Raw genomic sequence first — 115343 nt, 5'->3', positions numbered from 1 at the left:
ATGCCTTCCCCAGCGAGTTCTTCCACCCCATGGCGCGCCTGGCCGACCTGGTTGGTGACGGTCTGAACGACATGGCGCTGATCGGCACCCGCAGCGTGCGCCTGTACGCCAACCGCCGCGAGGCTGGGTTCGCCAACGGCATTGAAGTGCCTCATCTGGATAAAACGGCCGCGGGGGATAACGATGACCTGCCGCTGCTGAGCAACACGCCGACCGAACTGGTGGCCTTTGCCGATCTGCTCGGCAGCGGGCAACAGCATCTGGTGCGAATCCGTCACAACGAAGTCAAATGCTGGGCGAACCTGGGCCGTGGGCGTTTTGGCAGGGGTTTTGTGTTGTGCGCCTTGCCGTTTGATCATGCTCAATTCAATGCCTCACAGGTACTCCTGGCCGATCTCGACGGTTCGGGCGCGGCTGATCTGATCTATCTGGAATCCGATCGCCTTCGGGTGTTCATGAACCATGCCGGTAATGGTTACGAGCAGACATCCATCGACCTGGCCTGGCCCGAAGGCGTGCACTACGACCAGCTCTGCGAGGTCAGCACCGCCGACCTGCAAGGGTTGGGCTGCTCCAGCCTGATTGTGACGGTGCCGCACATGACACCACGGCACTGGCGCTACGACTTCGTCAAGGCCAAGCCCTATCTGGTTAATGGAACCTGCAACAATATGGGTTCCAGCAGCAGCGTAACCTACCGCAGTTCGGCCCAGGAATGGCTGGACGAGAAGCAGGAGCAGATCGACGTCGGGGTGGAAAACCCCGTGTCCCGGCTGCCGTTCGCCATGCATCTGGTAAGCCAGCAAACCCAACTCGATGAGATCACTGGCAACCGGCTGACTCAGGGCTTCACCTACCGAGGCGGTTATTACGATCGCTTCGAGCGAGAGTTCCGCGGCTTTGGCCTGCTGATGCAGACTGACACCGAGGCGACACCGGTTGAGCGCGCGAGCGCGGGTTTCACCGCACCGATCCTGAGCAAGACCTGGTTTCATACAGGTGAGGCCATCGACGCGTCCAGGGACGGTTACTACGCTCGCGATCGGTTGGCTGTTCCCCTGAAGCCCACGTTGCTGGAGCACTACGATTTGAGTGATCGCACAGCGCGAGCACTCGCCGCACCTGACGAAGACACCGCCCGTGAAATCGCCCGCAGCCTGAGCGGTCGGGTAATGCGCTCGGAGGTTTATGCAGCGGACGATGTTCCGGCCACTGCCGTGCCCTACGAGGTACAGGAAAACCGCTACGCAGTACGGGTGTTGCGCCTCAAAGGTGATCATCAGCCTTACGCGGTACTCCAGCCCATGGACCTGGAGTCAATCAGTTACCAGTATGAGCCGCACATCGACGATGACCCCCTCTGCGAGCACAGCCTCAACCTGGAGTGGGATGAGTACGGCAGCGTCGCCCACGCGATGACCGTGCACTACGCTCGACGTAAAACCGTCGGCGATACACCGCCGTCCTTCAGTGATGAGTATCAGAAAGCCTGGTGGAAGGACGCGCATGACCCTGCTCAACAATGTTGGTACCTGACGCAAACCAAGGCACTGCATATCCACCATCTGGATATTGAGGAAAAAGAACCGAACCTGGAGGCTTGGCGTCTGGGCTTGCCTTACCAGCAGCGCAGCAACGCCCTGGTGCTGGAAAAGGGCCAACTGAAGCCCGACGCGATCAACCACGAGAACGTCCTCCAATGGAGCAGGGACGATGGCGAGTGGGCGAAACAATCGGTGCTGGGCAGCTTGTCTTTGCAGCACTACATGGACCCTGTCAGCGGTCAGACGCTGGCGCAGGGCAAAGCGACTTTCGAAGGTCTAGCCGCCCATGTGGAAATGGCGGAGCTGGATGAGGTCGCCCTGAGTGCTTACGACATGCTCAAGGACAAGGAGGGCAATATGCCCTTCAACCTGAAAGAAAAGCTCGAATCGCCCGAGGTCGGTTACCGGATCATGAAGCGGTTCTTGCCCGAGGTAGACCACGAACCGGCTCCGGACTCTGTGGATGCGAAAGACTATTTGTGGTCCGTACACCGGGGTTTCCCCACTTACCATGGGCTGGACGGCTTTTATAACGTCGAAACGTACAAGGAGACCCAGAATCACGGCGAAACCCGAGTGACCTACGACGAGTACGGGTGCCTGACCACCGCTGTCACCCTGCCGGACGGTTGTACCACCCAAATCCTTGACATCGACTACCGGTCGTTCCTGCCGGCGGCCATCGAGGATGCCAATCGCAATGTTCAGGAGGCTCGTTACAGCGCGTTCGGCGAACCGCTGGTGACCAGTTCTTACGGGACAGAACAGGGAGAGCCGGTGGGTTTCCACTCCCTTAGTGCCTACTTGCCCCCGGACGACCGCAGCCCCGCTATCGCCATTGCCGATCCGAAAGCCGCCATCGGTCATTTTGCCAGCGCCAGCTTCTGGGACACCTTCTGCTGGATGGGCCGGATCTCCCCGACCTCGCCGCCGACCCCGGAGTGGACCGAGTGGGCCAGAAGCGAAGGATTTATCCTGCCCAGTGGACATCTCTGCGCCAGGGCCCGGCAGCATATCTGCGACCTGGAGGATCTTGACCCGAACGAGAGGATCCTGAAGGCGCACATCGACGCATCTCACCGTGAGCCGGTTCACGCCGTCACGCTATCGGCCGACCGCTACCCCGGCGATGCCGAGATGCAGGTGCGGGTGAGCATCGCGTACCTCGACGGTTTCGGCCGGGTGCTGCAAACCAAGGTGGAGGTCGAACCGGGCAAAGCCTGGCGGGTCGATGCAAAGGGTTATCTGATTCTCAATCCCGACGGCACCCCGCAAGAGGATGAAGTGCCACGCCGCTGGTGGGTAAGCGAGCCGGTCGAGCACAACAACAAGGGCGAAAAGGTACGTATCTATCGGCCGTATTTTGCCGATGGCTGGGGCTACATCAATGATCAATCGATGCGCAAGCACGCCTGTCACGACCAGCAGTTTTACGACGCGGCAGGCCGCCCGACCGAGACCGTGCTGGCGAAAAAAATGCTGCAAGGCGACCTGCCAGAGTTCAAGCCGCTGCGCCGAGAGATGTGGTACTGGATCTGGTGCAGCGTGGCCTTCGATGAAAATGATCTGTTTGAGCCGCCGTCCAGGCAACAGCAAACGGGCGGGACACTCCATTGAAACCAGACATCTATTCACAGACCCCACAGCTGGTGGTGATCGACCACCGCGGCTTGCGGGTACGTCAGGTGGCGTACTGCCGGCCGGACGTTAGCGAGCTTAACCGATTATTGGAGAGCACTTCATGAGTCCGACTATTCATCGTCACACTCCAACAGTGGCAGCCGTTGACGCTCGACGCCTGCCCGTAAGAGCCATTGCCTACTACCATCGCACCTTGTCCAAGAACCTTGCGCAGGCGCGAGTGAACCGGCAAGCCCATGACGGCGCTGGCCGTGTTATCGCCCAGTGGGATCCCCGGCTGTGGGCCTTGGCGCAAACCGATGCAACGGTGCCGGCAAACCAGACTTCGGTGTACAGCTTGTCGGGCGATATGCTGGCCAGCACCAGTGTCGACGCCGGGTGGCGGGTCAACCTGCCGACGGAGTCGGGCCAATCGCTGCGAAGTTGGGACAGTCGAGGCAGTCAGTCACGTTTTGAGTATGACGTCCTGTTGCGCCCGGTGGCGATGTTCGAGCAAGCACCGGGCGAGAGCGAGCGCTGCGCGGAACGCTTGAGTTATGCCGACGCCAGCCCTGCGGCTGCGGCAAGTAATCTATGCGGCCAGTTGATCCGCCACGACGATCCTGCGGGCAGCCAGGTGGTGCATGAAGCGAGCCTGAGTGGCGGCATCTTGCAGCAATCGCGACGTTTTTTATCTCAGGACACCTTACCGGACTGGCCGCCGGTGGAGAGTCAGCGAGATGAGCTGTTGGAGCCGGGTGCGGGCGCGGTGACGCGTCAGCAGTACAACCCGTTGGGGGATCCTCTCCAGCAGACCGATGCCAAGGGCCATCGTCAACGTTTTGCCTACACCATGGCCGGCCAATTGCACGGTACCTGGCTGCTACTCGCGGGCCAGGCTGAGTCGGATGAGCAAGTGCTGCTGTCGGCGATTCGCTACAACGCCTTCGACCAGGTCGAGACGGAAACCGCCGGCAACGGGGTGGTCACCACCACCCGCTACTCGCCTGTCGATGGTCGATTGGAGCACCTGCTCGCCCGTAAGGCCGACGGCACGTGCCTGCAAGACCTGACCTATACCTATGACCCGGTGGGCAATATCTTGAGCATCCGGGATGACGCTCAGTTGGTGCGTCACTTCAAAAACCAACGGATTGAGCCCGTCAGTACCTACTGCTATGACACCCTGTACCAGCTCATCGAAGCCACCGGTCGAGAGTCTGCCGCGGTGACTCAGGGCATTGGTCTACCGAAGTTACAACCGACGTCGGATCCCAATCAGTTTACCAACTACACCCAGACCTTCAGCTACGACGCAGGCGGTAACCTGACCACCCAGCGCCATGTCGGTGCACAGTCTTATACCCGTGAGATGCAGGTGGCGGCTCACAGCAACCGTAGCGTGGTAAAAGACGAGGGCAACCTGGCCACGGCCTTCGACGCCAACGGCAATTTGCAACAGTTGCAACCGGGACAGGCGCTCAAGTGGGACCTGCGCAATCAACTGCGCCAGGTGACTCCGGTGGAGCGGACCGAGGCGGCCAACGACGACGAAGTGTATGTCTACGATGGCGGTGGCCAGCGGCTGCGGAAAATCCGCAGCACCCAGGCCCGGAGTGTGACGCACCGGGCCGAGGTGCGCTATCTGCCAGGCCTGGAGTTACGCACCAATACCGCCACCGGTGAAACTCTTCAAGTAATCAGTGTTTCTGCGGGGCGCAGCGGGGTTCGTGTACTGCACTGGGAACCGGACCAAGGCCCGCCGGAGGGCATGGTCAATGACCAATTGCGGTACAGCTTAAGCGACCATTTGGGCAGCTCCACTCTGGAGCTGGATCAGCAGGCCCGGCTGATCAGCCAGGAAGGTTACTACCCGTATGGCGGTACCGCCTGGTGGGCTGGGCGCAATGCCACCGAGGCCAGCTACAAGACCATTCGTTACTCAGGCAAGGAACGTGATGCCACTGGGTTGTATTACTACGGATTGCGCTATTACGCGCCTTGGTTGAATCGTTGGATCAATCCCGACCCTGCGGGAGATGTGGACGGGCTGAACGTGTATGCGATGGTGGGGAGCAACCCCATTCGTTACGTTGACGAAGAGGGTACTACTAAAACAGAAGGCGAAATGCTCAACGAAATAAAGGCGTTCAGCAAAAACCTGTCCACAGCGATAAAGGCCGTGGACAAACAAAACACATTGATCGATCACCTCTTTGAGGACAAGGACAGAAACACAACGATCGCCAAAGTCACCACGTTCACGGTACTGACTGGCATTGTCACCACAGGTGCAGCCATTAGCGGAGGCGTATTAGGTGGCCTGGCGGGAACGGCCACGTTACCCGTAGCAGGCACTGTAGGGGGCGCTGGTCTCGGTGCATACGGTGCTAAAAAGGCGGCCTCTGAGGTCATGAAGAGAATTGGCAAAAAGACCCACTTGGAACCGTCGATCACTCCCAAGGCGGCGGAGCTTTCCTGGGAAAAAATCAAAGAGAAAAACACATCGACATTTTCCGTTCAGAATGCCAATCAAACTTACAATAAATATGACCCGAGGACTGAGGAAGGCCAAAAAAATGGCTTTAAGAAAGTAGCGAAAAAAAGTCTGAAAGAGTTCATGACCTACGGTGCAAAAGAGATGATCCAGGTAGGAAAACTCTCTGAAGAGGCAAATGATGCACACGACGGCTTAAGCCCTATGAAGTTCAAGAGACTGGGCGATGCGTACGGAAAATTAAAAAGCGATGCCGAAGCAGATTTCAACCTCGCCATGGAGAGCTTTATCGCACTGAATACCAATGTTGTGTTTTCAACCGGCGGTTTGACAGGAGGTGAGAAATTGATAACTCTCGAAAGCGTCAAAAAAGACATGAAAATACTCCGGGCCAAAATAGATAGAGGTCTGGAATTAGCTTCCAAGTATGCACAGAAGCAGGGCTGGTAAGAGCGATTGCCTCATTTGAGGCGCGGTCTGGGCTGACTGTCTGGACCGGGTTGCCCGCAGTTGTTCACACGGCATTGAAGTCGAAGCGCGGGCAACTGCCGGGCAAAATCGGTTGCTGATACAGAGCGAGCGGTGGTGGCTGTCTTTCAAGCCGCCACCTGTAGCCGTTCACTTTCGCGCCAGGGGTAGTTAGAGCATCAACGGTAAACCGCGTGCTGCTGATACCCCGGGTGGGTTGCAGTGCCGCAAGCTCGGCCACGATGGCCGCAATCTGTCCCCGTCTGACTGGCAAAACCACCTTGATGACCCATGGCAGTCCCGCCGAGAGGGGCTGGCACTTCGCCACGAGTCAAGGCATGCTAGCCGCCCTTCGGGCGTCCGGCTTATAGTGCACGTCGCGCCAGTCCAGCCAAATCGCAGGATCACAGCTTGACCAATGTCACTCCGCCAGCCTCTGTGAGCAGCACCCCACCGGCGCCCGGCTCGCCCCTGCGCGGAACATTGAAGGGGGCGCTGGCCACCCTCGTGCTGTTATTGCTCGCATTGCTGTTCTGGCAACTGCTCGATCAATTGCGCGAAACCCAGAAAAATCAGCGTCAGTACACCATCGATTACACCGCCGACCTTGCCGCTCAGGTCAGCCTGAACATGGCGCTGAACGCGCAAATCGCCCTCAATCTGCTACCGATCGTCGAACAACCACAAACGGCCGACGAACAGCAGATGTTGCTACGCAAATTGCAACGCTCGCTGCCCGATCTGCGCAGCATGGCCCTGCTCTCGCCCTCTGGCCGCATTATCAGTGACAGCGCCACCGACAGTTCCGACGCCGATTACCTGACCGAACTGGTGCGCCGCAGTCGCGCCCAGGCGCATTACTTCAGCAACGCCGATGACGGCTCGGTGGTGCATCTGCTGTTGCATCAGGCCAGCGGCAGCAGTCGCGGTTACTGGGCCTTGCGCCTGACGCCGACCTTCTTCGACTCGCTGACCAAACAGGACGCCACCGCCCTGCGCCCGTTGTGGCTGGTGGAAAACCGCCTCAATCACCAGATCATCAGCCGCGAAACTGGGCTGCCCTCGACCAAGGCTGGCGGGCTGACCCCCGACGATGTCGCCAACACCGTGCTGACCGTGCCGCTGAGCAGCAGCGACTGGCAATTGCGTGGGCTGTTCGACCGCCAGCGCGTACTGGAAGAATTGCTCCCGGCGTTCATCGGCAAATGCCTGCTCGGCCTGGCGTTCTCGATGTTGCCGGTGATCGCGCTGCTGAACATGCGCCGCCGCCAGCGTCAGGTGTACGAAGGCCGGCGGCGTTATCAGGATATTTTCGAAGGCACCGGCGTGGCCCTGTGCGTGCTTGACCTGTCCGGTCTCAAGCAGATGTTCGACAAGGCGCAGATCCAGACCAGCGACCAGCTCAAGGCCTGGCTCGACCAACCGCAGCAGCGCCAGCAGTTGCTTGCGCAAATGCGCGTCACCGAAGTCAATCAGGTCGCCCTGCAACTGCTCGACGTGCATTCCTGCGACGAGGCCTGGCAATTGCTGATCGACGGCCGGCGCCACCTGCAGTGCGCAATCGGCCAGCCGATCCTCGACGCCGTCCTGCAGCAGCAGAAGCAGCTGGAACTGGAAATCAAACTGCCCAACAGCAACGGTCGCGACCAGCACCTGTGGATGGTCCTGCGCCTGCCGAGCGAGCAGGACGACTATAAAGCGGTGATCCTCAGCATCAACGACATCACCAGCCGCAAGCTGATCGAGCTGTCGTTGCTGGAGCGCGAAGGCTTCTGGTCGGACGTGGTGCGCACCGTGCCGGATCATCTGTATGTGCAGGACGTGATCAGCCAGCGGATGATTTTCAGCAACCACCACCTTGGCCAGACCCTCGGTTACAACCGCAGCGAACTGCATCAGATGGGCGAGTACTTCTGGGAAATCCTCCTGCACCCGGAAGACGCCGATGACTACCATCGCTCGCGGCAATTGCAGCGTCACGCCGGTTACAGCCAGTTGCTGCAATGCCAGTTGCGCTTCCGCCATCGCGACGGCAAGTGGCGGCGTTTCGACATCCGTGAACAGGCGCTGGCGCGGGACAAGCACGATCAGGTCACGCGAATCATCGGCGTGGCCAAGGACATCACCGAACAGATCGAGGCCAGCGAATCGCTGCGTGACAGCGAGCAGCGCTATCGCATGCTCGCCGAAAGCATCAGCGACGTGATTTTCTCCACCGACAGCAAGCTCTCGCTGAACTACGTCAGCCCGTCGGTGCAGGCCGTGCTCGGTTACAACGCCGAATGGATTTTTCAGAACGGCTGGCAATCGACCATCGCCAATCCAGGGCAACTGAACGGCATCTACGCGCTGATGGACCGCGTCAGCAAAGCGCTGGATAAACCCGAGCAACTGGCGTTGCTGCGCAGTCAGGTGCAAACCCAACTGTTCCTCTTCGACTGCCTGCGCGCCGATGGCCGCAAGATTCCGATTGAACTGCGCCTGGTGCTGGTGTGGGACGAACACGGCGCGTTCGAAGGTGTGCTCGGCGTCGGCCGCGACATCAGCCAGCAGCGCCGTGCGGAAAAAGATCTGCGCATGGCCGCGACGGTATTCGAACATTCCACCTCGGCGATCCTGATCACCGACCCGGCCGGCTATATCGTCCAGGCCAACGAAGCCTTCAGTCGGGTCAGCGGTTACACCGTTGGCGAAGTGCTCGACCAGTTGCCGAACATGCTCACCGTCGACGAGCAGCAGGACGCGCACCTGCGCTACGTGCTCAAGCAATTGCACGAGCACAGCACCTGGGAAGGCGAAGTGTGGATGAAGCGCCGTAACGGCGAGCATTACCCGGCGTGGGTCGGCATCACTGCCGTGCTCGACGACGAAGGCGATCTGGCCAGCTACGTGTGCTTCTTCAGCGACATCAGCGAGCGCAAGGCCAGCGAGCAGCGCATCCACCGCCTCGCCTATTACGACGCCCTCACCCATCTGCCGAACCGCACGCTGTTCCAGGACCGCCTGCACACCGCGCTGCAAGCGGCCGAGCGACAGAAGTCGTGGGTGGTGCTGATGTTCCTCGATCTGGACCGCTTCAAACCAATCAACGACTCGCTCGGCCACGCCGCCGGCGACCGCATGCTCAAGGACATGGCCACGCGCCTGCTGGCCTGCGTCGGCGAAGACGACACCGTGGCGCGCATGGGTGGCGACGAATTTACCTTGCTGTTGCAGCATCGCTCCAGCCGCGAACTGGCGCTTAACCGGGCGATTCACGTTGCCGAGCAGATCCTCGCCAGCCTGGTGCGACCCTTCGTGCTCGAAGGCCGCGAGTTCTTTGTCACCGCGAGTATCGGCATCGCCCTCAGTCCGCAGGACGGCAACGAACTCAGCCAATTGATGAAGAACGCCGACACGGCGATGTACCACGCCAAGGAACGCGGAAAAAACAACTTCCAGTTCTATCAGGCCGACATGAACGCCAGTGCGCTGGAACGCCTGGAGCTGGAAAGCGACTTGCGTCACGCCCTGGAGCAGAACGAATTCGTCCTGTATTACCAGCCGCAGTTCAGTGGCGACGGCAAACGCCTGACCGGCGCCGAAGCGTTGCTGCGCTGGCGGCATCCGCGGCGTGGGCTGGTGCCGCCGGGAGATTTCATTCCGGTACTGGAAGAGCTTGGGCTGGTGGTGGACGTGGGTGATTGGGTGATCGGCGAGGCCTGCCGGCAGCTGAAAACCTGGCACCAGCAACGCGTGCGCGTACCGAAGGTCTCGGTGAACATTTCCGCACGGCAGTTCTCCGACGGCCAATTGGGCACGCGGATCGCTACGATCCTGCGCGAAACCGGTCTGCCGCCGGCATGCCTGGAACTGGAGCTGACCGAAAGTATCCTGATGCGTGAGGTCAGCGAGGCAATGCAGATTCTGGCCGGGCTGAAGAACCTCGGCCTGAGCATTGCGGTCGACGACTTCGGCACCGGTTATTCATCGCTGAACTACCTCAAGCAATTCCCGATCGACGTGCTGAAGATCGACCGCACCTTCGTCGACGGCCTGCCCTCCGGCGAGCAGGACGCACAGATCGCCCGCGCGATCATTGCCATGGCCCACAGCCTGAATCTGGCGGTGATCGCCGAAGGCGTGGAAACCCACGAGCAGCTGGATTTCCTGCGTGAGCATGGCTGCGATGAGGTGCAGGGTTATCTGTTTGGTCGACCCATGCCGGCGGGACGGTTCGAGGCGCAGTTCAGCAATGATGCGCTGTTCATGTTCGACTGAAGATTGCGGCGTGCGCGAAAAGATCGCAGCCTTCGGCAGCTCCTACAGGATTGATGCCAGTCACAAGAGCCGGGTTGAGTCGGCACAAACGCCACCTGTCTGTGCATGAACGCCACTTGTCTGCGACATGATGTCGTTTCATATGTCATCCAAAAGCGGTTGGGTTAGAATGCCCCCCTTTTCTGCCCCCGATCCTTGAGGACCGCCATGTTCAGCCGTGATTTGACTATTGCCAAGTACGACGCCGACCTTTTTGCCGCCATGGAGCAAGAAGCTCAGCGTCAGGAAGAACACATTGAGCTGATCGCTTCGGAAAACTACACCAGCCCAGCGGTGATGGAAGCTCAAGGCTCGGTCCTGACCAACAAGTACGCCGAAGGTTATCCGGGCAAGCGCTACTACGGTGGTTGCGAATACGTTGACGTGGTCGAGCAACTGGCCATCGACCGTGCCAAGGAACTGTTCGGCGCCGATTACGCCAACGTTCAACCGCACGCAGGTTCCCAAGCCAACGCCGCTGTGTACCTGGCTCTGCTGTCGGCTGGCGACACCATTCTGGGCATGAGCCTGGCCCACGGTGGTCACCTGACCCACGGCGCCAGTGTTTCCTCCTCGGGCAAGCTGTACAACGCCATCCAGTACGGCATCGACGCCAACGGCCTGATCGACTACGACGAAGTCGAGCGCCTGGCAGTCGAGCACAAGCCGAAAATGATCGTTGCCGGTTTCTCGGCCTACTCGCAGATCCTCGACTTCCCGCGCTTCCGCGAAATCGCTGACAAGGTCGGCGCCTACCTGTTCGTCGACATGGCTCACGTGGCGGGTCTGGTCGCCGCTGGCGTCTACCCGAACCCGGTGCCGTTCGCTGACGTCGTCACCACCACCACGCACAAGACTCTGCGCGGTCCACGTGGCGGTCTGATCCTGGCGCGCGCCAACGCCGACATCGAGAAGAAGCTTAACTCCGCCGTATTCCCGGGCGCACAGGGTGGCCCGCTGGAGCACGTGATCGCGGCCAAGGCGATCTGCTTCAAGGAAGCGCTGCAGCCTGAGTTCAAGGCCTACCAGCAACAAGTGGTGAAAAACGCCCAGGCCATGGCCAGCGTGTTCATCGAGCGCGGTTTCGACGTGGTCTCGGGCGGTACTGAAAACCACCTGTTCCTGCTGTCGCTGATCAAGCAGGAAATCTCCGGTAAAGACGCTGACGCCGCGCTGGGCAAAGCGTTCATCACCGTGAACAAGAACTCGGTGCCTAACGATCCACGCTCGCCGTTCGTCACCTCTGGCCTGCGTTTCGGTACCCCGGCTGTGACCACTCGCGGCTTCAAGGAAGCTGAGTGCAAAGAGCTGGCCGGCTGGATCTGCGACATCCTGGCAGACCTGAACAACGAAGCGGTGATCGACGCCGTTCGTGAGAAAGTCAAAGCCATCTGCAAGAAACTGCCGGTATACGGCGCTTAAGTGCGACGTTAAATCTGCAGCAGGAAAAACCGGCCAAGTGATTGGCCGGTTTTTTTTCGCCCGCGATTTCCCCCTGTAGGAGCTGCCGCAGGCTGCGATCCTCTGATCTGGATCTTAAAAAACAAGATCAAAAGATCGCAGCCTTCGGCAGCTCCTACGCGGCTTTGGCCGCTGGTCAGACCGGTCATGCCAATTTCATGTTTCCCCCTTGTAATCAGGAAAAACCCAAGCCTAGACTGCGCCTGCACTGGACATACCGGTAAGACCACAATAATTAAGTCCTGAATCCGATGCGCCAAGCGTGCGGCAGCCAGGACACCGACCCAGGATTCCTCCCATGCTCAGATGGTGCTCGCGTTCAATCTTCCTCCAAGTGGTTCTCGGACTGATGCTCGGCATCGTCTGTGGGCTGACCCTCCCTGAATACTCGGCCCAGCTCAAACCGCTCGGCGACGGTTTCATAAAGCTGATCAAGATGCTTATCGGCCTGATCGTGTTCTGCGTGGTGGTCAGCGGCATCAGCGGCGCGGGCGACCTGAAGAAGGTCGGGCGCATCGGCCTCAAGTCGGTGATCTACTTTGAAGTGCTGACCACCATCGCCCTGGTGATCGGTCTGGTGTTCGCCTTCAGTACCGGCATCGGCAGCGGCGCGAATATCCATCTGGAACAGCTTTCCAGCGCCGACATGGGCGACCTCGCCGAACGCAGCCAACACATGCACACCACCACGCAGTTCCTGATGGACCTGATTCCGACCTCGGTGATCGGTGCCTTCGCTGACAACAATATTCTGCAAGTGCTGCTGTTCTCGGTATTGTTTGGCAGCGCGCTGAATCTGGTCGGCGAAGCGGCGTCCGGTATCTCGCGGCTGATCAACGAACTGAGCCACGTGATCTTCCGAATCATGGGCATGATCGTGCGTCTGGCGCCGATCGGCGTGTTCGGCGCGATCGCCTTCACTACCAGCAAATATGGCCTGGATTCGCTGCAGCATCTGGGCAGTCTGGTCGGTCTGTTCTATCTGACGTGCGTCGCGTTTGTCGCACTGATTCTCGGTCTGGTGATGCGTGCTTCCGGCCTGCGCATGTGGCCGCTGCTCAAGTACCTGCGTGAAGAACTGCTGATCGTCATGGGTACCGCTTCTTCCGACGCCGTACTGCCGCAGATCATGCGCAAGCTCGAACACCTCGGCATCGGCAGCTCCACTGTCGGTCTGGTGATCCCGACCGGGTATTCGTTCAACCTTGACGGTTTCTCGATCTATCTGACTCTGGCCATCGTGTTTATCGCCAACGCCACCGGCACACCACTGGCGATGACCGACTTGCTGACCATCCTGCTGGTGTCGCTGATCACCTCCAAAGGTGCCCACGGCATTCCCGGCTCGGCGCTGGTGATTCTCGCCGCAACACTGACGGCGATCCCAGCGATTCCCGTAGTCGGTCTGGTGCTGGTGTTGGCCGTGGACTGGTTCATGGGCATCGGCCGGGCGCTGACCAATCTGATCGGCAACTGCGTCGCCACTGTGGCCATCGCCCGCTGGGAAAAGGACATTGACGTGCAGCGCGCGAACAAGGTGCTCAACGGCGAACAGGGCTATAACTTTCAACCGCGAAAAACTGTCGCCCAGGCGGCGGCCAAAGAATTTTGAATGAGTGCCGTGCCTGCTGCCTGGCAGGCACGGCGCAGGGAGCCAATACGTGATAACAACTTCAACCGTCGTCAACTCAGTGGTGGAAAAGCTCCGCGCCGCGTTGGCCCGAGGGCAGTGGCGCTCCGGCGACATGCTGCCGGGCCAGCGCGAACTGGCCGAGCAATTGGGCATCAGCCGACCAAGCCTGCGCGAAGCGGTGACCGTGCTGGAAACCCTCGGCCTGGTGCGCTCGATGCCGGGCAAAGGCGTAGTCGTGCTCGACGCACAACTGAGCGACAGCCAGAGCCACGACAGCGCGGTAGCCGGCGCCAGTCTCGAAGATGTGCTGCAGCTGCGCTACACCCTCGAGCCGTTCATTGTCGGACTGGTCGCGCAATCGATCAGCAGCAAGGAAGTCGGCCAGTTGCGCCTGACCCTGATGGACATGCGCGAAGCCCTCGAGGCCGGTGACAGCGAAGCCGGAGTCAGTGCCTACATTGCCTTCCACGAAGAGCTGTTCACCCTGACTTCGAACCCGATTTTCCAGAGCGTGGTTCAGCAGACCAGCAATGCCCTCAAGCAAAGTGCCGAAGTGTTGCGCAACTCTCCCGAGCATCTGGCCGAACGCCTGGAAGAAAACGAAGCGGTGGTCCGCGCGATCCGCAGCAAGAACAGCGCCCAGGCCAGCGCCGAAATGCGCCGGCACATTCTGCGCGAAGGCCAGCGCATGGGCATCGAGCTGAATATCCCGGATGACAACCTGTCCACCTGATCTGCCAGGAGAACGGCCATGAACACTTTTGCTTGCGCATCGCATGCACATTCGACCGCCCTGCCCTTCCTTCACCAGCGGGCGCCGGTGGAGGATCTGTACCCGCGAGTGTTCGACGCAATACTCGAACAGCGTATCGATGAAGCCAGCCGGTTCACCGAGGACAGTCTGAAGGCGATGTTCAGCGCCAGCCGCGCCGATGTGCGGCGGGTGCTGACCCAGTTGTCCCATGAACAGATCGTGGTATTGCGCGCCAATCATCGACCGCGCGTGGCGGCGCCAGATCGTGAACTGATCAGGCAGACCTTGCATGCGCGTCGGCTAGCCGAAAGCACATTGGTGCGACTGGCGTGTCAGCGTCCGCAGATAGAACAATTGACACGCTTGCGCACCTTGATTGAACGCGAGAAGCGCGCCGTAGAGCAGGATCGGCGCGCAACGGCGATTCGTTTGTCCGGGGAGTTTCATTTGCTGATGGCGCGGATGGCGGGGAATGTGCCGCTGGCGCATTTTCTCGGGAGTCTGGTGCCGTTGACATCGTTGGCGATTGCGCGAAGCACGTCGCAGACGCACAGCTGTTGCGCATGGCAGGAACATTCGGCGCTGGTAGAGGCCTTGGAGCGACGAGATGCTTCAAAGGCCGGGATGCTGATGAGTCAGCATCTGGATCATCTTGAGCAAACGCTGCTGGGTTCAGACCTTGAGTCTTATGCTGTCGGTTAGATTGCCTTCGCGAGCAAGCCCGCTCCCACAGGAGACCGTATTCCTTCCAGAGAAATGCAGTCAACTGTGGGAGCGGGCTTGCTCGCGAAGAGGCCATCAATGACAACAAAGCCCCATCAGAGCGCCACCACTGTGGCAAACCCCGCCCGAATCTTCTCTTCCGGCAAGTCATCGGCGATGAACACGATCACGCTTTCCCGCGCCTCGCCCTCGGCCCACTCGGTGTCCCAGTCAAAACCATAAAGCTTCAACACGCCCTGAAACACCAACCGCCGATCCTCTCCAGCAATATTCAGCACGCCTTTGTAACGCAGCAATTGCTTGCCGTGTTCTTCCAGCAGTTCGTTCATGAACTCGCTGAGCTGATCGATATCCAGCGCCTGATCGGTGCGCAGAACAAGGCTGGAGATGCGATCAATCGACGGCGCCTTGCTCACCGGCCGCAGGCTCAATCCGCCGCCCAGATCGGCATTGAGATTGAAGCCGCGCACATCCAGCAGTTCGCCCAGATCGATGTTGCCATGCTCGACCACGCGGATCGGCGCGCGGCGGTTGATTCGTGTCAGTCGCTCGCTGAGCGCGGTGAAGGTTGCCCCGTCAACCAGATCGGTCTTGCTCACCAGCAGGCGATCGGCGAAACCGATCTGGGCCTGAGCGATGGTCTGGGTCAGGTGCACATCGGCGTGAGCGGCATCGACCAGGGTGATGATGCCGTCGAGCAGGTAACGCTCGCGCAGTTCTTCGTCGATAAAAAAGGTCTGCGCCACCGGCGCCGGATCGGCAAGCCCTGTGCACTCGATAACCAGACGATCAAACGCGATCTCGCCGCTGTCCAGGCGTTCGAGCAGCAGGTACAGGGCCTTGGTCAGGTCGGTGTGAATCGTGCAGCAGACGCAGCCGTTGGCCAGGGTCATGACTTGCACCGGCTCGTCACCCAACAGTTGGGTGTCGATGCCGGCGTCGCTGAATTCGTTTTCGATCACGGCGATCTTCAGGCCGTGCTCGGCTTTCAATAAGTGGCGCAGCAAAGTGGTTTTGCCAGCGCCGAGGAAACCGCTGAGTACCGTTACCGGAATGGGAGAGGACAAACGCTTTCTCCTTCAAAAATAAATAAACAAGACAAAAACAAATGTGGGAGCGAGCTTGCTCGCGAAGGGGTCGTGTCAGCCGACATCATTGCCCGATGACACACCGCTTTCGCGAGCAAGCCCGCTCCCACAGGGGATTACCTCAACCGCAGGCTGTCAGCTCAACAGCACTTCGGCCCACCCTTGCCACCGTAACGGGCCTCCTGACGTTCGCGAAAGAACATCTCGTAGCTCATCACCGGTTTGTCCGGGTGTTTGGTTTGCATATGCTCGACGTAGGTGTCGTAGTCGGGCATGCCGACCATCAGGCGCGCGGCCTGACCGAGGTATTTACCGAGGCGACTCAGGTCATTGAACATGCTGCAATCCTCTGGTTACGCATCCGGCAGGGCCTGGAACGGCGATTCTTTGTCCGTACGCTCTTTTTTGCCCCAGGCGGCGATGCCGACCTTGAGCGCATAGAACAGGATGCTGAACACCACGAACAGGAACAGCGCGGTGAGTGTGGCGTTGGTGTAGGCGTTGAAGATCACGTGCTGCATCTGCTCGACGCTTTTCGCCGGTGCCAGCACCTGACCATTGGCCAGCGCATCGCTGTACTTCTTGGCCAGGGACAGGAAGCCGATCGCCGGGTTGGCGTCGAACAGCTTGATGAAGCCAGCCGTGGTGGTGCAGATCAACAGCCATGTAGCCGGCAACAGGGTGACCCAGATGTAGCGCTGGCGCTTCATCTTGATCAGAACCACGGTGCCGAGCATCAGCGCGATACCGGCGAGCATCTGGTTGGAGATGCCGAACAATGGCCACAGGGTGTTGATGCCGCCCAGTGGATCGATCACGCCCTGGTACAGCAACCAGCCCCACATCGCCACACACCCGGCGGTGGCAATCAGGTTGGCAGTCCACGATTCGGTACGCTTCAGCGCCGGAACGAAGGAACCGAGCAGGTCCTGCAGCATGAAACGCCCGGCACGGGTACCGGCGTCGACAGCCGTCAGAATGAACAGCGCTTCGAACAGGATCGCGAAGTGGTACCAGAACGCCATGGTGTTTTCACCCGGCAGGACACTGTGCAGGATCTGCGCAATACCCACCGCCAGGGTCGGCGCACCACCGGCGCGAGCCAGGATTGTGGTTTCGCCGATGTCATGGGCAACCGCTTGCAGCGCCTCCGGCGTGATTGCGAAGCCCCAACTGGTGACCATTTGCGCTACTGACGCGGCATCACTGCCCACCACGGCGGCCGGGCTGTTCATGGCGAAGTACACGCCCGGCTCGATCACCGAAGCGGCAACCATGGCCATGATCGCCACGAACGATTCCATCAGCATGCCGCCGTAACCGATGTAACGGGCGTTGGTTTCGTTATCCAAAAGCTTCGGCGTGGTGCCCGAAGAAATCAGTGCGTGGAAACCCGATACCGCGCCGCAGGCAATGGTGATGAACAGGAACGGGAACAGACCGCCCTTCCACACCGGCCCGGTGCCGTCGACGAACTGGGTCAGCGCCGGCATTTTCAGCTCGGGCATGGTCACCAGAATGCCGATCGCCAGCGCGACGATGGTGCCGATCTTGAGGAAGGTCGACAGGTAGTCACGCGGCGCCAGAATCAGCCAGACCGGCAGCGATGCAGCCACAAAACCGTAACCGACCAGCATCCAGGTAATCTGCACACCGGTGAAGGTGAAGGCTTTGGCCCATACCGGATCGGCAGCAATCTGCCCGCCCAGCCAGATCGAACCGAGCAGCAGCAACACACCGACCACGGAGATCTCGCCGATGCGGCCCGGGCGGATGTAGCGCATGTAGATGCCCATGAACATCGCGATCGGGATGGTCGCCATCACGGTGAAGATGCCCCACGGGCTCTCGGCCAAGGCCTTGACCACGATCAGCGCCAGCACCGCGAGGATGATGATCATGATCAGGAAGCAGCCGAACAGTGCGATGGTCCCGGGAATCCGGCCCATCTCTTCACGCACCATATCGCCCAGGGAACGGCCGTTGCGTCGGGTCGACATGAACAGGACCATGAAGTCCTGCACCGCGCCCGCCAGCACCACACCGGCAATCAGCCAGAGTGTGCCGGGCAGATACCCCATCTGCGCCGCCAGCACCGGACCGACCAGCGGCCCCGCGCCAGCGATGGCCGCGAAGTGGTGACCGAAAAGAATGTGTTTGTTGGTCGGCACATAGTCCAGACCATCGTTGTTGAGCACGGCGGGGGTGGCCCGACGCGGATCCAGTTGCATCACATTGTTGGCGATGAACAGACTGTAGTAACGGTACGCAACCAGATAAATGGCCACGGCAGCGACCACAATCCACAAGGCGTTGATCGCCTCGCCGCGGCGCAATGCCACTACGCCCAGGGCGCACGCTCCTACGATTGCCAGCACGAGCCAGGGTAAGTGGCGCAGCAGGCTATTATTATTTTTCATTTTATTATTCCAGCCAGGGTGGACAAGAAAGACAGCCACCCCGAGTTTAGCGCTTACGGCGCCAAAGGCCATACCCCGACATAGGTCTAGACGCTTGAGCGATTGGCTGGCGTCCGCATTCGCGGTCTATAGTCAGCGAACCTTCATGAGGATTGCGCCATGAGTGAGCACCCTGCCAATCGACGTCGTTTCAAACGTATTGCGTTCGATGCCCGAACCGAGCTGAAACAGGGCGAGTACATCTGGCCGGTCAAACTGATCGACCTGTCGCTCAAGGGCTTGCTGATCGAGCGACCGGAGCCGTGGCTGGGGGATAAAGAGCAGGACTTCTTCGTCGACATTCATCTGAGCGAAGACGTCGACATCCAGATGGATGTGCATCTGGCGCATGAGGAGAACGGGCACTTGGGGTTCATCTGTCGCCACATCAGCCTGGAATCGATCCAGCGCCTGCGGCGGTTGATCGAGCTGAATCTGGCGGATGAAGCCGAGCTGGAACGCGAACTGGGTGCACTGATCGAGATCTGACCTGGCCCCCTGTAGGAGCTGCCGAAGGCTGCGATCTTTTGATCCTGGTCTTTTAAAAGCAAGATCAAAAGATCGCAGCCTTCGGCAGCTCTACACAGGGGGATTGTGGTTATTCGAAAAGTGCGTCGAGCGCTTGTTCGAGGCGGGTCACGGCAATGATCTGCAGCCCCGCCGGCGACTCTTTCGGTGCGTTGCCCTTGGGCACGATTGCGCGTTTGAAGCCGTGCTTGGCCGCTTCCTTCAAGCGCTCCTGGCCGCTCGGCACCGGGCGTACTTCGCCGGAAAGGCCAACTTCGCCGAACACCAGCAGATCATGCGGCAACGGCCGGTTGCGCAAGCTCGACATGACTGCCGCCATCAGCGACAGATCCGACGCCGTCTCCAGCACCTTCACGCCACCCACCACGTTGAGGAAAACGTCCTGATCGTGGGTCGGAATCCCGCCATGGCGATGCAGCACTGCAAGCAGCATCGCCAGACGGTTCTGATCCAGGCCCAGCGTCACTCGGCGCGGATTGGCCAGATGACTGTCATCGACCAGCGCCTGCACTTCGACCAGCATCGGTCGAGTGCCTTCCCACGTTGCCATGACCACACTGCCCGGGACTTCTTCCTGAGCGCGCGTGAGGAAAATCGCCGATGGATTGGAGACCTCTTTCAGCCCCTTGTCGGTCATGCCGAACACGCCCAACTCGTTGACCGCGCCGAAACGGTTTTTCACCGCACGCAGCAGACGCAGACGACCATCGGATTCACCTTCGAAATACAGCACGGTGTCGACCATGTGTTCCAGGACACGAGGACCGGCCAAAGCGCCCTCTTTGGTGACGTGGCCGACGAGGAAGATCGCTGTCCCGCTCTGCTTGGCGTACCGCACCAGCAGCGCCGCGCTTTCACGCACCTGGGACACGCCGCCCGGCGCCGATTGCAATTGTTCGGTGAAAATGGTCTGGATCGAGTCGATCACCATCACCTTGGGCTTTTCCTGGCGGGCGGTGGCGATGATGGTTTCGATGCAGGTTTCGGTCATCACCCGCAGTTGATCCTGCGGCAGGCCGAGACGGCGTGCACGCATCGCCACTTGCTGCTGGGATTCCTCACCGGTGACGTAAAGCGCCGGCATGCTCTTGGCCAGATTGCACAGGGTCTGCAGCAAAATGGTCGACTTGCCGATACCCGGATCACCGCCGATCAGCACCACCGAACCGTCCACCAGACCGCCGCCGAGCACGCGATCGAGTTCACCGGAAGCGGTGGAAAAACGTGGAATTTCTTCGATGCTGACTTCGGCCAGGGTCTTGATCTGTTGCTGTTGCCCCGCCCAGCCGGTGCGCCCGGTGGGTGCCGTGGCACCGCCGCTTTCGATCATGGTTTCGGTCAGGGTGTTCCAGGCACCGCATTCACCGCACTGCCCGGCCCACTTGGGAAAGGTTGCGCCGCACTCGGTGCAGCCGTACATGCGCTTGGCCTTGGCCATCAGAACCCCCGGAACAAAAGACGCGATGATAACGCAGCCATCGCCGATCAGTGCGGCGCAGCGGTGCGGATTTCGCCGCTGGCCAGACGCGCGGCACTGTTGCCCAGCGGATCCTCGGCATTGAGGTCGGCGCCCTTGGCTTTTAATGCATCGAGCAATTCCAGACGTTTGAACAGCCCGGCGTACATCGCCGCTGTCTGGCCGGCGCCGTTACGTTGGTCGGGGCTGCAATCGGTGGCCATCAGGCGCCGGGCGATCTGCAACTCGCCTTTGAAAATCGCGCCCATCAGCGCCGTGTTGCCGCGTTGATCCTGCGCACAGGCATCGGCTCCGGCGGCGAGCAGGCGTTCAACCGCCGGCGCCTGACCGTGATATGCCGCCAGAATAAGCGCGGTGTAACCCTTGTTGTCACGGGTATCGAGGGAATAACCGGACTCGATAAACGTCTCGAGCATCGGCACATCGCCGCGCCGGGCGGCATCGAAGTAGTAATCCTGCAACTGCGCCTTGAGCGACTCGGGGCTTTGCTCGACCGGCGCCGCCGACGCTGCGAACGACAGACACGCGGTCAACCATAAAAGACAAATACGCATCGAACTCTCTCCTGAACGCACGCGAGGCCGGAGGGGCCCTCGCGTGCGCCGCATCGCTATCAGTCGGTCAGTTTCGCCGCCAGTGCTTTCACGCGGCCGAGATCGCCCTTGGCCACCTCGGTCACGCCGCTGCCGTACTCAGGGTCGGCCTTGTACAGGAACGACAGAATGATGTGTTTGCTCTCGTCATCGGTGGTAGCCAGCGAGCCGCCGAAGCTGTCAATCAGGTCGCGACGCTCCTGCTTGCTGTACGAGCGATACAGATCACCGGCCTGCTTGAAGTTCTGCTCACGCTGAATCTTCGCCTGCTGGGTGCTACCCGACAGCGCCGACTGGCTGTAACGCGCCGCTGGCGTCTCTTCACGCGGTTGCAGGCGACTTGGCTGGTAATTGACGCCGGACTGGCTGGCGCCGAAGTTCATCGCGCCGTCCTGATTACCATTGTTCACTGCGGTTTTCGGCGCGTTGATCGGCAATTGCAAAGCGTTGGCGCCGAGGCGATACATCTGCGTATCGGCATAAGAGAACACCCGCCCCTGCAACAAGCGGTCTTCCGAAGGCTCGATACCCGGAACGACGTTGGCCGGCGCCATGGCCACTTGTTCGGTTTCCTGGAACACGTTGGCAGGATTACGGTTCAAGACCATTTGTCCCACTTTGCGCTCGGCAATCCCCGGCCAGATCTTGGTTGCATCCAGCGGATCGAAATCGAACGTGGACAAATCCTGCGGCTTGAGAACTTGCACGTACAAGTCCCACTTCGGAAAGTTACCCTTGTTGATATTGCTCACCAAGTCGTTGGTCATGTGACTGTAATCCTGACCCTGAACTTCGCTGACTTGTTTTGGCGTGAGATTCTTGATGCCTTGCAAACTCTTCCAATGAAACTTCACATAGTGAACTTCATTTTTTGCATTGATCAGCTTGTAGGCATGCACGCCATTACCATCCATCTCTCGATAACTGGCCGGCGTGCCGTAGTTGGAATACAACTCGGTCAGTGTGCGGGTGGCCTCGGGTACGTGCGAGAAGAAATCGAACCGGCGCGAATCATCATCGAGGTTAGTGCGTGGGTCGGGTTTGAAGGCGTGCACCATGTCCGGGAATTTGATCGCATCGCGGATGAAGAAGGTCGGGAAGTTGTTGCCGACCAGATCCCAATTACCGTCAGCGGTGTAGAACTTGGTGGCGAAGCCGCGCGGGTCGCGCAGGGTTTCCGGGGAATGGTTGCCGTGCACCACGGCCGAAAAACGCACGAATACTGGCGTGCTCTGACCTGCTGCGAACACCTTGGCCTTGCTCAGGTCGCTGAGGTCGTCGGTCACGGTGAAGGTGCCGTGGGCTCCGGTACCGCGCGCATGCACGACGCGCTCGGGGATGCGTTCACGGTCGAAGCGCTGCAGCTTCTGAATCAGCTGCACATCCTGCAAAAGCACCGGGCCGGTGGCCCCAGCGGTTTGCGAGTTCTGATTGTCACCGACAGCAGCGCCATTATCGCGGGTCAGCGGAGCGGCATTGACCGAGAAGGTCAGCAGGCTGGCGGTGAGGACGCCGAGGGTGCGGCGATGGGGAAAAGCCCCCAGTCCAGGAGTGGTTGTCATCTCAGATTCCTCTGGTTTTATTGGGCGCATCCGGGTGCGCCACACCAAGGCTAGAGGCCTGTGCCGCAGAACATAAATAGAAAGAACATAACGCCACGATTGAAGAATTTGCCTGTGCAATCAGCGATTTAACGCGTATTTCGCGCGCGACTGCTGGCACTTTGCAAACTAATCGTCAATTGATGTGTCGATAAAAACGGGCATTGTAAGAAGGTGTTTCGCGCAATAGGCGTTTCGCTGATTTACACTGCTCACACCAAACTCATCTGTAACAAGGAAATAACTATGGGCGTGCTTAGCGAGTTCAAGGCCTTCGCGGTCAAAGGCAATGTGGTCGATATGGCCGTCGGTATCATCATCGGCGCGGCGTTCGGCAAGATCGTTTCGTCGTTTGTCGGCGACGTGATCATGCCGCCGATCGGCCTGTTGATCGGTGGGGTCGACTTCAGTGATCTGGCCGTCACGCTCAAAGCCGCCCAGGGTGACGCGCCCGCCGTGGTGCTGGCTTACGGCAAATTTCTGCAGACGGTGCTGGATTTCGTGATCGTCGCATTCGCGATTTTCATGGGCGTCAAAGCCATCAACCGCCTCAAGCGCGAAGAAGCCGTCGCACCGACCGCGCCGCCGATCCCGAGCAAGGAAGAGCAACTGCTGGGCGAGATTCGCGACCTGCTCAAGGCGCAGAACGAACGGCCCTGAAGCATTCGCTTCGCAATAAAACGGCACCTGCGGGTGCCGTTTTCGTTACCAGTAATTCTCCACCGCGACCTGCCCCGGCTTGCGCGTCAGGCTCAGGCGCATGTCGCGCTGCTTGAGCAAGGCGCGGGTGTCGTCGATCATCTGCGGGTTGCCGCACAACATTACCCGCGAATGCTCTGGCGAAAGTTGAACGCCTGCCGCTCGCTCCAGTTCGCCATTTTCGATCAGCGTAGTAATCCGGCCCTGCAACGCACCGGGATGCGCTTCACGGGTCACGGTCGGGATGAATTGCAGCTTGTGCGCATGCTCGCTGAGGTAGTCACGTTGCGCCAACCCGGCGATCAACGCCTGATAGGCCAGCTCCCGCGCTTCACGCACGCTGTAAACCAGGATGATGCGCTCGAACTTTTCCCAGACTTCGAAGTCCTGCAGGATCGACAGAAACGGCGCCACTCCGGTACCGGTGGACAGTAACCACAGATCTCGGCCGTCGACAAAGCGATCCAGCGTCAGGTAGCCGAACGCCTGACGCTCGACCATCAAAGTGTCGCCAACCTGGAGCCGGCTCAGCTCACTGGTGAATTCGCCGCCCGGCACGACGATGGAAAAGAACTCAAGAAACTCGTCGAACGGCGACGACACCATCGAGTAAGCGCGCCAGACCGTGCTGCCGTCAGCCTTGGTCACGCCCAGCCGCGCGAACTGGCCGGCGCGGAAGCGAAACCCGGGATCGCGGCTGGTGCGCAGCGTGAACAGATTCGGGGTCAACGGTTGCACATCAAGCAAGGTCTGGGTGGTGTATTTCTCGGCACTGGCAGTCATGAGGCACTCCTTGAGACGATCGGCCTCAGTGTCCCGCAAAACAGGCTCGCCAAACACTCGTGATTGGTAATGATATTCAGGCGATCGCCGCCGCGCGGGCCGGGTTCACCTGACAGCTGAACGCTATCGCGCGGTAATCCTTCAAGTATTTGCGTGCAAAAAAACGTACCATTCAGGCCTCTCCGAGTGATGACGCACACCGCTTGCATCGCAGTCCACTCGGTCGGATCCCGTCGCACGACATGCAGGCAACGGGATATCTGCCGAATAGCCTGAGTCCCCGCCCCATGCCTTTGCTCGAAACACCTTTCGCCCAACTCGACCTGATCCGCCAGCCCGAACAGCAGAATGAACCGCTGCAAGCCTTCGATGCAGCCGACGAATACCTGCTCAATCATCTGGCCGGCGAACAACTGGCAAGCAGCGCCCGCGTGCTGGTGCTCAACGACAGCTTCGGCGCCCTGGCGATCAGTCTGCTGGGCAAGGCCGAAGTCAGCAGCAGCGGCGACTCGTTCCTGGGTTTCGTCGGGCTGGAAAGGAATCTGCTGCGCAACGGCCAGGCGTTCGACGCGATCCGTCCGATACCGGCCAGTGAGCCTCTGGTCGGGCCGTTTGATCGGGTGCTGATCCGGGTTCCCAAGACCTTGGCACTCCTGGAGGAGCAGTTGATCCGCCTGCAAGGACAACTCGCTCCGGGCGCGCAAGTGATCGCCGCCGCCATGATCAAGCATCTGCCGCGTGCTGCCGGCGATCTGCTGGAGCAATACATCGGCCCGGTGCAGGCGTCGTTGGCGGTGAAAAAAGCCCGGCTGCTGATTGCCACGCCTGAAACCAAAGCGCCCGCTACATCGCCCTACCCGACTCGTTATCGCCTCGACGAACCGGCGATCGAACTGCTCAACCATGCCAACGTGTTCTGCCGCGAGGGCCTGGACATCGGCACTCGCGCCTTTCTGCCGCATCTGCCCAACAACCTTGGCAACGCGCGAGTCGCCGACCTGGGCTGCGGCAACGGTGTTCTGGCAATTGCCAGTGCCCTACGGAACCCGGATGCGCATTACACGCTGGTCGATGAATCGTTCATGGCGGTGCAATCGGCTGCCGAGAACTGGCGGGCGGCGTTGGGCGATCGCGAAGTCATCGTGCGCGCTGGCGACGGTCTGGCCGGGCAAGCGCCGCAGTCACTGGACGTGGTGCTGTGTAATCCCCCCTTCCATCAGCAGCAGGTGGTCGGCGACTTCCTCGCCTGGCGCATGTTCCAGCAGGCGCGCGAGGCGCTGGTAGTCGGCGGTGCGCTGTACATCGTCGGCAATCGTCACCTTGGCTATCACAGCAAACTGGCGCGCTTGTTCCGCGGTGTCGAGCAAGTTGCGGCCACGCCGAAGTTCGTCATCCTCAAAGCCCGAAAATAGTACCGGGCATAAAAAACCCTCCGTGAGGAGGGTTGCAACGCCGTACCCGAAGGCGCCGGGGCGGGATGTATCAGTGGGTGGTCAAGCCTGCGGCATTCATGAACATGCGCATCAGGCTGGCGGCGATGAACAGCACGCCCACGCTGCCTACCCAGATCAGGGCCAACCAGCCGAGCCGCTGCCACAGCGGTTTTTTTTCGGCTTCTTCGATGTCGTGCAGGGAATGTTTGCCGGTCATTGTCTTCAAACCTCTTCAAAATTGATGGCGCCGCTGGCGACGCCATCGCGGGCAAGCCCGCTCCCACAGGGTTTCGCTTAGTGGTAACCATCTTCATGGGTGACCTTGCCGCGGAACACGTAGTAGCTCCAGAAGGTGTAACCCAGGATGAACGGGATGATGAACAGTGTGCCGACCAGCATGAAGCCCTGACTTTGCGGCGGCGCGGCGGCGTCCCAGATCGAGATCGACGGCGGCACGATATTCGGCCACAGGCTGATGCCCAAACCACTGTAACCGAGGAAGATCAGCACCAGCGTCAGCAGGAACGGCGTGTAGTTGGCGTTACGTGCCACCGCGCGAATCAGCCCATACAAGGTCACCAGCACGAGAATCGGCACCGGCATGAACCAGAACAGATTCGGCATGCTGAACCAGCGCGAAGCAATTTCCGGGTGCGACAACGGTGTCCACAGGCTGACGATACCGATCACCGCCAGCAGGACGAACGCCAGCGGCCGCGCCAGATTGTGCATTTGTTCCTGCAACTTGCCTTCGGTTTTCATGATCAGCCAGGTGCAGCCGAGCAAGGCATACGCCACTACCAGCGCCGCGCCGCAGAACAGCGTGAACGGCGTCAGCCAGTCCAGTGAACCCCCGGCAAACTGGCGGTTGACCACTGGCAAACCGTCGATGAACGCCCCCAGTGCCACGCCCTGAAAGAACGTCGCCGCGATCGAACCACCGATGAACGCCTTGTCCCAAAGGTGACGTTTTTCATCCTTGGCCTTGAAGCGGAACTCGAACGCCACGCCGCGGAAAATCAGGCCCATCAGCATGAAGATCAGCGGCAGGTACAGCGCCGACAGCACCACCGAATAGGCCAGCGGGAACGCGCCGAACAACGCCGCGCCACCCAGCACCAGCCATGTTTCGTTGCCGTCCCAGACCGGAGCGACCGTGTTCATCATCACGTCGCGATCGGTCTTGCCCGGCACGAACGGGAAGAGAATGCCGATGCCCAGGTCGAAGCCGTCCATGACCACGTACATCATGATGCCGAAGATGATGATCACGGCCCAGATCAGCGGAAGATCAATACCCATGAGTCAAATCTCCTTGGTCAAGCGAGTGTTGTCTTCGTGCTCGCCCTCGGCCGGATCGTCGGCTGCGGACAACGGACGCGCCGGGGTGCGTTTCTTGCCTGGACCACCGTCCGGCGTTTCGCTGCCCTCGCTGATCTTCGGCCCTTTGCGTACCAGACGCATCATGTAGCCGAGACCTGCGCCGAACAGGGCGAAATAGACCACGACGAACATGATCAGGGTGATGCTCATCTGCATGAAGCTGTGGTTGGACGAAGCATCTGCAGTGCGCATCAAACCGTAGACCACCCATGGCTGACGGCCGATTTCCGTGGTGAACCAGCCAGCCAGAATCGCGATCAGGCCCGAAGGTCCCATCCACAAGGCCAGATGCAGGAACGGCCGCGAGGTATACAGCGAGTCGCGCTTGCGCAGCCACAGACTCCACAACCCGGTGAAGATCATCAGGAAGCCGAGGCCGACCATGATCCGGAACGACCAGAACACGATGGTCGAATTCGGCCGGTCTTCGGGTGGAAATTCCTTCAGCGCCGGTACCTGTTTGTCCAGCGAATGAGTGAGGATCAGGCTGCCGAGATAAGGAATCTCCACGGCGAATTTGGTGCGTTCTTCTTTCATGTCCGGCCAGCCGAACAGAATCAGCGGCGTCGCTTCGTCGCCATGGTTTTCCCAGTGGCCTTCGATCGCCGCGATTTTCGCTGGCTGATGCTTGAGCGTATTGAGGCCGTGGAAGTCGCCGATCACTGCCTGGATCGGCGCGACGATCAGCGCCATCCACATGGCCATCGACAACATGGTGCGGATCGCCGGGTTGTCCCTGCCACGCAGCAGGTGCCAGGCCGCCGACGAACCGACGAAGAACGCCGTCGCAACGAACGCGGCAGTCGCCATGTGCATCAGGCGATAAGGGAATGACGGGTTGAAGACAATGGCCAGCCAGTCGGTCGGGATAACCTGGCCGTTGACGATCTCAAAGCCCTGCGGCGTCTGCATCCAGCTGTTGGAGGCGAGAATCCAGAAAGTCGAAATCAGCGTGCCGACCGCCACCATCACCGTCGAGAAGAAGTGCAGGCCGCGCCCGACCTTGTTCCAGCCGAACAGCATCACGCCGAGGAAACCGGCCTCAAGGAAGAATGCCGTAAGCACTTCATAAGTCAGCAACGGCCCGGTAACAGCGCCGGCGAAGTCGGAGAAGCGGCTCCAGTTGGTGCCGAACTGATAGGCCATGACCAGCCCGGAGACCACGCCCATGCCGAAGTTGACCGCGAAGATCTTCGACCAGAAATGGTAGAGGTCACGGTAGGTGTCGTTGCGGGTTTTCAGCCACAGACCTTCGAGCACCGCCAGGTAACTCGCCAGGCCAATGGTGATGGCCGGGAACAGAATGTGGAACGAGATGGTGAACGCGAACTGAATTCGGGCGAGATCGAGAGCCTCTAAACCGAACATATGGCTTCCTCTGTCAGGTAGTACGGGTAGCGGACCCGGAGGCCTGCACCACTGCCCCCACGGATATGGAGTGCGGCGAATTCGGATTCGTTCTTTTTTTACAACCATCGCAACGCAGGGAGTCTGGCCAACTGGCCGTCAGATCAGTTCCGGATGAGGCCTTGATCTGGATCAAGCAACGTTGAAAGAGTAGTCCCATTTTTGCCAACGAACTGCGTGGTCGTTTGCCGCGTGGCAAGTTGTCTCACTCTTTCAGAATCAATCGAATGGCCGACGCGCCTGATCCACGCGGCTTACAAAATCGTTGTCTGGCTGACCGAATTATTTCCAGTAGCAACTTCCTGTTACAGACTGGTGATAATCTCGCCGTTCACTCGTCCAAGACTTGCCTTCAGATGCCCACACCAGCGCCCCTGCTGTTACGTCACCATCGCCCGTTCATGGCCTTCTGGCTGGCGCGAATTTTCACCGCCAGCGGTTTCCAGATGCTCACCGTGGCGATTGGCTGGAATCTTTATCAACTGACCGGCAACGTACTGGATCTGGGCCTGGTCGGGCTGGTCGAATTCGCCCCGCGTGTACTGTTCATGCTGCACACCGGGCATGTCGCCGATCGCTATGACCGGCGCAAGGTCGCCGCGCTCTGTCAGTCGTTGCAGGCATTGATTGCCTTGGCCCTGGCCATCGGCAGTGCGACGGACCATGTCACCCGCGAGATGATTTTTATCCTCGCCTTTCTGCTCGGCGCGGCACGTTCGTTCGAGATGCCGACGACTCAGGCGCTGCTGCCGAGCATCGTCCCCAGCGCGCTTTTCCCCCGTGCAGTGGCCGCCGCGCAATCAGCGCAACAGTCGGCCACCATCGTCGCCCCGGCTCTCGGCGGCTTGCTCTATGCATTTGGCAGCGTCTGGGTCTACGGCCCGACCGTGTTGCTCTACGTGATCGCCTGCTCGCTGATGCTCAACCTGCCGGCGCGCCAGACGCCGTTGAATAAAGGCAAAGCCACGCTGGATTCATTGCTGGCCGGGATTCGCTTCATCCGCAGTCGCCCGGACATCCTTGGCGCGATCTCGCTGGATCTGTTCGCCGTGTTGCTCGGTGGCGCCACGGCGTTGCTGCCGGTATTCGCCAAGGACATTCTGCTGACCGGTCCGTGGGGCCTGGGTTTGCTGCGCTCGGCGCCAGCGGTGGGCGCGTTGCTGATGTCACTGTTTCTGGCGCGATTTGCCGTGGAACGCAATGTCGGCCGGGTGATGTTCACCGCTGTCGGCATCTTCGGCGTCGCCACCATCGCGTTCGGCCTGTCGACCTCGTTCTGGTTCTCGCTGGCGGTACTGGTGGTGCTCGGCGCGGCGGACATGATCAGCATGGTCATCCGCGCCTCGTTCGTGCAGTTGGAAACCCCGGACGAAATGCGCGGCCGGGTCAGCGCGGTCAACGGCCTGTTCATCGGCGCTTCCAACCAGTTGGGCGAATTCGAATCCGGCCTCACCGCCCACTGGTTCGGCACCGTGCCGGCGGTGGTCATGGGCGGGATCGGCACGCTGGTGGTGACGGGAACGTGGATCAAACTGTTCCCGACGTTGGTCAATCGGGACCGGATGCATGTGCCGGTGGAGGAGAAGGTCTGAAACTTTCAAGCCATCAACTCCCCCGCCATCTTCAACCGCAACGCCTTGCCGCCAAGTTGCTCGACCAGGGTCAAGGCAAACTCCAGCGCCGCGCCCGAGCCTTGGGCGGTGATGCAGTTGCCGTCGACCACCACCGGTTGATCAACAAACGTACAGCCTGAGAGTTGGTGGCTGGCGCCGGGCAGGCAGGTCATGCGGCGCTGGCGCAGCACACCTGTAGCTTGCAGCGCGACAGCCGGGGCTTCGCCGATGGCGGCGAACAGTCGGCCGGCGCTGGCTTGATCCTTGAGCAATTGCTGCAAGGGCTGATGCGCCGCCAGATGCTGCGAACCGACGGCGCCGCCCGGCAGGACGATCAGGTCAAAGCTTTGCGCCAGCACATCGACCAGCATGCCATCGGCAGTGAGCCGGGTGCCGCGCGCGCAGGTCAGCATGCGCCGGCCTTCGATGCTGGCGGCGACCACCTCGATGCCGGCGCGGCGCAGCACGTCGATCAGGGTCACGCTTTGCAAATCATCGACGCCCTCGGCGAGGGCAATCAGAGCTCTGGAAGTCATGGGCGCTTTCCGCTGGGTAGTCTGTAAAGCGTAGACAGCTTTGTCCCACCCTGTTCGAAGACAGCCGTTACTTGATGTAAAGCTGGATCGAGAGTGTGTTGCGCGGGGCGTTGATCGAAGTGTTGCTGAAGCTGAAGGTGCCTTCCTGCTTGCCAGCCAGATCGAAGGTATAAAGAGAACCGACGGTTTTGCTGCCAGGCGTGCACTCGGTGAGATTGCCATTATCGAAGGCACACACCGGACCTCGGGTGCCGTTGACCTCGAAGCCATCCAGAGTCACGTGCGGCTGGTTCTGGCCATAGCCGACTTCCAGCACGTAGACCCTGATGTTCGGCCCGCTGTGATTGCATTGGGTTTGCGGTTGGTTATCGGCAATATCCTCCAGGCCGCAGGACGGCGATTGCACCTTGATCACCTTCACTTCGCTCAACGGCGGCGCCGATGCCGCGAACGCCGGGACTGCCACCAGCACTGCTGCAACCAATCCAAAAACTGTTATCCCGCCGTTGCGCATGCCTGCCCACTCCGAAAAATCAGCGCGCAGTATGGCGCAGTTGTCTGCTGCGCAAAACTTCGCCGACGATCGACACCAACATCCGCCAAATTCTTCACGCGGCTGGTATGATGCGCGGCTTTTTCCGGCCCACGACAATTTTCCAGGCGCTTGCGACGGTCTGTGCTTTGCTGTTGAGGTCGATACATTCACGGCGCCATGCGCGCCCCGGGGAGCAGACATGCTGGAAAGGCTGTTTCAACTCAAGGCACACAACACCAACGTGCGCACCGAAATTCTTGCGGGCGTCACGACTTTCCTGGCCATGGCTTACATTCTGTTCGTCAACCCGAGCATCCTCGGCGAGACCGGTATGGACAAGGGCGCGATCTTCGTCGCCACCTGTCTGGCGGCCGCCATCGGTTCGACCGTGATGGGCCTGATCGCCAACTACCCGATCGCCCTCGCCCCTGGCATGGGCCTGAACGCCTTCTTTACCTACACCGTGGTGCTGCACATGGGCCACACCTGGCAGGTGGCGCTGGGTGCGGTGTTCATTTCCGCCGTGCTGTTCTTCCTGTTGTCGATCTTCCGCATTCGGGAATGGATCATCAACGCCATCCCGCTGCCACTGCGCTCGGCGATCGCCGCCGGTATCGGCCTGTTCCTGGCGCTGATCGCCCTGCACAACGCCGGCATTGTGGTCAGCAACCCGGCGACCATGGTAGGCCTCGGCGATCTGACCAAGCCTGCACCGATTCTGGCCACCGTCGGCTTTGCCGTGATTGTCGCGCTCGAAGCGCTGAAAGTGCGCGGCGCGGTGCTGATCGGCATTCTCGCCGTGACCGTCGCCTCGATCGTACTGAACGTCACCGAGTTCGGCGGCATCCTGTCGATGCCGCCGTCGTTGGCGCCGACCTTCCTGCAACTGGACATCAAAGGCGCACTGGACATCGGTCTGGTCAGCGTGATCTTCGCCTTCCTGTTCGTCGACCTGTTCGACAACTCCGGAACCCTGATCGGCGTCGCCAAGCGCGCCGGCCTGATGGGCAAGGACGGCCACATGCCGAAAATGGGTCGCGCGCTGATCGCCGACAGCACTGCGGCCATGGCCGGCTCGCTGCTCGGTACTTCGACCACCACCAGTTACATCGAATCCGCGGCCGGCGTCAGTGCCGGTGGCCGCACTGGCCTGACCGCCATCGTCGTGGCAATCCTGTTCCTGCTGGCGCTGTTCTTCTCGCCCCTGGCGGCCAGCGTTCCAGCCTTCGCCACCGCGCCAGCCCTGCTGTTCGTCGCCGTGCTGATGACATCCGGCCTGGCGGAAATAGACTGGGATGACATCACCGTGGCTGCGCCGGTTGTGATCACTGCACTGGCGATGCCGTTCACCTATTCGATCGCCAACGGCATTGCCTTCGGTTTCATCGCCTGGACCGCCATCAAGCTGCTGTCCGGCCGTGCCCGTGAGCTGAACCCGGCGCTGGTGATTCTGTCGATTCTGTTTGTGATCAAGTTGGGTTGGTTCAACGCATGAGTTTCGATTCCCAAGCCTACGCCGAACAACTCGAAGCCAAGGTCGCGCGCTTGCGTGAGCTGCTGGCGCCGTTCGATGCACCCGAGCCGACGGTGTTTGATTCGCCGTTGCAGAACTTCCGCCTGCGCGCCGAATTCCGCCTGTGGCGCGAGGGTGGCGAACGGCATTACGCGATGTTCTCTCAGGACGACAAGCGAACGCCGATCCTCATCGAGCAATTCCCGATTGCCAGCCTGCGCATCAATCAGTTGATGCCGCAGTTGAAAGCGGCATGGCAGGCCAGTTCGGCGCTGAGCCATAAGTTGTTCCAGGTCGAATTCCTGACCACGCTGGCCGGGGACGCGATGATCACCCTGTGCTATCACCGCCCGCTGGACGAGCACTGGCACGCGGCGGCGACTCGGTTGTCGGCCGATCTCGGCGTGAGCATCATCGGCCGCTCCAAGGGCAGGCGCGAAGTGCTTGGCCAGGATCATGTCGTCGAAAAGCTCGAAGTCGGCGGTCGCACCTTCAGCTATCGCCAGCCCGAAGGCGCGTTCACCCAGCCCAATGGCACGGTGAACCAGAAGATGCTCAATTGGGCATACGAAGCCTTGGGCGATCGCAGCGATGATCTGCTGGAGTTGTACTGCGGCAACGGCAACTTCACCCTGCCGCTGGCGACTCGCGTGCGCAAAGTGCTCGCTACCGAAATCAGCAAGACTTCGGTCAACGCTGCCCTGAGCAACCTCAGCGAAAACGCTGTGGATAACGTCACGCTGGTGCGTTTGTCCGCCGAGGAGCTGACCGAAGCGCTCAACGAAGTGCGCCCGTTCCGCCGCCTGCACGGCATCGACCTGAAGAGCTATGAGTTCGGCAGCGTCTTCGTCGACCCACCGCGCGCCGGCATGGACCCGGACACCTGCGAACTGACGCGGCGCTTCGACAACATCCTCTACATCTCCTGCAACCCGGACACCTTGGCCGCCAACATCGCCCAACTGCACGACACCCATCGCATCACCCAGTGCGCGATGTTTGACCAGTTCCCGTGGACGCATCACATGGAATCGGGTGTGTTGCTGACCCGGCGCTGATTGCGGGTAGTTGAAAAGAGAAAGCCGTCGTGATTGACGGCTTTTTTATGGGCGCTCTAAAAGATCGCAGCCTTCGGCAGCTCCTGCAGATAACCGCGTTCCACATGCAGGAGCTGCCTAAGGCTGCGATCTTTTGATCTGTGCGATTACCGAACATAAAACGCCAAGGTCATTTTTGTTCAATTGACCAATGTAACCACCTGGTACATTTTATCCCCACAGGCTGAAACCTCTCGGCCGATGCCAAAAACAAGAAGTGGAGTTGCCCCATGTCCCCTATCGTTCTGGTGCTTAACGGCCCGAACCTGAACCTGCTCGGCACGCGTGAGCCGGCGACTTATGGTCATGAAACCCTGGCGGATATTTCGGCGCTGTGTGGTCGCGCGGCTGACGAGTTCGGCCTGACGGTAGAATTTCGCCAGACCAACCACGAAGGCGAGCTGCTCGACTGGATTCACGCGGCGCGCGGTCGTTGCGCGGGGATCGTGATCAATCCGGCCGCGTGGACGCATACGTCGGTGGCTATTCGCGATGCCTTGGTCGCCAGTGAGTTGCCGGTGATCGAGGTGCATCTGTCCAACGTGCATGCCCGCGAGCCGTTCCGTCATCACTCGTTTGTTTCCGGCATCGCCACGGCGGTGATGTGCGGCTTCGGCAGCCATGGTTATCGCCTGGCGCTGGAGCATTTCCGCCAGCGGTTGCAGGGATGAAGGCCATGTCACGTTCCAGGGTGATACTCGCCGGGCTGATTGGCGCCGGCATTCAGGCTTCGCGCACGCCCGCCCTGCATGAGCACGAAGGTGATGCGCAGGGCCTGCGCTATCTGTATCAGCTCATCGACCTCGATCAGTTGCGCCTCGACAGCACAGCCCTGCCCGACTTGCTGCAAGCGGCGGAGCGAATGAATTACACCGGGCTGAACATCACCTTTCCGTGCAAGCAGGCAATCATCCCGTTGCTCGATGAATTGTCGCCGGAAGCCCGGGGCATCGGTGCAGTGAACACGGTGGTGCTGAAGGACGGCAAGCGCGTCGGCCACAACACCGATTGCCTCGGTTTCGCCGAGGGTTTTCGCCGGGGTCTGACGGACGCTGCCCGCGAACGTGTAGTCCAGATGGGCGCGGGTGGGGCTGGCGCGGCGGTGGCCCACGCGCTGCTCAGCGAAGGCGTACGGCAATTGACGATTTTTGATGTCGACCGCGAGCGTGCCGAGAGCCTGGCAAACAATCTGAATCAACATTTCGGCCCCGGTCGCGCGCAGGCCGGACGGGATTTGTCCGGGGCGCTGGCGCAGGCCGAGGGTCTGGTCAACACCACGCCGATGGGCATGGCCAAGCTTGCGGGTTCACCGGTGCCGGCCGGGTTGCTGCGCAAGGAAATGTGGGTCGCGGAGATTGTGTATTTCCCGCTGGAAACCGAACTGCTGCGCGACGCCCGTGCCTTGGGCTGCCGCACGCTGGATGGCGGCAACATGGCGGTGTTTCAGGCGGTGAAGGCGTTTGAATTGTTCAGCGGCGTGGTGCCGGATGCGCAGCGCATGCTTGAGCATTTTCAAAGCATGAAGGGTTGAAGAGCAAAAGATCGCAGCCTTCGGCAGCTCCTGCTGGAAACGGTGCAGGCGCTACCGAAGGCTGCGATCTGTTGACTGTCAGGCCTTCAAATAGCGCAACACCGATTCGCAGATCATCTCGCGATGACGCTTCTTGATGGTTTCGTCCGGCAGGTCTATCTGGAAGATCTCACCCAGCGTGTGACGGTTCGACACACGATAGAAACAGAACGAACTGATCAGCAGGTGCACGTCCAGCGCATCGATGCCACGCCGGAACACACCTTCGTCCGCCCCCCGTTGCAGAATCCCGCCCAAGGTGTCGAGGATCGTGTTGTTCAGCGCCTTGATCGCATCGGAGCGCTTTACGTACTCGGCGTTGTGGATGTTTTCGATGCTGACGATGCGCACGAAATCGACGTTGTGATCGTGGTGATCGAAAGTGAATTCCACCAGTCGGCGGATCGCCAGTTCAGGCGGCAGTTCGTCCAGATGCAGACGGTTTTCCGTGCTGCGAATATCGCCGTAGAGTTTCTCCAACACCTCGACGTACAACTGCTCCTTACTGCCGAAGTAGTAATAGATCATGCGCTTGGAGGTGTGGATACGCTCGGCGATCGCGTCGACGCGGGCGCCGGACAGGCCCTGCTGGACGAACTCGACGATCGCCTCCTGCAGGATGTTTTCGCGGGTCTTTTCCGGATTGTTCTTGCGACTCTTGCGCGGCACTGCGTCGGACTCGACAGCAGCGGCGGAAAGTTCTGAATTCATGGTCATCGCGGGCTCACGGCCATCACTGCACAAGCTGGCGATTATGGGCCGCGCGGGACAGTGAAGGAAGCCGCGCAGCCGGTGTTTAATCCCGCGTTTACGAATTCCCTACAACTTCGCCTGCCGCACTGCACCGCTGCGCGATTTCGCCATCGCCGCCAGCCGCACTGCAACGTTGGCCGCGCCGTAGCCGGCATAGCCATTCTTGCGCTGGATGATTTCGAAGAAGAAACGCCCCTCGAACGGCTCGGTGTAGACATGAAACAACTCACCGCCCTGGGCGTCGCGGTCGTAGAGCACGTTGTAATAGGCCAGCTCGCTGAGAAACTCATCGTCGAAATCAAAGCGCGCCGCAAGGTCGTCGTAGTAGTTGAGCGGGATGTCCAGCAGCGGCACGCCGGCCTCTTTGGCGCGACTGACCTGGGCGAAGATGTCGTCACAATCGAAGGCGATGTGGTGCACGCCGGAGCCGCGATAACTCGACAGTGCATGAGAAATAGCGGTGTTGCGGTTCTCGGAAATATTCAGCGGCAGCCGGATCGAGCTGTCGCGGCTGCGCAACGCGCGGCTCTTCACCAGACCGTATGGATCGGGCAGCACCACCTCGTCGTCGGCCTCGAAATCCAGCAGGCTTTTATAGAACAGCACCCAACTGTCGAGGCTGTCGGCCGGCAACGCCGTGGCCATGTGATCGATACGCTTGAGGCCGCCGCTGGTTTGCGCGTCCGGCAACAGATTGAAATCGGTACCGTACACGTCGGCGTCCGCATCGACCAGATAAATCAGGCTGCCGTCCGGTGCACGCACTGCCGCCAGTTCCAGTTCATTCGGCCCGACCAGCCCGCGATAGGGCTGCCCTTTGTAAGCGACCGCACGGGCCAGCGCACTGGCGCTGTCCTTGACTCGCACGGCCGTAGCGCACAGCGATGGGCCATGGGCTTCGAAAAAACTGTGAGCAAACGAATAAGGCTCGGAGTTGAGAATCAGGTTGATATCGCCCTGACGCAGCAGGCTGACATTCTTCGAGCGATGCTGCCCGGCCTTGGCAAAACCCAGGCGTTGCAGCCAGTGACCGAGCTTCGCCCCCAGCGCTTCGTCGACGGCAAACTCAAGAAATTCAACGCCGTTGTATTCGCTGGCCTGCGGCGTTTCGAAAAGAATTTCACGGTGGGCCACCGGCGCCGCTTCCTGCTCAAGACGCTGACGGGTCTTCTCTTCCAGATACAGCAGCGAGCGCAAACCGTCGGCGGCGTTGGCCCGTGGCGGCGCGGCGCGAAAGCCGTCATTGAAGATTTCCAGCGACAGCGGCCCGGTATAGCCACTCTTGATGATCGGCGCGAGGAAGCCGGGCAGATCGAATTCGCCCTGCCCCGGGAAGCACCGGAAATGCCGACTCCACTCCAGCACATCCATGGCCAGGATCGGCGCGTCGGCCATTTGCACGAAAAAGATCTTGTCGCCGGGAATATCGGCGATCGCGCTCGGATCACCCTTCAGCGACAGGGTGTGAAAGCTATCAAGGAGCACGCCGAGGTTGGGGTGATCGGCCTGACGGACGATGTCCCAGACCTGTTGATAAGTGTTGACGTGCCGGCCCCAGGCCAGCGCTTCGTAACCAATCCGCAGACCACGAACAGCAGCGCGTTCGGCCAGCAGCCGCAAATCATCGACGAGGATTTGTTGATCGCCGACACTGTCCGGCGCGGCGTTGCTGCACACCAGCACCAGGTCGGTGCCAAGTTCCTGCATCAGGTCGAACTTGCGCTCGGCGCGCTCCAGGTTGCGGGCCAGGCGATCGCGGCGGCAACCCTCGAAATCACGAAACGGCTGAAACAGGGTGATGGCGATCCCCAGATCGGCGCACATCTGTTTAATTTCCCGGGGGCTGCCGTCGTAGTACAGGAGGTCGTTTTCGAAAATCTCTACGCCGTCGAACCCGGCGGCGGCAATGGCTTCGAGTTTTTCCGGCAGGGTGCCGCTCAAGGAAACGGTGGCAATGGAACGCTGCATGTTTCAACTCCCGGACTGCGCCGCTTTTGTGTAGGAGCTGCCGAAGGCTGTGATCGTTTGATGTTTTTTTCAGATCAAGATCAAAAGATCGCAGCCTTCGGCAGCTCCTACAAGGGAATGGGTTTTTATAGTGAGGGAAATTATTGGCTGCATCCCCGCGCGCAGCAATTTAAAGTGTACTACCCGGTTAGTTTTGCGTGCGATTATCGAACACTAAGGCGATTTGGCGAATTGACGATTTTTTGTTCACTGCCCAACATCGGCTGCACATCGAGTCCGGCCACTAACCACCGGACAAGGTGTTCGACCGTAAAGAACACCAAATAACAAATCCAAAAACGGGTGGAACACATGATTCCTTCACAGACTTCCCGCATGGCTCCGGCCATGAGCACTGCCACGGGTGGCATCGGCGACAAGATCCGCGGCGCCATGGCCGTCGGCAAGACCCGCTGGGGCATGCTGGCGCTGGTGTTTTTTGCCACCACCCTCAACTACATCGACCGCGCCGCCCTCGGCGTCATGCAGCCGATCCTCGCCAAGGAAATGAGCTGGACGGCGATGGATTACGCCAACATCAACTTCTGGTTTCAGGTCGGCTACGCGATCGGGTTTGTCCTGCAAGGGCGACTGATCGACCGGGTCGGCGTCAAGCGCGTGTTCTTCTGCGCCGTGCTGCTCTGGAGCCTGGCCACCGGCGCCCATGGTCTGGCGACTTCGGCAGCCGGCTTCATGGTCTGCCGCTTCATCCTCGGCCTGACCGAAGCCGCCAACTATCCGGCCTGCGTGAAAACCACGCGCCTGTGGTTCCCGGCCGGTGAACGTGCAGTCGCTACCGGCATCTTCAACGCCGGCACCAACGTCGGCGCGATGTTCACGCCGATGCTGCTGCCGCTGATCCTGCATGCGTGGGGCTGGCAGGCAGCGTTCCTGTGCATGGCCGCACTCGGCGGGATCTGGTTGTTGTTCTGGGGCTTGAAGTACTTCAACCCGGAAGATCACCCGACGGTGAAACAGTCGGAACTCGATTACATTCAGCAGGAAATCGAACCGGAACAGGCCCGCGTACCGTTCAGCAAAATCTTGCGCATGCGTGGCACCTGGGCTTTCGCCCTCGCCTACTCGCTGACCGCGCCGGTGTTCTGGTTCTATCTGTACTGGCTGCCGCCGTTTCTCAATCAGCAATACAACCTCGGCATCAACGTCACGCAGATGGGTATTCCGCTGATCATCATCTACGTCACGGCTGACTTCGGCAGTGTCGGCGGCGGGATTCTGTCCTCGTTCCTGATCGGTCGCGGCATGAACTCGATCAAGGCGCGACTGCTGTCGATGTTGCTGTTTGCCTGCTGCATCATCGGCGTGGTGATGGCCGCAGGCTCGGCGAATCTGTGGGTGGCGGTGGCGGCGATCTCGCTGGCGATCGGTGCGCACCAGGCCTGGACCGCGAACATCTGGAGCCTGGTGATGGACTACACACCCAAGCACATGATGAGCACAGTGTTCGGCTTCGGCGGCATGTGCGCGGCGATCGGCGGGATGTTCATGACCCAGATTGTCGGCCACATCCTCACCGTCACCCACAACAACTACACCGTGCTGTTCACGCTGATCCCGGCGATGTACTTCCTCGCACTGACGTGGATGTACTTCATGGCACCGCGCAAAATTCCTGCCGTTACCGAATAACCTGCCTGCATCGCTTCTGTAGGAGCTGCGGAACGCTGCGATCTTTTGATCTCGCTGTTGAAGATCAAAAGATCGCAGCCTCGTTTCACTCGTCAGCTCCTACAAGGGATTTTTGCTTTTCCTCAGCGCCGGCTCTGCTGCCAATCCGCTGCACCAGAGATTCCTGCCGTTAGCGAATAACCTGCCTGCATCGCTTATGTAGGAGCTGCGGAACGCTGCGATCTTTTGATCTCGCTGTTGAAGATCAAAAGATCGCAGCCTCGTTTCACTCGTCAGCTCCTACAAGGGATTTTTGCTTTTCCTCAGCGCCGGCTCTGCCGCCAATCCGCTGCACCAGAGATCCTGCCGTTAGCGAATAACCTGCCTGCATCGCTTCTGCAGGAGCTGCGGAACGCTGCGATCTTTTGATCTCGCTGTTGAAGATCAAAAGATCGCAGCCTCGTTTCACTCGTCAGCTCCTACAAGGGATTTTTGCTTTTCCTCAGCGCCGGCTCTGCTGCCACGCTGCCGCCAATCCGCTGCAGCAAATCACCGCAATACCAATCACGGTCAAGCCGCTCGGTGTGTGATTGAACAGCAGCCAGCCCAACAACCCCGCGAAGACGATCTGGCAGTAGCCGAACGGCGCCAGCAATGCCGGTGCGGCGTGGCGAAAGGCTTGGGTCAGGAACAGATGCGCTGTCATCCCGCAGCTGCCCAGCGCCAGCATCAGCGCGGCATGAGTCCACGTCGGCACTTGCCAGAAGAACGGCACCAGCGCGCTCATCACCAGGGTATTGCACAGGCCGGCGAAGAAGTTGCTGGTGGTCGGGCTGTCCACTTCGGCGAGCTTGCGCGTCAGCAACTGGTAGAAGCAGAAAAACAGCGCCGAGCAGAACGGCAGCAGGATCGCCGGGGTGAACAGTTCGCCCCCCGGGTGGACGATGATCAGCACGCCGATGAAACCGCAGATCACCGCGATCCATTGCCCGCGCGTCACCCGTTCCTTGAGCAGTGGCACCGACAATGCGGTGACCAATACCGGCGCGAGAAAGTTGACCGCCGTGGCTTCCGCCAGCGGGATGTACAGCAGCGCCGTGGTGAAAAACAGACTGGTGCCGAGCAGGCACAGGGCACGGGCGAGCTGCCATAGCGGCTTTTTGGTGCGCAGCACACGCAGGCCGGACTGCGGCAAAAAAATCCCCGCCATCAACAGGGTGTGCACCACATAGCGCGCCCACACCACCATCACGATCGGATAAAAACCGGAGAGGTATTTCGACAACGCGTCGTGGCTGGAAAACAGGAACGTCGCCACGACAATCAGCAGGATCCCCTTGAAGGGCTGGTTGACACCGGAGAGCGGGGTGCTGACGGTCATTGGCAATCTCTGAAAAAAAACCGGGCGAACGTTCGCGCTGGCGGCAATCGTTGTGGCAATCATAGTCGGCTGAGCTTTCAGCAAACGCACAGGTTGCAATCCTGTTCGCCGGGAAACTGCCGTTGAGTACAACCGTGACGCAAGATTCCCGCCACTTCGGCGCCAGGCAAGTGTGCAACATCACAGACTGCTGTCGAAACAGCCGGTTCATGAATTCGGCGGAAGAAATTCCTCTCGGGATTGAATTTGCCGCCGGGTCAACCGTCAATACCAAGCCCGCACTACACCAGCGCGCGTAATTGGACGGACGACCGGACTGGCGCCACACTCACACAGCGGCAACACTCATCAGCACCAGACTCATCACCCGTAATAAAAGAGGATTCCCACATGCTATGGAAAAAAGGCCGACGCAGTGACAACGTCGTCGACGCCCGGGGTGATGATGCCGGCGGTGGCGGCGGCATGCGCTTCGGTGGCGGCAAGGGCCTGAGCCTGACCGCCATCGTGCTGATCGTCGGCATCGGCTGGCTCACCGGCCAGGACCCTATGCAGATCCTCGGTCAATTGACCGGGCAGATGGAGCAACCAGCGGCCACTTCGCAAACCCGTCAGGCGCCGCCGGCCAATGATGAACAGGCCGAATTTGTCCGTTCGATCCTCGGCGACACAGAAGATACCTGGGGTCCGATCTTCCAGCAGGCCGGGCGCCAATACAAAGACCCGACGCTGGTGCTCTTCAGCAACCGGGTGAACTCGGCATGCGGCATGGCCACTTCTGCCACCGGCCCGTTTTATTGCCCGGCCGACCAGAAGGTCTATCTGGACATGGCCTTCTTTCAGGAAATGTCGCAGCGTTTCAAAGCCGCCGGCGACTTCGCTCAGGCTTACGTGATTGCACACGAAGTCGGCCACCATGTGCAGACGCTGCTTGGCGTCTCGGCGAAGATGCAGACGGCGCGCCAGCAAGGTCGGCAAATGGAAGGCGACGGCGGCTTGCTGGTCCGCCAGGAATTGCAGGCTGACTGCCTCGCTGGTGTCTGGGCGTACAACGCTCAAAAGCGCCTGAACTGGCTGGAACCGGGCGACATCGAAGAAGCCTTGAACGCCGCCAACGCCATCGGCGATGATCGCTTGCAGCAACAGGGCCAGGGCCGTGTAGTCCCGGACTCGTTTACCCACGGTACGTCAGCGCAAAGGGTGCGCTGGTTCAAAACCGGATTCGCGCAAGGCCAGGTAAGCCAGTGCGACACCTTTGCGGCGAAAACCCTGTAAATGCATAAATGGCTTGTGGCGTTACTGTTCATCGCCGGCACCGCGCAAGCGGCCGGCGTCGATGCGATCAGCCCCGGTCGCTTGCAGCTGAAGGCCGGGGAAATGGCGGTGGGGATCGGCCCGGCGCCGGAGAAGATCGAGCGTGTACTGATCGTCATTCACGGTCGCCTGCGCAACGCCGAGACCTACCGCAAAAGCGCGCAAAGCGCCGCCGAACTTGCCGGGCAGACCGCGCACACGCTGGTGATCGCTCCGCAGTTTCTCAATGAAAGTGACGTCACCCTATATTCCTTGCCGCCGACGGTGCTGCGCTGGCAGGGCGACGAATGGATGGGCGGCGGCTTGTCCATCGGGCCCAATCCGCTCAGTTCCTATGCAGCACTGGATGAAATCGTCGCGCGGCTCAGCGATCGCAAACAGTTTCCGGACGTGAAGCAGATCGTGATCTTCGGCCACTCCGGCGGGGGTCAGGTGGTGCAGCGTTACGCCCTGCTGGCCAAAGCTCAGCCAGCGCTCAAGGCCAACGGCATTCGCTTGCGCTATGTGGTGGCCAATCCCTCTTCCTATGCCTACTTCAACGAACAGCGGCCAGTGGCATTCGATCACGCGCAATGCCCGGGCTTCAATCGCTGGAAATACGGGCTGGCGGACATGCCGGTGTATGCCGGCGGGCAAACGCCGTTGCAGGTTGAGAGCGCTTACGTCAAACGCGAGGTGATTTATCTGTTGGGGCAGCAGGATGTCGACCCGGAACATCCGGCGCTGGACAAGAGCTGCGCGGCCGAGGCGCAAGGGGCTTACCGCTTGATGCGCGGGAAGCTGTATTTCGGCTACTTATTGCGTCGGCACCCAGAAGGGGTCAATCAACGGCTGATTGAAGTGCCAGGGGTCGGGCATGACGGGGATGGCATGCTGACTTCGGCGGAGGGGCAGAAGGCTTTGTTTGACCAATAGGTTTTGCGTTGAATGTGCCGGCCTCTTCGCGAGCAAGCCCGCTCCCACATGGGTGCTGTGCCTTGCACAAAATATCTGCGCACTGAAGATCCAATGTGGGAGCGGGCTTGCTCGCGAAGGCGCCCGGTCAGGCAATGAAATCTCAACCCTGAAGCATCCGCCGCAACTCAACACAATCCTTTGCATGCCAATCGGTCAATTCCGGCCACGGATTGTCCGGCAGATTCACCAGCACCGTCCGCGCGCCCGCCGCTCGGCCGCAATCGAGATCAAAGCGGTAATCACCCACCATCACCATGTCACTGGCCGGCACCTGCCAGGCCTCGGCCAGTTTCAGCAAACCGCCGGGATGCGGCTTCGGCGGTGCTTCGTCGCGACCCAGCACATCCTCGACCGCAAAGCAGTCAGCCAGGCCGATCGCCTCCAGCGTCACGTGCGCCAACTCACGCGCATTGCGCGTGAGAATGCCGAGGCGATAACCGCGCGCATGCAGGTCGCGCACCAGCTCCACCGCGCCGGTGGCCGGGGTCGAGCCCAATGCCAGATCGCGCTCATGCTCAAGCAACCAGGCATGCTTGGCCGCTGCTTCATCCGCTGGCAATGCAGCGAGATGGGTGAGGATGTCGTCCTCCGGAGGAATCGCCAACGCCACGCGAATCGCCGCGAAATCATGCACGGCGACAGTCAGCGTGCCGTCCATGTCGAACACCCAATGACGAACCTCGGTCAGGCTCATGCCCAGTCCTTGCGATGGCGGATCAGACCTTCCTGAGTCACCGAAGCGACCAGTTGCCCGGCACGGTTGAACACGCTGCCACGGGAAAAACCACGGGAGTTGCCGGCCCATGGGCTGTCCATCGCGTAGAGCAACCAGTCATCGGCGCGCAGATCATTGTGGAACCACAGCGCGTGATCGAGGCTGGCGACCTGCATGTCTTTCTGCCAGACCGACTTGCCGTGGGGCAGCATCGACGTGGTCAGCAGACCGAAGTCCGAGGCATAGGCCAGCAGGTATTTGTGCAGCGCCGGGATGTCCGCCAGGGCGCCATCGGCGCGGAACCACACATATTTCACCGGATCGGCCGGCTGCGGGTTGTACGGGTCTTTTTCGGTGACCGGGCGTACTTCGATCGGTTTCGGGCACAGCAGTTTTTCACGCATGTGCTCGGGAATCAGGTGCGCGCGCTGCTGGGTCAGTTCCAGCTCCGAGGGCAGGTTTTCCGGGCCGACCACCGCTGGCATCTGGCCCTGATGCTCGAAGCCTTTTTCGTCGTACTGGAATGAAGCACTGCAGGTGAAGATCGGGTGGCCCTTCTGGATCGCCGTCACACGGCGGGTGCTGAAGCTGCCGCCATCGCGCACGCGATCAACCGAATAGACCACCGGCAACTTGGCATCGCCCGGGCGCAGGAAATAACCGTGCAGCGAATGCACATGGCGCGCCTCCTCCACTGTCTGACTGGCCGCCGACAGCGACTGGCCGAGCACCTGACCGCCGAATAACTGGCGGAACCCCAGATCCTGACTGCGGCCACGGAACAGGTTTTCTTCGATCGGCTCCAGGGTCAGCAAATCGACCAGATCTTCCAGCACTTGGCTCATTCAGACTCTCCTCACACAAAGCAATGGGCGCGCAGTCTTGGCTGCGGCGGACGATTCAGGTTCTGGCACGGGCCAAATACGATGGCGGCCATTGTAAACGTCCGTGTCGGCTTATTCATGCAAGGTTTGCAGCCATTGTTCGCGGCTGATGCGATACAGGACATGGCGGCGCAACGGGTGATCGAGCGCTAGCTTGGGGTGATCGAAATCGTCCTGCGGATCGTGGTGCATGCCAATCGCCTGCATGACCTTCTCTGATTGCGCATTCTGCCCGGCGGTAAACGAGACGATTTCCTCCAGTTTCAACTGGTCGAAACCCGCGCGCAGTGCGGTCCACGCCGCTTCGCTGGCGTAACCCAGGCCCCAGTGTTCCTTAGCCAGACGCCAGCCGATCTCCACCGCCGGGGTAAACGGCGCATCGAAGCCGACCACGCCCAACCCGGTGAAACCGATGAACTCGCCCGTGTCCTTGCGCTCCAGCGCCCACAGGCCAAAGCCGTGCTCGGCAAAATGTCCGCGCACGCGGCCGATCAATGCGGCGCTTTCCAGCCGGGTCAACGGCGCCGGAAAGTAGCGCATCACCTGCGGATCGGCGCACATCGCGGCGAATGCCGGCAAATCCTCGTCCTGCCACTGACGCATCAACAACCGCGCGCTTTGCAACTCCAGTATCGGCTCCATCGTCCCCTCCATTTCCATGCCGTTGAGTCTACATCGCTGGTAGGATCGTTCATTCTTTCCTCAGTTCTGGCGACCATGGATCGTCTGAAGCGGGCAGCCGACTTCCTCCGTCCGCAAACGCTTTGCAACGACAGATTCACGCGAGTCAAAGACCGTAGGCTTATCGAACATTTGAAACGAGGCGAGTTTCCTCGGGAAGACCAGTGGCATCCGGGATCGTGACCAGAGCTGAAGGAGCGATAGCGCAGGCAACACTTTTTTCGAAACAAGCCTAAAAAAAACAGCGAACGGAGTGATGCAATAAACTCTCTATCCAGCCCCTAAATACTTACGCCGTTTCTGCTCATTACGACACTTGGCCATGTGAGAGCACTCCGGACACCACCGGCCTTGGGTAATTGAGTGAGGAATTGCGCGCCAGGTATGACCAACACTGCATTGCCACTGCAACTTGGTCGAAGCATCTACATAATCTTCCGACAGGCATTTACCTCCTCTGGCCTGAGCCATGATTCGCATGTTTTTTATGTTGCTGCGCATGCTGTCGTAATAACATTGCCGACACCAGGTTCCTTGTTTGACACTCACACCGGCGGCCTTCCAGGTATGGCCCTGAGCACATCGCCAAGTTAATGGCGTAACGCTATTGATATATTCAGAAGAAAGACACTCGCCTCCGCGTGTCAGAGCAATCGCCTGAAACGCTTGCAGGTTGCCGCGCAGTTTGTTCTTGGCACAGTGCGGGCACCACCGTCCGTATTTCACACTCGAAGGCACTGCTTGCCAACGATGTCCTTGCGCACACTCCCAAAGCAGCGAGTCAGCACAACTTACGTAAATTTCGGATAAACAGCGTCCGCCACGCTCAGTGGCAATTGCCTGCATGTTTTCAAGAGTGTCGCGCCGTGCCAGCTTGGCGCAGGTCGGGCACCAGCGGCCTTGGGCGATACTGGCGAACGTTGCCTGCCAACGGTGGCCGAACTGACATTGCCATTCCATCGGTAACAGGCGTGACTCGTAGTGGTGCGACAAACACAGACCACCGCGCTTTACGGCAACTTGCTGTGCAGAGTGCAAGGTGTCGCGCCTTTGCAACCGAGCGCACACCGGGCACCAACTGCCGCGAGTCACCCGATACGGGTCAGCCAACCATTCATGGCCATCTGCGCAGCGCCACGACAGACGCGTGGACAGATTCTGATAGACAGCGGACAGGCATTCTCCTCCACGAGACTTTGCCAGTTGCCGCATACCTTCGATCGTTTTAGTCGTTTGCTTATTCATGACGCCGGCTAACTTGGGGGCGGAACCGGAGTGTAAATAGAACGGACACGCAAAAAGACCCAACTTCCAAATCAAGAATATTCCGACAAACATTCGCGGATTTTCCTACATCAATTTCAATGCTCACGTTGTTAGCGTGACGTGCCATCAATGCTCACACCAGTGGAACTGGAGCGTGCGCTTGATTACTTTGACTTAAGGATGAGCGTATGTTCGCCCCTGCTAACGCTGCGCACTTTTCACTGACTCTCCCCACGGTCAGCAACGATTTCAAAGTGTTGGCATTCGAAGGCCATGAAGCGATCAGCAACTTGTATGCGATTCGAATCGAACTGGTCTCGGAAAACCCGAATATCGACTTGGAAAGCCTGCTCAACCAGCCGGCTTTTTTGCAGTTTGGTCTGCGCGGCGAAGGGATTCACGGCCTTATCGATGACGCCGAAGTGGGCGACAGAGGCAAGCGCCTGAGTCGCTATCACCTGACGCTTCGTCCACGTTTATATCAACTGCAGCATCGGCATAACCAGCGGGTATACCAGGGAATGACGGTGCCGCAAATCATCGTCAAGGTGTGCAAGGAGCACGGGATCCTCGACGGTCAACTGCGTTTCAACATTGCGCCCAAGCCTTCTGTACCGAGGGAATACTGCGTGCAGTACGGCGAAACCGATTTTGATTTTGTGCAACGCATCTGTTTCGAAGACGGTATTCATTGGCATCACCAACACGATGCCAACGAACACATCCTGATATTTGCCGATAACCAGACCGCGTTTTCCATCCTGCCGCCCACACGCTATCAACAGAGCAGTGGCCTGGCGGCGAAAGAGCCCGTAGTCAGCCATTTCGGTGTGCGATTGAGCACCCGTACCAGCCAGGTCGTGCGCCGTGGCTAATTTTAAACGAGGAGAAGACAAAAATCATCACTGTATACTCCCACCCTCAAAGGTCAAATAACGGCCACTACGTACCAAAACCACCAAAAACAAGAGGCAAAGGATGAACATCAAAGAAAAACTAATCTATGAATTAGAACCTTCCAACATAGAAGGATTATCAATTGAGATTAAAGATTTTTTTCCAGTGAAAGTTCTATCGATGACTTTCAGTTAGAATACTCAACTTACAATCAAGCCTATTCGATCAGCTGTACCAGTGATAGCCTAACCCCAGACGGGGTTAAAGATGTTTTCATGAGATTTGTAAGCTTCATTCAATATCCAGCATTTACTTTTTACACAAACTCCAAAACCGAAGAAAATATAGAATTCGAGCTGATTAGCGGCTCTGAGGATATGATTTGTTTTTACTGCAAAGTTATTTTTCTTCGTAACTAATAACCTATTCTTTCATTTATAAAGCTGCTATTTTTTTAAAGTCGCAGCCAACACTCCTCTCTCTCACGTTTCATTCCCAGCATAATGGCACGCCAAACACTATGCTAAGTTTAAATTTCCCGATATTGCCAACAGTTTAATGCGCGAAACCGATGATCATCCATTTGAGAAATCTTCCGAGACATTGGATTTGAAAACTCAACGAATCGAGTGGAGGCAGGAATTGCTTCTGAAATGAAAGCAAGAAAAGCGAAGATTTGGGTTGAGAGAGCACGATTGGTAAGAACAAATGGATCGAGCATCCAGATGGCCATCGCGATGCTGGAGCTATTAATGTGCCCAAGCACCATGATTCGGGGCATATGCCGACTGATTGAAAAAAACCGTCCTGCGCCACGGCTTCCGCCAATACAACCGGGTCGGTTTGCTCACCGAGCAGCGCGCGGAGAGAGGCACACACTCCTTCGTCGAGCGCCACTATGGGCGTGCGCGCCGGGCAAAAAGGCTGACGCGTGGTGCGGTCCGGCGCTAACACTTATCGTTATGACCCCTGCGGCCGACTGATCAAACAACAGTCTCTGCTCTACAGCTGCGCTACTCGTACTGCCGACTCGCCCATATGCCGACCATCTACATCGCTGATACGATTCTGAACCATTCCTGCGTTCCGGCCTGAAATCCCGATGCCCTTGCCGTTGATCTATCACGAAGACTACAGCCCCGAGTTTCCAGCGGAGCACCGCTTCCCCATGGACAAGTTTCGTCTGTTGCGAGATCACCTGGTCGACAGTGGTCTGACCCGCGATGTCGATTTGCTGCGGCCCGAGATCTGTCCCGACGACATCCTCGCTCTCGCCCATGACCGCAGCTATATCGAACGCTACATGAGCGGCCAGTTGTCCCGCGAAGACCAACGGCGCTTGGGTCTGCCATGGAACGAGGCGCTGGCGCGACGCACTGTACGCGCGGTCGGCGGCTCGATCCTCGCGGCAGAGCAAGCGCTGGAACATGGACTGGCCTGTCATCTCGCCGGTGGCACACATCACGCTCACTACGATTACCCGGCCGGCTTCTGCATCTTCAATGACCTGGCGATCATCAGCCAATACCTGTTGCAGAGCGGGCGGGTCAATCGCGTGCTGATCTTCGATTGCGACGTGCATCAGGGCGACGGCACTGCGCGGATTCTGCATGACACGCCGGAGGCGATTACCGTTTCCCTGCACTGCGAAAAGAATTTTCCTGCACGCAAGGCCGAAAGCGACTGGGACATTCCGTTGCCCAAAGGCATGGGCGATGCCGATTACCTGCAGGTGGTGGATGACACGCTCAACTACCTGCTGCCGCTATATCAACCGGATCTGGTGCTCTACGACGCCGGGGTCGATGTACACAAGGACGATGCCCTCGGCTATCTGCAACTGACCGACGCCGGCGTAGCCGCGCGCGATGAACGGGTGATGCGCCATTGCCTGGGCCGCGACATCCCGGTGGTCGGAGTGATCGGCGGCGGCTACAGCAAAGATCGCCACGCCCTCGCCCGCCGCCACGGCATCCTTCATCACAGCGCGCAACGGGTATGGGATTTACACGGCTGTCACTGAAACATGTTGCGTTATCCACAATGTCTGTGGAACTGCCTCTGGATAACCCGCAGGAGCTGCCGAAGGCTGCGATCTTTTGATCTTGCTGTAAAAATCCACAGCAAAGATCGCAGCCTTCGGCAGCTCCTACAAAGGGCTCGGCTGTTAGAATGCCCGCCTTGTCCCGCCAGACCGCAGCGCACGCCCATGACCCAGAATTCCGCTCCCGCCAACACCCACGTCGCCATCATTGGCGGCGGCCCCGCCGGCCTGATGGCCGCCGAAGTGCTGAGCCAGGCGGGAATCCGTGTCGATCTGTACGACGGCATGCCTTCTGTAGGCCGCAAGTTTTTGCTGGCCGGGGTCGGCGGCATGAACATCACCCATTCCGAAGCCTACCCGGCGTTTCTCTCCCGTTACGCTGAACGCGCCCCGCAAATCGCCCCGCTGCTGCGTGCATTCGATGCTGATGCCTTGTGCCAGTGGATTCACGAACTGGGCATCGAAACCTTCATCGGCAGCTCCGGCCGCGTGTTCCCCACCGACATGAAAGCCGCCCCGCTGCTGCGTGCCTGGCTCAAGCGTCTGCGCGACAGCGGCGTGGTTATCCACACCCGCCATCGCTGGCTCGGCTGGGATGCAAATGGCGCAATGCGCATCGACAGTCCCGAAGGCGAAATCCGCGTAACCCCCGACGCCACGCTGCTCGCCCTCGGCGGCGGCAGTTGGTCGCGCCTGGGTTCAGACGGCGCGTGGATGTTGCCGCTGGAACAGCGCGGGGTGGATCTGGCGCCCTTGCAGCCGAGCAATTGCGGCTTCGAGGTGCAGGCCTGGAGTGACCTGTTGGTGAACAAGTTCGCCGGCGCGCCGCTGAAAAACATCGCCATCGGTTTGAACGACGATATCCCGCGTCTGGGCGAATGCGTGATCACCGCGACCGGGATGGAAGGCAGCCTGATCTATGCGCTGTCGGCGCCGATACGCGAGGAAATCAATCGCTACGGCGCAGCGGTTATCCACATCGATCTGCTGCCCGGCCGGCCTGTGGATAAATTGCTGGCGGCGCTGGGCAAACCACGCGGCTCGCGCTCGATGGCCAAGCATCTGCATAGTCAGGTGGGGATTGATGGGGTTAAAGCAGCGTTGTTGCGCGAGTTGATCGATGCCGAAACGTTCGCCTATCCGGCGCGCTTGGCGCGAGCGATCAAGGCGTTGCCGCTGACCTTGGTAAAAACCCGTCCGCTGGATGAGGCAATCAGCAGTGCTGGTGGCGTAAGGTTCGAAGCGATGGATGAGCGCTTGATGCTCAAGGCGTTGCCGGGGGTGTTTTGCGCGGGGGAGATGCTTGATTGGGAAGCGCCGACGGGCGGGTATTTGCTGTCCGGGTGTTTTGCCAGCGGACGGGCGGCGGGGTTGGGTATTGTGCAGTGGCTCAAGCACACAACCTTGTAGGAGCTGACGAGTGAAACAAGGCTGCGATCTTTTGATCTTCAAAAATCAACATCAAAAGATCGCAGCGTGCCGCAGCTCCTGCAGGGAAAAGCATTCCCCTTGTGGGAGCGAGCCTGCTTCCGAAGGCGCCATTACAGACGCCACATCAAATCAAGGCTTGCGCTTGCGCGGCCCGGTATTGAACACCGGCACTTTGCGCACCGGCTTGATCGACGGCTCCGGTGCCGAGGTCTCGCCGCTGTCGACCCACTTGCCCAGATTGCGTTTTCCACCGCCACCGCCCGAGGCTTTCGGCTTCTTCGGTTTTTTCGGCTTCTTGATCACCTGACCGCTGGCATCGGTGTCCGGCACGCGGTGCTCGGGCTCGAAATCCGGTTCGTTCTGGCGCTTCAGGTTCTGCCGTGTCAGCATTTCGATTGCCGAGAGCATGTTCACTTCATCGGCACACACCAGCGAAATCGCCTCACCGGTGGCACCCGCGCGGCCAGTGCGGCCGATGCGGTGAATGTAATCCTCGGCGACGATCGGCAGATCGAAGTTGACCACCAGCGGCAAGTCTTCGATGTCCAGACCACGGGCGGCGACGTCGGTCGCCACCAGAATCTGCACTTCACTGAGTTTGAACCGGTCCAGCGCGCGCTGGCGGGTCGCCTGCGGTTTGTCGCCATGGATGCCGTCAGCATTCACACCGAGGCCCTGAAGTTTTTCCACCAGCGCATCGACGCCATTGCGGGTCTTGGCGAACACCAGCACCTGCTTCCACTTGTTCTTGCGCATCAGGTGCACGAACAGTTCGGCCTTGCGTTTCTTGTCTACAGTGACGATCCACTGCTTGACCGTGTTGGCAGCGACGTTGCGCGGGCTGACTTCGACGCTTAAAGGATCGTTGAGCATCTGCCCGGCCAGCAGGCGAATGTCATCGGAGAATGTCGCCGAGAACAACAGGGTCTGGCGCTTTTTCGGCAGCATGCGGTAAATGTTCGCCAGTTCTTCGGAGAAGCCCAGGTCGAGCATACGATCGGCTTCATCCAGCACCAGCGTTTGCAGCTGATTGAGTTTCAGCGCGTTCTGGCGGAACAGGTCGATCAAGCGACCGGGCGTGGCGACCAGCACATCGACGCCGCCGCGCAGCTTCATCATCTGCGGATTGATGCTGACACCGCCGTACACCGCATAAGTGCGTAGCGGCAGATTTTCCGCGTATTGACGCACGGCTTCGTGGACCTGCTCGGCCAGCTCGCGGGTCGGCACCAGAATCAGCGCACGCGCCGAGTTGGCGGTGACTTTCGGCCCTTCCATGGCCAGCAACTGCAGCAGCGGCAAGGCGAAACCGGCGGTCTTGCCGGTGCCGGTCTGCGCCGCTGCCATCAGGTCGCGACCGGCCAGCACCGCCGGAATGGCTTGCGCCTGCACCGGCGTCGGGGTCTGGTAGCCGAGCGTCTCGAGGGAGCGCAGCAAGGGTTCGATCAGGCCAAGGGAGGCGAAAGTCATGGGAGTACCGTAGGAAAAAATGACGCGGGGATGCAATGCCGCGCAGTTTACCCTAATTCGTACGCGCTTCCGTCGGAACGGCTTTCGCTTCCGCCTGTGTCTGCTGCGCGGGACGGCGCCACTGCGGCAGGCTGATCAGCAGCACCGCGCTGATGATCACCAGCATCGCCAGCGCTTCTTCGATGCCGATGGTCTCGCCAACAAACACCACGCCAAGCAATACCGCCACCGCCGGGTTGACGTAGGCATAACTGGTCGCTGCCGCCGGGCGCACGTGTTTGAGCAGATACATGTAGGAATTGAAGGCGATGATCGAGCCAAAGAAAATCAGATAGGCCAGCGCCAGCCAGCCTTCGATCGGCGGCAGCGCTTGCAGGTGCTCGCCGCTCAGCGCACTGCCGATCAGCAAGACCACGCCGCCAACGAGCATTTCCAGGGCGCTGGCCATCGCCCCCGCCGGCAACGGCAGGTATTTGCTCCACACCGAGCCGAACGCCCAGCTCGCCGCCGCGAAAATCAGCAACGCTGCGCCGAGCGGGCTCGATTGCAGGTTGGAGCCCATGTTGAGCATGGCGATGCCGATAATGCCCAGCGCGACCCCGGCCCATTCCAGCCGCGTATTGCGTGCGCCCCAGAAGTAACCGAACAACAAGGTGAACAGTGGCACTGTCGCCACCGCCAGCGCCGCAACGCCGGAGGCCACGCCAGTGTGCTCGGCGACGCTGACCGCGCCATTACCGAAACTGAGCAGCAGAATGCCGACCAGCCCAGCCGCTTTCCACTGCGCCCAGGTCGGCGCCGGAGCCCCACGCCAGCGCAGCCAGGCGTACATCAAGCTGCCCGCAATGACGAAGCGCACCCCGGCCAGCAACAGCGGCGGCCAATATTCGACGCCGATGCGAATCACCAGATAGGTCGACCCCCAGATCACGTACAACGCAAAAAACGCAGCGATCAACGGCAGGGAAAAACGGCGCAAGGCAGGCATGGGCAGCTCGACAGTCAGATTTCTGTGGAGGTTTATTCTAGAAAGGCTGTCACGCAAAAATAAGTTACAAAACCGGTTTATCACGCCGGTACACTTTTGGATGCGCGCAACGGCAAATCCCGAGAGCACTGAGGCCACTGTGGGAGCGAGCTTGTTCGCGAAGGGGCCGTAACAGACAACATCGCTTTGAATGACACACCGCCATTCACGAGCAAGCCCGCTCCCACAGGTTCTGTGTTGTGCCTGAGATCAGCGGTAACGCTGCAGGTGTTCACCCATTTTAGCCGCAGGGACTTTCTGCAATTTGCACAGCAGGTCGTGATTCAGTTCGCGCACGCCATGCTTGCCCCGCAACTCTTGCGCCAAATGCGCCATCAGATTGGCCGCCATCTCCGCATCGGCCATGGCCCGGTGAGCCTGGCCGGTATGCGGCAACTGCGCGAAAGTGGTAAGCGTGCCGAGCTTGTGATTTGGCGCAGCGGGCATCAGCCGCCGCGCCAGCAGCAGCGAACAGGCGAAATTCTGCAGGCGCGTGCGCTTGATCCGGCCCAGTTCGAAATCCCAGAACTTCTGGTCGAACGAGGCGTTGTGCGCCAGCAGCGGCGTGCAGCCGACGAATTCGTTGACCTCCTCCATCACCCGCTCGGCTGGCGGCGCGGTGCGCAGCATGGCGTTGCTGATGCCGGTCAGTTGTTCGATGAACGCGGGGACGCGCACGCCGGCGTTCATCAGGCTCTGGTAACGCTCGACGATGCGGCCGTTCTCCAGCATGACCACGGCAATCTCCGTGGCGCGGCAGCTGCTGTTCGGCGACAGGCCAGTGGTTTCAAAGTCGATGACTGCAATGCGTTCCAAACCGGGAGGTACTCCGTTCAAATCTTCTATTCAGCTCAGCTCTTGAGCAACAGCGCGCCTTCGATCGGCACGTAGCGGCTGGCGGCGCGGATCAGCGAGTTGGCGGTAAGCCCAGGCACGCCATAAGCCACCGCTTGCACGCCGTGTTTGTTGATGATGCGTTCGAGCAGCATGTCGAAATCGCCGTCACCGGAGGCCAGCACCACTTCGTCGACATGGTCGGCGGCGTCCATGATGTCCAGGGTAATGCCTACGTCCCAGTCGCCCTTGGCCGAGCCGTCGCTGCGCTGGATGTAAGGCTTGAGCTTCACGGTGAAACCGAGGTTGCGCAGGATCTGTTGAAACTGCTGCTGCTTGCTGTCGCCTCGGTCGATGGCATAGGCATAGGCCTCGACGATCTGCCCGTTCTTGCTGATGTCCGCCCACAGTGCGGCGTAGTTGAAGTGGCAACCATAGGCCTGACGCACGGTGTAGTAGAGGTTCTGCACATCGGCGAACACTGCGATTTTTTTCACCGGAGTTCCTGTGGGTGCGCGAGCGCACGAAGCGGGGTCAGGCGATCAGGCCCGAAAAAGGCGCTCAGTATGCCAGCCCGAAGGAGGGTTCCGCGAATAATCGGCCCGGAGCCCCGCAGGGCTCCGGACGAATGGTGAATCAGACGAAGGAGTCGTCGTCATCGAAGAACGACGAATTGTCGCTGCTGTAATCGGCGTCGCTGAAACCGCCCTGGTCATTGCCGGAAAAGCCGTTGTCCGCCACACGTTGATCATCGCCCCAGCCATTGCTGCTCTGGTCGGCGACCTGCGCCGGTTCTTCCTTGATGACCTCGACGATTTCTGCAGGTGCTTGGTTGTGATGGAACAGGCTGCTGATGCCCTGCGCCAGCATCACGCCACCGGCCACGCCGGCGGCGGTTTTCAGCGCGCCGCCGAGGAAGCTGTTGCCGGCCGCCGGAGCCGCCTGCTGCGCGTAGCTGGATGGCGCCGTGCCGAAACTCTGCTGCGGTACCGGCGCTTGGTAGCTCTGTTGTGGGGCCGGTTCACGCCAGCCGCCAGTGGAGGACGGCGCGGCGTTCTGGCTCGGCGCCGGACGCGAATTGCCGCCGCCAAAAATGCTCGACAAGAAGCCACCGCCAGCGCTTGCTGCCGGTGCGCCATTCTGGGCCTTGGCCGCTTGCAGCTCGGCCTGCAGACGCTGGACTTGCTGGGTCAGCTGCTTGTTTTGCTCGTCGAGGCTTTTCAGCGCGGCCTCTTGCACCAGAATCGCCTGGGTCATGAAATAGCCTGCCGCCGGTTGGCGCGTCAGGTGTTCCTTGATCCGCGCCTCGGCCTGTGCGTCGCGCGGGGCTGCCTCCGTTTCGGCCTGTTGCAGCCGGGAAAACAGTCCATCGATCAGGGTTTGCTCTTCGCTGTTCATGGCGACCTCGTAGATTGCCGGTAATAACGTGCCTGCGCCCACTCCGGGCGCGGTGCTCTCCTGTAATGGAGACAGTGACAAAACGTTTCAATGACCTTTACCGAATGTTTACGTTTGTGTCGGCCCGCGTTCCATCGGTTAAAGTGAGCCACTGTTTTCGACCTGCGATACCGACTGATGAATGCCCTCGAAGTACTGCGCGACTCTTTGTATTTTTTCAAACGCCATTTGGGCAGCATCGTGCAGTTGTGCCTGCCATTGGTGATCGTCGAAGCCTTCCTGCAGCAGGCAGTCGATCACGCCACCGGGCCGGACACCTTTGCCGGGGTGAGCATCATCGTCGGCCTGCTGGTATATCCGCTGTACACCGCCGCGCTGATCCTGTTTCTCGATGCGCGCAGCCGTGGCGAGTCGCCGCGCAACCGCGACCTGCTGGCGATGGCGGCAACCCTGTGGCCGCGCTTCGCTGTGCTGACCGCCCTCAATACCTTGCTGATTCTGCTCGGCCTGTCGCTGTACTTCCTGCCGGGCCTGATGCTGATGGTCATGCTCGCCTTCGCTGAATATCTGCTGGTGCTGCGCGGTCTCGGGCCGTTGCAGGCAATGAAGGAAAGCCTGCGTCTGACCCGTGGGCATTTCTGGCGGATCCTGCTGTGCATTCTCTGTGTGATGACGCCGTTGTGGCTGCTCAAAGGCGCGACGCTGGCGGTGTACCCAGAGCCACAGAATCCATTGATCGCCGGGCTGATCGACAGCGCCCACAGCTTCCTGCAACTGTTCACTAGCGTGGTGCTGTTCCGCCTGTTCATGCTGATCAGCGAATTGCCTGACAAACGTAACGGAGCGGTCTGACCGCGCCATGCTTGGGCTTCGTTGCTGCCGTCAGGTATGCTCGGGGCCACTTTCTGTAACGCTATAAGCCGAGCCATGACCCGTCTGCTGCGCTACACCCTGCTCCTCGTCATCCTCGCCGTCGTCCTGTTCGGCGTGCTGCTGTTCAGCCTGACCTGGCGCCCCGACGCTCGCGAAACCCTGCCGGTCAGTTGCGGCACCACCGCGCCGACGCTGGTGCCCGGGCAAGCGCTGAAAGTCATGACCTGGAACGTGCAGTTCCTCGCCGGCAAGCGTTACGTGTTCTGGAATGATCTGGCTCAGGGCGACGACGAAGCGCCGACCCCGGAAGACATGGCGTTCAGCCTCGACGAAGTGGCGCGGGTCATCCGTGACGAACAACCCGATGTGGTGCTGTTGCAGGAGCTCGACGACGGCGCCAAGGCCAGCGATTACCAGAACCAGCTCAAGTTGTTGCAGGAGCGCGTCGCCGACCTGTACCCGTGCAGCACCAGCGCGTTCGACTGGAAGGCCGATTTCGTCCCTGAACCCCACATCTACGGCAGCGTCGGCCGCCAACTCGCCACGTTGAGCCGCTATCGCATCGAACACGCCGAACGTCTGCAGCTGCCCGTCGCCCCGAGCAACTTCATCAGCCGCCAGTTCCAGCCCAAAGACGCCTTGCTCGCAGTCAAACTGCCGCTCAGCGATGGCGGACAACTGACCGTGTTCAACACTCACCTGCAACGCGACAGCCAGGCGGACGGTAACGTGCAGGCGCAAGTCGCTGCGGTGGCTAAAGTGCTCGACAAGTATGAAAGCCAAGGCCTGCCCTGGCTGATCGGTGGCGATTTCAATCTGTTGCCGCTCGGCCAGTACCGTCGCCTGCCTGTCGAGCGGCGCACGCCCTACTCCGCCGACAGCGAACTGCATCTGCTGTGGGACAAATACCCGATGATCCCGACCAATAACGAAGCCGGCGGTATCGACCGGGCCAAATGGCTGACCCATTACCCCAACGACCCCGGCCTCAACGGCCCGGATCGCACCGTCGATTATCTGTTCCACAGCCCGAAGCTCAAGCGCGTGCAAGCGCAGGTGCGGCAGGACGATACCTTGCGCATCTCCGATCACTTGCCGGTGATCGCGCGGTTCCTGCTACCCGCTGCGCCGTAAGCGTTTTGCCCTTATAAACCGGGCGGAACGTAACCCGGAACATAGCGAACGTTAGCGCACTTGCCGTGCAGTATCCGCCCGTCTTCGATCAGGAACTGGGCGATCTTCTTCTGCTGATTGATCTTCGCCTGCAACTTGCAGGTAGAACTGTGGCCGACCTGTTGGTAGTGCTCGGTGTAGACCATGCCATTGCCGGTATGGGTCATCGAAGTGCCGGCCGCTTCGGTGGAACTCCAGCTCGCGGACTTGTGCCAGGTCAGCACGGCCAAGGGTTCGCCGTTCGGGCCGGTTTCCTTTCCCACCGAATCGGGTGTGCCGAACAGGTCCAGTGCTTCCTGGAGATCGCGGCCTTCCCAGCGGCTCTGCGCAATGGTCGAACAGCCGCTCAAGAGTAGACCAGCCAACAGGGTTGCCAGCCACAAACGTGTGTAAGTCATTGGAGTCCCCGGCTTATTTCTTGAGTTCGAGCAGGCTGTCGATGTTGTCCATCATCTGGCTCTTTTGCTGAATCGGCGCGAGCTTGAAGAACATCTGCTGCAGCATCTCGATCATTTGCAGGTATTCCATCTTGCCCACGGCGGCCATGTCGTTTTTGGCACGACTGCCCGGTGCGCAGGCAAACTTCAGCGCTTGCTGGACCCAGAACTCTTTCGGGGTCTGCCACTGATTGGCAACTTTCAGATGACGCATGGTGTAAGCGAGACGCTCGATGGACTGGCCATTGATAAAACGTACCTTGCCCGTAGCGCATTGGGCTTCGAGGTTATAAACGTCGATCATCGGTTTGCCGGGCTCTTCATACACCAGGGTCACCGCGACCATGGTCGCGCCTTTGGTTTTCTGCGAAGGCACTACTGAGGTGGCATCGGCGACGTACATGATGTTTTTCTGGGGTACGCCGTTGCCGTAGATAATCCACCAGTCGCCAATCGGGTTGGCTTCTTCGGCCATGGCTGAACTGGAGGCGGCCAATAGCGCAGCCGACAAGAAGATCAACTTCTTGAACTTGAAGAAAGAGGTCATGGGCAGTTCCGTTCCTTGGGCACAAGTTGTCAGGCAACAAGGCTTGTTATTGTTCAGGCGGCGATTTTGCGAGCCTGAACAACCAGGGGCAATTAGCACGGATGGGCTAATGGCGCGCTGCCATTGCCGGTCAGGTGCCCCGAGGTTTCGCCCGCGCCGTGGCTTCGGCAACCAAGGGATCGTCCGGCCAATAATGCTTGGGATATCGCCCCTTGAGATCCTTCTTCACCTCGGCATAGGTGCTGCGCCAGAAGTTGGCCAGATCCTGCGTGACCTGCACCGGCCGCCGCGCCGGCGACAGCAGATGCAGCTTGACCACTTGCCGGCCACCGGCGATCCGTGGCGTATCGGCCAGACCAAACAGCTCCTGCAAACGCACCGCGAGAATCGGTGGATGTTCGCTGTAATCCAGACGAATCGATGAGCCTGACGGCACGCTCAAATGATGCGGTGCCAGTTCGTCGAGCTTCTGCGGCAGTGGCCACGGCAGCAGATTGCGCACGATGCTCGACAGATCGAGGTTGGCGAAATGGCTGAGCCGCGAGACCTTGCCCAGATAGGGCATCAGCCAGTCTTCCAGCGTATTGAGCAATGCCGCATCGCTGACATCCGGCCATTGGCTGTCGTCCTGAGTGTTCAGATCGAGCTGGCGCAACAGCGCCACCCGCGCCTGCCACTGACGCAGTTCCGGCGTCCACGGCAACAATTCCAGGCCCTTGCGTCGCACCAGATTGACCAGCGCCTGACTGCGTGCATTTTCATCCAGACCGGTCAATGGTTCACGGCTGAGAATCAGCTCGCCGACCTTGCGCTGGCGCTCGGCGCGCAATACGCCTTCACGCTCGTCCCAGTCGAGTTGATCGACGCTGCGCACTTGCTCGGCGAGCACCGAATCGAACAGCGCCGGATCGAAATCCGCCGCCAGGTAAATGCGTTCTTCGCGCTGGCCCTGACGGCTGCCGAGGTCGGCGATGACGATCCACTCGTGCTTCATCAGGCTGTCGGCCTCAGCGAACAGCGCGGCGCGACCGTTGGCCAAACGGTATTCAGCGCCGCCGTCATGCCGTTGCTGGGCGACGCGATCCGGGTAGGCCAGCGCCAATAGTGCACCGAGCCAGCGCGGATGCTCGGCATCTTTGACCGGTTCGCTCGGCTTGCCGCGCAGATAACCGCGATATTGCCGGGCCAATTGCCGGGCACGTTGCACCCCGCCCTGCGCGCCACGGCCGGCACGTTCTTCGCCGGAAAGCAGGACCAATCGGCTGTGCAGATCCGCGCCAGCGCCACGCAGGATATCGCGCTCGCCGAGCAGCGCCGCCACATCGCAGGCCATCGCCGCCAGCCCCAGCGCCTGACCGCGCAACAGCAAGTGCGCAATGCGTGGATGTGCCGGCAGCTCAGCCATGGCCTGGCCGTGGGCCGTCAGCGTATCGCCCTGCAGGGCGCCGAGACGTTGCAGCAAATCCTGCGCCTGGGCATACGCGGCGGCAGGCGGCACGTCGAGCCAGACCAGTTCGCCCGGGGTGACGCCCCAGCGCCCCAATTGCAAAGCTAGACTGGCCAGATCCGCCGAGAGAATTTCCGCGCTGCCATAAGCCGCCAGTTGTTCGTGCTGATCCTGCGACCACAGGCGATAACACACGCCCGGCTCCAATCGCCCGGCGCGGCCGGCACGCTGGGTGGCGCTGGCCTTGGAGATCCGTTGCGTGTCGAGGCGGGTCATGCCGCTGCCCGGGTCGAAACGCGGCACCCGCGCCAGTCCGGCATCGATGACCACGCGCACTCCGTTGATAGTCAGGCTGGTCTCGGCGATGTTGGTCGCCAACACCACTTTGCGCTGACCGGGCGGCGCCGGATCGATCGCTGCACGTTGCGCGTTGAGGTCGAGCTCACCGTGCAGCGGGCACAGCAAAACGTCTTTGCGCCCACCGATGACGTCGGCCAATTGCTGATGCACGCGACGGATTTCCGCTTGTCCCGGAAGGAACACCAACAGGCTGCCGGTTTCATCGTGCAGCGCTTCGAGCACGGTTTGCGTAACGCGCTGATCGATGTATTCGCCCGGCTGAAATGGCCGCCCCCAGCGCATCGTCACCGGGTACATGCGTCCTTCGCTGCGCAGGATCGGCGCGTCATCGAGCAAACTGGCGAGGCGCTCGCCTTCGAGGGTGGCCGACATCAGCAGAATCTTCAGCGGCTGTTCAGTACGAAACAGCTCGCGACCGTTCAGACTGAGCGCCAGCGCCAGATCGGCGTCGAGACTGCGTTCATGGAATTCGTCAAAGATCAGCAGGCCCACGCCGTCCAGCGCCGGGTCGTCCTGCAAGCGCCGGGTGAGGATGCCTTCGGTGACCACTTCGATACGGGTCTTCGGGCCGACCTTGCTGTCGAGGCGGATGCGATAGCCGACGGTTTCACCGACCTGCTCGCCGAGCTCGCTGGCCAAACGTTCCGCCGCCGCCCGCGCAGCCAGACGCCGTGGTTCGAGCATGACGATGGTCTGCCCGGCCAGCCAGGCTTCGTTGAGCAAGGCCAAGGGCACGCGGGTGGTCTTACCGGCGCCGGGCGGTGCTTCGAGCACGGCTTCGTGGCGTGACGCGAGGGCTTCACGCAGGGCGGGTAAAACATCGTCGATCGGCAAAGAAATCATGCTGGCTCCCCAGGGCGTGCCCACAGTAAATTGCGAGTCGCGTTAAAGCTGTGAGCGTGCCAGGCAAGGCGCCGGACGCGGGCAAGGGTCGTTTCCTTGCCAAGTCCCGCAACGCAGCATGGCGCGTTCACAGCTTTAGCCCGGAGGGCCGAACCCCGATAGAATTCATCAGCCTTCACGCGGTGTCGATCTGGAGAAAACAACTTCAATCCTCAACGTATTTCAGTAGGGGTGAGACGAGGCCGCAATTTACTGTGGGTTCGCCCTGCCCGCCGCGAGTATAACGACGAACTGTCTGACGTTCGTCAGGGTCTTAACTTCACAAGACGAAGCTTCGTTATTTGATGACTCAGGAGACATTTCCATGCGCTTACCCTCTCGCCTGATCGGCAGTGTGCTGGTCGCCACTCTGCTCACGCAACTCTCGGCGTGCGGTTCGATTTTCTACCCGGACCGGCGCGGCCAGATCGACGGCAAGATCGACCCGGCGATCGCCGTGCTCGATGCCGTCGGCCTGCTGTTCTACATCATCCCCGGGCTGATCGCGTTTGCCGTCGACTTCGCCACCGGGGCGATCTATTTCGAACCGGGCCACACCGCGCAGATCGATCCGGCCAAGCTCAAGCAAGCCATCGGCCCGGATGGTCAGGTCGACAATCACAAGTTGCAGGCGATTCTTGAGAGCGAACTGGGTAAAGACTTTCCTCTCGACGACCCACGCCTGATCCAGCACAAGGGCAGCACTCAGCAACTGGCGATGTTCGGCCTGCAACCGGCCGCTTGAATAAGGACGTTCAATGACCTCCAGCCCCGAACACGCCCGCCTGCTGCGGCTGGCGACCCGCGCCTCGGTGGCGGTCGCCTGCACGCTGATCGTCGCCAAGGCAATTGCCTGGTGGTTCAGCGGATCGGTGAGCATGCTCGCCGGCCTCACCGACTCGGCGCTGGATGGCGTCACTTCGATGCTCAATCTGCTGGCGGTGCATTACGCCTTGCGTCCGGCCGATGACGATCACCGTTATGGCCACGGCAAAGCGGAATCGCTGGCGGGCATGGCGCAGGCGTTGTTCATCGGTGGCAGCGCGGTGTTGATCGCGTTCCAGGCCTACCAACGCTTGCAGACACCGGAGCCGCTTGGCGCGCCTTGGTTGAGCATCGGCGTGATCGTATTTTCGCTGTTGCTGACGGCGGCGCTGCTGATGTTGCAGCATCGGGTGATCAAGCAGACCGGCTCCAATGCCGTGCGCGCCGACTCGCTGCATTACCGTTCAGACCTGCTGCTCAACGGCAGCATCCTGATCGCGCTGCTGTTGGCCGGAATGGGTTTTGCGCAACTGGACGCGTGGTTTGGCCTGGGGATCGCCGCGTATATTTTCTGGAGCGCGATCCAGATCGCCCGGGAGAGTTTTTCGGTGCTGATGGACGAGGAACTGCCGACCGATGTCAGCCAGCACATGCTTGAGCTGGCATGCAGCGTGCCCGGCGTGCTGGGTGCGCATGACTTGCGCACGCGAATTTCCGGCAACCACTGGTTTGTGCAATTGCACCTGGAATTGCCGGGCGAACTGACATTGTCAGTCGCCCATGGCATCAGCGACCAAGCGGCGGCGGCGATTCACAAGGCCTATCCGAAGGCCGAGGTGCTGGTGCACGCTGACCCACAGGAAGTGGTGCTCGCCGCACGCGCTCAATAATTGACCTGATAACCGCGACTGCTCAGGCAGTTGCCCTGCGCCTGGCGATAGGCTTGAACCACTTCGGGCGCCGGTTGGTAGGTCGCGGTGCGCGGGTCGAAACCGCTTTGCTGCACCGCATACTGAGAGCACTGGTAACCGTCCTGCTGCACTTGCTGCGGCGACTGGCCGTTGGCCGGGTAGGCTTCGACGTCATAGCCTTGAGCTTGCGGCTGTTGTTGCACCGGCGGCTCGACCACCACGTAATCCTGCGTCGCTTCTTGGTAGGCGTAATACGAGCCGGCGGCGAGGAACAGCAACGAACCACCGATCCACACTTCACGGGCGTAATCCGGCAAATACTGGATGCGGATCCCGCGCGGTGGCTGCACGACGATGTAGCGCGGGCCTTGCGGGCGATACCAGTAGCCGCCGGAATAGAAGTAATCCTGGCCGCGATACGGCACGCGATAATCACGCTCCGGGAAGCGGTCAATGACATGCCCCGGGCGATATTGCGGGCCCGGCCCCCAGCCATTGCCATGACCGTTCGGCCGTCCCGGCCAGCGGTTGCCATCGGGACGCGGCGGCGTCTGCCATTGCTGATTGTGGTAACCGTTCTGCGGGCGCTCGTCGCGGTAGTAACCCTGACGCGGCTCCTGAGTCTGGTGCACAGCGTCGGGACGTGGCTGGATCGGCAGGTTGTTGCCGGGCTGGCGAGGTGGCTCTGGCCGATCATCAGGACGGTTGCGGTTCTGCCATTGACCGTCATTGCTGCGCGGCTGTCCGTTGTGCTCGAACTGACGGCTGTTGTCGCCACGAATGATTTCATTGTTCTGCGGCCCATTGCCGGGCCCGCGACTCTGCGGCTCATCCGCCAGCGCTTGCACACTGACACCCACACAGAGCAAACCAACACCGGCCAGACACCAGATGCGCGAATTCATGCTTTTCCTCACTGCGGGAGCCTGTCGTTGGGAGGGCCTGTTGCCAAGAGCTAAACAGGCCCAGCGGGTTGTGCAACAGGTTATCAGTCGCGCGACCTATTTATTGAGGCGCCAACATGAAATCGCGGGCAAGAAAAAAGGGAGACCCGTCGGCCTCCCTTCTGGAGAACTTCGTCCTGGCTCGACGCTTTTGACGTCGGCTCACCTCACGCCGTCTTCTGGACAGAGTGCAGCTCGGGGGCCGGCACATCCCCGGTGGGGGTGGCGGCCGCGGCGGGCCTGATTGGGCGGGCCGCGTGGACTGTGTTACCGAGCAGTGATTCTGGTAATAAGAATAAGCCCGAGGCCGCGACAGACGATTGCGAAGATTGCTCAAATAAACACCACTTGCGCAATTTTTAACCCTGGATAGATAATCCGCCGCAATAGTTACAGCCAAGGACAGATTGATGAGCAAACTCGACCGTTACGACCTGAGCATTTTGGCGGAATTGCAACGCGACGCCCGCATCTCCAACCAGGAGCTGGCCGAGCGCATCGGTCTGTCGCCCTCGCCTTGCTCGCGTCGGGTCAAGCAACTGGAAGACGACGGCTACATTTCGCGCCAGGTCGCGTTGCTCGATCGCAAGATGCTCGGGTTGAGCCTGACAGCCTACGTGCTGATCGGCATGGATCGGCATACACCGGAGCGCTTCGAGAATTTCGAAGCGGCCATTCGGACATTGCCGCAGGTGCTGGAGTGCAGTCTGGTCACGGGCGTGGATGCCGATTACCAGTTGAAAGTGGTGGTGCCGGATATGGATCACTATCAGAAGTTGTTGCTGGGGCATCTGACCCGGATTGAAGGCGTGACCAGTGTGCGGTCGAGTTTTGTGCTGAATCAGGTTTTGAACAGCACTGAACTGCCGCTGACCCATTTGCGTAGCTGATATCGCTTTCGCGAGCAGGCTCGCTTTCACAGGGGGATGCATTTCAACCTGTGGGAGCGAGCCTGCTCGCGAAGAGACCGGCACAGGCGACACAGATCAATGCCCCGCCATCCGCCCGTGGCGTATACTCGCCGCCGCCCTTTCAGCCCGCCCCGCGCCGGAGATCGCCAATGGATCCAGCACTGTTCGAAGAGTGGATGATGACCGGTCTGGTCAGCATCCTGATCATTTTCATGGGTTTCATCGTCTGGGATCTGGCGAAGAAGTCCAAGGCCGGGCGGTTCGGCTCGTTCATTCTGTTTTTCGTGCTGGGCCTGGGCGTGGCCGCGTTCATCATCAAGAGTGTGGTGATCGGCCTGATCGAATCCGGTGCCTTATAAACGCGCCGGCACTTGCTGCCACTGGCCCTGATCCAGCCCTTCAATCGTCCAGTCGCCTATCCTGACCCGCACCAGCCGCAACGTCGGCAGGCCGACCGCAGCGGTCATGCGCCGCACCTGACGGTTGCGTCCCTCGCGAATCACCAGTTCCAGCCATGCAGTCGGGATGGTCGCGCGAAAGCGTACCGGCGGGTTGCGCGGCCACAACTGGGGCTCATCCAGTTGCCGCGCTTCGGCGGGCAGCGTCATGCCGTCATTCAACTCGACGCCATCACGCAGGCGCTGCAACTGCTCGGCCGTCGGCTCGCCTTCCACCTGCACCCAATAAGTCTTCGCCAGTTTGTGTTTCGGATCGGCGATGCGCGCCTGCAACTGGCCGTCGTTGGTCAGCAGCAATAAACCTTCGCTGTCGCGATCCAGACGTCCGGCCGGATAAATCCCCGGCACATCGATGTAATCCTTGAGCGTCGCCCGCCCTTCGCCGTCGCTGAACTGCGTCAGCACATCGAAGGGTTTGTTGAACAGGATCAGCTTCGGCTCGGCCGGCGGCGCTTTGGCGACACGGCGTGGCGAGGAAGACTGCGGCTTCGCACCGGGACGGCGCGAAGGTGGACGTGGCGGACGGGACATAAGAAAGAGAACATTTAGCGATCAGGGCTGACAATGCTAGTGCCCCGACCGCCAAATGACCACGACTAACCGTTAGCGGAACGGCGGCTCGTCGAAGCTGCGCAGTTTGCGCGAGTGCAGCGAATTGAGTTCGGTGCGCAGCAGATCCACCGCTTCGATGCCGATCTTCAAGTGCTGGCTGACCGCGCGTTCATAGAAAGCGTTGGCCGAGCCCGGCAGTTTGATTTCGCTGTGCAGCGGTTTGTCCGAAACGCAGAGCAACGTGCCGTACGGCACCCGCAGGCGATAACCTTGCGCGGCGATCGTGCCGCTTTCCATGTCCACCGCCACCGCGCGGGACAGGTTGATGAGTGGCCGTTCCTGAGCCCAGCGCAATTCCCAGTTACGGTCGTCATAGGTCAGAACCGTGCCGGTGCGCAGGCGCTTCTTCAGATCGTCGCCCTTCTCGCCGGTGACATTCGCCGCTGCCTGTTGCAGGGCAAGTTGCACTTCGGCCAATGCCGGGATGGGGATATTCGGCGGTACCACGCGATCGAGAATGCCGTCGCGACGCATATAAGCGTGAGCCAATACGTAATCGCCGATGGTCTGCGACTGACGCAGGCCGCCGCAGTGGCCGATCATCAGCCAGCAATGCGGGCGCAACACGGCCAGGTGATCGGTGATGTTTTTGGCGTTGGACGGGCCGACGCCAATATTCACCAGCGTGACGCCGTGACCGTCATTGGCGATCAAGTGATACGCAGGCATCTGATAACGGTGCCAGACCACACCGGCGGCGATTGCGGATGCCTCACCGTGGTCCATGCTCTTGTCGATGATCACGTTGCCCGGCAGGACCATGCGCACGAAACGCGGGTCGTTGCGCAGTTGCTCCAGGCCATGGACGATGAACTGATCGACGTAACGGTGATAGTTGGTCAGCAGAATCCACGGTTGTACATGGCGCCAGTCGCTGCCGGTGTAATGCACCAGACGGCGCAAGGAAAAGTCCACGCGCGCGGCGTCGAACAGCGCCAGCGGCAGCGGATCGGTGTTTTCCCAATCGTAGAGACCGTCGGCAATGCCATCGGTGGCCGCGGACAGGTCGGTACTCGGGAACACTCGCGCCAGCACCGCCGCAGTGACGCCGGAACCGGCCAGTTCATCGCCCTGCTCGACCACGTACGGATACGGAATGTTCTGCTGGCTGACGCCGACTTCGACGGTCACGGTGAAGTCGTGCATCAACGGCGTCAGTTGTTCGAGCAGGTATTTGCGAAATGCTGCCGGGTGGGTGACGGTGACGCTGTAAGTGCCCGGCAACTGCACCTTGGCGTACGCCCGGGTGGTCTGCGGGACTTCGCCCTGGCAGTGGTAGGTCAGACGCAGTTCGGGATAACGAAACAGGGCACGCTGTTCGGCGTCGGGCTCGACGCGGTCCTTGAGGTAACGCTTGAGGGCAGAATTCAGCGCGTTGGTGGCCCGCTCATGCAGCTCGGCCAGACGATCCACGGCTTGTTCGGCGGTTTGAACGACAATAAACGCTTCGGTCACGATCAGCTTCCTGTGTTCTGACTTGCAGAGCTTCATCTTGCCTGCATCGTGGTCGCACGGGAACAGTGGCATGTTGGCAATGCGTTCATCTGCGCATAAATCCTGTGGGAGCGGGCTTGCTCGCCAATTCGGTTTGTCATTCAACTTGGATGTCGACTGATACACCGCTATCGCGAGCAAGCCCGCTCCCACAGGGTTTTGTGGTGTTTGGAAGATTGGGCTTAGAAAAGCTGTGGGGTCGAGCGGGCGACGATGGCTTCAACGTCCAGCCCACGCGGCAATGCCCCGTAGACGCGGCCGCCACCACTCAAGCGGCTGGCAATAAAAGCATCACTGACGGCTGAATTTCCGGCCTCCAACAAAAGCCTGGCCTGCAAACCGAGCGCGATGTCTTCGGTCAATTGCCGCGCCCGATACTGAATGTCGCTGGTGTCCCTGAACTGCGCCTGCAAGCGCTGAATATGCTCAGCCAAACGCTTGTCGCCATGGCCATCGCCCAGTTCGCTGAACAGCACATCCAGCACGCCTGGCTCTTTCGACAGTGCGCGCAGCACGTCGAGACACTGCACATTCCCCGACCCTTCCCACGTCGAATTCACCGGTGCTTCGCGGTACAGGCGCGGCAGGATGCTGTCTTCAACATAACCGGCACCGCCCATGCATTCGGCGGCTTCGTTGATCATCCCTGGCGCACGTTTGCAAATCCAGTATTTGCCCACCGCCGTTACCAGCCGCGCGAATTGCGCTTCGTGGCGATCATCGAGGTGATCCAGCGCCTTGCCCATGCGCAGACTCAGGGCCAGCGCGGCTTCGCTTTCCAGCGCCAGATCGGCCAGTACGTTTTGCATCAGCGGCTGCTCGCTGAGCAACTTACCGCCGACCTTGCGGTGCGCGCAGTGATGGCTGGCCTGGGTCAGCGCCTGGCGCATCAACGAGCTGGAACCGACCATGCAATCGAAACGGGTCATCGCCACCATCTCGATAATGGTCGGCACGCCGCGCCCCTCTTCGCCGATCATCCACGCCAGCGCGCCACGGAACTCCACTTCGCTGGAGGCGTTGGACTGGTTGCCGAGTTTGTTTTTCAGACGCTGGATATAGAACTGATTACGCGAGTCATCCGGGCGATGGCGCGGCAGCAGAAAGCAGCTCAGACCCTTGTCGGTCTGCGCCAACGTGAGAAAGGCATCGCACATCGGCGCCGAGCAGAACCACTTGTGCCCGACCAGTTCATACGCCTGGCCCGGGCCGCTGGCACCGACCGGATAAGCCTTGGTGGTGTTGGCGCGCACGTCGGTGCCGCCCTGCTTCTCGGTCATCGCCATGCCGATGGTCACGCCGGCCTTGTGCGCCATGCCAACGTTGCGCGGGTCGTATTCGGTGGCGAGGACTTTCGGCAGCCACTGTTCGGCCAGGTCCGGCTGCAAGCGCAGGGCCGGCACGCTGGCGAAGGTCATCGTCAACGGGCAGCCACTGCCGGCTTCAGCCTGGCTGTGCAGATAGGTCATCGAAGCGCGGGCAACCTGTGCGCCGTCCTGCGCGTGTGCCCACGGCAGCGAGGTCAGGCCATGTTCGATCGCGGTGCGCATCAGCTCGTGGTAAGCGGGGTGAAACTCGACCAGATCGATGCGATGGCCGTAGCGGTCATGGCTGGCAAATACCGGTTTGTTCTGGTTGGCGAGAAACCCCGCTTCCATCAGCGGCCCCCCCGCCAGTGCGCCGTAGGCATCGATCCGCGACTCGGCCCAACCGGCGCCGAAGCGCCGCGACCACTCCTGTAGCGGCAGGTCGATGCGGTACAGGTTGGTGCCGTCCAGCGATGGCGGCTGATTGGTGACTTCGTGGGTTTCGGCGAACTGATGCAGGTTCATGACGGCGCTCCGTGTTCAGCAATGGCACCAGTTAAGCACTGGTGCTTTTTTGAACAAAGTGTCATAGACGCCGTTTTTGCGGCGCTTTTACCCCATCAGCAACTGAGCACGCGGCGCTGCAACGCAGCCTGCAGATCCTCGAATTTCACCGGTTTGTGCAGATAGTCGATGGCCGCACCCGGGGCGCATTGCTCGCGGTCAGCGCTCAACGCGAGCATGAACACCGGCAAATGCGCACAGCCCGGCAGCGCATGGATCTGGCAGCACAGCGATGCACCTTCGTGGCAGGGCAACTGGCAATCGATCAGCACCGCATCGAAGCTTTCCCGCTGCAGACAGTCCAGTGCGGCGGCGCCGCTGTCGGCGCTGCGCACACGAAAACCGAGCTTGAGCAGCATGCCGCGCATCACCAGTTGGTTGACGCTGTTGTCGTCCACCAGCAGCACCGTGCAATCCTGCGGCGCACGAATGCAATCGCGGGCGGGCTGATCCGCAGCCGCTTCGATAATCGGCAGTTCGAATTCGACATCGAGCTGGAATCGGCTGCCGCATCCAGGCTCGGAGCGGTGAGTAAGTTTGCCCCCTAGCAGTTCGACCAGTTGTCGGCAGATCGCCAGCCCCACCCCCAGGCCGCCGTATTCGCGAGTCATCGAACCGTCGAGCTGGAAGAAGCGCTGATACAGCGTGGCCTCGCCCAGATCGGTGAAACCGATGCCGGTGTCGATCACCGCAAACGACAGCGCCATGCGGTTATCCGTCGACGGCCGCCCCGTGACGCGCAGCGCCAGACCGCCGACACGGGTGAACTTGATTGCATTGTCCAGCAGGCATTCCAGACACTGCGCCAGTTTCGCGCCGTCGCCGTGCAGGCGATCCGGCAGGATCGGCAGCACCTCGACCTTGAAGTCCAGCGACTTGCTCGCCGCATTACCTTCGAACTGCACGCGCAGCGCCTCAACTACCGCACGCAGGCTGAAACTGCCTGGCGTGACCTTGAGCTTGCCGGCCTGCAATTCAGTAAGCGTGAGGATACCGTTGACCATGCGCATCATGTCGCGGGCGGAACCGGCGGCGGTCTGTTGATATTGCTCAAGCTCGGGATCGAGGTCGACGGTCTGCATCAGCTCCAGCGAACCGATCACCCCGTTCATCGGCGTGCGCAGTTCGTGGGTCAAAGTGGCGAGGAATTCATCCTTGAGCTTGTTGCTGTGGGCCAGTTGCTGGTTGAGCACTTCGAGCTTCTGCCCGGCGTCATACAAGGTCTGCGCCTGTTGCTCGCGCATGGCGTTGATGCGGTCGGCCAGCGCCAGCGACAGCAGCGCGACCTCGATCGCCGAGCCGATCTGGCTGGCGTACATGGTCAGGAACACGTTGGGCAGCAGGCCCAGCACCATCAGCGTGTTGACGATGCCGCCGAGCAGGAATGCCGACCAGGCGATAATGAAGTAACGCGCCACCCGCAAGCCGCGCCACCAGGCGAGGATCCCGGCCGCAAAGATCACCACGGTGAAGGTCAACGCCAGTGTGGTCGCCAGGCGCAGGGCCAGGGCGTAGCTGGTCATCAGCGACAGACCGATCACCAGCGCACTGAAGGCAATCAAACCGATCAGCAAGCGATCCAGCCAGGCGCTGTGGGTTTTGGTCTGCAAAAAGCTGCGGGCAAACTGGCTGCCGAACAGGCCGGCGCAACCGATGAAAAACGGCGTCGCGGCGTTGGCCCACCATGGGTTGTCCGGCCAGAAATACTCGACCGCCGCGCCGTTCACCGACAATTGATAGAGGCCGAACGAGCCGATATAGAAGATGTAATAGAGGTAACTTGTGTCGCGCACGCTCAGGTAGATGAACAGGTTGTAGACCAGCATCCCCAGCAGCACGCCATAAATGATGCCGAGTACATACAGGCGCACCGGCTGATCTTCAAGGTACGCGGTGCTGGACCACAACGTTACCGGTGCCTGAATCGAGCCTTCACTGGCCAGGCGCAGGTACAGCGTTTGCTGTTGATCCGGTTTGAACGGCAAGTCGAACAGGTAATTGTTCTGGCGGATCTCGCGGCTGGCGAACGGCAATGCATCGCCGGTCTGGCGCACCAGTCGGTATTCGCCGCTGGCGTCGGGCAAGTACAAGTCGAGGTGATCAAGCGGCGGATACGCCAGTTCCAGCAGCCAGGTGCGCTGGGCGGCCGGGTTGCTCGGGCGGTAATGCAGGTCGATCTTCAGCCAGAACGCCGAACGTGAATAACCGGCATTGAGCGTGGCTTTGTCGTGGGCTTTGAACTGGCTGGCATCTTGTGCGCGGACGTCGGCAATCGTCGCCTGACCGCTCGGGTCTTCGAACACTTGCAGCGATCGGCCCAGTGGCAGGCTCTGGGTGAATTCGTCGAATTCGACGGCGCTCGCCATGAGCGGCAAGCAGAACAGCAACATCAGCAAATAGCGCATTGAAGCCCCAGCGTGGCTCGTCCGGTTGTGTCAGGAAGCCCCCCATTCCCTTTGAGTAGACGTAAAACCGGTATTACCTGTGATTGTTTGGATCCAGCCTAGCATAGCCGTTGATGGCCATTGAGCACCATGGAAATTTTTCCTACAACGGCTCTAGAACGGGCGTTACAGGGCAAAGCACCGAGATAGAGCTGTTGGAATGGTCAGGAACGTCAAAGATTGCAGCCTCCGGCAGCTCCGGCATTTATCTTGCTCTGCCACCCACACCCGTAAATCAGCTTTGGTGGTAAGCTCGCGCACCATGAATATCTACAGCTCCCGCCCCGTTGTCCTCTGTCTCTCCGGCCACGACCCCAGTGGTGGCGCCGGCTTGCAGGCAGATATCGAAGCCTTGCTTGCGCAGGGTTGCCATGCGGCTCCGGCCGTCACCGCCCTGACCGTGCAAGACACCGTCAACGTCACTGACTTTCGCGTCCTCGACCGCGAGTGGGTACTGGCTCAGGCCAACGCCGTGCTCAACGACTCCGAAGTCGCGGCGGTGAAACTGGGCATGCTTGGTTCGCTGGAAATGGTCGACACGGTTGTCGAACTGCTCTCGGCCCACCCGCATCTGCCGGTGGTCTGCGACCCGGTGCTGCGTGCCGGCGGCGGCGGACGCCTGGGCAAGGACGAGGTCGGCTATGCGATGCGCGAGCGTCTGCTGCCGCTGTCGATCATTGCTACCCCGAATCTTCCCGAGGCACGCATCCTCGCCGAACTGCCCGAAGGCACGGCCGACGAGTGCGCGGAAAAACTCCTGCCATTCATCAAAAACCTGCTGATCACCGGCGGCCACGGCGACGAGACTGAAATCCACAACCGCGTGTACAGCCGCGACGGCCTGCGTGAGACCTTTATCTGCCAGCGCCTGCCGGGCAGCTATCACGGCTCGGGTTGTACGCTGGCCAGCGCCCTCGCCGGTCGCCTGGCTCAGGGCGAACACCTCGCCAGCGCCGTGCGCAGTGCGCTGGATTACACCTGGCGGACCCTGCGCGACGCGGAACAACTGGGCCGAGGCCAGTTCGTGCCGCGTCGCCTGCCGCTGGATTTCTGCTCGTAACGTCGTGAGGTCTGTCCGATGAAACTACGTGGCCTGTATGCCATTACCGACAGCCAGTTGCTGGCGGGCAAGTTTCTGTCTTACGTGGAGGCGGCGCTCGATGGCGGCGTCACCCTGCTGCAATACCGCGACAAAAGCAGCGACGAGGCACGCCGCCTGCGCGAGGCCGAGGCGCTGCGCAATCTGTGCGAGCGTTACAAGACGCAGTTGATCATCAACGATGACGCTGAGCTGGCCGCGCGCCTCAATGTCGGCGTGCACTTGGGCCAGACCGACGGCCCGCTATCGCCGACCCGCGCCCTGCTCGGTTCGAAAGCGATCATCGGTTCGACCTGTCACGGGCAAATCGCCCTGGCTGAACAGGCCGCCAAAGAAGGTGCGAGTTACGTCGCCTTCGGCCGCTTCTTCAATTCCACCACCAAACCCGGTGCGCCGAGTTGCAGCCTCGACTTGCTCGACGAAGCCAAACGCACGCTGCACTTGCCGATTTGCGCGATTGGCGGCATCACCCTCGATAACGCCGCGCCACTGGTCGAGCATGGGGTCGATCTGCTCGCCGTGATCCACGGCCTGTTCGGCGCCCAGAGCTGCGCCGAAGTGACCCGCCGCGCCCGCGCCTTCAACGAACTTCTGAAAATCTGATTTGAGAGCCCGATCATGTCTCGTTCCGAAACCCTGTTTGCCAATGCTCAGAAACACATCCCCGGCGGCGTCAACTCGCCGGTGCGCGCGTTCAAGAGCGTCGGCGGCACACCGCTGTTCTTCAAACATGCCGAAGGCGCTTACGTCACCGACGAAGACGACAAGCGTTATGTCGATTACGTGGGTTCGTGGGGGCCGATGATCCTTGGCCACAGCCACCCGGACGTGCTCGACGCGGTGCGCAATCAACTGCAGCACGGCCTGTCCTACGGCGCGCCGACGTCGATGGAAACCGAGATGGCCGATCTGGTCTGCTCGCTGGTGCCGTCGATGGACATGGTGCGCATGGTCAGCTCCGGCACCGAGGCGACCATGAGCGCGATCCGTCTGGCCCGTGGTTTCACCGGTCGCGACAGCATCATCAAGTTCGAAGGCTGCTACCACGGTCACTCTGACAGCCTGCTGGTCAAGGCCGGTTCCGGCGCTCTGACCCAGGGCGTACCGAGCTCCGCCGGCGTCCCGGCTGCATTCGCCAAACACACCCTGACCCTGCCGTTCAACGACATCGAAGCGGTCGAGCAGATGCTTGCCGAAGTCGGTGAGGACGTCGCCTGCATCATCGTCGAGCCGGTCGCCGGCAACATGAATTGCGTGCCGCCAGCGCCGGGCTTTCTCGAAGGCCTGCGTTCGCTCTGTGACAAGCATGGCGTGGTGCTGATTTTCGACGAAGTGATGACCGGTTTCCGTGTCGCTCTCGGCGGTGCCCAAGCGCATTACGGCGTGACGCCGGACCTGACCACCTTCGGCAAGATCATCGGTGGCGGCATGCCGGTGGGCTGCTTCGGTGGCAAGCGCGAGATCATGCAGCGCATCGCCCCGCTGGGCCCGGTGTACCAGGCCGGTACGCTGTCGGGTAATCCGCTGGCGATGGCGGCCGGCCTGACGACTTTGCGTCTGATCAGCCGCCCGGGTTTCCACGCCGAGCTGACCGACTACACCGCGCGCATGCTCGACGGCCTGCAGCAGCGAGCCGATGCTGCGGGCATCCCGTTCGTGACCACCCAGGCTGGCGGCATGTTCGGTCTGTACTTCAGTGGCGCCGACGACATCGTCACCTTCGACGACGTGATGGCCAGCGACGCAGCACTGTTCGGTCGCTTCTTCCACCTGATGCTGGAAGGTGGCGTGTACCTGGCGCCGAGTGCCTTCGAAGCTGGGTTCACGTCGATCGCCCACGGCGAAGCCGAGTTGCAACTGACGCTGGACGCTGCCGAGCGTGCCTTCGCCGCGTTGAAATAATCGCCGCACCGCTGACGTTGGCTATGGCCAGCGTCAGCTTTCACCTACATCCGCTTGGTTTTTCCAACGTGCCTGCGCAAATCCTGCCTGAATCGGGCGATATATTCCCCACGCAGCAGAAAAACGAGTAAAGACTTTGTAAGGTTGGCCCTGCTTATTTCATAATGCGCGCTTATTGGATCCCTCGACGGGTCCGCGTGCCCTTCAGAGGTAAGTCGATTCCCATGAACCGCACCGGCCGCACCCTTGCATTGGGCTGCCTGTTGCTCCTTCAGCCCCTGCTCGCGCATGCACAAGCAGGCGGCAACTCGTTGTTGATCCCGGCGATGGGTCGTTGCACCCTCAATACTCAGCCGCAAGACGTCACGCAGGCACTGGCCGCCTGCCAGAAAGCGGCGGACGAAGGGGACGCGCAAGCGCAATACGAGTTGGGTGAGTTCTACTACGACGGCAAGAACGCGCCGCGCGACCTCAATCAAGCCCTGAGCTATTTCGAAAAAGCCTCATTGCAAGGCCACGCCCAGGCGCAATTCAAGCTCGGCAGCATGTTCTTCCACGGTGAAGGCGTGCAGGCCAACAATATCCAGGCCTACATCGTGCTGAAGATGGCAGCGGTCAACGGTGCCGAAGAGGCGCTGGACACGGCTGACGAAGTCTCGGAAAAGATGTCCCGCGAAGATCTGGAAACCGCTACCCAGGTGCTCGGGCAGATTTTCCGCAAATACCTGATGGAACTGCAAAGCGCCGATGGGCGTACGCCGTTTTCGCCGCTTCCCTGACTATTGATCGTTCCCACGCTCTGCGTGGGAATTCATCCCGTGACGCTCCGCGTCACCGACGCGGAGCATCGAAGGCGGCATTCCCACGCAGAGCATGGCAACGATCATCTGAAACCGGGTTACTTCTCGGGCATCGGCATCGGGAACGGCATGACATTGCCGACCGCGCCGCGGGCTTCGCTGATTTTCGGTGTGCCCAGACGCTCTACTTCGTCGATGCGCACAATCGAATGCATCGGCACAAAGCTGCGCACCACGCCTTCGAATTGCGCCTTGAGCTTTTCTTCGCTCGGATCGACGACCATTTGCGTGCGCTCGCCAAAGACGAATTCTTCAACTTCCAGGAAACCCCACAGATCACTCTGATAGATCTGCTTGGCGTACATTTCGAACACCTGGCCCTGGTTGAGGAAAATCACCTTGTAGATTGGAGCTTCGCGTTTGGTCATGGCGGGCGGATAACATCGGGGTAAAAATGGGGGCGCGAACTATAGCATAGCCACCGGACGCACAGCGGTAGGAACCTGACGGCTTGTTCCCTATAATGCGCGGTTCTTTGAATCACGTGACGACCCGAATCCATGGCCAAGAAGCTTTACATCGAAACCCACGGTTGCCAGATGAACGAGTACGACAGCTCGCGCATGGTCGATCTGCTGGGCGAACATCAGGCCCTGGAAGTCACCGCCCGCGCGGAAGACGCCGACGTGATTCTGCTCAACACCTGCTCGATCCGCGAGCGCGCGCAAGATCGCGTGTACTCGCAGCTCGGCCGCTGGCGCGAACTGAAGCTGGCCAACCCGGAGATGGTGATCGCCGTCGGCGGTTGCGTGGCGAGCCAGGAAGGCGCGGCGATCCGCGATCGCGCACCGTACGTCGACGTGGTGTTCGGCCCGCAGACCCTGCACCGCCTGCCGGAAATGATCGACGCCGCACGCATCACAAAGCTGCCGCAGGTCGACGTGTCGTTCCCGGAAATCGAAAAATTCGACCACTTGCCCGAGCCGCGCATCGATGGCCCGAGCGCCTATGTGTCGGTGATGGAAGGTTGCAGCAAATACTGCACGTTCTGCGTGGTGCCTTATACCCGAGGCGAAGAAGTCAGCCGACCGTTCGATGATGTGATCGCCGAAATCATTCACCTCGCCGAAAACGGCGTGCGTGAAGTGACCTTGCTCGGGCAGAACGTCAACGGCTACCGCGGCCAGACCCACGATGGACGTCTGGCCGATCTGGCCGAACTGATCCGCGTGGTCGCCGCTGTCGATGGCATCGACCGCATTCGCTACACCACCTCGCACCCGCTGGAGTTCTCCGACAGCCTGATCCAGGCCCACGCCGAAGTCCCGGAACTGGTCAAGCACCTGCATCTGCCGGTGCAGTCGGGCTCGGACCGGATTCTCGCGGCGATGAAGCGCAACCACACAGCGCTGGAGTACAAATCCAAGCTGCGTAAACTGCGCGCCGCCGTGCCGGGGATCTGCATCAGCTCGGACTTCATCGTCGGCTTCCCCGGTGAAACCGAAAAAGACTTCGAACAGACCATGAAGCTGATCGCCGATGTCGGCTTCGACTTCTCCTACTCGTTCGTTTACAGCCAGCGCCCCGGCACCCCGGCGGCAGACCTGGCTGACGACACCCCGGAAGAGTTGAAGAAAGAACGTCTGAATGCGCTGCAACATCGCTTGAATCAGCAAGGCTTCGAAATCAGCCGACAAATGGTCGGCTCGATCCAGCGCATTCTGGTCACCGATTATTCGAAGAAAGACCCGGGTGAGCTGCAGGGGCGCACGGAGAATAACCGTATCGTCAACTTCCGCTGCGACAATCCCACCCTGATCGGTCAGTTCGCCGACGTGCACATCGACGCCGCGCAGCCACACTCGCTGCGTGGTTCTTTAATTCAATAGCATCACATTTCCCTTGTGGGGGCGGGCCTGCTCGCGAAAACGGTGTATCAGCATCGTCGATGGAGGCTGACACGACGCTTTCGCGAGCAAGCCGCTCCCACAGGTCAAGCGCAGCGGCGCTTATCGGCTGAGCTGATTTAAGAGCTTTCGCACCCACGCCACTGGCGTTATCCTTGATTTCACTTCAATTGCCCCAGGGCGGCTAAATACGACCTTGAACGCACCTATCGAACCACATCGCTTTCTCCTCGAGCCGTTTGAGGCTCGCCGCTTCGCCAATCTGTGCGGGCAATTCGACGAGCATTTACGCTTGATCGAACAGCGCCTGGCCATCGAGATCCGCAACCGCGGAAACCAGTTCGAGCTGATTGGCGATCCAAAACTCACCACATCTGCGGAAAACCTGCTGCGCCGCCTGTACCGGGAAACCAAGGGTACCGAGCTGTCGCCAGACCTGGTGCACCTGTTCATTCAGGAATCAGCAGATCTCGACAACCCCGCCCCTGCCGAAGCGACCGTCGCCCTGCGCACCAAGAAAGGCATGATTCGCCCGCGCGGCTTGAATCAGCAGCGCTACGTGAAGGAAATCCTCGGTAACGACATCAACTTCGGCATAGGCCCGGCCGGTACCGGCAAGACCTATCTGGCCGTGGCCTGCGCGGTTGACGCGCTGGAGCGCGAGCAGATCCGCCGCATCCTGCTGGTGCGTCCGGCGGTCGAAGCGGGCGAAAAACTCGGTTTCCTGCCCGGCGACCTGTCGCAGAAGATCGACCCGTACCTGCGCCCGCTTTACGACGCGCTGTACGAAATGCTCGGCTTCGAATATGTCGCCAAGCTGATCGAAAAACAGGTGATCGAAGTCGCACCGCTGGCCTACATGCGCGGTCGCACGCTGAACAACAGTTTCATCATTCTCGACGAGAGCCAGAACACCACGGTCGAGCAAATGAAGATGTTCCTGACACGCATCGGCTTCGGCTCGACCGCCGTCATCACGGGTGACATCACCCAGGTCGACCTGCCGCGCGGCACCAAGTCCGGGCTGCACCATGTCATTGAAGTGCTCAAAGACGTGCCGGGCATCAGCTTCACCCACTTCCAGCCCAAAGACGTCGTGCGCCACCCGTTGGTGCAGCGGATTGTCGAGGCCTACGAGCGCTTCGAGACCCGTGCCGAAGCCGCCAGGGAAGCCTCGCGCGATGCTTGAGCTGGATCTGCAAATCGCCACCGAGGCCAGCGCGCCAAGTGAAGCCGAGTTCCGCCAATGGTGCGAACTGGCTCTGCGTCAGCGCAGCGCCGACTCGGAGATGACCATCCGTCTGGTCGACGAGGAAGAAGGCCGCGAGCTTAACCACACCTGGCGCCACAAGGATTACGCGACCAATGTGTTGTCATTCCCGGCCGAAGTACCCGACGAGTTTCTCGATATTCCGCTGCTCGGCGATCTGGTGATCTGCGTGGCCGTGGTCGAACGCGAAGCCGCCGAGCAGGGCAAGGAACTAAAGGCCCACTGGGCACATCTGGTCATTCACGGCTGCTTGCATCTGCTCGGTTACGACCATATAGATGACGACGAAGCCGAGGAAATGGAAGCACTGGAACGCGAGTTACTTGCTGAACTGGGCTATCCCGATCCGTACGCGGACGACGAAACCGAACCAACCCCCATCGTTACAACAAAGGATTCAGAGTAATCGCTATGAGCGAAGATCGATCGAGCAACGGGCAGAAGTCATGGCTGGGTAAACTGACCCAGGCTTTTGCCCACGAGCCGAAGAACCGTCAGGAGCTCCTTGAGCTGCTGCGTGATGCACATCAGAACAAACTGCTGGACAGCGAAGCGCTGGCCATCGTCGAAGGCGCCATCCAGGTGGCTGACCTGCAAGTACGCGACATCATGGTCCCGCGCTCGCAGATGATCAGCATCAAGGCGACTCAGACCCCCCGCGAATTTCTCCCTGCCGTGGTCGACTCGGCCCACTCGCGCTACCCGGTCATCGGCGAAAGCCATGACGACGTGATGGGCGTGCTGTTGGCCAAGGACCTGCTGCCGCTGATCCTCAAGGAGAACGGCGACAGTTTCAACATCAAGGACCTGCTGCGCCCGGCCACTTTCGTGCCGGAGTCCAAGCGTCTCAACGTGTTGCTGCGTGAATTCCGCGCCAACCACAACCACATGGCCATCGTCATCGACGAATACGGCGGTGTGGCCGGCCTGGTGACCATCGAAGACGTGCTCGAGCAGATCGTCGGCGACATCGAAGACGAGCACGACGTCGAAGAAGACAGCTACATCAAGCCGCTGCCCAGCGGTGACTTCCTGATCAAGGCACTCACGCCGATCGAAAACTTCAACGAGTTCTTCGACAGCGAATTCTCCGACGACGAGTTCGACACCGTCGGCGGTCTGGTGATGAGCGCGTTCGGCCACTTGCCAAAACGCAACGAAATCACTGAAATCGGCGCCTATCGTTTCCGCATCCTGAATGCCGACAGTCGTCGGATTCATTTGCTGCGACTCACGCCAATCGCTCGGTAACAAACTTAAGGACTGAAATGCGCTGGACTACCCGCCCCGGCTGGCCCGGTAACCTGCTGGCCGTGGCGGCCGGTGCTATCACCACCTTCGCTCTCGCCCCGTTCAACATCTGGCCGCTGGCATTGCTGGCGGTCGGTCTGTTCTATGCCGGCTTGCGTGAACTGAGCCCGCGTCAGGCGCTGGGCCGTGGCTGGTGCTTCGGCTTCGGCCTGTTCGGCGCCGGTACCAGCTGGATCTACTACAGCATTCACCACTTTGGCGGCGCTTCGGTGTTACTCGCCGGGTTCTTGATGCTGCTGTTCACAGCGGCAATTGCCTGGTTCTTCGCCCTGCCCGCCTGGCTGTGGGCGCGCTGGTTGCGCCGTAACGAAGCACCGGTCGCCGATGCCTTGGCCTTTGCGGCGTTGTGGGTCGGGCAGGAAGCGTTTCGCGGCTGGTTCCTTACCGGTTTCCCATGGCTGTATTCGGGTTACAGCCAGCTCGACGGCCCGCTGGCCGGGCTCGCACCGGTGGGCGGCATGTGGCTGGTGTCGTTTGTTCTGGCACTGACGGCGGCGCTGATCTACAACGCGCCGCGCCTGTTGCAGGCGCGGCGCAAGGGTTTTATCGCGGCCGGTCTGGTGCTTCTGGTCGGCCCTTGGGTGACGGGTATCGCCCTTAAAGGCCATGCCTGGACCAGCCCGTCCGGTGCACCGCTGACGGTCGCCGCGATTCAGGGCAACGTCGCGCAAAGCATGAAATGGGACCCAGCCGAGCTCAACGCGCAACTGGCGCTGTACCGCGACTTGAGTTTGCGCTCCAAACCGGTCGACCTGCTGATCTGGCCGGAAACCGCCGTGCCGGTCCTGAAGGAGTCCGCCGAGGGCTACCTGACGATGATGGGCAACTTCGCCGCCGAGCGTAAATCGGCGCTGATCACCGGTGTGCCGATTCGCCAGACCGTGCATCACGAACGGCGCTTCTTCAACGGCATCACAGTGGTCGGCGAAGGTGACGGCACTTACCTGAAGCAGAAACTGGTGCCGTTCGGGGAATATGTTCCGTTGCAGGATGTGTTGCGCGGCTTGATCGCATTCTTCGACCTGCCAATGTCGGACTTCGCTCGCGGCCCGTCCGATCAGGCGCTGTTGCAAGCCAAGGGTTACCAGATCGCACCGTTTATCTGCTACGAAGTGGTCTATCCGGAATTCGCCGCCGGGCTGTCGGCACGCAGTGATCTGTTGCTGACGATCAGCAACGACACCTGGTTCGGCACCTCGATCGGCCCGCTGCAGCACTTACAGATGGCGCAGATGCGCGCACTGGAGGCCGGACGCTGGATGATCCGCGCGACCAACAACGGCGTTACCGGTCTGATCAACCCGTTCGGCCAGATCACCGAGCAGATTCCGCAGTTCGAGCAAGGCGTGCTGTACGGCGAAGTGGTGCCGATGCACGATCTGACACCCTATTTGCAATGGCGCTCGTGGCCGCTGATCGTGTTGTGCATGCTGCTGTTTGGCTGGGCGCTGATGGCCAGCCGGATATCGAAGACTCTTTAAAGCAAAAGATCGCAGCCTGCGGCAGCTCCTACATGGGATTGAGATTCCCTCTGTAGGAGCTGCCGCAGGCTGCGATCTTTGATCTTCAGCGGTAAAACAGCGAATACTCCACCTGCCCCACCGCCTCATTGAGCAGTTGCCCGCTCTGCCAGATCGATTTGAACTCGGGCAGCCAGCCGCCAAACGGCCGGGCGTTATCAGTGCCGAGGAAGCCAACCGGCGCCGGTACCACCTCGAATCCCGCCTGTTCAAAGCTCCACACCGCGCGCGGCATGTGCCACGCCTGCGTCACCACGACGACCCGCTTGATCTCCTGCGGCAACAGAATATCTGCCGTCATCCTGGCGTTTTCCCATGTGGTGCGGCTCGCGCCTTCCTGCCAGCGAACGGTCACGTCGAAGTCATCGCGCAGTGAATCCGCCATCAATTTCGCCTCGGTCGGTGGCGTGCCGTAATGCAGGCCGCCACTGGTCAGGATCGGCAAGCCCGAGGCTTTGGCCAGGCGTGCGGCGTATCGCTGACGCTCAAGGCCGACGCCGGTCGGCTGGTCTTCGCCCCAAGCCAGATCACCGCGCTCACGCCCCGAACCCAACACCACAATCGCATCGGCGCGTTGCGCCAGGGTCGTCCACTCTGACCGCGCTAGCGGCGGCTCACGTTCCAGCGCCTTGGCGCCCCACTGCACCACCACCGGCAGGCTCATCAGCAGCAGGCCACCAAAACCAATGCCGAAACACACGCCCGCCAGGCGCGGCCGCGAGCGGCGCAGCCACCAGGCGGCCAGCAACAGCAGCAAAAGAATGCCGGGCGGCAATAAAAGTTGTTTGATGAAATATCGAAAGGGCATCGGGCATCTCCAAAGATGCCCGAAGCCTAAGAGTGTTAATTACGAGTTACAACCAATAGGCGGGATCCTGTTGCAAAAGATCCGTGTCCTGACCTGCCATGCGCTTACTTGGCCTGCACAGAACGCACCTTGCCGGTGTCTCTGCGCGGCGCCTTGTCCTTGAGCCAGATGACCTTGGCCGAATGTGTCGCATCGAGCTGCTTCACTGCTTGAGACAGGCATCCCTGCGTTTCACGTTCACTGCGATCCAGATAGGCCTTGACCAGTTTGAACTCGGCGGGGCTCAAGCCACGCAATTCCAGTTCCAGGGGGCGCTCGTCGCGCAGCCGGCCAGCGGTTTTCACGGCGTCCAGCGCCATGCCCAGACGATCGATCAACCTTTCGTACAACTCGGGTTTCGTTACGTTTTTTTTCCGTTGCTCCACCATCCCTCACCTCATTGAAGATAAGACTCACTCCCCAGTTAGAGCTTAGCTTCGCTGCACGAACCGGCTACACGCCGCGACCAACGGCCCTCGCCACTCAGACGCTCGGGCAAACAGCTGTAATCAGGGTTTCCCTCGGTCAAGCGCGGTCATGTATGCTACGGCGCTTCCTGTCATTCCACTTCCAGCGCATCCCGGATGCCGCCGTCGAAGAGGATTAGGCCACCCCTATCCAGTACAAAAGTAGCCATGCACGAACAATATCAGCCCCGTGAGATCGAAGCCGCCGCCCAGTCCTTCTGGGATGAGCAAAAGTCCTTTGAAGTCAGTGAACAGCCAGGCAAGGAAACCTACTACTGCCTGTCGATGTTCCCTTACCCCAGCGGCAAGCTGCACATGGGCCACGTGCGCAACTACACCATCGGCGACGTGATCTCGCGTTACCAGCGCATGCAGGGCAAAAACGTTCTGCAGCCAATGGGTTGGGATGCGTTCGGCATGCCGGCGGAAAACGCCGCGATGAAGAACAACGTAGCGCCCGCCAAGTGGACCTACGAAAACATCGCTTACATGAAGTCGCAGCTGCGCAGCCTCGGCCTCGCCGTGGACTGGTCCCGTGAAGTGACCACCTGCAAGCCGGACTATTACCGCTGGGAGCAATGGCTGTTCACTCGCCTGTTCGAAAAGGGAGTGATCTACCGCAAGAACGGCACCGTGAACTGGGACCCGGTCGACCAGACCGTACTGGCCAACGAGCAAGTCATCGACGGGCGCGGCTGGCGCTCCGGCGCGCTGATCGAAAAGCGCGAAATCCCGATGTACTACTTCAAGATCACCGCTTACGCGGACGAGCTGCTGGAAAGCCTCGACGAACTGACGGGCTGGCCAGAACAGGTCAAGACCATGCAGCGCAACTGGATCGGCAAGTCCCGTGGCATGGAAGTGCAGTTCCCGTACAACGTCGATTCGATCGGCGAAGCCGGCACTCTGAAAGTCTTCACCACCCGTCCGGACACACTGATGGGCGCGACCTATGTCGCCGTGGCCGCCGAGCACCCGCTGGCTACCCTGGCCGCGCGGAACAACCCTGAGCTGCAAGCGTTCATTGCCGAGTGCAAGGGCGGCAGCGTCGCTGAAGCCGATGTCGCCACCCAGGAAAAGAAAGGCCTGCCCACCGGCCTGTTCGTCGAGCACCCGCTGACCGGTGAAAAACTGCCGGTGTGGGTCGCCAACTACGTGCTGATGCACTACGGCGACGGCGCGGTCATGGCCGTACCGGCGCACGACGAGCGCGATTTCGAATTCGCCCACAAGTACAACCTGCCGGTGAAATCGGTGGTGCGCACCAGCTCCGGTGACACCAACCCCGCGCCGTGGCAAGACGCCTACGGCGAGCATGGCACGCTGATCAACTCCGGTGAGTTCGACGGCCTCGACTTCGCCGGCGCATTCGACGCCATGGAAGTGGCCCTGATCAAGAAAGAGCTGGGCGCCTCGCGCACCCAGTTCCGCCTGCGCGACTGGGGCATCAGCCGCCAGCGCTACTGGGGTTGCCCGATCCCGATCATCCACTGCGCTGCGTGCGGTGACGTACCAGTGCCGGAAGATCAATTGCCTGTCGTTCTGCCGGAAGACGTGGTCCCGGACGGCGCCGGTTCGCCGCTGGCGCGCATGCCCGAGTTCTACGAGTGCAGCTGCCCGAAATGCGGCGCACCGGCCAAGCGTGAAACCGACACCATGGACACCTTTGTCGAGTCGTCCTGGTACTACGCCCGCTACGCCTCGCCGCACTTTGAAGGTGGTCTGGTCGAGAAATCCGCCGCTGATCACTGGCTGCCGGTGGATCAGTACATCGGTGGTATCGAACACGCCATTCTGCACCTGCTCTATGCGCGTTTCTTCCACAAACTGATGCGCGACGAAGGTCTGGTCAGCTCCAACGAGCCATTCAAAAACCTGCTGACCCAAGGCATGGTGATCGCCGAGACTTACTATCGTCGCGAAGCCAACGGCGCCTATACCTGGTTCAACCCGGCCGACGTAGAACTGGAACGCGACAGCAAAGCCAAGGTCATCAGCGCCAAACTGAAAACCGACGGCCTGCCGGTGGAAATCGGCGGTACCGAGAAGATGGCCAAGTCGAAGAACAACGGCGTCGACCCGCAGTCGATGATCGACCAGTTCGGCGCCGACACCTGCCGTCTGTTCATGATGTTCGCCTCGCCGCCTGACATGAGCGCGGAATGGTCGGACTCCGGCGTTGAGGGCTCGCACCGCTTCCTCAAGCGCGTCTGGCGTCTGGCGCAAGCTCACGTCACTCAGGGCTTGCCGGGCAAACTCGATATCGCCGTTCTGAGCGACGAGCAGAAGACCGTGCGTCGTGCGATCCACCTGGCGATCAGGCAGGCCAGCCATGACGTCGGCCAAAACCACAAATTCAACACGGCCATCGCTCAGGTGATGACGCTGATGAACGTACTGGAAAAAGCCGCGCAAGGCAGCGAACAGGACCGCGCGCTGCTGCACGAAGGCCTGGAAGCGGTGACCCTGCTGCTGGCGCCGATCACCCCGCACATCAGCCATGAATTGTGGAAGCAGTTGGGCCACGCCGATGCCGTAATCGACGCAGGCTGGCCGGCCGTGGATGAAAGTGCTCTGGTGCAGGACAACCTGACCCTGGTCATTCAGGTCAACGGCAAGCTGCGAGGGCAGATCGAAATGCCCGCCAGCGCCACTCGCGAAGAAATCGAAGCCGCCGCGCGCGTCAACGAAAACGTGCTGCGTTTCGTTGACGGCCTGACCATTCGCAAGGTGATCGTGGTACCGGGCAAACTGGTCAACATCGTCGCCAGCTAAATTGGATCGGGTGCCGGGTCGCCTGGCACCCAGTTAAACCTTTCGGGCCGCAGAGTCGGCTCACCTGGTTTCAAGGGGAGCAACACAATGATCAAACGCAATCTGCTGGTGATGGGCCTCGCCGTTCTGCTGAGCGCCTGCGGTTTCCAGTTGCGTGGTACCGGCACCAACGAACTGTCGATCAAGGAACTCGACCTGAGCGCGCGCAATGCTTACGGCGAAACCGTGAGACAGCTGCGTCAGACGCTGGAGTCCAGCGGCGTCAAGGTCTACACCGGTGCGCCGTACAAGCTGTATTTGGCTGACGAGCAGGAAAGCCAGCGCATCCTCAGCTATGCCGGTGCCGGTCGCACGGGCGAGTACCAGGTCAGCACCGTGCTGAGTTATGACATCCGCGGCGACAAGGATCTGTCCCTGCTCAGCGACAAACTCGAAGTGCAGAAGGTCTTCATTCACGACGGCAACAACCTGGTCGGCTCCGATCAGGAAGCCAACGACGCCCGTAATGAAATCCGCCGCGAGCTGGTGCAGCGCATGATGCTGCGCTTGTCGCAGCTGACCCCGGGTCAGTTGCAACAACTGCAACAAACCGCCAATGACCGCGCCAAGGCTGAGGCCGATGCGCTGGAAGCGGCGCAAAAGGCTGAGGCGGAAACTCCGCGTCAGTCGCCGCTCGAAATTCCGCAGCAGTAAGCCGGCCGGGGCGCTCAGGCGCCCCGCTCGCCCTTCTTATGAAGCTCGCTCCCGCGCAACTCGGCAAACACCTGCAAGGCGCACTCGCGCCGGTCTACATCATCAGCGGCGATGACCCGTTGCTGTGTCAGGAAGCCGCCGACGCCATCCGCAGTGCTGCTCGCCAGCAAGGTTTCGATGAACGCCAGGTCTTCGCCGCCGACGCCAATTTCGATTGGGGCACGTTGCTGCAAGCTGGCGCGAGCATGTCGCTGTTCGCCGAAAAACGCCTGCTGGAGCTGCGTCTGCCATCAGGCAAACCCGGCGACAAAGGTGCTGCGGCGCTGATCGAATACTGTTCGCGCCCCGCTGAAGACACTGTTCTGCTGATCAGCTTGCCCAAGCTCGATGGCAGCGCGCAGAAAACCAAATGGGGCAAAGCGCTGGTCGAAGGCCCGCAAACCCAGTTCGTGCAGATCTGGCCGGTGGATGCCAATCAGTTACCGAGCTGGATCCGTCAGCGCCTGTCGCAGGCAGGCCTGTCGGCCAGCCAGGACGCGGTCGAACTCATTGCTGCGCGTGTCGAGGGCAACCTGCTCGCCGCCGCGCAGGAAATCGAAAAGCTCAAGCTGATGGCCGAAGGTGGGCAGATCACCGTCGAAACCGTGCAGGCTGCGGTAGCTGACAGTGCACGTTTTGACGTGTTCGGCCTGACCGACGCGGTGCTCAACGGCGAGCCGGCCCACGCCTTGCGCATGCTTGAAGGTTTGCGCGGCGAAGGCGTCGAGCCGCCGGTGATCCTCTGGGCGCTGGCGCGGGAGTTGCGCCTGCTGGCCAATATCTCCCTGCAATACAGTCAGGGCACGCCGCTGGACAAGTGCTTCAGCCAGTCGAAACCGCCGGTCTGGGACAAGCGCAAGCCACTGATGAGCAAGGCTCTGCAACGCTATTCGGCGCAACGCTGGGCGCAGTTGCTGCTCGAAGCGCAGCGTATCGATGCACAGATCAAGGGCCAGGCAGCCGGTTCGCCGTGGATGAGCCTCAGTCGCCTGGCTCTGTTGATGGCAGGCCAGCGCCTGTCTTTACCTGCCGAATAAGATCAAGAGATCGTCCGAACGCGGCCCGAGCCTTCGGCTGCTCTTACACCAATCCTTGCAGGAGCTGCGGCACGCTGCGATCTTTTGATCTTGTTTTCCCACAAACATTACCCATATTTGCCCTATAGACAGACGCGTCACATCGGCAGATTATTTCCCCCGCAAAATCCACCTCACCGAGAGAATCTTCATGAGCAAAAAGCCAGCAAAGCATGGCCCCAACAAGGCCAAATCCATCGTCGCCCAGCCCTTGTTCCGCAGCCGCCAGGAACGACCAGCCAAGGGCAAAGGCAGCTACCGCCGCGAAGCCTTCCGGTCTGACAACCGGGAGGCTTTTTACTTTCTGGCTGCCTGAGGCGCACTACCCCCCGCTCATGTTAAGGTCTGCACCTGATTCGTTTCCCCTGGAACTGTGCATGCCCCCAAGTCTTTCCCGTCGATGGCCCGTGCGCCAATTGATCGCTGCCTCCAGCTTCATCCTGCTTGTCGCCTGCGCGGAAAAACCCACCGCCGCCGATGCACAACCCCTTCAAGCCGCCCCGGTCACCACGGCCCCAGCGATCATCCCGCCGGTAGTGCCGTCCGCTGATCCGCTCGACATTCAACCGACCCAGACCTTCGCCGAATGGCAAGCCGGTTTCCGCAAGGATGCCTTGGCCTCCGGGATTCGCCCCGAGCTGTTCGATCAGGCATTTGCCAATGTCAGCTTCGACGCCAGCGTGATTCGTGCCGATCGCAGTCAGCCGGAGTTCTCTCGTCCGGTGTGGGAATACCTCGACGGTGCGTTGTCACCGTTGCGCGTGCGTAAGGGTCAGGCGCTGATCAATCAGTACGCCGACATTCTGCAAAGCATCGAGCAGCGTTATGGCGTTGATCGTCAGGCACTGGTCTCGGTGTGGGGCATGGAAAGCAATTTCGGCCAGTTTCAGGGCAGCAAGTCGGTGATCAACTCGCTCGCTACCCTCGCCTACGAAGGCCGTCGTCCAGGCTTTGCCCATGCGCAATTGATCGCCGCCCTGCAGATTCTGCAACAGGGCGATATCACGCCGGAGAAAATGCTCGGCTCGTGGGCCGGAGCAATGGGCCAGACCCAGTTCATTCCGACCACTTACAATACTCACGCCGTGGACTTTGACGGCGACGGTCGCCGCGACATCTGGGGCAGCCCGGCCGATGCGCTTGCCTCGACCGCTCACTACTTGCAAAGCTCGGGATGGCAGCGTGGCCAGCCGTGGGGCTTCGAAGTACAGCTGCCGAGTGGCTTCAACTACACCCTGGCCGATGGCGCGATTCGTAAAAGCGTCGCCGAATGGCGGCAACTGGGCGTGAACCTGCCCAATGGCGCGCAGGTGCCAGCCGGCTCCGAACAACTCTCCGCTGCCCTGCTGTTGCCGGCCGGTTATCGCGGCCCGGCGTTCCTGATCCTCGACAACTTCCGCGCGATTCTCAAGTACAACAATTCCTCGTCCTATGCACTGGCGGTAAGCCTGTTGTCCGAGCGCTTTGAAGGCGCGGGTCTGATCAATGGCAATTGGCCGAAAGATGATCTGCCGCTAAGCCGCACGGAACGCATCGAACTGCAAACGCTGCTCAGCGCGCGCAACTACGACGCCGGCACGGCGGACGGGATTATCGGCGCCAATACGCGCAAAGCGATTCGCAGTGCCCAGCAAGCGCTGGGGTGGCCGGCAGATGGTTATCCGACGCACAAGTTGCTTGAAAGCCTTCGCGCCCAATAAAAGCTTTCGGGAGCAAGCCCCCTCCCACATTCGACGGTGTTCCAACTGAAGGACGCGTTCAAATGTGGGAGGGGGCTTGCTCCCGAAGACAATTTGTCCATCGACAAATCTTCAATCTTTGATGACTACATCCTGCTCCAGCAGCAACTCCTGCTTCCCCGCATCCAGCCGCACCAGCGCGCCCAACGGCAGCGTCAGGTTCGGGTCGCAATGGCCACTGCGCCAACCCGACAACACCGGAATCCGCAACGGCCCAAAGGTTTGCTTGAGCAAGCGATTCAGCGCGGTGACATCCACCCCGGCGATATCACCAACCAGCACACCGCGCAGTCGGGCCAGCTTGCCGGCCAGACGCATCTGGGTCAGGAGCCGGTCGATGCGATACAACGGCTCGTTGATGTCTTCAATGAACAGAATCACCCCTTCGACGTCGATTTCGTAAGGCGTGCCCAGGGTCGCGGCGATCATCGCCAGATTGCCGCCGAGCAAGCGCCCATGCGCGATGCCCGGTTCGACGGTTGATAACGGATACGCCACCGGATGGCTCAGCACACTCCCCGTCCTCATTTGCCCGCGCAGCATGGCGAAAAATGAAGTCACCGTCGGCGGCTCCTTGTCGCCCAGCAAGTCGGCATTGAGCAGCGGTCCGTGAAAGGTCACAAAACCGGCGTAACGACTGATCGCCAGGTGCAACGCGGTGATATCGCTGTAGCCGACAAACGGCTTGGCATGACGGCTCAGCAGATCGTAATCGATGCGGTCCAGCAGACGCGGTGTGCCGTAGCCGCCGCGCAGACAAATGATCGCGTCGACTTCGGGATCAACGAACGCCGCGTGCAGATCGCGCAGGCGTACCTCGTCACTGCCGGCCAGATAGCCATCCCTTTCATAGACGCCGGGAAAGACTTTCAGCCCATAGCCGCGGGCGCGCATCCATTGCACCGCCTTATCAGTGTCCAGAGCACCAGGGCCGGCAGGTGCAATGACACCGATCAGCCCTTCCGAGGGCAGTGCGGGCACGGCTTTGTGAGGGCAAAGTGTATGGGTCGGTCGAACGGTCATCCTTGGATCTCCCTGTGAATTGATGCTCACACATTAGTCAGGAACGTGAACAAACAGAAGAGGATCACTCACGCCGTGCTTCGAAGGAAAAATCAGCAGCGAATGTAGGCCGGGCAAAAAAATGCCCGCCGGGCTATCAAACCTCGGCGGGCATATTCTGTGGCGCTGAATCAGGAACCCAGCAGCTCGGCCTTGACCAGCTTCGCCTGTTCGTCGGCGTGGTACGAGGAGCGTACCAGCGGACCCGAAGCGACGTTCTTGAAGCCCATCTTGTAACCTTCCTCGGCGAACCAGGCGAAGGTGTCCGGGTGCACGAAACGCTGCACCGGCAAGTGGCTGCGCGACGGCTGCAGGTACTGACCGAGAGTCAGCATGTCGATGTCGTGTTCGCGCATGCGCTTCATGACTTCGATGACTTCGTCGTCGGTCTCGCCCAGCCCCAGCATCAGGCCGGACTTGGTTGGAATGTGCGGCATCATCTGCTTGAAGCGTTGCAGCAGGGTCAGCGACCACTGGTAATCCGAACCCGGCCGCGCGGCCTTGTACAGACGCGGCACGGTTTCCAGGTTGTGGTTGAACACATCCGGCGGCTCGGCGGCGGTAATTTCCAACGCAATATCCATGCGCCCACGGTAGTCCGGGACAAGGGTCTCAAGCTGCACGTTCGGCGACAGTTTGCGGATTTCGCGGATGCAGTCGGCAAAGTGCTGAGCACCGCCGTCACGCAGGTCGTCGCGGTCAACCGAAGTGATCACCACGTATTTGAGCTTGAGGTCAGCGATGGCGATGGCCAGGCTTTCCGGCTCGTTGACGTCCAGTGGCTTCGGACGACCGTGGCCAACGTCGCAGAACGGGCAGCGACGGGTGCAGATGTCGCCCATGATCATGAAGGTCGCGGTGCCGCCGGAGAAGCATTCGCCTAGGTTCGGGCAGGACGCTTCTTCGCAGACACTGTGCAACTTGTGCTTGCGCAACAGGCTCTTGATGCGGTCGACTTCCGGCGACACCGGGATGCGCACGCGGATCCAGTCGGGTTTCTTCGGCAGTTCGGTGGTCGGGATGATCTTGACCGGGATGCGTGCAACCTTCTCGGCGCCGCGCAGCTTGACGCCGGCTTCAACCTTGGGACGCGGGGCCGGGCGCTCGGTCACGTCGAGCGTCGGGATCATGGTTTGCACTGCATCAGTAGTCATATCAGTCGATTCCGCCCGTGAGGGTCGTCTGCTCAGCATAGTCGAGGTGTTTGACGAGCTGCGCGCGCAGCCGGGCACTTACCTCGGCAAATTCAATCGATCCTGCGTGATCGCTCAGCTGGGTCATGGCCAGCCCGGCGTAGCCGCAGGGATTAATCCGTCGAAACGGTTCCAGGTTCATATCCACGTTCAGGGCCAGGCCATGAAAGGAACAACCGTGGCGAATGCGCAAACCCAGAGAAGCGATTTTCGCTCCGTCGACATAGACGCCGGGAGCATCCGGCTTGGCCGCGGCGGTGACGCCGTAGCTGGCCAGCAGTTCGATCAGGCAGGCTTCCATGCGGCTGACCAGGTCGCGCACGCCGAAACCCAGCTCGCGCACATCCAGCAACAGATAGGCCACCAGTTGCCCGGGGCCATGATAAGTCACTTGGCCGCCGCGATCGACCTGCACGACTGGAATATCTCCCGGCAGCAACAAGTGTTCGGCCTTGCCGGCCTGGCCCTGCGTGAACACCGGCGGGTGTTCGACGAGCCAGATTTCGTCGGCGGCAGCGTTGCCGCGTTCGTTGGTAAAGCGCTGCATGGCATGCCAGACCGGCTCGTAAGCCATCTGGCCCAGCTCGCGAAAGCCCAGCGTGCCGTGCATCACAGCACCATGTGCACGAAGCCGGTCGCCCGCAGTTCGCTGTTGATGTTGTACAGCTGATCCTGATCGGTGGCGACAATGTGCAGCTGGATGGTGGTGTACTTGCCGGTGCTGCTTTGACGTTCGTCGATGCGCTCATCATTGATGGTCGCGTGTTTCTTGACGATCTCGATGATCTGGTCTTTGCGGCCGACGCCCGTATCGCTGATCACCTTGACGGGATAATCCGTAACAGGGAATTCGATCTTTGGCGCCTTTACTTCGGTATCGGTCATGGCGTAACGGCCTCTAATAGCACAAGCCGTGGTAACGCACATGGCCCCGCACCGGATCGGGGCGGGGCCATGCAGGTCAACACTGAATCAGTTGAACAAGCCGTAGAAGAATAGTCGGATGCTATCCCACATGCGGCGGAAGATACCACCCTCCTCGACGCCATCCAGAGCGATCAGGTCGGCGCTGTGCACCACTTTGTCTTCCAGTTTGACTTCGACTTTACCGATCACGTCGCCCTTGGCGATGGGTGCGACCAGTTGCGGGTTCATGGTCATGCTGGCAGCGAGCTTCTTCAGCTGGCCTTTTGGCAGGGTCATGGTCAGGTCTTGCGCCAGACCGGCCTTGACCTGGCTGGTGGTGCCTTTCCATACCGGCGCCTGCGCCAGTTCAGTGCCCTTCTGATAGAAGGTCTGGGTTTCGAAGAAGCGGAAACCGTAAGTCAGCAGCTTCTGGGTTTCAGCGGCACGGGCCACTTCGCTGTTGGTGCCGAACACCACGGCGATCAGGCGCTGGCCGTCACGTACTGCCGAGGACACCATGCAGTAGCCGGCTTCGTCGGTGTGGCCGGTTTTCAGACCGTCGACGGTCTTGTCGCGCCACAGCAGCAGGTTGCGGTTAGGCTGCTTGATGCCGTTCCAGAAGAACTCTTTCTGCGAGTAGATCGCGTAGTGAGCCGGGTCTTCGTGGATGATTGCGCGAGCAAGGATCGCCATGTCGTGAGCGGACGAATAATGCTCAGGGTTCGGCAGACCGGTCGGGTTCATGAAATGGGTATTGGTCATGCCCAGTTCGGTGACGGTCTTGTTCATCAGGTCGGCGAAGGCGTCTTCGCTGCCGGCGATGTGTTCGGCCAGGGCGACGCTGGCGTCGTTACCGGACTGGATGATGATGCCGTGCAGCAGGTCGCTGACAGTCACCTGCGAGCCAACCTTGATGAACATCCGCGACCCGCCGGTGCGCCAGGCGTTTTCGCTGACGGTCACCGGGTCATTTTCACCGATCTGGCCGCGACGGATTTCCAGGGTCGCGATATACGCGGTCATCAGCTTGGTCAGGCTGGCCGGTGGCAGACGCTGGTCGCCGTTGTTTTCGACCAGTACGTTGCCGCTGCTCGCGTCCATCAGAACGTAGGCCTTGGCGGCCAGTTGTGGTGGCGACGGCATCATCTCGGCCGCGAAGGCGGCTGGCGAGAGGAGCAGCGGGACTAGCAGACACAGGCGTTTGGCAAAGGTGGTGATGTTCATCCGTCTCTCGAAATCGCTAATGGAAACTTGCCCGAAGGCAAAACTTATTCAGACAGCCTTCTAACGGGCCATCGCGTGTTCAGTTGCTCACTCCAGTCACCCTTGCCGGGCTTTTGTTCTTCGACGAGCCAACAACCTGGTTCACCCCCCGAATACCGCAAGTGAACCGTCAATCAAGGTCTACGTATTACTCGGTGACCACGCTGGGCGAACCCAGGTTGGCCAGACGCACACTGTTCTGCACCTGGGCGATCTCACCCGGCGAGCCGATCGGCCCCAGGCGTACCCGGTGCAGGGTCTGCTGATTGCGCACGATCGAGCTGATGAACACCGGCGCGCTCACCATCCCGCTGAGCTTCGACCTCAGCAACTCGGCAGCGTCCGGGTTGGCGAACGCGCCCACCTGCAGATACTGGCCAGACGCTGGTGCAGAAGCGTTTTTTTTTGCATCGATCTGCACGGGCACCACGGCCGCGGCATGTTGCTGCGGCGGCGGCGTCCACTGCTCGACGGTGCCGGCCGAAGCCGTAATCACTGGCGCGCTGGTCTGCGCCACTTGCGGCTCGTTGAGCATCAGCGGCGCCGGACGCCCCTTGGCCGCCCACCACTGCTGCGGATCGATGCCTTCGACCTTGACCCGCGCGGTGCCGGTCTCGGCATAGCCGAGCTTCTTCGCCGCCGCGTAGGACAAGTCGATGATGCGATCGGAGTAGAACGGGCCACGGTCGTTGACGCGCAGGATCACCGTCTTGTTGTTGTCCAGGTTCGTCACCCGAACGTAACTTGGCAGTGGCAAAGTCTTGTGCGCGGCGCTCATGCCGTACAGGTCATACACTTCGCCGTTGGCGGTGTTCTGACCATGGAACTTGGTGCCATACCAGGACGCCGTGCCCGAAGCCACATAGGTCTTGGATTCCTGCAGCGGGAAATAAGTCTTGCCCAGCACGGTATACGGGTTGGCCTTGTACGGGCCGGTGTGCAGGGTCGGCGTCGCATCGGGGATGCGCGAGACATCGACATCCCACCATGGCGCGCCGTCTTTGTGCGCACGGTTGATGTCCAGGCCCGGTTTGGCGCGGACAGCGGTGGACGGGGTTTTCTGCGTCGGCGTGCGGCTGGTCGTGCAACTGGCGACCAGGACTGCCAACGCAGCGAAAGCCACCAGCTTCAGGGGTTTATTGTTAGGCAATGCCTGCATTACTTGACGCCCCGTGCTTGTACCAGCTGTTCAGACAGTTGATGTACGGCCATGGCGTACATCACGCTGCGGTTATAACGCGTGATCGCGTAGAAATTCTGCAGGCCCATCCAGTATTCAGGGCCGTTGTCGCCTTCGAGGCGAAATGCGGTAACCGGCATATCATCGCGCAGCGCATCATGACTTGACCAGCCCAGCGCCCGCAACTCTGCGACCGTCTTCACTGGTTCAATGCCGGTGGTCAGGCCTTCATCGACCTGCTCGCCGCGCACATCGGCGCGGCTGACCACCGGTTCACCGGCGACCCAGCCATGACGCTTGAAATAGCTGGCGACACTGCCGATCGCATCGTCCGGGTTGTTCCAGATATTGATGTGGCCGTCACCGTCGAAGTCCACCGCGTAGGCGCGAAAGCTGCTCGGCATGAACTGCGGCAGGCCCATGGCCCCGGCGTATGAGCCTTTGAGGGTCAGTGGGTCGACTTGCTCTTCACGCGCCAGCAGAAGGAACTCACGCAGTTCCTTGCGGAAAAATTCGGCACGCGGAGGATAGTCGAAGCCGAGGGTCGATAGAGCATCGATCACCCGGAAATTTCCGGTATTACGTCCGAAAAAGGTCTCGACGCCGATGATCGACACGATGACTTGAGCCGGCACGCCATATTCCTGCTCGGCACGCGCCAGCGTCGCCTCGTGCTGGCGCCAGAAATCCACACCGCGAGCGATGCGCGCGTCGGTAATGAACATCGGACGATATTCGTTCCACTGTTTGACCCGTTCGGCGGGCTTGGAGATGGCGTCGAGGATCGACTGCTTGCGTTGCGCCTCGCGGAACACACCCATCAGTTGTTCACCGGCGAAACCATAGTCGCGGGTCATTTCACCGACGAATTCGGCCACCTGCGGCGAGCCTTCATAGTCGCCGGCCAGCGCTTCCTGCACGCTCCCCAGCAGGCCCATCAGGCCAACCAGCGGCGCGCATCGAGTCGCCCAGCCACGCATTACTTGCATTGCACTCTTCACCTTATTCAAACCTGTGCGATCCACTTGCGATGGGTATGGATCGACATCAAAACCCCAAACGCTGACAGCAGCGTCACCAGCGAAGTTCCTCCGTAGCTAATGAACGGCAACGGCACCCCTACGACCGGCAACAGGCCACTGACCATACCGATGTTGACGAAAACGTAAACAAAAAAAGTCATGGTCAACGCGCCAGCGAGCAATTTGCCAAACAGCGTTTGCGCCTGGGCGGTGATTACCAGCCCGCGACCGATCAACAACAAGTAGATCAGCAGCAGCGCGCAGATACCCACCAGACCGAACTCTTCGCCAAGCACGGCAATGATGAAATCGGTATGGCTTTCCGGGAGGAAGTCCAGATGCGACTGGGTGCCAAGCAGCCAGCCTTTGCCGAATACGCCACCTGAACCGATGGCGGCTTTCGACTGAATGATGTTCCAGCCGGTACCCAGCGGATCGCTTTCCGGATCGAGGAAGGTCAGCACGCGCTGCTTCTGGTAGTCGTGCATGACGAAAAACCACATCGCTACCGACACCGGCACCGCCGCCGCCAGTACGCTGAGAATCCAGCGCCAGCGCAGGCCACCCATGAACAGGACGAAGGCGCCACCGGCGAGAATCAGCAGCGAGGTACCCAGGTCCGGCTGGCGCACGATCAGAATGAACGGCACGCCAATCAGCATCAGGCTGATGCCGACATGTTTGAGTTGCGGTGGCAAGGTGCGTTTGGACAGATACCAGGCGATGGTCGCCGGCATCAGGATCTTCATGAACTCCGAGGGCTGGAAGCGGATTACCCCGGGAATGTTGATCCAGCGCGTGGCGCCCATGGCGTTGTGGCCCATGATGTCGACGACGATCAGCAAGACCACGCCGATGACGTAACCGAGCGGGACCCAACGGGCCATGAACCGCGGCTCGAGCTGGGCGATGACAATCATCGCCACCAGGCCGATGCCGAACGACGTGGCCTGCTTGCCGAGCAGATCCCAGCTCTTGCCGCTGGCCGAATACAGCACGAACAGGCTGCCGGCGGCGAGGATCAGCAACAGGATCAACAGCGGGCCATCGATATGCAGCCTTTGCAGCAACGTCGCACGGCGACGCATCACATCCTCGCTGGAGAGCATGCGATCGAAATTATTCATCACGGGCCGTGGCCTCCGCAGTGATAGGGCTGGCGTACTCGGCTTTCAGGTGGCCGTTCTGGTCGAGCAACCAGGCGTCCATGACCTGGCGCACCACGGGCGCGGCAACGCCGGAACCGGACTCACCGTTCTCGACCATCACCGAAACCACGATTTTCGGATCATCAGCCGGGGCGAAGCCGACGAACAGGGCGTGGTCGCGATGGCGCTCCTGGACCTTGGAACGGTCGTATTTTTCGCCCTGCTTGATCGCCACCACCTGCGCGGTACCGGATTTGCCGGCGATGCGGTATTGCGCGCCGATCGCCGCTTTGCGCGCGGTACCACGAGCACCGTGCATCACCTGCTGCATGCCGTGGTTGACCTTGTTCCAGTCGGACGGGTCACGCAGGACGATGTTCGGCATCGGGTTGTCATCCACCGGTTTCACCCCGTCGAGGGACTTGGCCAGATGCGGCCGGTTCCAGATGCCTTTGTTGGCCACCAGCGCAGTGGCCTGGGCCAGCTGCAGCGGCGTCGACTGCATGTAGCCCTGGCCGATCCCGAGAATCAGGGTCTCGCCGGGGAACCACGCCTGTTTGCGCGTTGCGCGTTTCCATTCGCGGGACGGCATCAGGCCCGGGGACTCTTCGAACATGTCCAGCGAAACCTTCTGGCCGATGCCGAACTTGTTCATGTAGGTCGACAGCCGATCAATGCCGAGCTTGTGCGCCAGGTCATAGAAGTAGGTGTCATTGGATCGCATGATCGCTGTGTCGAGGTCGACGAAGCCGTCACCGGTGCGGTTCCAGTTGCGGTACTTGTGATCGTAGTTGGGCAGCATGTAATAGCCCGGGTCGAATACCCGGCTGGATGCCGTGACCACGCCGGCGTCGAGACCGGCAATCGCCACCGCCGGCTTGATCGTCGAGCCCGGCGGGTACAGACCGCGCAACACGCGGTTGAACAGCGGCCGGTCAATGGAATCACGCAACTCGGCGTAAGCCTTGAAGCTGATCCCGGTGACGAACAGGTTGGGATCAAAACTCGGCTGACTGACCATCGCCAGCACTTCGCCGGTTTTTGGATCGAGCGCCACCACCGCGCCACGCCGCCCGCCCAGCGCGGCCTCGGCGGCTTCCTGCAACTTGATGTCGAGGCTCAGGACGATGTCCTTGCCGGGAATCGGATCAGTGCGCTTGAGCACGCGCAATACGCGGCCCCGGGCGTTGGTCTCGACTTCTTCGTAACCGACCTGACCGTGCAATTCCGGCTCGTAGAAACGCTCGATACCGGTCTTGCCGATGTGATGGGTGCCGCTGTAATTGACCGGATCCAGCGACTTCAGCTCTTTCTCGTTGATCCGCCCCATGTAGCCCACCGAGTGCGCAAAATGCGCGCCCTGCGGGTAATGCCGGACCAGTTGCGCAACCACTTCCACCCCGGGCAGGCGGAACTGGTTCACCGCAATCCGGGCGATCTGCTCTTCGGTCAGCTCGAACAGGATCGGCACCGGCTCGAACGGCCGGCGCCCCTGACGCATGCGCTTCTCGAAGATCACACGGTCCTCGGGCGTCAGCTCCAGCACCTCGACGATGACGTCGAGCACCTGTTGCCAGTCGCCGGAGCGCTCGCGGGTCATGCTCAGGCTGAAGCTCGGCCGGTTGTCGGCCACGACCACGCCGTTGCGGTCGAAAATCAGCCCGCGCGTCGGCGGAATCGGCTGCACGTGGACGCGGTTGTTTTCCGACAGGGTCGAGTGGTACTCGTACTGGATAACCTGCAGGTAATACAGGCGCGCGATCAGCACACAGATCAGCGTCACGATCACGATCGCACCGAACACGACACGGCTGCGCACCAGACGGGCGTCCTTTTCGTGGTCCTTGATGCGGATCGGCTGAGACATGAGGGCAGGCTTACTTGTGGTAAGGGTGGCCGGACAACACGGTCCAGGCACGGTACAACTGTTCGCCGATCAGGATCCGCACCAGGGGGTGCGGCAAGGTCAGCGGCGACAACGACCAGCGCTGGTCAGCGCGGGCACAGACTTCCGGTGCCAGCCCTTCCGGGCCGCCCACCATGAAGTTGACCGTGCGCGAATCCAGGCGCCAGCGATCGAGTTCGACCGCCAGTTGCTCGGTGCTCCACGGCTTGCCGTGAACCTCCAGCGTGACGATCCGCTCGTTGTGCCCGACCTTGGCCAGCATGGCTTCGCCTTCCTGGCGGATGAAACGGGCCACGTCGGCATTCTTGCCACGGGTGTTGAGCGGAATTTCCACCAGTTCCAGCGCCAGTTCGGACGGAAGACGCTTGGCATATTCATGCCAGCCTTCTTCCACCCACTTGGGCATGCGTGAACCGACGGCGATCAGGCGCAGTCGCACAGCAATCCCTTAGAACTGGTCTTTGTTGAGCTTGGTGAAATGCTCGTGGGTGTTTTCCGGGCTGTGATGCTTGGCGTCGGCCGCACGGCTTTGCTCGGCACCGGCCCACAGACGCTCCAGGTCGTAGAACTGACGCGCCGAGGCGGTCATCATGTGCACGATTACCAGATCGAGGTCGAGCAGCACCCAGTCGCTGTCGCCCTTGCCTTCTTCGCCCAGCGGCTTGGCGCCCTGCTTTTTCACTTCCTCGCGGACCTTGTCCAGCATCGCGTTGATCTGGCGATTGGAGGTACCGGTGGCGATGATCATGTAGTCAGTGATGCTTTGCTTGTCGCGCACATCAATGATCTGGATGTCCTGGGCCTTGACGTCTTCCAGCGCAGCGACGGCAATCTTGACCAGTTCGTCGCCCTTGAGCGGCTCGTTGGTGTTGACGGCTTCCGGCAGTGGTGCGCTCTTGAACGTGCCTTTGCGCTTTACTTTCGGTAGATCTTTATCAGTCATATGAAACTCGTTTTGCTCATGTATTCGGCGGCTTGGGGATACGGTGATTCGTATCCGTGAAGCACGCCTTGTTCAGTTCGACGCACGGTACAGACCGTGCGCATCGATGTAGGCCAGGACCGCGTCGGGCACCAGGAAACGTACCGACTTACCGCTGGCCAGCAGTTGACGGATCTGGGTGGCGGAAACCGCGAGCGGTGTCTGCCAGACGAATGCAATCTGTCCGCTCGGCCCTTTCAGGGCCAGCGGGTCGCTCACCGAACGCGCTGCCAGCAGGTTGCGCAAGGCATCCGGCGGTTCGCTGTCGGCGTCCGGGCGCTGTAGCACCAGGATGTGGCAATGCTGGAGCAACTCCTCCCAGCGGTGCCAAGTGGGCAGGCCGCAAAATGCGTCCCAGCCCAAAAGCAGAAAAACCTGGGTCTCGGCGGGCATTTCTGCACGCAGCGACTCCAGGGTATCGATGGTCCAGGACGGTTTGTCCCGCTGCAACTCGCGGGCGTCCACTACCAGCGGCGGCAATCCGGCCACCGCGCACTCGACCATCGCCAGCCGATCCTGCGCCGCTACCTGCGGCGTACCACGATGCGGCGGCCGCGCGTTCGGCATCAGACGCAACTCGTCCAGCGCCAGCGCTTCGACAACTTCCAGCGCGCCACGCAAATGACCGATGTGCACCGGATCGAACGTACCGCCCAGCACGCCAATGCGTTGCGGGCGTGACTCGCTGCCGGTGTGCGGCGCTGTCAGGTCGAGGTCGGTCAAGTCAGACCGTCGCCTGGCCGCGCAACTGGCCATCGCCGACCACGATGTACTTCTCGCAGGTCAACCCTTCAAGCCCGACCGGGCCGCGGGCGTGCAGCTTATCAGTAGAAATGCCGATCTCGGCACCCAATCCGTATTCAAATCCATCGGCAAAGCAGGTCGGCGTGTTGATCATCACCGAGGCCGAGTCGACTTCCGCCACGAACCGCCGGGTGTCAGCGAGGTTTTCGCTGACGATCGAGTCGGTGTGATGCGAGCCGTAATGGTTGATGTGTTCGATCGCCTGTTCCAGACCGTCGACCACGCGGATCGAGAGGATCGGCGCCAGGTACTCGGTGTACCAGTCGTCTTCGCTGGCCGCTACAGCCTCGATGATCGCCTGGGTACGCTCGCAACCGCGCAGTTCGACGCCTTTTTCGCGGAACTGCGCAGCCATCGAAGGCAGGAAATCCCTGGCAACAGCCTGATCGACCAGCAGGGTTTCCATCGCGCCGCAGATGCCATAACGGTAAGTCTTGGCGTTGAAGGCGATGCGCTGGGCTTTTGCCAAATCGGCGTGTGCGCTGACGTAAACGTGGCAGATGCCGTCCAGGTGCTTGATCACCGGCACGCGGGCATCGCGGCTGATGCGTTCGATCAGGCCACGGCCACCACGGGGGACGATGACGTCGACGTATTCCGGCATGCTGATCATCGCGCCGACAGCGGCACGATCAGTGGTTTCCACCACTTGCACCACCGCGGCGGGCAGGTCGGCCTCGGCCAGACCACGCTGAATGCACGCGGCAATCGCCCGATTGGAGTTAATCGCCTCGGAGCCACCGCGCAGGATGGTAGCGTTACCGGATTTCAGGCACAGGCTGGCGGCATCGATGGTCACGTTCGGCCGGGATTCGTAGATGATCCCGATGACGCCCAGCGGTACACGCATTTTGCCGACTTGAATGCCCGACGGACGGAAGCTCATGTCGCGGATCGCGCCGACCGGATCCGGCAACGCAGCGACCTGGCGCAGACCGACGATCATGCCGTCGATGCGTGCCGGGGTCAGTTCCAGACGTTCCAGCAGCGCCGGTTCCAGACCGCTGGCGCGCCCGGCAGCCAGATCCAGCTCGTTTGCTGCGGCCAGCTCGGCGCGAGCGGCGTCCAGGGCATTGGCGGCAGCCTGCAAGGCGCGGTTTTTCTGCGCGGTGCTGGCGCGACCGATGACCCGGGAGGCAGCGCGGGCGGCGCGACCCAATCGGGTCATGTAGTCAAGAACGGACTCAGTCATGGTCTGCTGGGGTCTTGGCAAAGAGGAAAGCGGCAGATTATAGCTGTCGCGTCCCGGGACTAACAGCGGTGACGGGCGGATGGTCGAAATGAGCTGCGTTTGGCCGTCGTTCAGACGTAATTAAGCTCAGCGTTGTTATCATCACGACCTCTTGAGCCTGGATAAACCTTGCCCATCATGACCAATGTGCCCCTTTGCCCCGAGTCCGCCCGCCTGCCCGTGGGCCTGCCGGACAGTTTTTTCGACCGCGACGCGCAGGTGCTGGCACAGGCTCTGCTCGGCAAAGTCATCCGGCACCGCGTCGGCGATCTGTGGCTGAGTGCGCGGATCATCGAGACCGAAGCGTATTACTTTGCGGAAAAAGGCAGCCATTCCTCACTGGGCTATACAGAAAAACGTAAGGCTTTGTTTCTGGATGGTGGGCACATCTATATGTACTACGCCCGTGGCGGTGACTCCTTGAACTTCAGTGCGCAGGGTCCGGGCAATGCGGTACTGATCAAATCCGCCTATCCGTGGGTTGATGAAGTCAGCGGTCCGGCGAGTCTGGCGCAGATGCTGCTGAATAATCCCGATGCCCAGGGCCGGCCGCGTCCGACGCAAAAGTTGTGCGCCGGACAGACCTTGCTGTGCAAGGCGCTGGGTTTGAAAGTGCCGATGTGGGATGCCAAGCGTTTCGATCATGAATTGCTGCTGGTCGAAGATACGGGGCCGGCGCCCTCGCAGATCATTCAAACCACCCGGCTGGGCATTCCGCTGGGGCGCGATGAACACTTGATGTACCGCTTCGTTGACGCTGCATATGCGCAATGGTGCACGCGGAACCCGCTGCGACGGGGTCAGGTCGAAGGCCGGGATTTTATTCTTCTGTAAACGCTTACCCCTGTAGGAGCTGCCGCAGGCTGCGATCTTTTGATTCTGCTTTAAAGAAACAAGATCAAAAGATCGTAGCCTGCGGCAGGCTCCTGCCGGAATCATCAATAGTCTGGAGTTTTTTGTATGGGCCCATGGCTCGATAGCATCACCGCATGGCTGGGTGCCAATCCACAGTGGCTGGCCGCAGCGGTGTTTCTCGTTGCGTGCGTGGAATGCCTGGCGATTGCCGGGCTGATCGTGCCGGGCACGGTGTTGCTGTTTGCCGTGGCGGTACTGGCCGGCAGCGGCGCCTTATCGTTAAGCGAGACGCTTCTGCTGGGCTTTCTCGGTGGCATTCTCGGCGATCTGATTTCATATTTCCTTGGCCGCCATTTTCACCAGAACATCCGACGCCTGCCCGGCCTGCGCCATCACCCGGAATGGATGGCAGGCGCCGAGTCGTATTTCCAGCGTTATGGCATCGCAAGTCTGCTGGTCGGGCGTTTCATCGGCCCGCTGCGGCCGATGCTGCCGATGGTCGCCGGGATGTGCGACATGCCCTTTCCGCGTTTCTTCGCCGTCAGCCTGCTCGCTGCGGCCGGCTGGAGCCTGGCCTATCTGCTGCCGGGTTGGGCCACTGGCGCCGCGTTCCGCCTGCCATTGCCTGAAGGTTTCTGGCTGGAGGCCGGAATTGTCGCCGCCAGCATCGCGCTGATGGTCGGCCTGAGCGTCAACAGCAGCGTGCGTCGCCATCGTCGCGCGACGATCTGGATCGGCGGCATGAGCCTGTTGATCCTGATCGGTCTGTTCATCGGTTACCCGTATCTTACGGCGCTCGACAACGGCGTGATGACCCTGGTACAGGAACATCGCCAGCCAGCGCTGGACGAAATCGCCGTGACGCTGACCCTGATCGGCGAATTTCGCAACATGTTGCTGTTCAGCGCCCTGCTCGTCGTACTGCTGCTGTTGTGCAAGCAGTGGCGCCAGGCGATGTTCGCCGGTGCCACCATGCTGATCACAGCCATGGCCAATACCGGGACCAAATACTTCTTCGCCCGAGTGCGCCCCGAAGTACTCAGTGATCCACTGACCACCTACAGCATGCCCAGCGGCCACGCTTCTGGCGCGTTTGCCTTGTTCCTGACGCTGGGCGTGCTCGCCGGTCGCGGCCAGCCGCCACGCATGCGCCTGACCTGGCTGCTGATCGCTTGCATCCCGGCGCTCTCTATCGCCTTGTCGCGGGTCTATCTGGGGGCGCACTGGCCAACCGACATCCTGGCCGGCGCCATGCTTGCCAGTTGCGTTTGCGCCGCGATGCTATGGCTGAGCCAGCGCCAGACTTCCCTCAACCCGCTGCCGTTCAGGATCTGGTGGCTGATCCTGCCATCGATGATTGCCCTGTTCGGCTTCTTCGTACTGCGTCATCTTCCCCATACGCTGCTGCGTTACGCTTATTGATTGAAACGGCACAAGCGTTATTTTCTCGCACTGCTCTTTTCGGAAACTTCCGACAAGGGCAGCGCGATTAACTTATTCGAGCTTTCCAATTGCTCGTAAGTTTTCGCGCGTCAGCTCAGTAACTTTCCCACCTGTAAGCATCCGAAAAAACCGGGTTACACAATTCAACCCTTCGCACTGCCATAAACAACTCCCAACTAAAGAAAAAGCATTAGATTGACCCACCTAACTCAATAACTTCGATCATCAAAACACTTCAATTAACCATACTTTGGAGTTTGTGGCTGTGTTGCTGATCCATCACCCGAGTCATTCATGAGCCCAAAGCTGCCACGCAAACCAGCCGCCACCCTACGACCACCCGCCCCCCTCAAAGTGGTCCCCCATGAAGAAAACATGCTGTTCAACTGGGCAGCCCGCGAAACGCCCCCGACCCAGTTCCCCTCCGACGACTTCGAAGGGCTGATTTCGGTCACCCGCAGTGGATTGCCGGCCGAGCGCATCTGGCTGCTCAATTCAGTACCGACCAAAGCCGCCCGCATCGATGACATCGCCGGGCAGGCCGGCGACCGCGCCGAACGGATCGAAGCCGCCACTCGCGCCGGCCATGCCAATGTCTGGGAATACGACAGCTTGATCGACAGTGCCGAAGCGGCAGCCAATTCGATCGTCAGCCTTTCCGGCAACCGCAACGAATTCGTCTACGACGTTACCTGGCCGTGAGTACGCAACGGCCTGCACTGAAGCCCCCGGCATGGAAGCCGGGCAAACACATCATTAAAGGACTGATACCGTGTCAACACTCATCACACCCAGCCTCGCCGCCCTCCAAGCTCGCGCTCTTGCAATGGAGCAAATCAGCGCATCAGCCAACCCGTACGGGCGCCAGCCTGCTCGGTTGATACCGCCGCCTTCCGCCACCGTGGCGGACCCGGACGCGCCCTATCGACGCACGCTGGCGACTCTCGACAAACATTTCGGCCCGTTACGCATTGGCGAAGTCATGAGCAGTCGGGTCGAATTGCAGGCCCTCGGCGCGACCGTCCACGGCCACCCCATCAGCCCGGCGAACGCCGGCATGCAGAGCACCGACCAAGCCTTCTTCGACGGTTTGAATTTCGATGCGGACAAGGTCCATGCACGCTTGCGCTCAGCGGACATCGCCGACAGCGGCGCCCCTGCCATGCTGTTTTTCGAACTCTGCTGCAAGCGTTCGCCTGATGCCGGGGACCTGTTCGTTCGCGCTACCAGTATCGATCCAGGCAGTTCCTTCGAGCGCCTCAATCGCTTGGGCCAGTCCGCGCAAAAACTCGATATTCAGCGCGTCGACGCGTTTGAAAACTCACCTGGCTGGGTCAATCGAGGCAAAAGCTATTTGATGAGCGGCGCCGGCGTCGGCATGCAGGCGTTCGGCATCTATAGCGGTTACATGGCCATGGTGGATGCAATCAAGCACGGTGAAACCGGGGAAGCCTGGATTCAGGGCGGCTCGATAGCTGCCGAGCTGGGTTCGCTGATTCTCGAACAGGGCTTCAGCAAAGGTGGTCAGGCAATGATCAGAAACGGCGGAATGATCTTCCGTTATTTCCCGCGGACTTCTGTCGGCAAATTCCTGAGCCGCGGCGCCGGCATGTTCGCCAGCATCCTCACGCTGCCCTTCGACATCAATGATGCGGTGAAGTCGTTCAATGCCGCAGCGGTAACCTCCGGCAAGGTGGCGCAAGACCACTACGTCAGCGCCGGCCTCAGTGTCGCCGGCGCGGGTATCAGCCTCGCACTGGGCGTGGCGGCCCTGGCCGGTTTCGGCAGCGTCGCCGGCCCTCTCGGCCTGGCTGCCGCCGCACTGTTGATCGCCGGCTCGATGATTTATCAAGCCGCGCGCGTGGTCGATGACATCGACGATTACATCGAACTGACGGCCCACGAACGCTTGCGCTCGGGCTGGTTCGCCTTCACCGGCAAGGAACTGGACAAGGAGGTCATGGACCGCTTCAAGGTCTCCAAGGGTTACCGCGACCATCAGGACCTACTGCAATTGTCCGCCAGACAAATGCTCGAAGGTGCGTACAAACACTCTCTGGAACATGTGATAAACGGTGCATTTCGGGTTGAGCTCAAATCGGTCCAACTCTGGCGCTACCAGTGGAACGAGCAGGCCGGCGAACAGCCGTTCAAGCTTGATAGCCAGGCGGCGGTCGTTGACGGTGATGACGAGATCGACGCTGGCAAAGGCTTGCCAGCGGAGCTTGAAGGCAAGGTTTCCGGCACGGCGGGCGATGGCAAAGGTGTGCTCTGGCGCCTCGGCGATGGCAATGATCGGGTGGTCGGGGTGAACGATCAACCGAACATGTTTTCTTTCCGCGCCGGTCACAAGGCCCTCACGGGCGGCGCCAAGAGCGACGCGTTTTACCACGAAGTGACCCATGACGAACTCAACCGGGCGAACAAACCGCCTCATCTGAGCGTGTTCGATGGCGGCACCGGCTCTGACACGCTGGCGTTCGAAGGCAGCCGCCCACTCGATGACACCACCCACATCGGCCACGACATCAACCTGCAGACCGGCAAGGTAAGCCTGCGCGGGCTGGATGCCGATGTCGACGCCGTACACGTCGCCCAGCTGACATCGATCGAAAACGTCTCGACACTGCGCAAAGGCACCAGCCGCGTGACCGGCAGCGACGAAGCCAACCGGATCGCCGCCAATGGTTACGACCGGGTCAATGCCGGCGCTGGCGACGACACCATCGCCATCGGCGGCGTCGATTGCCGGGTCGATGGCGGCAGCGGCAGGGACCGCTACTACATCGCCGATACCTGCGTGCGCACCACAATCATCGAAGACGGCGAGCACGCCAGCCTGATCGAGTTCGGCTGGCCGCGGGACGTCATTCAGCGCTGGGAAATCAACGACACCGCCCTGGTGGTCCGCTCTCTGCGCGGCGTCGACGGCAACGATCCCGAGCATGTTCTCACCATCGAAAATGTCTACCAACGGATCGACGGCGAGCGCCAGTTGAAAAACAACCAGCTGGTGTTCAAGACTCAGGACGAATATGAGCTGCTCGCGCTGCTGCCGAGCAAACCGGGGGCGGCATCAGTCGAGCAGGTCGACATTGCGGTGACGCTCATCGGCCAACCGAGCCCTGTGGTAGAGATCATCAGTAGCGGTACGGTGGGCATCAATGATCTGGGACGCAAACGGCATTATGTGTCGCGCCTGCCTGGTGATATCGAGTTCGTCGCCGAACGTTATGCGACGCACACTTCACGTACGGTTCACCTCGACTTCAAGAGCACTGAAATAGAGGATGTGGTGGTCAGTTATGAAGTCGAAATCCGCAAGGGTGTCTCCGGCAATACCCACCTGACTTACAAAGACATCGGCCTGGCGCTGCACCTGCCGCAGAAAGTCGTGACCTTCAAAGGGGTGATCCAGCCTATCGCCGCAGCCACCGGCTACAGCGGCAGAAACAGCCTGAAAGTCACCACGCCGTTGCTTGCCCAGGACATCGTCCTGATTCTGCAGGATGAGGTTTCATATCGCCTGCAAGTGCCGGAGCTGAACTACCAGGACGATGCGCTTAACCCAGGCTCCCGCAGCCAGAGTACCCGCAGTTGCCTGAAGCGGCGTACCGGCAATTACCTGTTCACCCGGCCGGTGGCCGGAGAAAAACTGGCCTTGCCCGCGCAACCGAGCAAAGTGGTGATTCCCGCCGGGCCGCACACCGGCATCCATGTGCTCCACGGGCAAAGTTCGACATACGACGTGTACCTGACCAGCAACTCGATCGTGCGTCTGTCAACACCGGGCGCGGCAGCGAAAACCGCCAACGCATCGGTCTGGAACATCTTCACCAGCACCATGACGGAGACGATCAAGCGCGATGACATTCAACTCCAGGCCAACCGCCTGCGCATCGGTAGCGCCGTGATCGAACTGCCGACTGTCGACGACGACGCACCGGTCGAGTCGGTCAGTGTGGTGACGTCCGCGGGGCACATTTACGAAGTGTCGCTGCTGTTCGAAGTGCTTCAGTTGTATGTCATCGATGCCAGCGCTTACACCAGCGTCGAAGCGCTCGTGGCCGAGATCGACGCGCACCGCCAGCGCAACGAACTGGCCGGCATCGTGCACCTGCCGCACCTTAGCGCGAAGGGAAAAACCGGCACGCTGGTTTACCACGCGACGAAGCAGTACTGGAGCTTGAAGGGGGAACCGAAGGTACGTATCGAGCCTGAAGATCTATTGATCACTCCAATGCCAACTGTCTGATCGGTAGCAGTCGACGATGACGGCGCACCGCTGCAGCACAGAGGGCTGCAGCGGTGCCATTTTTGACGACGCCCCGGGCTAGGCCATAAGACGCCGAGCAGACCAAGACCGTGGTGTTCGCCATCGATCATTCAGAAATGCATGGCGCGTTTTTATTGGCTTTAAGTCTGTAACTATCGAACCACTTTGATCACGAACGTCGCCGGTTTGTTGTTGAACGCGTTATGCCCGGTGAGGTTGGGATCTTCATCCACAAAGGTATCCATACCGCCGCTGACGTGGCGGTACAACGGCTTGCTCCTGGATTTACCGTTCACCGCTTCGCTGCTCAACTCAAGATGGGCCGGCCCCGCCTCGAAGTCGCCCAGCGAAGCTTTGGGTACGCCGTACGTACTGATGGAAAAGTGCTGCGCGGGGGCACTGGTACTGGCTAAAAGGTTGTGCGTCAGGGCCTCTATGTAAAGGCGCGCATCGGCGAACGCCCCCGTATGCACCAGTGAGATTTCATAGTTGTCACCCTGCGGGACGAACTTCAGTAATAACGGCTCGTCGTCTTCATGATCGGCCAGCGTAATGAAACTGGCGACACGCGTATCCGCCAGCCCCACTTCGGCTTCCAGTTGCTCGCCTTTGGTCATGCGCAGTTGGCCAAGGGCCTTTTGCAGACGCTGTTGATTAAGCACCACCGGCCGGCCGTTGAGATAAAGATGCGCGTTGAATGTTTTGCTGTTTACTCTGGTTATGGACATGGTTTGCACCTGTAAGCATCCCGCCGTCGGCTATACCCACGGCAGGCAATATCGTAAGGGAAAAGTCTTCAAACAGCGACGGCTGCAACTATGGTCGAGGCGGACGCAGACATCCGTGGCATATCCCCTGCCGGTATTTTTTCGGACTTTCGTTTACGTCGGGCAATTATCATGCGATCGGCATACGTCGATGCAGCTTCAATCACATTGTTGACGTTATGGTCGGTCTCGGCATGTTTCAAAATATACTTGCCGGCAATATCGTCCCAGAACGCCCATTCATCTTCATATACAGTCATGACTTCTTCCTTGTTCTTATTCAAGTTGCCCGCGTCCTGCGGGCCACTTGAAAGTAAGACAAAGTCATCGTAGCGACAATAATGGCAAATGCGATCAGTTGATTCAAAGTACAACTAGGCGAACAACTCGCCTTGTAGCTCATCAAGCAAGGCCTGGATCGCGTCCAACCGCTGTTGAGGATCATCGAGTTGCAGCAGGTCGATTTTGTCTTCTTCCGCGAACGGCAACAGATAGGCCAGCTGATTGGCCAGTGACTGCTGGCCGGCGGCTTCAGTCCCCATGGCCAAGGCTTCGACCATCGGGTGTTCGGCCAGTGCCTTGAGCAGTGCAACCAGATCGGCGTCCTCGTCCTGTAGCGGTTGCTCGGGCTCGTCGTCGAGCCACTCGACATCGGCCAGAATCAATTGATCGCGCTGCACTTCGGTGCGCAGCACATTGAAGCGTCGCCCGCCCTGCACACGAATACCGAGCAGACCGTTGTCCTGTTGCTGGAAATCGGTAATCCGCGCTTCACAGCCAACCAGGGCGAACCCCTGGGGCGCTACGCCGACTTCGCTGCCCTCGAGAATGCACACCACACCGAAGCCGACGCCCTGTTTCATGCAGCGACCTATCATGTCGAGGTAGCGTGCCTCGAAAATCTGCAGATCAAGGTTGCAGCCGGGGAACAGCACCGTGTTCAGCGGGAAAAGCGGCAGACTCATAGACATTTTCCTTACACCACCATTGACACCGCCAACGGCAGGAACACCGCCGTGGCCACGCCCATCAGACTCATCGCCAGCGCGGCAAACGCGCCGCACTCATCGTTTTCCTGCATCGCCACCGCCGTGCCGACCGCATGGGCAGTCATGCCCAGCGCCATGCCGCGCGCCTCGGGGCTGTGCACGCCGAGCCGGGTCAGCAGCGCCGGGCCGAAGATCGCGCCGATCACCCCGGTGATCAGCACGAACACCGCAGCCAGAGCCGCCACACCGCCGATCTGCTCGGCGACCAGCATGGCGATCGGCGAAGTCACCGATTTCGGCGCCATGGTCATCAGGATCATGTGATCGGCACCGAACCACCAGCCCAGCGCCACACCCATGCCTGTTGCCACCACTCCGCCTATCACCAGCGTAGTAAAAATCGGCCAGAACAATTGGCGGATGCGACGCAGGTTGAGATACAGCGGCACCGCCAGCGCGACGGTTGCCGGGCCGAGCAGAATGCTGAGAATTTCGGTGCTCTTGCGGTACTCCGCGTAAGTCAGGCCGCAGCCGACCAGCACACCGATCACCAACAACATGGAGACCAGTACCGGTTGCAGAAAGATCCAGCGGGTTTTCTCGAATGCCGCCAGCACCAGTTGATACGCACCGAGGGTGATACCGATGCCGAACAGCGGATGGTGAATCACCGAGGCCCACGCGCCTTGCCAGTCGAACAGCATCAGGACTCCTCCGCCGGCGGCGCATGACGTTTGACCAACCGTTGCATCAGCACACCGGCAAAGGCCATCGACAGGATCAGCGAGACCACCAGCGCGCCGACGATCGCCCAGAAATCGGCGGCAATCGCCGTGGCATACACCATCACCCCCACCGCCGGCGGCACCAGCAGCAACGGCAGATAACGCAGCAGACTGCCCGCCGCCTGATTCAGCGGCTCGCCGACCTCACCGCGAATGATCAGGTACACCAGCAACAGCAGCAGCCCGATGATCGGCCCCGGCAATATCGGTAACAGCAAGTGATTGAGCGCTGTGCCGAGCAATTGGAACAGCACCAGCAGGGTCAGGCCACGTAACAACATCCGACATCTCCGTCTTACATTTTCAGCCAGCAGGGCTCGGCATTATAAGCATGCCGGCGCTATGGACCGGCATTCGCCAAAAGCATGGTCGGTTGACCTGAGCAAATCGCCATGATGATCTACAGTGGTTCGCAGGCCGGTCAAATCCGCCCCCTGAAAAACTATAAAACCGATGAACCCAAGGAGAGTCTCAATGCCCTATGTTCCCGTTGCAGAGCTCAAAGATTATGTCGGCAAGGAACTTGGACGTTCCCAATGGCTCACCATCGATCAGGAGCGCATCAACCTGTTCGCCGAAGCGACCGGTGATTTTCAGTTCATTCATGTCGACCCGGTCAAAGCCGCGCAAACGCCTTTTGGCAGTACGATTGCTCATGGTTTCCTGTCGCTGTCGCTGATGCCAAAACTGATGGAAGACATCATCGTGCTGCCCGAAGGCGTAAAGATGGTCGTCAACTATGGCCTGGACAGCGTGCGTTTCATCCAACCGGTCAAGGTCAATTCTAAAGTCCGATTGAAGGTCGATATGGTCGAAGTGACCGAGAAAAAACTCGGCCAGTGGCTGCTCAAGGCGACCGCAACACTTGAAATAGAGGGCTCGGACAAACCGGCCTACATCGCCGAGCCACTGTCGCTCTGCTTCGTCTGATCATCCCGGATGCGAAGCAGCGCACGCTGTTTCGCGTCACGTCTGTATATATGCGACGCATAGCTGCGGCATACTCGGTCGCCTAATTGCCCGGATCCCGCTATGCGCTCAATCGCTCGACTTGCACCCCTTGCCCTGACCCTGATGCTCACCGCTTGCGGCGACGGCGAATCGCTGTTGCCGCCAGATGCGCGCCTGCCCGATGGTGGTCGCTATCGCGGTGAACTGGTCGACGGCTTGCTGCAAGGTCAGGGCCGCGTCGACTACCCCAATGGCAGCTGGTACGCCGGAGAGTTCGACAAGGGGCAATGGCACGGGCAAGGCGAATGGCATGGCAGTAACGGCGAGGTCTATCGCGGCCAGTTTCAGCAAGGTCTGTTTGACGGTCAGGGCAGCCTGACCACCAATGCCAGCAGTTATACCGGCGGCTTCAAACAAGGCCGGCGCGATGGCGAGGGTACGCTGAAAGAAAACGGCATGACCTATCGCGGCGAATTCAAGGCTGACCAGTATTCCGGCCTTGGCCGTCTGGAAATGGACGACGGCAGCTCCTATCAAGGCCAGTTCGCCCATGGCAAACCCAACGGGGAAGGCCAGCGCGGCGACGCCAGCGGCAATTCGTTCACGGGCCATTTCGTCAACGGCCAACTGGAAGGCAACGGCACTTACAACAGCGCCGACGGCGATATCTACGTCGGCGGCTTCAAGAACAATCAACTGCACGGCAAGGGCCGCTACGAGAACGCCGACGGTGACGTCTGGCTCGGCCAGTTCAAGGAAGGCGCGCTGACCGGCAAGGGTGAATTGATCGGCGCCGATGGCAGCCATTACATCGGTGTGTTCAGTGACTGGCGCTTCACCGGTCAGGGCCGCCTGAACCTGGCCGACGGCAGCTTTTATATCGGCGGCTTCGACAACGACAGTTACTCCGGCCGCGGCACTCTGGTGCTGACCGATGGCAGCGTGCTCAGTGGCACCTGGATCAACGGCCAGCGCGTGCGCGACGCCGACGGCAAATTGCTGCCCGACACCCTCGAACTCGGTTTGCTCGCCCAGGGTCGCTTGCTCGACGAGGCGCTGGCGGCGATTCCCGCTTCGACGCCGGCAGTCGAGCTGTACACGCTCACCCTCGGTGGCGACGGCAAGCAAAGTGTGTTTCTGCGCGAATCCGACTACGTCGCCAACATGCTCAATACGCGCTTCGGCGCCTTCGGCCAGATTCGTCTGGTCAATCACCGTGATCATCTCGGCGACCGGCCGATGGCCACCCGCGAAAACCTGCGCCGCGCCGCGCAAGCCCTCGCCGAACGCAGCGGGCCGGAAGATCTGCTGTTCATTTATCTGACCAGCCACGGCACCGCCGAGCATGAACTGGTGCTCGATCAGCCGCGCATGGAACTGGCCGATCTGCCGGCCGATGAACTCGCCGCCGTGCTCGCGCCGCTGAAGCACCGGGACAAGGTCATCGTGATTTCTTCGTGCTATTCCGGCGGTTTCATCCCGGCGCTGAAAGACGAACGCACGCTGATCATGACCGCCTCGCGCGCCGATCGGGTGTCGTTCGGCTGCTCCGAAGAAGCCAACTTCACCTACTTCGGCGACGCGCTGTTTGCCCAGGCACTGAACCAGACGGATGATCTGGAGCAGGCTTTCAAACTGGCCAAGGCCACCGTCGCCGAACGTGAACTGGCCGACGGCTTCGAAGCCTCAAAGCCGCAGATCTGGGCGCCGAAAACCGTACTGTCGCACTGGCAACTGCTGCGTAAACAGCAAGCGCGCAAAGCGTTGCAAAGCAGCGCATTGAACGACGCGGCGATAAAAGGCAACTAAGCTGGACAGTATCAAGGGAGAGACACTATGTACTTGACGCCTCAGCACGTATTGCTTGCCGGAGCCACCGGATTGACCGGTGAACATTTGCTCGACCGTTTGCTCAACGAGCCAACGATTACCCGTGTCCTCGCCCCTTCGCGCCGGCCGCTGGCCGAGCATCCGCATCTGGAAAACCCGGTGGGCGATCCACAAGCGTTTTTGCCGCAACTCAGCGGCCGGGTCGATATCGCCTACTGTTGCCTCGGCACAACGATCAAACAGGCAGGCTCCGAAGAAGCCTTTCGCGCCGTCGATCTGGACATGGTCGTGGCGTTTGCCAAGCGCGCGCGGGAGATGGGCGCGCGGCACCTGATCGTGATCAGCGCAATCGGCGCCGATCCGAATTCGTCGGTGTTCTATAACCGCGTCAAAGGCGAGATGGAACAGGCCTTGCGCGCGCAGAACTGGCCGCAGCTGACCATTTGCCGACCTTCGCTGTTGCTCGGCGAACGTACCGAGCCGCGTTTGGTCGAGCAACTGGCCGGGCCATTGTCAAAGCTGATTCCGGGGAAATACCACGGCATCGAAGCGTGCCAGTTGGCAAGGGCGATGTGGCGCCTGGCGCTGGAAGAACAGGATGGCGTGCGGGTGATTGAATCGGATGAGCTGCGCAAGCTCGGTAAATAATCTGCGGGCGATGGAGTGAAACAAGATCAAAGGATCGCAGCCTTCGGCAGCTCCTACAGAAGAGCCCATTCCCCTGTAGGAGCTGCCGAAGGCTGCGATCTTTTGACCTTTACAATCCACCCGTCGCCTGGAATCCCACGCCAATCACGGTGAGCAGCGACAACGGCAACAACAACGTATCGAGCAACGCACTGGCCGGCAGATCCACTCCCGGGTAGCTCGGCGCCTCGGCGCCGAACCGGTCCACCGCACAGCAGCCGCCATTCAACGCATACAAATCCAGCCGCGTCCCGGCGTACACCACCGGTGCGCCCGGTTTGGCAGCGTCGAGAGTGCGCGCGGTGGCACAACCACCCAATTGCAGCGCCAGCACAATCACCAGCAGCTTATTCATCGCTGCTCAGATGATGCTCGCCCCAGCGCGGCAACATGTCTTGCGCAATGCCGAGCAGATTGAGGATCCGCGCGACCACGAAGTCGATCAAATCATCGATGGTCTGCGGCTGGTGATAGAAGCCTGGCGACG

The 115343-nt window shown here is 60.5% G+C and carries 105 protein-coding genes (2 of these 105 cut by a window edge); 48 read left to right on the top strand and 57 right to left on the bottom strand.

Features of this window, described 5'->3' with window-relative positions; all coding sequences use genetic code 11:
- From ACP7D9_RS18060 to glyA, 4 genes are all read left to right on the top strand, one after another.
- Positions 1–3161: the 3' portion of a SpvB/TcaC N-terminal domain-containing protein gene (locus tag ACP7D9_RS18060; protein WP_426158924.1), read on the top strand. 1477 nt of this gene lie to the left of the window's left edge; the window shows 3161 of its 4638 coding nt (coding positions 1478–4638); its start codon lies beyond the left edge, outside the window; the stop codon is at positions 3159–3161.
- 124 nt (positions 3162–3285) lie between these two features.
- Entirely contained in the window at positions 3286–6111 is a 2826-nt protein-coding gene (locus tag ACP7D9_RS18055; protein WP_426158922.1) for an RHS repeat domain-containing protein, read from the top strand.
- A gap of 429 nt (positions 6112–6540) precedes the next feature.
- The gene (morA, locus tag ACP7D9_RS18050; protein ID WP_426158920.1) at positions 6541–10389 is read left to right on the top strand and encodes a cyclic di-GMP receptor MorA; all 3849 of its coding nucleotides are present in this window, start codon (positions 6541–6543) and stop codon (positions 10387–10389) included.
- 207 nt (positions 10390–10596) lie between these two features.
- Entirely contained in the window at positions 10597–11850 is a 1254-nt protein-coding gene (gene glyA / locus ACP7D9_RS18045; RefSeq protein WP_426158918.1) for a serine hydroxymethyltransferase, read from the top strand.
- 8 nt (positions 11851–11858) lie between these two features.
- On the opposite strand, the gene ACP7D9_RS18040 is transcribed toward glyA, so the two are convergent.
- Positions 11859–12038, bottom strand: coding sequence for a hypothetical protein (locus ACP7D9_RS18040; RefSeq protein ID WP_426158916.1), 180 nt, complete (start codon positions 12036–12038; stop codon positions 11859–11861).
- A gap of 149 nt (positions 12039–12187) precedes the next feature.
- On the opposite strand from ACP7D9_RS18040, the gene ACP7D9_RS18035 reads away from it, so the two are divergent.
- The 3 genes from ACP7D9_RS18035 to ACP7D9_RS18025 are packed head-to-tail and all read left to right on the top strand — an operon-like array spanning position 12188 to position 14978.
- Positions 12188–13501 (top strand): C4-dicarboxylate transporter DctA, encoded by a 1314-nt coding sequence (locus ACP7D9_RS18035; RefSeq protein ID WP_426158914.1) that lies wholly within the window; start codon positions 12188–12190, stop codon positions 13499–13501.
- 49 nt (positions 13502–13550) lie between these two features.
- Positions 13551–14255, top strand: coding sequence for a FadR/GntR family transcriptional regulator (locus tag ACP7D9_RS18030; RefSeq protein ID WP_426158912.1), 705 nt, complete (start codon positions 13551–13553; stop codon positions 14253–14255).
- Positions 14256–14273: 18 nt separating this feature from the next.
- Positions 14274–14978, top strand: coding sequence for a GntR family transcriptional regulator (locus tag ACP7D9_RS18025; protein WP_426158910.1), 705 nt, complete (start codon positions 14274–14276; stop codon positions 14976–14978).
- A 116-nt stretch (positions 14979–15094) separates the two neighbouring features.
- Here ACP7D9_RS18025 and yjiA read toward each other — a convergent pair whose 3' ends face one another.
- From yjiA to ACP7D9_RS18010, 3 genes are all read right to left on the bottom strand, one after another.
- On the bottom strand, positions 15095–16066 hold the full coding sequence (yjiA, locus tag ACP7D9_RS18020) for a GTPase (RefSeq protein ID WP_101158804.1): 972 nt from the start codon (positions 16064–16066) through the stop codon (positions 15095–15097).
- Between the two features lie 161 nt (positions 16067–16227).
- On the bottom strand, positions 16228–16425 hold the full coding sequence (locus ACP7D9_RS18015; protein ID WP_003228401.1) for a YbdD/YjiX family protein: 198 nt from the start codon (positions 16423–16425) through the stop codon (positions 16228–16230).
- Between the two features lie 15 nt (positions 16426–16440).
- Positions 16441–18507, bottom strand: coding sequence for a carbon starvation CstA family protein (locus ACP7D9_RS18010; RefSeq protein WP_041477781.1), 2067 nt, complete (start codon positions 18505–18507; stop codon positions 16441–16443).
- A gap of 159 nt (positions 18508–18666) precedes the next feature.
- Here ACP7D9_RS18010 and ACP7D9_RS18005 point away from each other — a divergent pair, with 159 nt between their 5' ends.
- On the top strand, positions 18667–19035 hold the full coding sequence (locus tag ACP7D9_RS18005) for a PilZ domain-containing protein (RefSeq protein ID WP_313005415.1): 369 nt from the start codon (positions 18667–18669) through the stop codon (positions 19033–19035).
- 109 nt (positions 19036–19144) lie between these two features.
- Here ACP7D9_RS18005 and radA read toward each other — a convergent pair whose 3' ends face one another.
- The 3 genes from radA to katB are packed head-to-tail and all read right to left on the bottom strand — an operon-like array spanning position 19145 to position 22706.
- Complete coding sequence (gene radA / locus ACP7D9_RS18000) at positions 19145–20512, bottom strand: DNA repair protein RadA (protein ID WP_426158906.1); 1368 nt, start codon at positions 20510–20512, stop codon at positions 19145–19147.
- Positions 20513–20559: 47 nt separating this feature from the next.
- A complete protein-coding gene (locus tag ACP7D9_RS17995) occupies positions 20560–21105 on the bottom strand; it encodes an ankyrin repeat domain-containing protein (protein WP_313005418.1) in 546 nt (181 codons plus the stop codon).
- A 59-nt stretch (positions 21106–21164) separates the two neighbouring features.
- Positions 21165–22706, bottom strand: a complete 1542-nt coding sequence (gene katB, locus ACP7D9_RS17990; protein ID WP_101158807.1) for a catalase KatB — start codon at positions 22704–22706, stop codon at positions 21165–21167.
- A gap of 285 nt (positions 22707–22991) precedes the next feature.
- Between katB and mscL the strand changes: the two genes are divergently transcribed.
- Positions 22992–23405, top strand: a complete 414-nt coding sequence (gene mscL / locus ACP7D9_RS17985) for a large-conductance mechanosensitive channel protein MscL (protein WP_024014404.1) — start codon at positions 22992–22994, stop codon at positions 23403–23405.
- Positions 23406–23450: 45 nt separating this feature from the next.
- On the opposite strand, the gene ACP7D9_RS17980 is transcribed toward mscL, so the two are convergent.
- Positions 23451–24227 (bottom strand): ferredoxin--NADP reductase, encoded by a 777-nt coding sequence (locus tag ACP7D9_RS17980; RefSeq protein WP_313005421.1) that lies wholly within the window; start codon positions 24225–24227, stop codon positions 23451–23453.
- Between the two features lie 287 nt (positions 24228–24514).
- Here ACP7D9_RS17980 and ACP7D9_RS17975 point away from each other — a divergent pair, with 287 nt between their 5' ends.
- A complete protein-coding gene (locus ACP7D9_RS17975) occupies positions 24515–25639 on the top strand; it encodes a methyltransferase (RefSeq protein ID WP_426158903.1) in 1125 nt (374 codons plus the stop codon).
- A gap of 70 nt (positions 25640–25709) precedes the next feature.
- Here the strand turns inward: ACP7D9_RS17975 and ACP7D9_RS17970 are convergent, their stop codons facing one another.
- The 3 genes from ACP7D9_RS17970 to ACP7D9_RS17960 all read right to left on the bottom strand — a co-directional run bounded on the left by ACP7D9_RS17970 (position 25710) and on the right by ACP7D9_RS17960 (position 28411).
- Positions 25710–25877: a DUF2474 domain-containing protein gene (locus tag ACP7D9_RS17970; protein WP_016773090.1), complete on the bottom strand. Its 168-nt coding sequence runs from the start codon at positions 25875–25877 to the stop codon at positions 25710–25712.
- A 77-nt stretch (positions 25878–25954) separates the two neighbouring features.
- On the bottom strand, positions 25955–26962 hold the full coding sequence (gene cydB, locus ACP7D9_RS17965) for a cytochrome d ubiquinol oxidase subunit II (protein WP_101158810.1): 1008 nt from the start codon (positions 26960–26962) through the stop codon (positions 25955–25957).
- Positions 26963–26965: 3 nt separating this feature from the next.
- Entirely contained in the window at positions 26966–28411 is a 1446-nt protein-coding gene (locus ACP7D9_RS17960) for a cytochrome ubiquinol oxidase subunit I (protein WP_101158811.1), read from the bottom strand.
- Between the two features lie 395 nt (positions 28412–28806).
- Here ACP7D9_RS17960 and ACP7D9_RS17955 point away from each other — a divergent pair, with 395 nt between their 5' ends.
- Positions 28807–30042, top strand: a complete 1236-nt coding sequence (locus tag ACP7D9_RS17955; RefSeq protein ID WP_101158812.1) for an MFS transporter — start codon at positions 28807–28809, stop codon at positions 30040–30042.
- Between the two features lie 5 nt (positions 30043–30047).
- Here the strand turns inward: ACP7D9_RS17955 and ACP7D9_RS17950 are convergent, their stop codons facing one another.
- Both ACP7D9_RS17950 and ACP7D9_RS17945 read right to left on the bottom strand, forming a co-directional pair.
- Complete coding sequence (locus ACP7D9_RS17950; protein WP_101158813.1) at positions 30048–30599, bottom strand: DJ-1 family glyoxalase III; 552 nt, start codon at positions 30597–30599, stop codon at positions 30048–30050.
- A gap of 67 nt (positions 30600–30666) precedes the next feature.
- Positions 30667–31113, bottom strand: coding sequence for a DUF4879 domain-containing protein (locus tag ACP7D9_RS17945; protein ID WP_426158899.1), 447 nt, complete (start codon positions 31111–31113; stop codon positions 30667–30669).
- A 220-nt stretch (positions 31114–31333) separates the two neighbouring features.
- Here ACP7D9_RS17945 and ACP7D9_RS17940 point away from each other — a divergent pair, with 220 nt between their 5' ends.
- The 4 genes from ACP7D9_RS17940 (at position 31334) to ACP7D9_RS17925 (ending at position 35275) form a co-directional block, all read left to right on the top strand.
- The gene (locus tag ACP7D9_RS17940; protein WP_313005435.1) at positions 31334–32629 is read left to right on the top strand and encodes an NCS2 family permease; all 1296 of its coding nucleotides are present in this window, start codon (positions 31334–31336) and stop codon (positions 32627–32629) included.
- Positions 32626–33705, top strand: a complete 1080-nt coding sequence (trmA, locus tag ACP7D9_RS17935; RefSeq protein ID WP_426158897.1) for a tRNA (uridine(54)-C5)-methyltransferase TrmA — start codon at positions 32626–32628, stop codon at positions 33703–33705. The genes ACP7D9_RS17940 and trmA overlap by 4 nt, the downstream gene beginning before the upstream one ends.
- A 269-nt stretch (positions 33706–33974) precedes the next feature.
- On the top strand, positions 33975–34415 hold the full coding sequence (gene aroQ, locus ACP7D9_RS17930; protein WP_426158895.1) for a type II 3-dehydroquinate dehydratase: 441 nt from the start codon (positions 33975–33977) through the stop codon (positions 34413–34415).
- 5 nt (positions 34416–34420) lie between these two features.
- Positions 34421–35275 (top strand): shikimate dehydrogenase, encoded by an 855-nt coding sequence (locus ACP7D9_RS17925; protein ID WP_426158893.1) that lies wholly within the window; start codon positions 34421–34423, stop codon positions 35273–35275.
- 78 nt (positions 35276–35353) lie between these two features.
- Here ACP7D9_RS17925 and ACP7D9_RS17920 read toward each other — a convergent pair whose 3' ends face one another.
- Both ACP7D9_RS17920 and quiC read right to left on the bottom strand, forming a co-directional pair.
- Entirely contained in the window at positions 35354–36031 is a 678-nt protein-coding gene (locus ACP7D9_RS17920; protein WP_101158818.1) for a TetR/AcrR family transcriptional regulator, read from the bottom strand.
- A gap of 102 nt (positions 36032–36133) precedes the next feature.
- Positions 36134–38035, bottom strand: a complete 1902-nt coding sequence (gene quiC, locus ACP7D9_RS17915; RefSeq protein ID WP_426158891.1) for a 3-dehydroshikimate dehydratase QuiC — start codon at positions 38033–38035, stop codon at positions 36134–36136.
- A 351-nt stretch (positions 38036–38386) separates the two neighbouring features.
- On the opposite strand from quiC, the gene ACP7D9_RS17910 reads away from it, so the two are divergent.
- The gene (locus tag ACP7D9_RS17910; RefSeq protein WP_313005444.1) at positions 38387–39724 is read left to right on the top strand and encodes an MFS transporter; all 1338 of its coding nucleotides are present in this window, start codon (positions 38387–38389) and stop codon (positions 39722–39724) included.
- A 265-nt stretch (positions 39725–39989) separates the two neighbouring features.
- On the opposite strand, the gene ACP7D9_RS17905 is transcribed toward ACP7D9_RS17910, so the two are convergent.
- Complete coding sequence (locus ACP7D9_RS17905) at positions 39990–40172, bottom strand: hypothetical protein (protein ID WP_426158888.1); 183 nt, start codon at positions 40170–40172, stop codon at positions 39990–39992.
- 33 nt (positions 40173–40205) lie between these two features.
- On the bottom strand, positions 40206–41084 hold the full coding sequence (locus ACP7D9_RS17900; RefSeq protein WP_016773077.1) for a DMT family transporter: 879 nt from the start codon (positions 41082–41084) through the stop codon (positions 40206–40208).
- A gap of 390 nt (positions 41085–41474) precedes the next feature.
- Here ACP7D9_RS17900 and ypfJ point away from each other — a divergent pair, with 390 nt between their 5' ends.
- Together ypfJ and ACP7D9_RS17890 are read left to right on the top strand one after the other, a co-directional pair.
- Complete coding sequence (ypfJ, locus tag ACP7D9_RS17895; protein WP_073475567.1) at positions 41475–42359, top strand: KPN_02809 family neutral zinc metallopeptidase; 885 nt, start codon at positions 41475–41477, stop codon at positions 42357–42359.
- Entirely contained in the window at positions 42360–43313 is a 954-nt protein-coding gene (locus ACP7D9_RS17890) for an alpha/beta fold hydrolase (protein WP_101160531.1), read from the top strand.
- Between the two features lie 142 nt (positions 43314–43455).
- Here the strand turns inward: ACP7D9_RS17890 and ACP7D9_RS17885 are convergent, their stop codons facing one another.
- From ACP7D9_RS17885 to ACP7D9_RS17870, 4 genes are all read right to left on the bottom strand, one after another.
- Entirely contained in the window at positions 43456–44049 is a 594-nt protein-coding gene (locus ACP7D9_RS17885; RefSeq protein WP_122747545.1) for an HAD family hydrolase, read from the bottom strand.
- On the bottom strand, positions 44046–44915 hold the full coding sequence (gene tesB, locus ACP7D9_RS17880; protein WP_101160533.1) for an acyl-CoA thioesterase II: 870 nt from the start codon (positions 44913–44915) through the stop codon (positions 44046–44048). The genes ACP7D9_RS17885 and tesB overlap by 4 nt, the downstream gene beginning before the upstream one ends.
- 111 nt (positions 44916–45026) lie before the next feature.
- A complete protein-coding gene (locus ACP7D9_RS17875) occupies positions 45027–45596 on the bottom strand; it encodes a GNAT family N-acetyltransferase (RefSeq protein ID WP_024014420.1) in 570 nt (189 codons plus the stop codon).
- Between the two features lie 309 nt (positions 45597–45905).
- The gene (locus ACP7D9_RS17870; RefSeq protein WP_426158884.1) at positions 45906–46973 is read right to left on the bottom strand and encodes a zinc-ribbon domain-containing protein; all 1068 of its coding nucleotides are present in this window, start codon (positions 46971–46973) and stop codon (positions 45906–45908) included.
- 116 nt (positions 46974–47089) lie between these two features.
- Between ACP7D9_RS17870 and tssI the strand changes: the two genes are divergently transcribed.
- From tssI to ACP7D9_RS17855, 3 genes are all read left to right on the top strand, one after another.
- Positions 47090–47776, top strand: coding sequence for a type VI secretion system tip protein TssI/VgrG (tssI, locus tag ACP7D9_RS17865; protein WP_426158882.1), 687 nt, complete (start codon positions 47090–47092; stop codon positions 47774–47776).
- A gap of 1124 nt (positions 47777–48900) precedes the next feature.
- Complete coding sequence (locus ACP7D9_RS17860; RefSeq protein ID WP_426158880.1) at positions 48901–49821, top strand: histone deacetylase family protein; 921 nt, start codon at positions 48901–48903, stop codon at positions 49819–49821.
- Between the two features lie 186 nt (positions 49822–50007).
- On the top strand, positions 50008–51252 hold the full coding sequence (locus ACP7D9_RS17855) for a TIGR03862 family flavoprotein (RefSeq protein ID WP_426158878.1): 1245 nt from the start codon (positions 50008–50010) through the stop codon (positions 51250–51252).
- 150 nt (positions 51253–51402) lie between these two features.
- Here the strand turns inward: ACP7D9_RS17855 and ACP7D9_RS17850 are convergent, their stop codons facing one another.
- From ACP7D9_RS17850 to ACP7D9_RS17830, 5 genes are all read right to left on the bottom strand, one after another.
- Entirely contained in the window at positions 51403–52743 is a 1341-nt protein-coding gene (locus tag ACP7D9_RS17850; protein WP_024014423.1) for a DEAD/DEAH box helicase, read from the bottom strand.
- Between the two features lie 52 nt (positions 52744–52795).
- Entirely contained in the window at positions 52796–53731 is a 936-nt protein-coding gene (gene yedA, locus ACP7D9_RS17845) for a drug/metabolite exporter YedA (RefSeq protein WP_426158876.1), read from the bottom strand.
- Between the two features lie 249 nt (positions 53732–53980).
- On the bottom strand, positions 53981–54586 hold the full coding sequence (locus ACP7D9_RS17840; RefSeq protein ID WP_101160541.1) for a 3'-5' exonuclease: 606 nt from the start codon (positions 54584–54586) through the stop codon (positions 53981–53983).
- A 35-nt stretch (positions 54587–54621) separates the two neighbouring features.
- A complete protein-coding gene (locus tag ACP7D9_RS17835) occupies positions 54622–55101 on the bottom strand; it encodes an NYN domain-containing protein (protein ID WP_056790604.1) in 480 nt (159 codons plus the stop codon).
- 139 nt (positions 55102–55240) lie between these two features.
- Complete coding sequence (locus tag ACP7D9_RS17830) at positions 55241–56002, bottom strand: DUF2076 domain-containing protein (RefSeq protein ID WP_426158873.1); 762 nt, start codon at positions 56000–56002, stop codon at positions 55241–55243.
- Between the two features lie 177 nt (positions 56003–56179).
- Here ACP7D9_RS17830 and ACP7D9_RS17825 point away from each other — a divergent pair, with 177 nt between their 5' ends.
- On the top strand, positions 56180–56854 hold the full coding sequence (locus ACP7D9_RS17825; protein ID WP_016773061.1) for a YciC family protein: 675 nt from the start codon (positions 56180–56182) through the stop codon (positions 56852–56854).
- Between the two features lie 75 nt (positions 56855–56929).
- Positions 56930–58009, top strand: coding sequence for an endonuclease/exonuclease/phosphatase family protein (locus tag ACP7D9_RS17820; RefSeq protein ID WP_101160544.1), 1080 nt, complete (start codon positions 56930–56932; stop codon positions 58007–58009).
- Positions 58010–58020: 11 nt separating this feature from the next.
- Here the strand turns inward: ACP7D9_RS17820 and ACP7D9_RS17815 are convergent, their stop codons facing one another.
- The 3 genes from ACP7D9_RS17815 to hrpB all read right to left on the bottom strand — a co-directional run bounded on the left by ACP7D9_RS17815 (position 58021) and on the right by hrpB (position 61682).
- Positions 58021–58446 (bottom strand): hypothetical protein, encoded by a 426-nt coding sequence (locus tag ACP7D9_RS17815; RefSeq protein WP_426158871.1) that lies wholly within the window; start codon positions 58444–58446, stop codon positions 58021–58023.
- 13 nt (positions 58447–58459) lie between these two features.
- Complete coding sequence (locus ACP7D9_RS17810; RefSeq protein WP_426158869.1) at positions 58460–59032, bottom strand: hypothetical protein; 573 nt, start codon at positions 59030–59032, stop codon at positions 58460–58462.
- 130 nt (positions 59033–59162) lie between these two features.
- Positions 59163–61682, bottom strand: a complete 2520-nt coding sequence (gene hrpB, locus ACP7D9_RS17805) for an ATP-dependent helicase HrpB (RefSeq protein WP_426158867.1) — start codon at positions 61680–61682, stop codon at positions 59163–59165.
- Between the two features lie 364 nt (positions 61683–62046).
- Between hrpB and ACP7D9_RS17800 the strand changes: the two genes are divergently transcribed.
- Positions 62047–62466, top strand: a complete 420-nt coding sequence (locus ACP7D9_RS17800; RefSeq protein ID WP_101160552.1) for a polyribonucleotide nucleotidyltransferase — start codon at positions 62047–62049, stop codon at positions 62464–62466.
- 13 nt (positions 62467–62479) lie between these two features.
- Positions 62480–63376, top strand: coding sequence for a cation diffusion facilitator family transporter (locus ACP7D9_RS17795; protein ID WP_101160553.1), 897 nt, complete (start codon positions 62480–62482; stop codon positions 63374–63376).
- On the opposite strand, the gene ACP7D9_RS17790 is transcribed toward ACP7D9_RS17795, so the two are convergent.
- Entirely contained in the window at positions 63370–64302 is a 933-nt protein-coding gene (locus ACP7D9_RS17790) for a DUF6515 family protein (RefSeq protein WP_426158864.1), read from the bottom strand. The two genes, ACP7D9_RS17795 and ACP7D9_RS17790, sit on opposite strands and share 7 nt — an antisense overlap.
- A 449-nt stretch (positions 64303–64751) precedes the next feature.
- On the opposite strand from ACP7D9_RS17790, the gene ACP7D9_RS17785 reads away from it, so the two are divergent.
- On the top strand, positions 64752–65231 hold the full coding sequence (locus ACP7D9_RS17785) for an Lrp/AsnC family transcriptional regulator (protein WP_007909658.1): 480 nt from the start codon (positions 64752–64754) through the stop codon (positions 65229–65231).
- 170 nt (positions 65232–65401) lie between these two features.
- Positions 65402–65611, top strand: a complete 210-nt coding sequence (locus tag ACP7D9_RS17780) for a DUF2788 domain-containing protein (protein WP_016773053.1) — start codon at positions 65402–65404, stop codon at positions 65609–65611.
- Here the strand turns inward: ACP7D9_RS17780 and ACP7D9_RS17775 are convergent.
- From ACP7D9_RS17775 to ACP7D9_RS17760, 4 genes are all read right to left on the bottom strand, one after another.
- A complete protein-coding gene (locus ACP7D9_RS17775; RefSeq protein WP_426158861.1) occupies positions 65606–66241 on the bottom strand; it encodes a pseudouridine synthase in 636 nt (211 codons plus the stop codon). The two genes, ACP7D9_RS17780 and ACP7D9_RS17775, sit on opposite strands and share 6 nt — an antisense overlap.
- Positions 66242–66313: 72 nt before the next feature.
- Positions 66314–67813, bottom strand: coding sequence for an AMP nucleosidase (gene amn, locus ACP7D9_RS17770; RefSeq protein ID WP_178081222.1), 1500 nt, complete (start codon positions 67811–67813; stop codon positions 66314–66316).
- Between the two features lie 185 nt (positions 67814–67998).
- A complete protein-coding gene (locus ACP7D9_RS17765) occupies positions 67999–69648 on the bottom strand; it encodes an acyl-CoA dehydrogenase family protein (RefSeq protein WP_426158859.1) in 1650 nt (549 codons plus the stop codon).
- A gap of 95 nt (positions 69649–69743) precedes the next feature.
- Positions 69744–72092 (bottom strand): hybrid sensor histidine kinase/response regulator, encoded by a 2349-nt coding sequence (locus ACP7D9_RS17760; protein ID WP_101160564.1) that lies wholly within the window; start codon positions 72090–72092, stop codon positions 69744–69746.
- Positions 72093–72393: 301 nt separating this feature from the next.
- Between ACP7D9_RS17760 and ACP7D9_RS17755 the strand changes: the two genes are divergently transcribed.
- From ACP7D9_RS17755 to ACP7D9_RS17740, 4 genes are all read left to right on the top strand, one after another.
- Complete coding sequence (locus ACP7D9_RS17755) at positions 72394–73191, top strand: hydroxymethylpyrimidine/phosphomethylpyrimidine kinase (protein WP_101160567.1); 798 nt, start codon at positions 72394–72396, stop codon at positions 73189–73191.
- An 18-nt stretch (positions 73192–73209) separates the two neighbouring features.
- Positions 73210–73833 carry a thiamine phosphate synthase gene (gene thiE / locus ACP7D9_RS17750; RefSeq protein ID WP_313003857.1) on the top strand — a complete coding sequence of 208 codons (624 nt, stop codon included), beginning with the start codon at positions 73210–73212 and terminating at the stop codon, positions 73831–73833.
- 15 nt (positions 73834–73848) lie between these two features.
- Positions 73849–75132: a glutamate-1-semialdehyde 2,1-aminomutase gene (gene hemL, locus ACP7D9_RS17745; RefSeq protein WP_313003861.1), complete on the top strand. Its 1284-nt coding sequence runs from the start codon at positions 73849–73851 to the stop codon at positions 75130–75132.
- 224 nt (positions 75133–75356) lie between these two features.
- Positions 75357–75911, top strand: coding sequence for a tetratricopeptide repeat protein (locus ACP7D9_RS17740; protein WP_064364065.1), 555 nt, complete (start codon positions 75357–75359; stop codon positions 75909–75911).
- 119 nt (positions 75912–76030) lie between these two features.
- Here the strand turns inward: ACP7D9_RS17740 and ACP7D9_RS17735 are convergent, their stop codons facing one another.
- The gene (locus tag ACP7D9_RS17735; protein WP_016773045.1) at positions 76031–76360 is read right to left on the bottom strand and encodes a DUF1820 family protein; all 330 of its coding nucleotides are present in this window, start codon (positions 76358–76360) and stop codon (positions 76031–76033) included.
- 132 nt (positions 76361–76492) lie between these two features.
- On the opposite strand from ACP7D9_RS17735, the gene miaB reads away from it, so the two are divergent.
- From miaB to lnt, 5 genes are all read left to right on the top strand, one after another.
- The gene (miaB, locus tag ACP7D9_RS17730) at positions 76493–77821 is read left to right on the top strand and encodes a tRNA (N6-isopentenyl adenosine(37)-C2)-methylthiotransferase MiaB (protein WP_101160579.1); all 1329 of its coding nucleotides are present in this window, start codon (positions 76493–76495) and stop codon (positions 77819–77821) included.
- A gap of 214 nt (positions 77822–78035) precedes the next feature.
- A complete protein-coding gene (locus ACP7D9_RS17725) occupies positions 78036–79028 on the top strand; it encodes a PhoH family protein (RefSeq protein ID WP_101160582.1) in 993 nt (330 codons plus the stop codon).
- On the top strand, positions 79021–79515 hold the full coding sequence (ybeY, locus tag ACP7D9_RS17720) for an rRNA maturation RNase YbeY (RefSeq protein WP_101160585.1): 495 nt from the start codon (positions 79021–79023) through the stop codon (positions 79513–79515). Before ACP7D9_RS17725 ends, ybeY begins: the two co-directional genes overlap by 8 nt.
- Positions 79516–79520: 5 nt before the next feature.
- Positions 79521–80360, top strand: coding sequence for an HlyC/CorC family transporter (locus ACP7D9_RS17715; protein WP_007909641.1), 840 nt, complete (start codon positions 79521–79523; stop codon positions 80358–80360).
- A 17-nt stretch (positions 80361–80377) separates the two neighbouring features.
- Positions 80378–81901 carry an apolipoprotein N-acyltransferase gene (lnt, locus tag ACP7D9_RS17710; protein WP_426158853.1) on the top strand — a complete coding sequence of 508 codons (1524 nt, stop codon included), beginning with the start codon at positions 80378–80380 and terminating at the stop codon, positions 81899–81901.
- 85 nt (positions 81902–81986) lie between these two features.
- On the opposite strand, the gene ACP7D9_RS17705 is transcribed toward lnt, so the two are convergent.
- Together ACP7D9_RS17705 and ACP7D9_RS17700 are read right to left on the bottom strand one after the other, a co-directional pair.
- A complete protein-coding gene (locus ACP7D9_RS17705; protein ID WP_426158851.1) occupies positions 81987–82748 on the bottom strand; it encodes a YdcF family protein in 762 nt (253 codons plus the stop codon).
- A 104-nt stretch (positions 82749–82852) separates the two neighbouring features.
- Positions 82853–83176 carry a hypothetical protein gene (locus ACP7D9_RS17700; protein ID WP_313003886.1) on the bottom strand — a complete coding sequence of 108 codons (324 nt, stop codon included), beginning with the start codon at positions 83174–83176 and terminating at the stop codon, positions 82853–82855.
- A gap of 246 nt (positions 83177–83422) precedes the next feature.
- On the opposite strand from ACP7D9_RS17700, the gene leuS reads away from it, so the two are divergent.
- From leuS to ACP7D9_RS17675, 5 genes are all read left to right on the top strand, one after another.
- Positions 83423–86029, top strand: coding sequence for a leucine--tRNA ligase (gene leuS, locus ACP7D9_RS17695; RefSeq protein ID WP_426158848.1), 2607 nt, complete (start codon positions 83423–83425; stop codon positions 86027–86029).
- An 87-nt stretch (positions 86030–86116) separates the two neighbouring features.
- The gene (gene lptE / locus ACP7D9_RS17690) at positions 86117–86722 is read left to right on the top strand and encodes an LPS assembly lipoprotein LptE (protein WP_101160600.1); all 606 of its coding nucleotides are present in this window, start codon (positions 86117–86119) and stop codon (positions 86720–86722) included.
- 38 nt (positions 86723–86760) lie between these two features.
- Positions 86761–87798: a DNA polymerase III subunit delta gene (holA, locus tag ACP7D9_RS17685; protein ID WP_101160601.1), complete on the top strand. Its 1038-nt coding sequence runs from the start codon at positions 86761–86763 to the stop codon at positions 87796–87798.
- Positions 87799–87988: 190 nt separating this feature from the next.
- Positions 87989–88153 carry an alternative ribosome rescue factor ArfA gene (gene arfA, locus ACP7D9_RS17680; protein WP_016773035.1) on the top strand — a complete coding sequence of 55 codons (165 nt, stop codon included), beginning with the start codon at positions 87989–87991 and terminating at the stop codon, positions 88151–88153.
- Between the two features lie 61 nt (positions 88154–88214).
- Positions 88215–89537 carry a lytic murein transglycosylase gene (locus tag ACP7D9_RS17675; RefSeq protein WP_426158845.1) on the top strand — a complete coding sequence of 441 codons (1323 nt, stop codon included), beginning with the start codon at positions 88215–88217 and terminating at the stop codon, positions 89535–89537.
- A 111-nt stretch (positions 89538–89648) separates the two neighbouring features.
- Here the strand turns inward: ACP7D9_RS17675 and ACP7D9_RS17670 are convergent, their stop codons facing one another.
- The 13 genes from ACP7D9_RS17670 to ACP7D9_RS17610 form a co-directional block, all read right to left on the bottom strand.
- Positions 89649–90599 carry a S66 peptidase family protein gene (locus ACP7D9_RS17670; protein WP_313003902.1) on the bottom strand — a complete coding sequence of 317 codons (951 nt, stop codon included), beginning with the start codon at positions 90597–90599 and terminating at the stop codon, positions 89649–89651.
- A gap of 170 nt (positions 90600–90769) precedes the next feature.
- Positions 90770–91768: a lipoyl synthase gene (gene lipA / locus ACP7D9_RS17665; protein ID WP_162130488.1), complete on the bottom strand. Its 999-nt coding sequence runs from the start codon at positions 91766–91768 to the stop codon at positions 90770–90772.
- Between the two features lie 25 nt (positions 91769–91793).
- Positions 91794–92441, bottom strand: coding sequence for a lipoyl(octanoyl) transferase LipB (gene lipB / locus ACP7D9_RS17660; protein ID WP_426158843.1), 648 nt, complete (start codon positions 92439–92441; stop codon positions 91794–91796).
- Positions 92441–92716, bottom strand: coding sequence for a DUF493 domain-containing protein (locus ACP7D9_RS17655; RefSeq protein ID WP_093098020.1), 276 nt, complete (start codon positions 92714–92716; stop codon positions 92441–92443). Before ACP7D9_RS17655 ends, lipB begins: the two co-directional genes overlap by 1 nt.
- Before the next feature lie 87 nt (positions 92717–92803).
- Positions 92804–93961 carry a D-alanyl-D-alanine carboxypeptidase family protein gene (locus ACP7D9_RS17650; protein ID WP_016773028.1) on the bottom strand — a complete coding sequence of 386 codons (1158 nt, stop codon included), beginning with the start codon at positions 93959–93961 and terminating at the stop codon, positions 92804–92806.
- A 187-nt stretch (positions 93962–94148) separates the two neighbouring features.
- A complete protein-coding gene (locus tag ACP7D9_RS17645; RefSeq protein WP_101160609.1) occupies positions 94149–95159 on the bottom strand; it encodes a septal ring lytic transglycosylase RlpA family protein in 1011 nt (336 codons plus the stop codon).
- Positions 95159–96169, bottom strand: a complete 1011-nt coding sequence (gene mltB / locus ACP7D9_RS17640; protein ID WP_137215661.1) for a lytic murein transglycosylase B — start codon at positions 96167–96169, stop codon at positions 95159–95161. Before mltB ends, ACP7D9_RS17645 begins: the two co-directional genes overlap by 1 nt.
- Before the next feature lie 17 nt (positions 96170–96186).
- Complete coding sequence (gene rodA / locus ACP7D9_RS17635; protein WP_042610663.1) at positions 96187–97290, bottom strand: rod shape-determining protein RodA; 1104 nt, start codon at positions 97288–97290, stop codon at positions 96187–96189.
- A gap of 31 nt (positions 97291–97321) precedes the next feature.
- The gene (gene mrdA / locus ACP7D9_RS17630) at positions 97322–99217 is read right to left on the bottom strand and encodes a penicillin-binding protein 2 (protein ID WP_426158840.1); all 1896 of its coding nucleotides are present in this window, start codon (positions 99215–99217) and stop codon (positions 97322–97324) included.
- 10 nt (positions 99218–99227) lie between these two features.
- Positions 99228–99695 (bottom strand): 23S rRNA (pseudouridine(1915)-N(3))-methyltransferase RlmH, encoded by a 468-nt coding sequence (rlmH, locus tag ACP7D9_RS17625; protein WP_011063671.1) that lies wholly within the window; start codon positions 99693–99695, stop codon positions 99228–99230.
- Between the two features lie 9 nt (positions 99696–99704).
- Positions 99705–100199 carry a ribosome silencing factor gene (gene rsfS, locus ACP7D9_RS17620; protein ID WP_016773024.1) on the bottom strand — a complete coding sequence of 165 codons (495 nt, stop codon included), beginning with the start codon at positions 100197–100199 and terminating at the stop codon, positions 99705–99707.
- A gap of 72 nt (positions 100200–100271) precedes the next feature.
- Positions 100272–100994: a nicotinate-nucleotide adenylyltransferase gene (nadD, locus tag ACP7D9_RS17615; RefSeq protein WP_101160615.1), complete on the bottom strand. Its 723-nt coding sequence runs from the start codon at positions 100992–100994 to the stop codon at positions 100272–100274.
- Positions 100963–102234: a glutamate-5-semialdehyde dehydrogenase gene (locus tag ACP7D9_RS17610; RefSeq protein WP_426158837.1), complete on the bottom strand. Its 1272-nt coding sequence runs from the start codon at positions 102232–102234 to the stop codon at positions 100963–100965. Before ACP7D9_RS17610 ends, nadD begins: the two co-directional genes overlap by 32 nt.
- Before the next feature lie 177 nt (positions 102235–102411).
- On the opposite strand from ACP7D9_RS17610, the gene ACP7D9_RS17605 reads away from it, so the two are divergent.
- The 4 genes from ACP7D9_RS17605 to ACP7D9_RS17590 all read left to right on the top strand — a co-directional run bounded on the left by ACP7D9_RS17605 (position 102412) and on the right by ACP7D9_RS17590 (position 108826).
- Positions 102412–103107, top strand: a complete 696-nt coding sequence (locus ACP7D9_RS17605; RefSeq protein ID WP_101160620.1) for a DNA-3-methyladenine glycosylase — start codon at positions 102412–102414, stop codon at positions 103105–103107.
- Positions 103108–103233: 126 nt separating this feature from the next.
- Positions 103234–104550 (top strand): bifunctional DedA family/phosphatase PAP2 family protein, encoded by a 1317-nt coding sequence (locus ACP7D9_RS17600; RefSeq protein WP_426158835.1) that lies wholly within the window; start codon positions 103234–103236, stop codon positions 104548–104550.
- Between the two features lie 396 nt (positions 104551–104946).
- Entirely contained in the window at positions 104947–105273 is a 327-nt protein-coding gene (locus ACP7D9_RS17595) for a hypothetical protein (protein WP_426158833.1), read from the top strand.
- Positions 105274–105343: 70 nt separating this feature from the next.
- Positions 105344–108826 carry a calcium-binding protein gene (locus ACP7D9_RS17590; protein ID WP_426158831.1) on the top strand — a complete coding sequence of 1161 codons (3483 nt, stop codon included), beginning with the start codon at positions 105344–105346 and terminating at the stop codon, positions 108824–108826.
- A gap of 173 nt (positions 108827–108999) precedes the next feature.
- Here ACP7D9_RS17590 and ACP7D9_RS17585 read toward each other — a convergent pair whose 3' ends face one another.
- From ACP7D9_RS17585 to ACP7D9_RS17565, 5 genes are all read right to left on the bottom strand, one after another.
- Positions 109000–109575: a hypothetical protein gene (locus ACP7D9_RS17585; RefSeq protein WP_426158829.1), complete on the bottom strand. Its 576-nt coding sequence runs from the start codon at positions 109573–109575 to the stop codon at positions 109000–109002.
- Positions 109576–109643: 68 nt separating this feature from the next.
- Positions 109644–109874, bottom strand: coding sequence for a hypothetical protein (locus ACP7D9_RS17580; protein WP_101160632.1), 231 nt, complete (start codon positions 109872–109874; stop codon positions 109644–109646).
- Positions 109875–109988: 114 nt separating this feature from the next.
- Positions 109989–110579 carry an LON peptidase substrate-binding domain-containing protein gene (locus tag ACP7D9_RS17575; protein WP_101160635.1) on the bottom strand — a complete coding sequence of 197 codons (591 nt, stop codon included), beginning with the start codon at positions 110577–110579 and terminating at the stop codon, positions 109989–109991.
- Between the two features lie 11 nt (positions 110580–110590).
- Positions 110591–111307, bottom strand: coding sequence for an LrgB family protein (locus ACP7D9_RS17570; protein WP_016773013.1), 717 nt, complete (start codon positions 111305–111307; stop codon positions 110591–110593).
- Positions 111307–111669, bottom strand: coding sequence for a CidA/LrgA family protein (locus ACP7D9_RS17565; RefSeq protein WP_101160638.1), 363 nt, complete (start codon positions 111667–111669; stop codon positions 111307–111309). The genes ACP7D9_RS17570 and ACP7D9_RS17565 overlap by 1 nt, the downstream gene beginning before the upstream one ends.
- Before the next feature lie 193 nt (positions 111670–111862).
- Between ACP7D9_RS17565 and ACP7D9_RS17560 the strand changes: the two genes are divergently transcribed.
- The 3 genes from ACP7D9_RS17560 to ACP7D9_RS17550 all read left to right on the top strand — a co-directional run bounded on the left by ACP7D9_RS17560 (position 111863) and on the right by ACP7D9_RS17550 (position 114817).
- Entirely contained in the window at positions 111863–112318 is a 456-nt protein-coding gene (locus tag ACP7D9_RS17560) for a MaoC family dehydratase (protein ID WP_426158826.1), read from the top strand.
- Between the two features lie 102 nt (positions 112319–112420).
- Positions 112421–114148 carry a C13 family peptidase gene (locus tag ACP7D9_RS17555; protein WP_426158824.1) on the top strand — a complete coding sequence of 576 codons (1728 nt, stop codon included), beginning with the start codon at positions 112421–112423 and terminating at the stop codon, positions 114146–114148.
- A 27-nt stretch (positions 114149–114175) separates the two neighbouring features.
- A complete protein-coding gene (locus ACP7D9_RS17550) occupies positions 114176–114817 on the top strand; it encodes an oxidoreductase (RefSeq protein ID WP_016773010.1) in 642 nt (213 codons plus the stop codon).
- A gap of 109 nt (positions 114818–114926) precedes the next feature.
- On the opposite strand, the gene ACP7D9_RS17545 is transcribed toward ACP7D9_RS17550, so the two are convergent.
- Together ACP7D9_RS17545 and ubiX are read right to left on the bottom strand one after the other, a co-directional pair.
- Positions 114927–115211, bottom strand: a complete 285-nt coding sequence (locus tag ACP7D9_RS17545) for a YceK/YidQ family lipoprotein (RefSeq protein WP_101160647.1) — start codon at positions 115209–115211, stop codon at positions 114927–114929.
- Positions 115204–115343, bottom strand: the end of a protein-coding gene (gene ubiX, locus ACP7D9_RS17540) for a flavin prenyltransferase UbiX (protein WP_101160650.1). It continues 508 nt past the right edge of the window; 140 of the gene's 648 nt are visible here — the last part of the coding sequence; its start codon lies beyond the right edge, outside the window; it ends in the stop codon at positions 115204–115206. Before ubiX ends, ACP7D9_RS17545 begins: the two co-directional genes overlap by 8 nt.

Origin of the sequence: Pseudomonas sp. TSRC2-2 (assembly GCF_049897785.1) — a bacterium.
Lineage (GTDB): Bacteria > Pseudomonadota > Gammaproteobacteria > Pseudomonadales > Pseudomonadaceae > Aquipseudomonas.
This window is presented reverse-complemented; position numbering and strand designations above follow the sequence as displayed.

Excerpts from the sequence above, each read along its gene's own strand:
- holA (WP_101160601.1), top strand. The coding sequence starts at position 86,761 with ATGAAGCTCGCTCCCGCGCAACTCGGCAAACACCTGCAAGGCGCACTC.
- ACP7D9_RS17980 (WP_313005421.1), bottom strand. The coding sequence starts at position 24,227 with ATGACTGCCAGTGCCGAGAAATACACCACCCAGACCTTGCTTGATGTG.
- ACP7D9_RS17950 (WP_101158813.1), bottom strand. The coding sequence starts at position 30,599 with ATGACTTCCAGAGCTCTGATTGCCCTCGCCGAGGGCGTCGATGATTTG.
- thiE (WP_313003857.1), top strand. The coding sequence starts at position 73,210 with ATGAAACTACGTGGCCTGTATGCCATTACCGACAGCCAGTTGCTGGCG.
- amn (WP_178081222.1), bottom strand. The coding sequence starts at position 67,813 with ATGAAGCTCTGCAAGTCAGAACACAGGAAGCTGATCGTGACCGAAGCG.
- ACP7D9_RS17995 (WP_313005418.1), bottom strand. The coding sequence starts at position 21,105 with ATGCGTATTTGTCTTTTATGGTTGACCGCGTGTCTGTCGTTCGCAGCG.
- ACP7D9_RS17940 (WP_313005435.1), top strand. The coding sequence starts at position 31,334 with ATGCTGGAAAGGCTGTTTCAACTCAAGGCACACAACACCAACGTGCGC.
- ACP7D9_RS17975 (WP_426158903.1), top strand. The coding sequence starts at position 24,515 with ATGCCTTTGCTCGAAACACCTTTCGCCCAACTCGACCTGATCCGCCAG.
- ACP7D9_RS17600 (WP_426158835.1), top strand. The coding sequence starts at position 103,234 with ATGGGCCCATGGCTCGATAGCATCACCGCATGGCTGGGTGCCAATCCA.
- ACP7D9_RS17740 (WP_064364065.1), top strand. The coding sequence starts at position 75,357 with ATGAACCGCACCGGCCGCACCCTTGCATTGGGCTGCCTGTTGCTCCTT.
- arfA (WP_016773035.1), top strand. The coding sequence starts at position 87,989 with ATGAGCAAAAAGCCAGCAAAGCATGGCCCCAACAAGGCCAAATCCATC.
- ACP7D9_RS17760 (WP_101160564.1), bottom strand. The coding sequence starts at position 72,092 with ATGCGCTATTTGCTGATGTTGCTGTTCTGCTTGCCGCTCATGGCGAGC.
- ACP7D9_RS17850 (WP_024014423.1), bottom strand. The coding sequence starts at position 52,743 with ATGACTTTCGCCTCCCTTGGCCTGATCGAACCCTTGCTGCGCTCCCTC.
- ACP7D9_RS17675 (WP_426158845.1), top strand. The coding sequence starts at position 88,215 with ATGCCCCCAAGTCTTTCCCGTCGATGGCCCGTGCGCCAATTGATCGCT.
- ACP7D9_RS17645 (WP_101160609.1), bottom strand. The coding sequence starts at position 95,159 with ATGCAGGCATTGCCTAACAATAAACCCCTGAAGCTGGTGGCTTTCGCT.
- katB (WP_101158807.1), bottom strand. The coding sequence starts at position 22,706 with ATGACAACCACTCCTGGACTGGGGGCTTTTCCCCATCGCCGCACCCTC.
- ACP7D9_RS18055 (WP_426158922.1), top strand. The coding sequence starts at position 3,286 with ATGAGTCCGACTATTCATCGTCACACTCCAACAGTGGCAGCCGTTGAC.
- ACP7D9_RS17920 (WP_101158818.1), bottom strand. The coding sequence starts at position 36,031 with ATGACCATGAATTCAGAACTTTCCGCCGCTGCTGTCGAGTCCGACGCA.
- ACP7D9_RS17820 (WP_101160544.1), top strand. The coding sequence starts at position 56,930 with ATGACCCGTCTGCTGCGCTACACCCTGCTCCTCGTCATCCTCGCCGTC.
- ACP7D9_RS18005 (WP_313005415.1), top strand. The coding sequence starts at position 18,667 with ATGAGTGAGCACCCTGCCAATCGACGTCGTTTCAAACGTATTGCGTTC.
- mscL (WP_024014404.1), top strand. The coding sequence starts at position 22,992 with ATGGGCGTGCTTAGCGAGTTCAAGGCCTTCGCGGTCAAAGGCAATGTG.
- ACP7D9_RS17780 (WP_016773053.1), top strand. The coding sequence starts at position 65,402 with ATGGATCCAGCACTGTTCGAAGAGTGGATGATGACCGGTCTGGTCAGC.
- ACP7D9_RS17795 (WP_101160553.1), top strand. The coding sequence starts at position 62,480 with ATGACCTCCAGCCCCGAACACGCCCGCCTGCTGCGGCTGGCGACCCGC.
- rsfS (WP_016773024.1), bottom strand. The coding sequence starts at position 100,199 with ATGACTGATAAAGATCTACCGAAAGTAAAGCGCAAAGGCACGTTCAAG.
- ACP7D9_RS17765 (WP_426158859.1), bottom strand. The coding sequence starts at position 69,648 with ATGAACCTGCATCAGTTCGCCGAAACCCACGAAGTCACCAATCAGCCG.
- ACP7D9_RS17655 (WP_093098020.1), bottom strand. The coding sequence starts at position 92,716 with ATGACCGATACCGAAGTAAAGGCGCCAAAGATCGAATTCCCTGTTACG.
- ACP7D9_RS17970 (WP_016773090.1), bottom strand. The coding sequence starts at position 25,877 with ATGACCGGCAAACATTCCCTGCACGACATCGAAGAAGCCGAAAAAAAA.
- radA (WP_426158906.1), bottom strand. The coding sequence starts at position 20,512 with ATGGCCAAGGCCAAGCGCATGTACGGCTGCACCGAGTGCGGCGCAACC.
- ypfJ (WP_073475567.1), top strand. The coding sequence starts at position 41,475 with ATGCTATGGAAAAAAGGCCGACGCAGTGACAACGTCGTCGACGCCCGG.
- lnt (WP_426158853.1), top strand. The coding sequence starts at position 80,378 with ATGCGCTGGACTACCCGCCCCGGCTGGCCCGGTAACCTGCTGGCCGTG.
- ACP7D9_RS17855 (WP_426158878.1), top strand. The coding sequence starts at position 50,008 with ATGACCCAGAATTCCGCTCCCGCCAACACCCACGTCGCCATCATTGGC.
- ACP7D9_RS17925 (WP_426158893.1), top strand. The coding sequence starts at position 34,421 with ATGTCACGTTCCAGGGTGATACTCGCCGGGCTGATTGGCGCCGGCATT.
- glyA (WP_426158918.1), top strand. The coding sequence starts at position 10,597 with ATGTTCAGCCGTGATTTGACTATTGCCAAGTACGACGCCGACCTTTTT.
- ACP7D9_RS17885 (WP_122747545.1), bottom strand. The coding sequence starts at position 44,049 with ATGAGCCTGACCGAGGTTCGTCATTGGGTGTTCGACATGGACGGCACG.
- tssI (WP_426158882.1), top strand. The coding sequence starts at position 47,090 with ATGTTCGCCCCTGCTAACGCTGCGCACTTTTCACTGACTCTCCCCACG.
- tesB (WP_101160533.1), bottom strand. The coding sequence starts at position 44,915 with ATGAGCCAAGTGCTGGAAGATCTGGTCGATTTGCTGACCCTGGAGCCG.
- ACP7D9_RS17960 (WP_101158811.1), bottom strand. The coding sequence starts at position 28,411 with ATGTTCGGTTTAGAGGCTCTCGATCTCGCCCGAATTCAGTTCGCGTTC.
- ACP7D9_RS17875 (WP_024014420.1), bottom strand. The coding sequence starts at position 45,596 with ATGGAGCCGATACTGGAGTTGCAAAGCGCGCGGTTGTTGATGCGTCAG.
- ACP7D9_RS17565 (WP_101160638.1), bottom strand. The coding sequence starts at position 111,669 with ATGTTGTTACGTGGCCTGACCCTGCTGGTGCTGTTCCAATTGCTCGGC.
- ACP7D9_RS17790 (WP_426158864.1), bottom strand. The coding sequence starts at position 64,302 with ATGAATTCGCGCATCTGGTGTCTGGCCGGTGTTGGTTTGCTCTGTGTG.
- ACP7D9_RS17650 (WP_016773028.1), bottom strand. The coding sequence starts at position 93,961 with ATGAACATCACCACCTTTGCCAAACGCCTGTGTCTGCTAGTCCCGCTG.
- ACP7D9_RS17670 (WP_313003902.1), bottom strand. The coding sequence starts at position 90,599 with ATGACCGTTCGACCGACCCATACACTTTGCCCTCACAAAGCCGTGCCC.
- cydB (WP_101158810.1), bottom strand. The coding sequence starts at position 26,962 with ATGGGTATTGATCTTCCGCTGATCTGGGCCGTGATCATCATCTTCGGC.
- ybeY (WP_101160585.1), top strand. The coding sequence starts at position 79,021 with ATGCTTGAGCTGGATCTGCAAATCGCCACCGAGGCCAGCGCGCCAAGT.
- mrdA (WP_426158840.1), bottom strand. The coding sequence starts at position 99,217 with ATGTCTCAGCCGATCCGCATCAAGGACCACGAAAAGGACGCCCGTCTG.
- hemL (WP_313003861.1), top strand. The coding sequence starts at position 73,849 with ATGTCTCGTTCCGAAACCCTGTTTGCCAATGCTCAGAAACACATCCCC.
- ACP7D9_RS17560 (WP_426158826.1), top strand. The coding sequence starts at position 111,863 with ATGCCCTATGTTCCCGTTGCAGAGCTCAAAGATTATGTCGGCAAGGAA.
- ACP7D9_RS17860 (WP_426158880.1), top strand. The coding sequence starts at position 48,901 with ATGCCCTTGCCGTTGATCTATCACGAAGACTACAGCCCCGAGTTTCCA.
- mltB (WP_137215661.1), bottom strand. The coding sequence starts at position 96,169 with ATGCAAGTAATGCGTGGCTGGGCGACTCGATGCGCGCCGCTGGTTGGC.
- lptE (WP_101160600.1), top strand. The coding sequence starts at position 86,117 with ATGATCAAACGCAATCTGCTGGTGATGGGCCTCGCCGTTCTGCTGAGC.
- ACP7D9_RS17800 (WP_101160552.1), top strand. The coding sequence starts at position 62,047 with ATGCGCTTACCCTCTCGCCTGATCGGCAGTGTGCTGGTCGCCACTCTG.
- quiC (WP_426158891.1), bottom strand. The coding sequence starts at position 38,035 with ATGCAGCGTTCCATTGCCACCGTTTCCTTGAGCGGCACCCTGCCGGAA.
- ACP7D9_RS17700 (WP_313003886.1), bottom strand. The coding sequence starts at position 83,176 with ATGGTGGAGCAACGGAAAAAAAACGTAACGAAACCCGAGTTGTACGAA.
- ACP7D9_RS17610 (WP_426158837.1), bottom strand. The coding sequence starts at position 102,234 with ATGACTGAGTCCGTTCTTGACTACATGACCCGATTGGGTCGCGCCGCC.
- ACP7D9_RS17735 (WP_016773045.1), bottom strand. The coding sequence starts at position 76,360 with ATGACCAAACGCGAAGCTCCAATCTACAAGGTGATTTTCCTCAACCAG.
- hrpB (WP_426158867.1), bottom strand. The coding sequence starts at position 61,682 with ATGATTTCTTTGCCGATCGACGATGTTTTACCCGCCCTGCGTGAAGCC.
- ACP7D9_RS17775 (WP_426158861.1), bottom strand. The coding sequence starts at position 66,241 with ATGTCCCGTCCGCCACGTCCACCTTCGCGCCGTCCCGGTGCGAAGCCG.
- ACP7D9_RS18010 (WP_041477781.1), bottom strand. The coding sequence starts at position 18,507 with ATGAAAAATAATAATAGCCTGCTGCGCCACTTACCCTGGCTCGTGCTG.
- ACP7D9_RS17890 (WP_101160531.1), top strand. The coding sequence starts at position 42,360 with ATGCATAAATGGCTTGTGGCGTTACTGTTCATCGCCGGCACCGCGCAA.
- ACP7D9_RS17715 (WP_007909641.1), top strand. The coding sequence starts at position 79,521 with ATGAGCGAAGATCGATCGAGCAACGGGCAGAAGTCATGGCTGGGTAAA.
- nadD (WP_101160615.1), bottom strand. The coding sequence starts at position 100,994 with ATGGCCAGTTGCGCGGCCAGGCGACGGTCTGACTTGACCGACCTCGAC.
- ACP7D9_RS17830 (WP_426158873.1), bottom strand. The coding sequence starts at position 56,002 with ATGAACAGCGAAGAGCAAACCCTGATCGATGGACTGTTTTCCCGGCTG.
- lipB (WP_426158843.1), bottom strand. The coding sequence starts at position 92,441 with ATGCACGGCACGCTGGGCTTTCGCGAGCTGGGCCAGATGGCTTACGAG.
- ACP7D9_RS17825 (WP_016773061.1), top strand. The coding sequence starts at position 56,180 with ATGAATGCCCTCGAAGTACTGCGCGACTCTTTGTATTTTTTCAAACGC.
- ACP7D9_RS17545 (WP_101160647.1), bottom strand. The coding sequence starts at position 115,211 with ATGAATAAGCTGCTGGTGATTGTGCTGGCGCTGCAATTGGGTGGTTGT.
- ACP7D9_RS17900 (WP_016773077.1), bottom strand. The coding sequence starts at position 41,084 with ATGACCGTCAGCACCCCGCTCTCCGGTGTCAACCAGCCCTTCAAGGGG.
- ACP7D9_RS18025 (WP_426158910.1), top strand. The coding sequence starts at position 14,274 with ATGAACACTTTTGCTTGCGCATCGCATGCACATTCGACCGCCCTGCCC.
- leuS (WP_426158848.1), top strand. The coding sequence starts at position 83,423 with ATGCACGAACAATATCAGCCCCGTGAGATCGAAGCCGCCGCCCAGTCC.
- ACP7D9_RS17810 (WP_426158869.1), bottom strand. The coding sequence starts at position 59,032 with ATGACCTCTTTCTTCAAGTTCAAGAAGTTGATCTTCTTGTCGGCTGCG.
- rodA (WP_042610663.1), bottom strand. The coding sequence starts at position 97,290 with ATGCGTCGCCGTGCGACGTTGCTGCAAAGGCTGCATATCGATGGCCCG.
- ACP7D9_RS17910 (WP_313005444.1), top strand. The coding sequence starts at position 38,387 with ATGATTCCTTCACAGACTTCCCGCATGGCTCCGGCCATGAGCACTGCC.
- ACP7D9_RS18015 (WP_003228401.1), bottom strand. The coding sequence starts at position 16,425 with ATGTTCAATGACCTGAGTCGCCTCGGTAAATACCTCGGTCAGGCCGCG.
- ACP7D9_RS17595 (WP_426158833.1), top strand. The coding sequence starts at position 104,947 with ATGCTGTTCAACTGGGCAGCCCGCGAAACGCCCCCGACCCAGTTCCCC.
- yedA (WP_426158876.1), bottom strand. The coding sequence starts at position 53,731 with ATGCCTGCCTTGCGCCGTTTTTCCCTGCCGTTGATCGCTGCGTTTTTT.
- trmA (WP_426158897.1), top strand. The coding sequence starts at position 32,626 with ATGAGTTTCGATTCCCAAGCCTACGCCGAACAACTCGAAGCCAAGGTC.
- ACP7D9_RS17785 (WP_007909658.1), top strand. The coding sequence starts at position 64,752 with ATGAGCAAACTCGACCGTTACGACCTGAGCATTTTGGCGGAATTGCAA.
- ACP7D9_RS17580 (WP_101160632.1), bottom strand. The coding sequence starts at position 109,874 with ATGACTGTATATGAAGATGAATGGGCGTTCTGGGACGATATTGCCGGC.
- ACP7D9_RS17575 (WP_101160635.1), bottom strand. The coding sequence starts at position 110,579 with ATGAGTCTGCCGCTTTTCCCGCTGAACACGGTGCTGTTCCCCGGCTGC.
- ACP7D9_RS17585 (WP_426158829.1), bottom strand. The coding sequence starts at position 109,575 with ATGTCCATAACCAGAGTAAACAGCAAAACATTCAACGCGCATCTTTAT.
- ACP7D9_RS17815 (WP_426158871.1), bottom strand. The coding sequence starts at position 58,446 with ATGACTTACACACGTTTGTGGCTGGCAACCCTGTTGGCTGGTCTACTC.
- ACP7D9_RS17955 (WP_101158812.1), top strand. The coding sequence starts at position 28,807 with ATGCCCACACCAGCGCCCCTGCTGTTACGTCACCATCGCCCGTTCATG.
- lipA (WP_162130488.1), bottom strand. The coding sequence starts at position 91,768 with ATGATCCCGACGCTCGACGTGACCGAGCGCCCGGCCCCGCGTCCCAAG.
- miaB (WP_101160579.1), top strand. The coding sequence starts at position 76,493 with ATGGCCAAGAAGCTTTACATCGAAACCCACGGTTGCCAGATGAACGAG.
- ACP7D9_RS17755 (WP_101160567.1), top strand. The coding sequence starts at position 72,394 with ATGAATATCTACAGCTCCCGCCCCGTTGTCCTCTGTCTCTCCGGCCAC.
- ACP7D9_RS17550 (WP_016773010.1), top strand. The coding sequence starts at position 114,176 with ATGTACTTGACGCCTCAGCACGTATTGCTTGCCGGAGCCACCGGATTG.
- ACP7D9_RS17570 (WP_016773013.1), bottom strand. The coding sequence starts at position 111,307 with ATGCTGTTCGACTGGCAAGGCGCGTGGGCCTCGGTGATTCACCATCCG.
- ACP7D9_RS17605 (WP_101160620.1), top strand. The coding sequence starts at position 102,412 with ATGACCAATGTGCCCCTTTGCCCCGAGTCCGCCCGCCTGCCCGTGGGC.
- aroQ (WP_426158895.1), top strand. The coding sequence starts at position 33,975 with ATGTCCCCTATCGTTCTGGTGCTTAACGGCCCGAACCTGAACCTGCTC.
- ACP7D9_RS18035 (WP_426158914.1), top strand. The coding sequence starts at position 12,188 with ATGCTCAGATGGTGCTCGCGTTCAATCTTCCTCCAAGTGGTTCTCGGA.
- ACP7D9_RS17555 (WP_426158824.1), top strand. The coding sequence starts at position 112,421 with ATGCGCTCAATCGCTCGACTTGCACCCCTTGCCCTGACCCTGATGCTC.
- ACP7D9_RS17945 (WP_426158899.1), bottom strand. The coding sequence starts at position 31,113 with ATGCGCAACGGCGGGATAACAGTTTTTGGATTGGTTGCAGCAGTGCTG.
- ACP7D9_RS18040 (WP_426158916.1), bottom strand. The coding sequence starts at position 12,038 with ATGACCGGTCTGACCAGCGGCCAAAGCCGCGTAGGAGCTGCCGAAGGC.
- ACP7D9_RS17870 (WP_426158884.1), bottom strand. The coding sequence starts at position 46,973 with ATGTTTGTCGGAATATTCTTGATTTGGAAGTTGGGTCTTTTTGCGTGT.
- ACP7D9_RS17705 (WP_426158851.1), bottom strand. The coding sequence starts at position 82,748 with ATGCCCTTTCGATATTTCATCAAACAACTTTTATTGCCGCCCGGCATT.